General features: G+C 31.9%; 98 protein-coding genes and 2 tRNA genes (2 of these 100 only partly in view). 46 read left to right on the top strand and 54 right to left on the bottom strand.

Annotated features, from left to right (window positions below):
- Nucleotides 1–105: the final stretch of an RluA family pseudouridine synthase gene (locus ACY2IJ_RS06275; protein ID WP_476726295.1), read on the top strand. Its footprint begins 1578 nt before the window's first position; 105 of the gene's 1683 nt are visible here — the last part of the coding sequence; its start codon lies beyond the left edge, outside the window; it ends in the stop codon at nt 103–105.
- A gap of 5 nt (nt 106–110) precedes the next feature.
- On the opposite strand, the gene ACY2IJ_RS06280 is transcribed toward ACY2IJ_RS06275, so the two are convergent.
- Complete coding sequence (locus ACY2IJ_RS06280) at nt 111–2954, bottom strand: right-handed parallel beta-helix repeat-containing protein (RefSeq protein ID WP_476726296.1); 2844 nt, start codon at nt 2952–2954, stop codon at nt 111–113.
- A 210-nt stretch (nt 2955–3164) separates the two neighbouring features.
- Nucleotides 3165–3518 (bottom strand): T9SS type A sorting domain-containing protein, encoded by a 354-nt coding sequence (locus tag ACY2IJ_RS06285; RefSeq protein WP_476726297.1) that lies wholly within the window; start codon nt 3516–3518, stop codon nt 3165–3167.
- Nucleotides 3519–3771: 253 nt separating this feature from the next.
- On the opposite strand from ACY2IJ_RS06285, the gene ACY2IJ_RS06290 reads away from it, so the two are divergent.
- Entirely contained in the window at nt 3772–5334 is a 1563-nt protein-coding gene (locus tag ACY2IJ_RS06290) for a T9SS type A sorting domain-containing protein (protein ID WP_476726298.1), read from the top strand.
- 64 nt (nt 5335–5398) lie between these two features.
- On the opposite strand, the gene ACY2IJ_RS06295 is transcribed toward ACY2IJ_RS06290, so the two are convergent.
- From ACY2IJ_RS06295 to ACY2IJ_RS06340, 10 genes are all read right to left on the bottom strand, one after another.
- The gene (locus ACY2IJ_RS06295; RefSeq protein WP_476726299.1) at nt 5399–7855 is read right to left on the bottom strand and encodes a T9SS type A sorting domain-containing protein; all 2457 of its coding nucleotides are present in this window, start codon (nt 7853–7855) and stop codon (nt 5399–5401) included.
- 252 nt (nt 7856–8107) lie between these two features.
- Nucleotides 8108–8386: a pyrimidine/purine nucleoside phosphorylase gene (gene ppnP / locus ACY2IJ_RS06300; protein WP_476726300.1), complete on the bottom strand. Its 279-nt coding sequence runs from the start codon at nt 8384–8386 to the stop codon at nt 8108–8110.
- A gap of 232 nt (nt 8387–8618) precedes the next feature.
- Nucleotides 8619–10394 carry a cytochrome c oxidase subunit I gene (locus ACY2IJ_RS06305; protein ID WP_476726301.1) on the bottom strand — a complete coding sequence of 592 codons (1776 nt, stop codon included), beginning with the start codon at nt 10392–10394 and terminating at the stop codon, nt 8619–8621.
- A 37-nt stretch (nt 10395–10431) separates the two neighbouring features.
- The gene (locus ACY2IJ_RS06310; RefSeq protein ID WP_476726302.1) at nt 10432–11496 is read right to left on the bottom strand and encodes a cytochrome c oxidase subunit II; all 1065 of its coding nucleotides are present in this window, start codon (nt 11494–11496) and stop codon (nt 10432–10434) included.
- Between the two features lie 39 nt (nt 11497–11535).
- Nucleotides 11536–12945 carry a quinol:cytochrome C oxidoreductase gene (locus tag ACY2IJ_RS06315; RefSeq protein WP_476726303.1) on the bottom strand — a complete coding sequence of 470 codons (1410 nt, stop codon included), beginning with the start codon at nt 12943–12945 and terminating at the stop codon, nt 11536–11538.
- Nucleotides 12946–12967: 22 nt separating this feature from the next.
- Entirely contained in the window at nt 12968–13519 is a 552-nt protein-coding gene (locus tag ACY2IJ_RS06320; RefSeq protein ID WP_476726304.1) for a c-type cytochrome, read from the bottom strand.
- Between the two features lie 5 nt (nt 13520–13524).
- Nucleotides 13525–14052 carry a DUF3341 domain-containing protein gene (locus tag ACY2IJ_RS06325; RefSeq protein ID WP_476726305.1) on the bottom strand — a complete coding sequence of 176 codons (528 nt, stop codon included), beginning with the start codon at nt 14050–14052 and terminating at the stop codon, nt 13525–13527.
- Nucleotides 14042–15442, bottom strand: a complete 1401-nt coding sequence (nrfD, locus tag ACY2IJ_RS06330) for an NrfD/PsrC family molybdoenzyme membrane anchor subunit (protein WP_476726306.1) — start codon at nt 15440–15442, stop codon at nt 14042–14044. The genes ACY2IJ_RS06325 and nrfD overlap by 11 nt, the downstream gene beginning before the upstream one ends.
- 31 nt (nt 15443–15473) lie before the next feature.
- The gene (locus tag ACY2IJ_RS06335; protein WP_476726307.1) at nt 15474–18524 is read right to left on the bottom strand and encodes a TAT-variant-translocated molybdopterin oxidoreductase; all 3051 of its coding nucleotides are present in this window, start codon (nt 18522–18524) and stop codon (nt 15474–15476) included.
- Between the two features lie 59 nt (nt 18525–18583).
- A complete protein-coding gene (locus tag ACY2IJ_RS06340; protein WP_476726308.1) occupies nt 18584–19804 on the bottom strand; it encodes a c-type cytochrome in 1221 nt (406 codons plus the stop codon).
- A gap of 214 nt (nt 19805–20018) precedes the next feature.
- On the opposite strand from ACY2IJ_RS06340, the gene ACY2IJ_RS06345 reads away from it, so the two are divergent.
- Nucleotides 20019–20366 carry a hypothetical protein gene (locus ACY2IJ_RS06345; protein ID WP_476726309.1) on the top strand — a complete coding sequence of 116 codons (348 nt, stop codon included), beginning with the start codon at nt 20019–20021 and terminating at the stop codon, nt 20364–20366.
- Nucleotides 20367–20423: 57 nt separating this feature from the next.
- On the opposite strand, the gene ettA is transcribed toward ACY2IJ_RS06345, so the two are convergent.
- The 8 genes from ettA to ACY2IJ_RS06385 all read right to left on the bottom strand — a co-directional run bounded on the left by ettA (nt 20424) and on the right by ACY2IJ_RS06385 (nt 27810).
- Nucleotides 20424–22115 carry an energy-dependent translational throttle protein EttA gene (gene ettA / locus ACY2IJ_RS06350; RefSeq protein ID WP_476726310.1) on the bottom strand — a complete coding sequence of 564 codons (1692 nt, stop codon included), beginning with the start codon at nt 22113–22115 and terminating at the stop codon, nt 20424–20426.
- 270 nt (nt 22116–22385) lie between these two features.
- Nucleotides 22386–23174, bottom strand: coding sequence for a mechanosensitive ion channel family protein (locus ACY2IJ_RS06355; protein WP_476726311.1), 789 nt, complete (start codon nt 23172–23174; stop codon nt 22386–22388).
- Nucleotides 23175–23178: 4 nt separating this feature from the next.
- The gene (locus ACY2IJ_RS06360; RefSeq protein WP_476726312.1) at nt 23179–23346 is read right to left on the bottom strand and encodes a hypothetical protein; all 168 of its coding nucleotides are present in this window, start codon (nt 23344–23346) and stop codon (nt 23179–23181) included.
- A gap of 4 nt (nt 23347–23350) precedes the next feature.
- Nucleotides 23351–23890 carry an RNA polymerase sigma factor gene (locus ACY2IJ_RS06365; protein WP_476726313.1) on the bottom strand — a complete coding sequence of 180 codons (540 nt, stop codon included), beginning with the start codon at nt 23888–23890 and terminating at the stop codon, nt 23351–23353.
- 86 nt (nt 23891–23976) lie between these two features.
- Nucleotides 23977–25905 carry a right-handed parallel beta-helix repeat-containing protein gene (locus tag ACY2IJ_RS06370; RefSeq protein ID WP_476726314.1) on the bottom strand — a complete coding sequence of 643 codons (1929 nt, stop codon included), beginning with the start codon at nt 25903–25905 and terminating at the stop codon, nt 23977–23979.
- A gap of 67 nt (nt 25906–25972) precedes the next feature.
- Nucleotides 25973–26833 carry a pirin family protein gene (locus ACY2IJ_RS06375; RefSeq protein WP_476726315.1) on the bottom strand — a complete coding sequence of 287 codons (861 nt, stop codon included), beginning with the start codon at nt 26831–26833 and terminating at the stop codon, nt 25973–25975.
- The gene (locus ACY2IJ_RS06380; RefSeq protein WP_476726316.1) at nt 26830–27270 is read right to left on the bottom strand and encodes a MarR family winged helix-turn-helix transcriptional regulator; all 441 of its coding nucleotides are present in this window, start codon (nt 27268–27270) and stop codon (nt 26830–26832) included. Before ACY2IJ_RS06380 ends, ACY2IJ_RS06375 begins: the two co-directional genes overlap by 4 nt.
- 9 nt (nt 27271–27279) lie before the next feature.
- Nucleotides 27280–27810 (bottom strand): NADPH-dependent FMN reductase, encoded by a 531-nt coding sequence (locus ACY2IJ_RS06385; RefSeq protein WP_476726317.1) that lies wholly within the window; start codon nt 27808–27810, stop codon nt 27280–27282.
- A 163-nt stretch (nt 27811–27973) separates the two neighbouring features.
- Here ACY2IJ_RS06385 and ACY2IJ_RS06390 point away from each other — a divergent pair, with 163 nt between their 5' ends.
- The 7 genes from ACY2IJ_RS06390 to ACY2IJ_RS06420 all read left to right on the top strand — a co-directional run bounded on the left by ACY2IJ_RS06390 (nt 27974) and on the right by ACY2IJ_RS06420 (nt 33763).
- Entirely contained in the window at nt 27974–29602 is a 1629-nt protein-coding gene (locus ACY2IJ_RS06390) for an acyl-CoA carboxylase subunit beta (RefSeq protein ID WP_476726318.1), read from the top strand.
- A 63-nt stretch (nt 29603–29665) separates the two neighbouring features.
- Nucleotides 29666–30379, top strand: a complete 714-nt coding sequence (locus tag ACY2IJ_RS06395) for a YebC/PmpR family DNA-binding transcriptional regulator (RefSeq protein ID WP_476726319.1) — start codon at nt 29666–29668, stop codon at nt 30377–30379.
- A 62-nt stretch (nt 30380–30441) separates the two neighbouring features.
- A complete protein-coding gene (locus ACY2IJ_RS06400) occupies nt 30442–30729 on the top strand; it encodes a hypothetical protein (protein WP_476726320.1) in 288 nt (95 codons plus the stop codon).
- 1 nt (nt 30730) lies between these two features.
- On the top strand, nt 30731–31507 hold the full coding sequence (locus ACY2IJ_RS06405) for a DNA/RNA non-specific endonuclease (RefSeq protein WP_476726321.1): 777 nt from the start codon (nt 30731–30733) through the stop codon (nt 31505–31507).
- Nucleotides 31508–31521: 14 nt separating this feature from the next.
- A complete protein-coding gene (locus ACY2IJ_RS06410) occupies nt 31522–31881 on the top strand; it encodes a hypothetical protein (protein ID WP_476726322.1) in 360 nt (119 codons plus the stop codon).
- A 13-nt stretch (nt 31882–31894) separates the two neighbouring features.
- On the top strand, nt 31895–32227 hold the full coding sequence (locus tag ACY2IJ_RS06415) for a hypothetical protein (protein WP_476726323.1): 333 nt from the start codon (nt 31895–31897) through the stop codon (nt 32225–32227).
- Nucleotides 32228–32365: 138 nt separating this feature from the next.
- Complete coding sequence (locus ACY2IJ_RS06420; RefSeq protein ID WP_476726324.1) at nt 32366–33763, top strand: sialate O-acetylesterase; 1398 nt, start codon at nt 32366–32368, stop codon at nt 33761–33763.
- 59 nt (nt 33764–33822) lie between these two features.
- Here the strand turns inward: ACY2IJ_RS06420 and ACY2IJ_RS06425 are convergent, their stop codons facing one another.
- The 5 genes from ACY2IJ_RS06425 to alaS form a co-directional block, all read right to left on the bottom strand.
- Nucleotides 33823–36234, bottom strand: coding sequence for a TonB-dependent receptor domain-containing protein (locus tag ACY2IJ_RS06425; RefSeq protein ID WP_476726325.1), 2412 nt, complete (start codon nt 36232–36234; stop codon nt 33823–33825).
- A 16-nt stretch (nt 36235–36250) separates the two neighbouring features.
- Entirely contained in the window at nt 36251–37366 is a 1116-nt protein-coding gene (locus tag ACY2IJ_RS06430; protein WP_476726326.1) for an AMP-binding protein, read from the bottom strand.
- Nucleotides 37353–38297, bottom strand: coding sequence for a GSCFA domain-containing protein (locus ACY2IJ_RS06435; RefSeq protein ID WP_476726327.1), 945 nt, complete (start codon nt 38295–38297; stop codon nt 37353–37355). Before ACY2IJ_RS06435 ends, ACY2IJ_RS06430 begins: the two co-directional genes overlap by 14 nt.
- Nucleotides 38298–38454: 157 nt before the next feature.
- Complete coding sequence (locus ACY2IJ_RS06440; RefSeq protein ID WP_476726328.1) at nt 38455–39489, bottom strand: helix-turn-helix domain-containing protein; 1035 nt, start codon at nt 39487–39489, stop codon at nt 38455–38457.
- A gap of 220 nt (nt 39490–39709) precedes the next feature.
- Entirely contained in the window at nt 39710–42319 is a 2610-nt protein-coding gene (gene alaS, locus ACY2IJ_RS06445; RefSeq protein ID WP_476726329.1) for an alanine--tRNA ligase, read from the bottom strand.
- A 126-nt stretch (nt 42320–42445) separates the two neighbouring features.
- Between alaS and ACY2IJ_RS06450 the strand changes: the two genes are divergently transcribed.
- From ACY2IJ_RS06450 to ACY2IJ_RS06490, 9 genes are all read left to right on the top strand, one after another.
- Nucleotides 42446–43417: a M23 family metallopeptidase gene (locus ACY2IJ_RS06450; RefSeq protein ID WP_476726330.1), complete on the top strand. Its 972-nt coding sequence runs from the start codon at nt 42446–42448 to the stop codon at nt 43415–43417.
- Nucleotides 43417–43746, top strand: coding sequence for a MerR family transcriptional regulator (locus ACY2IJ_RS06455; protein WP_476726331.1), 330 nt, complete (start codon nt 43417–43419; stop codon nt 43744–43746). Before ACY2IJ_RS06450 ends, ACY2IJ_RS06455 begins: the two co-directional genes overlap by 1 nt.
- 72 nt (nt 43747–43818) lie before the next feature.
- Complete coding sequence (locus ACY2IJ_RS06460) at nt 43819–44397, top strand: LemA family protein (RefSeq protein WP_476726332.1); 579 nt, start codon at nt 43819–43821, stop codon at nt 44395–44397.
- 2 nt (nt 44398–44399) lie between these two features.
- Nucleotides 44400–44834 carry a TPM domain-containing protein gene (locus ACY2IJ_RS06465; protein ID WP_476726333.1) on the top strand — a complete coding sequence of 145 codons (435 nt, stop codon included), beginning with the start codon at nt 44400–44402 and terminating at the stop codon, nt 44832–44834.
- A 4-nt stretch (nt 44835–44838) separates the two neighbouring features.
- Nucleotides 44839–45540 carry a Bax inhibitor-1/YccA family protein gene (locus tag ACY2IJ_RS06470; protein WP_476726334.1) on the top strand — a complete coding sequence of 234 codons (702 nt, stop codon included), beginning with the start codon at nt 44839–44841 and terminating at the stop codon, nt 45538–45540.
- Nucleotides 45541–45546: 6 nt separating this feature from the next.
- The gene (locus tag ACY2IJ_RS06475; protein WP_476726335.1) at nt 45547–46347 is read left to right on the top strand and encodes a TPM domain-containing protein; all 801 of its coding nucleotides are present in this window, start codon (nt 45547–45549) and stop codon (nt 46345–46347) included.
- Nucleotides 46348–46506: 159 nt separating this feature from the next.
- Nucleotides 46507–48174 carry a sensor histidine kinase gene (locus ACY2IJ_RS06480; RefSeq protein WP_476726336.1) on the top strand — a complete coding sequence of 556 codons (1668 nt, stop codon included), beginning with the start codon at nt 46507–46509 and terminating at the stop codon, nt 48172–48174.
- On the top strand, nt 48167–48796 hold the full coding sequence (locus tag ACY2IJ_RS06485; RefSeq protein ID WP_476726337.1) for a response regulator: 630 nt from the start codon (nt 48167–48169) through the stop codon (nt 48794–48796). The genes ACY2IJ_RS06480 and ACY2IJ_RS06485 overlap by 8 nt, the downstream gene beginning before the upstream one ends.
- A 130-nt stretch (nt 48797–48926) precedes the next feature.
- Nucleotides 48927–49220, top strand: coding sequence for a hypothetical protein (locus tag ACY2IJ_RS06490; RefSeq protein ID WP_476726338.1), 294 nt, complete (start codon nt 48927–48929; stop codon nt 49218–49220).
- A gap of 102 nt (nt 49221–49322) precedes the next feature.
- Here the strand turns inward: ACY2IJ_RS06490 and ACY2IJ_RS06495 are convergent, their stop codons facing one another.
- Nucleotides 49323–49610, bottom strand: a complete 288-nt coding sequence (locus ACY2IJ_RS06495; RefSeq protein ID WP_476726339.1) for a rhodanese-like domain-containing protein — start codon at nt 49608–49610, stop codon at nt 49323–49325.
- 139 nt (nt 49611–49749) lie between these two features.
- Here ACY2IJ_RS06495 and era point away from each other — a divergent pair, with 139 nt between their 5' ends.
- Nucleotides 49750–50631 (top strand): GTPase Era, encoded by an 882-nt coding sequence (era, locus tag ACY2IJ_RS06500; RefSeq protein WP_476726340.1) that lies wholly within the window; start codon nt 49750–49752, stop codon nt 50629–50631.
- Nucleotides 50632–50661: 30 nt separating this feature from the next.
- Here the strand turns inward: era and ACY2IJ_RS06505 are convergent, their stop codons facing one another.
- The 11 genes from ACY2IJ_RS06505 to ACY2IJ_RS06555 all read right to left on the bottom strand — a co-directional run bounded on the left by ACY2IJ_RS06505 (nt 50662) and on the right by ACY2IJ_RS06555 (nt 61647).
- Nucleotides 50662–51063, bottom strand: a complete 402-nt coding sequence (locus ACY2IJ_RS06505; protein ID WP_476726341.1) for a DinB family protein — start codon at nt 51061–51063, stop codon at nt 50662–50664.
- 117 nt (nt 51064–51180) lie between these two features.
- Nucleotides 51181–52866 (bottom strand): gliding motility protein RemB, encoded by a 1686-nt coding sequence (locus ACY2IJ_RS06510; protein ID WP_476726342.1) that lies wholly within the window; start codon nt 52864–52866, stop codon nt 51181–51183.
- Entirely contained in the window at nt 52863–53444 is a 582-nt protein-coding gene (locus ACY2IJ_RS06515; RefSeq protein WP_476726343.1) for an acyltransferase, read from the bottom strand. Before ACY2IJ_RS06515 ends, ACY2IJ_RS06510 begins: the two co-directional genes overlap by 4 nt.
- A 56-nt stretch (nt 53445–53500) precedes the next feature.
- Complete coding sequence (locus ACY2IJ_RS06520) at nt 53501–54415, bottom strand: lysostaphin resistance A-like protein (RefSeq protein WP_476726344.1); 915 nt, start codon at nt 54413–54415, stop codon at nt 53501–53503.
- A complete protein-coding gene (locus ACY2IJ_RS06525; protein WP_476726345.1) occupies nt 54397–55431 on the bottom strand; it encodes an o-succinylbenzoate synthase in 1035 nt (344 codons plus the stop codon). The genes ACY2IJ_RS06520 and ACY2IJ_RS06525 overlap by 19 nt, the downstream gene beginning before the upstream one ends.
- 58 nt (nt 55432–55489) lie before the next feature.
- Nucleotides 55490–56020, bottom strand: coding sequence for an SRPBCC family protein (locus tag ACY2IJ_RS06530; RefSeq protein WP_476726346.1), 531 nt, complete (start codon nt 56018–56020; stop codon nt 55490–55492).
- Nucleotides 56021–56121: 101 nt separating this feature from the next.
- A complete protein-coding gene (gene menA, locus ACY2IJ_RS06535; protein ID WP_476726347.1) occupies nt 56122–57012 on the bottom strand; it encodes a 1,4-dihydroxy-2-naphthoate octaprenyltransferase in 891 nt (296 codons plus the stop codon).
- A gap of 79 nt (nt 57013–57091) precedes the next feature.
- A complete protein-coding gene (locus ACY2IJ_RS06540; protein WP_476726348.1) occupies nt 57092–57880 on the bottom strand; it encodes a (Fe-S)-binding protein in 789 nt (262 codons plus the stop codon).
- A 16-nt stretch (nt 57881–57896) separates the two neighbouring features.
- Nucleotides 57897–59210: a 4Fe-4S dicluster domain-containing protein gene (locus ACY2IJ_RS06545; protein ID WP_476726349.1), complete on the bottom strand. Its 1314-nt coding sequence runs from the start codon at nt 59208–59210 to the stop codon at nt 57897–57899.
- 5 nt (nt 59211–59215) lie between these two features.
- Nucleotides 59216–60175 (bottom strand): MlaD family protein, encoded by a 960-nt coding sequence (locus ACY2IJ_RS06550; protein ID WP_476726350.1) that lies wholly within the window; start codon nt 60173–60175, stop codon nt 59216–59218.
- A 20-nt stretch (nt 60176–60195) separates the two neighbouring features.
- A complete protein-coding gene (locus tag ACY2IJ_RS06555) occupies nt 60196–61647 on the bottom strand; it encodes an N-acetylmuramoyl-L-alanine amidase (protein WP_476726351.1) in 1452 nt (483 codons plus the stop codon).
- A 128-nt stretch (nt 61648–61775) separates the two neighbouring features.
- Here ACY2IJ_RS06555 and ACY2IJ_RS06560 point away from each other — a divergent pair, with 128 nt between their 5' ends.
- Complete coding sequence (locus tag ACY2IJ_RS06560; RefSeq protein WP_476726352.1) at nt 61776–64382, top strand: putative LPS assembly protein LptD; 2607 nt, start codon at nt 61776–61778, stop codon at nt 64380–64382.
- On the opposite strand, the gene cdaA is transcribed toward ACY2IJ_RS06560, so the two are convergent.
- On the bottom strand, nt 64383–65156 hold the full coding sequence (cdaA, locus tag ACY2IJ_RS06565; RefSeq protein WP_476726353.1) for a diadenylate cyclase CdaA: 774 nt from the start codon (nt 65154–65156) through the stop codon (nt 64383–64385).
- 103 nt (nt 65157–65259) lie between these two features.
- On the opposite strand from cdaA, the gene ACY2IJ_RS06570 reads away from it, so the two are divergent.
- The 4 genes from ACY2IJ_RS06570 to ACY2IJ_RS06585 are packed head-to-tail and all read left to right on the top strand — an operon-like array spanning nt 65260 to nt 68111.
- Nucleotides 65260–65769, top strand: coding sequence for a DUF7935 family protein (locus tag ACY2IJ_RS06570; protein ID WP_476726354.1), 510 nt, complete (start codon nt 65260–65262; stop codon nt 65767–65769).
- A 42-nt stretch (nt 65770–65811) separates the two neighbouring features.
- On the top strand, nt 65812–66453 hold the full coding sequence (locus ACY2IJ_RS06575; RefSeq protein ID WP_476726355.1) for a hypothetical protein: 642 nt from the start codon (nt 65812–65814) through the stop codon (nt 66451–66453).
- Between the two features lie 35 nt (nt 66454–66488).
- Complete coding sequence (locus ACY2IJ_RS06580) at nt 66489–67145, top strand: hypothetical protein (protein WP_476726356.1); 657 nt, start codon at nt 66489–66491, stop codon at nt 67143–67145.
- Between the two features lie 18 nt (nt 67146–67163).
- Nucleotides 67164–68111 (top strand): tRNA dihydrouridine synthase, encoded by a 948-nt coding sequence (locus tag ACY2IJ_RS06585; RefSeq protein WP_476726357.1) that lies wholly within the window; start codon nt 67164–67166, stop codon nt 68109–68111.
- A 222-nt stretch (nt 68112–68333) separates the two neighbouring features.
- On the opposite strand, the gene ACY2IJ_RS06590 is transcribed toward ACY2IJ_RS06585, so the two are convergent.
- On the bottom strand, nt 68334–69401 hold the full coding sequence (locus ACY2IJ_RS06590; RefSeq protein WP_476726358.1) for a helix-turn-helix domain-containing protein: 1068 nt from the start codon (nt 69399–69401) through the stop codon (nt 68334–68336).
- Nucleotides 69402–69541: 140 nt separating this feature from the next.
- Here ACY2IJ_RS06590 and ACY2IJ_RS06595 point away from each other — a divergent pair, with 140 nt between their 5' ends.
- The 4 genes from ACY2IJ_RS06595 (at nt 69542) to ACY2IJ_RS06610 (ending at nt 74254) form a co-directional block, all read left to right on the top strand.
- Nucleotides 69542–71104 (top strand): NAD(P)/FAD-dependent oxidoreductase, encoded by a 1563-nt coding sequence (locus ACY2IJ_RS06595; protein ID WP_476726359.1) that lies wholly within the window; start codon nt 69542–69544, stop codon nt 71102–71104.
- 62 nt (nt 71105–71166) lie between these two features.
- Nucleotides 71167–71871: a ZIP family metal transporter gene (locus tag ACY2IJ_RS06600; protein WP_476726360.1), complete on the top strand. Its 705-nt coding sequence runs from the start codon at nt 71167–71169 to the stop codon at nt 71869–71871.
- 109 nt (nt 71872–71980) lie between these two features.
- Nucleotides 71981–73291 (top strand): DEAD/DEAH box helicase, encoded by a 1311-nt coding sequence (locus tag ACY2IJ_RS06605; RefSeq protein WP_476726542.1) that lies wholly within the window; start codon nt 71981–71983, stop codon nt 73289–73291.
- A gap of 27 nt (nt 73292–73318) precedes the next feature.
- A complete protein-coding gene (locus ACY2IJ_RS06610) occupies nt 73319–74254 on the top strand; it encodes a DMT family transporter (RefSeq protein WP_476726361.1) in 936 nt (311 codons plus the stop codon).
- Nucleotides 74255–74308: 54 nt separating this feature from the next.
- Here ACY2IJ_RS06610 and ACY2IJ_RS06615 read toward each other — a convergent pair whose 3' ends face one another.
- The gene (locus tag ACY2IJ_RS06615) at nt 74309–75037 is read right to left on the bottom strand and encodes a hypothetical protein (protein WP_476726362.1); all 729 of its coding nucleotides are present in this window, start codon (nt 75035–75037) and stop codon (nt 74309–74311) included.
- Nucleotides 75012–76322: a DEAD/DEAH box helicase gene (locus ACY2IJ_RS06620; RefSeq protein WP_476726363.1), complete on the bottom strand. Its 1311-nt coding sequence runs from the start codon at nt 76320–76322 to the stop codon at nt 75012–75014. The genes ACY2IJ_RS06615 and ACY2IJ_RS06620 overlap by 26 nt, the downstream gene beginning before the upstream one ends.
- Before the next feature lie 294 nt (nt 76323–76616).
- Between ACY2IJ_RS06620 and ACY2IJ_RS06625 the strand changes: the two genes are divergently transcribed.
- Nucleotides 76617–77468, top strand: coding sequence for an RluA family pseudouridine synthase (locus ACY2IJ_RS06625; protein ID WP_476726364.1), 852 nt, complete (start codon nt 76617–76619; stop codon nt 77466–77468).
- A 60-nt stretch (nt 77469–77528) separates the two neighbouring features.
- Here ACY2IJ_RS06625 and ACY2IJ_RS06630 read toward each other — a convergent pair.
- Nucleotides 77529–77601, bottom strand: a tRNA-Met gene (locus tag ACY2IJ_RS06630).
- Between the two features lie 130 nt (nt 77602–77731).
- Here ACY2IJ_RS06630 and ACY2IJ_RS06635 point away from each other — a divergent pair.
- Nucleotides 77732–78178, top strand: a complete 447-nt coding sequence (locus ACY2IJ_RS06635; protein ID WP_476726365.1) for an RrF2 family transcriptional regulator — start codon at nt 77732–77734, stop codon at nt 78176–78178.
- A 27-nt stretch (nt 78179–78205) separates the two neighbouring features.
- Here the strand turns inward: ACY2IJ_RS06635 and nrdD are convergent, their stop codons facing one another.
- Nucleotides 78206–79987 carry an anaerobic ribonucleoside-triphosphate reductase gene (gene nrdD, locus ACY2IJ_RS06640; protein ID WP_476726366.1) on the bottom strand — a complete coding sequence of 594 codons (1782 nt, stop codon included), beginning with the start codon at nt 79985–79987 and terminating at the stop codon, nt 78206–78208.
- Nucleotides 79984–80439, bottom strand: a complete 456-nt coding sequence (gene nrdG / locus ACY2IJ_RS06645; RefSeq protein WP_476726367.1) for an anaerobic ribonucleoside-triphosphate reductase activating protein — start codon at nt 80437–80439, stop codon at nt 79984–79986. The genes nrdD and nrdG overlap by 4 nt, the downstream gene beginning before the upstream one ends.
- A gap of 200 nt (nt 80440–80639) precedes the next feature.
- On the opposite strand from nrdG, the gene ACY2IJ_RS06650 reads away from it, so the two are divergent.
- A complete protein-coding gene (locus ACY2IJ_RS06650; protein WP_476726368.1) occupies nt 80640–84869 on the top strand; it encodes a hybrid sensor histidine kinase/response regulator transcription factor in 4230 nt (1409 codons plus the stop codon).
- 532 nt (nt 84870–85401) lie between these two features.
- On the opposite strand, the gene ACY2IJ_RS06655 is transcribed toward ACY2IJ_RS06650, so the two are convergent.
- From ACY2IJ_RS06655 to ACY2IJ_RS06670, 4 genes are all read right to left on the bottom strand, one after another.
- Complete coding sequence (locus tag ACY2IJ_RS06655) at nt 85402–87015, bottom strand: hypothetical protein (protein WP_476726369.1); 1614 nt, start codon at nt 87013–87015, stop codon at nt 85402–85404.
- 43 nt (nt 87016–87058) lie between these two features.
- Nucleotides 87059–88861 (bottom strand): RagB/SusD family nutrient uptake outer membrane protein, encoded by a 1803-nt coding sequence (locus ACY2IJ_RS06660; protein ID WP_476726370.1) that lies wholly within the window; start codon nt 88859–88861, stop codon nt 87059–87061.
- Nucleotides 88862–88887: 26 nt separating this feature from the next.
- Nucleotides 88888–91977 carry a SusC/RagA family TonB-linked outer membrane protein gene (locus tag ACY2IJ_RS06665; RefSeq protein ID WP_476726371.1) on the bottom strand — a complete coding sequence of 1030 codons (3090 nt, stop codon included), beginning with the start codon at nt 91975–91977 and terminating at the stop codon, nt 88888–88890.
- 382 nt (nt 91978–92359) lie between these two features.
- A tRNA-Met gene (locus ACY2IJ_RS06670) sits at nt 92360–92432 on the bottom strand.
- Nucleotides 92433–92653: 221 nt separating this feature from the next.
- Between ACY2IJ_RS06670 and ACY2IJ_RS06675 the strand changes: the two genes are divergently transcribed.
- The 8 genes from ACY2IJ_RS06675 (at nt 92654) to ACY2IJ_RS06710 (ending at nt 102998) form a co-directional block, all read left to right on the top strand.
- The gene (locus ACY2IJ_RS06675) at nt 92654–94021 is read left to right on the top strand and encodes a DUF1800 domain-containing protein (RefSeq protein WP_476726372.1); all 1368 of its coding nucleotides are present in this window, start codon (nt 92654–92656) and stop codon (nt 94019–94021) included.
- A gap of 12 nt (nt 94022–94033) precedes the next feature.
- Nucleotides 94034–95227 carry a DUF1501 domain-containing protein gene (locus ACY2IJ_RS06680; protein WP_476726373.1) on the top strand — a complete coding sequence of 398 codons (1194 nt, stop codon included), beginning with the start codon at nt 94034–94036 and terminating at the stop codon, nt 95225–95227.
- A 209-nt stretch (nt 95228–95436) separates the two neighbouring features.
- Nucleotides 95437–96516 (top strand): glutamate 5-kinase, encoded by a 1080-nt coding sequence (proB, locus tag ACY2IJ_RS06685; protein WP_476726374.1) that lies wholly within the window; start codon nt 95437–95439, stop codon nt 96514–96516.
- A gap of 1 nt (nt 96517) precedes the next feature.
- Nucleotides 96518–97768 (top strand): glutamate-5-semialdehyde dehydrogenase, encoded by a 1251-nt coding sequence (locus ACY2IJ_RS06690; protein ID WP_476726375.1) that lies wholly within the window; start codon nt 96518–96520, stop codon nt 97766–97768.
- A gap of 114 nt (nt 97769–97882) precedes the next feature.
- Nucleotides 97883–98470: a Crp/Fnr family transcriptional regulator gene (locus tag ACY2IJ_RS06695; RefSeq protein WP_476726376.1), complete on the top strand. Its 588-nt coding sequence runs from the start codon at nt 97883–97885 to the stop codon at nt 98468–98470.
- Nucleotides 98471–98587: 117 nt separating this feature from the next.
- Nucleotides 98588–99166 carry a Crp/Fnr family transcriptional regulator gene (locus tag ACY2IJ_RS06700; protein ID WP_476726377.1) on the top strand — a complete coding sequence of 193 codons (579 nt, stop codon included), beginning with the start codon at nt 98588–98590 and terminating at the stop codon, nt 99164–99166.
- 69 nt (nt 99167–99235) lie between these two features.
- Nucleotides 99236–100549: a ribosome biogenesis GTPase Der gene (gene der, locus ACY2IJ_RS06705; RefSeq protein ID WP_476726378.1), complete on the top strand. Its 1314-nt coding sequence runs from the start codon at nt 99236–99238 to the stop codon at nt 100547–100549.
- Nucleotides 100550–100694: 145 nt separating this feature from the next.
- A complete protein-coding gene (locus tag ACY2IJ_RS06710; protein WP_476726379.1) occupies nt 100695–102998 on the top strand; it encodes a GAF domain-containing protein in 2304 nt (767 codons plus the stop codon).
- Here the strand turns inward: ACY2IJ_RS06710 and ACY2IJ_RS06715 are convergent.
- Nucleotides 102995–104212, bottom strand: a complete 1218-nt coding sequence (locus tag ACY2IJ_RS06715; protein WP_476726380.1) for a Pycsar system effector family protein — start codon at nt 104210–104212, stop codon at nt 102995–102997. The genes ACY2IJ_RS06710 and ACY2IJ_RS06715 overlap by 4 nt on opposite strands.
- A 75-nt stretch (nt 104213–104287) precedes the next feature.
- Between ACY2IJ_RS06715 and ACY2IJ_RS06720 the strand changes: the two genes are divergently transcribed.
- Entirely contained in the window at nt 104288–107944 is a 3657-nt protein-coding gene (locus tag ACY2IJ_RS06720) for a metallophosphoesterase (protein ID WP_476726381.1), read from the top strand.
- Between the two features lie 87 nt (nt 107945–108031).
- Here the strand turns inward: ACY2IJ_RS06720 and ACY2IJ_RS06725 are convergent, their stop codons facing one another.
- The 5 genes from ACY2IJ_RS06725 to ACY2IJ_RS06745 form a co-directional block, all read right to left on the bottom strand.
- Nucleotides 108032–108526, bottom strand: a complete 495-nt coding sequence (locus ACY2IJ_RS06725; RefSeq protein ID WP_476726382.1) for a MepB family protein — start codon at nt 108524–108526, stop codon at nt 108032–108034.
- A gap of 68 nt (nt 108527–108594) precedes the next feature.
- Nucleotides 108595–110313, bottom strand: coding sequence for a single-stranded-DNA-specific exonuclease RecJ (gene recJ / locus ACY2IJ_RS06730; RefSeq protein WP_476726383.1), 1719 nt, complete (start codon nt 110311–110313; stop codon nt 108595–108597).
- Nucleotides 110314–110388: 75 nt separating this feature from the next.
- Nucleotides 110389–111030, bottom strand: coding sequence for an O-methyltransferase (locus ACY2IJ_RS06735; protein ID WP_476726384.1), 642 nt, complete (start codon nt 111028–111030; stop codon nt 110389–110391).
- A 1-nt stretch (nt 111031) separates the two neighbouring features.
- Complete coding sequence (locus tag ACY2IJ_RS06740; protein ID WP_476726385.1) at nt 111032–111298, bottom strand: anti-sigma factor family protein; 267 nt, start codon at nt 111296–111298, stop codon at nt 111032–111034.
- 8 nt (nt 111299–111306) lie between these two features.
- Complete coding sequence (locus ACY2IJ_RS06745; RefSeq protein WP_476726386.1) at nt 111307–111879, bottom strand: sigma-70 family RNA polymerase sigma factor; 573 nt, start codon at nt 111877–111879, stop codon at nt 111307–111309.
- Nucleotides 111880–112036: 157 nt separating this feature from the next.
- On the opposite strand from ACY2IJ_RS06745, the gene panB reads away from it, so the two are divergent.
- The 5 genes in view from panB to ACY2IJ_RS06770 are tightly spaced (at most 40 nt apart) and all read left to right on the top strand, a layout consistent with a single transcriptional unit that may run on beyond the window.
- Nucleotides 112037–112855: a 3-methyl-2-oxobutanoate hydroxymethyltransferase gene (gene panB / locus ACY2IJ_RS06750; RefSeq protein ID WP_476726387.1), complete on the top strand. Its 819-nt coding sequence runs from the start codon at nt 112037–112039 to the stop codon at nt 112853–112855.
- 32 nt (nt 112856–112887) lie between these two features.
- Nucleotides 112888–113382 carry a hypothetical protein gene (locus ACY2IJ_RS06755; protein ID WP_476726388.1) on the top strand — a complete coding sequence of 165 codons (495 nt, stop codon included), beginning with the start codon at nt 112888–112890 and terminating at the stop codon, nt 113380–113382.
- Nucleotides 113383–113410: 28 nt separating this feature from the next.
- Nucleotides 113411–114352 (top strand): 2-hydroxyacid dehydrogenase, encoded by a 942-nt coding sequence (locus ACY2IJ_RS06760; RefSeq protein WP_476726389.1) that lies wholly within the window; start codon nt 113411–113413, stop codon nt 114350–114352.
- A gap of 40 nt (nt 114353–114392) precedes the next feature.
- The gene (gene epsC, locus ACY2IJ_RS06765) at nt 114393–115169 is read left to right on the top strand and encodes a serine O-acetyltransferase EpsC (RefSeq protein ID WP_476726390.1); all 777 of its coding nucleotides are present in this window, start codon (nt 114393–114395) and stop codon (nt 115167–115169) included.
- Nucleotides 115170–115172: 3 nt separating this feature from the next.
- Nucleotides 115173–115343, top strand: the 5' end (the start) of a protein-coding gene (locus ACY2IJ_RS06770; RefSeq protein WP_476726391.1) for a phosphatase PAP2 family protein. The gene runs 672 nt beyond the window's last position; only the first 171 of its 843 coding nucleotides appear in the window; its start codon is at nt 115173–115175; its stop codon lies beyond the right edge, outside the window.

Raw genomic sequence — 115343 nt, forward strand, 5'->3', positions numbered from 1 at the left:
TATGGTACCAAACAAAATAGACTCCACTTACATGCAGAGTCTATTGTATTTCAACACCCTATAACAAAAAAAGAAATTAAAGTTAAGGTTGAGGCTGAGTTTTAAAACTACTATTGTTTTACAATTTTTAGAATTGAATGCTCTCCATAGTATAGTTTTATAATATAAATACCATTAGAAAATTCTGAAAAATCTAAATCTATACTATTCTTTTTGTACTCCTTTTTCATCAATAATTTTGATTGCATACTATAAACCTCTAAAACTACTTGATTTGTATTAAGAGTTGGTAAGGTAATTGTTACATTTCCTTTGGTTACCATAGGAAAAGCTTTTGCTTTGTTTGCTTGCAATACCTTTTCATAAATTTTTCCTTCACATTCTTTATCAGTCATTATTTCTACTTCATCTCCTGTTTTAGCTGTTACTGCAAAAGACGATAATTCTGTTTGTAATACTTCTTTATGATTTACCAAAACACGGTAGGGAGTTGTTCCTCCTTGAACATTAAACGTTACTTTACCTGAAAGGTCAACTTCTGAGCTTCCGGACAAAGCTGTGCTTTTAGGCAAAACAACTTGGTAACAACTCTCATCTAATAATTCGGGAGCACTAATACAAAATTGATACTTTTTAGGCTCTAAGTTAGTAACTTCTAATTCTTTGGTAAAAGAATAATTTTCTCCATTTATAACCACATTGTAAGACAAAGGTTGTTTTGCTTTTATACTAATTTTAGCATTATTAGCTCCTGGACAAGTTTCACCTATTGTTTGAATTGAAATATTATCATTTCCATAATCTAATTTTTCTACTCCATAAAATGATTGGGTTGTTAAATTAGAACCCGCATTTAACACTCTATTTTTTAATTCTGGTGTGTTTCCTTCTAAAGCTCCTAAAGATGGATTAGAAGATGTTGTGATATTAGGTACAACCGTTCCTCCTGTATTAAAAGCAGAATTAGCCTTTAATCTAAAATCGTTATTTGTAGCATTTTCAAAATGTGCATTGGCATTGGCTATGGCTTCATTTGTGTTAAGAAGAATCTCGTAATTTACAGATGTGGCAGCTTTGCTAGCAAACGTTTCAAGGTTTGTTTCTTCTATATTTGAAACCGTATTGATTTTACCTTGCATATAAAGATTGTTGGTTAACTCTAAGTTCTCTGTTAAGCCTGTTTCTGTTCTATGCCAAAAGGTTAGAAACTTATCGTAGTTCCAAAACGTATTGTTGTAATATCCCATTTTAATATCAATTACTTTATCTCTAGGCCCTAAATACAGCATTTTCCCATCGCTTTGAGCATTGTAAGAAACTCCTCTTTTACTTGTATAATTATCTCCTTTAATGTTGTAGATTAAATTATGATGTACTGTGTAATTATGAACATCTTCTAAATAAAAAGCAACCACAGTTTGCCTTTTGTATCCTGGAGTTGTATCAAAAGCAGGAATTCCTTGTAAGTCATGAATTTTGTTATAAGCTATTTCTGTTCCCTGCATATCTAAACCTTTAGGTCCTGGCTTTCCTGTACTTGTAAACATAATAGATCCTGCATCTTCTCCCATTGCCATTGCTTCTGCAAAATCATTATCCGTAATTTTAGCATATACGGCTTCTGTTGTTCTAATATGAAACCTTGATGCCTTTCCAAAAGTATTGTTAGTTATTGTAGTATTTTTACCATTGTTCCATACCGCAACCATAAATTGCCCCATCCAACCAATTTGTTCAATTGTACAATTATTAATTATTGTGTTTTCACAATTGTCATCAATAATAATTCCGCCTGTCCACGTGTGTCCTATATAACAACTATCAAAAGTGGCATTGTCTGCATTGTCTAAAACAATTCCTTCTTTTAAAACTCCGTAAGTTCTTCTGTAATGATAAGGGTACAAATAAGTGAATGTACAGTTTTGTGCTTTAAAACTTTTTGAATTTTTAATATCCATAGCAGCTGCTTGAACATGAATATTTTTTAAGGTTACATTATTAGCTCTTATAACAAATCCAAATTCTCTTTTTTTTACTTCAAATAGTTTATCTTCTATAGTTCCTCCCTGGGGTTTGTAATACAAAGTGTTTTCTGTTTTTTTAAAAAACCACTCTCCTTCTGCATCTAACACCGATAAATCCATTATGTAACCAAAACCTTCTGGCTGAGAATATGCATCTGTTTTTCCCCAAGAATTCCCTTGTGTGTTTAAAGATTTAAACGTTACCAACCTATTTCCTGCTCTAGTAACTTGTCCTCCGTCTTGAGAATATGAAAAAATATTATTTCTTAGTTTTCCTATAAAACCTCTAATAATAGCTTCGTTGGTAAATGGTACGTTTGGAATTTCTGGAACTCCTTCATGTGCAGAAAAAGTAACTTGTCCTGTTTGATTTGTTCCTGCAGGTTTACTTGCGTTTAACAAAATAGCAAATCCGCTTTCGGGATTCGTAGGACTCATCATTTCTTTATGTTTTCCTATCAAATAGTTTTGAACTTGAGTGGTATTGTTTGGATACCTTGCTATTTGTTGATGAACTCCGTTTACAAACAATTGTGTAAAATCTGTTTCTACTTGATTTTTATTTAATGTTGTTTTAAAAACACCTGGCCTACTAGAATCTAATTGCCAACTTGTATTAGAAAGAATATCTGTTCCTGTAACAACTACCTTTTCTTCTTCAAAAGGCTCTATGCTTACATTTGCAACATTTACAGTTATGGTTTCTCTGTATGTTCCTTCGTGAACCACCACCACATCACCAGTATTGACTAAGCCATTTTCAAAAATATATTTTATGGATTGGTAGGGAGCAGAAACATCACCTCTTCCTGTTAACGCATTTACTCCATTTTTTGCTACATGTATTTCTGCTGCAAAAATAGTATGGGTTAAGAATAAACAGAAAATATAAAAACTACTCTTAACATACTTTTTAATAAAATGATTCATTGTAAATGAGATTACGGTTTTAGTTGTATATAAAATTAGATAAATACAATAAACAACAAGGTTTCATATGTTTAATTCATTAAAACAAACTAAAATTAATTATTTGTAAATAATTAATTCGTCAAGCTATTTGTTGTTCAGTTAAAATCTATCATAAAAAGTCCAATAGCGTAACTATTGGACTTTACAATAATGTATACTTCTATTTACTTATTTGATTAATTTCTTTAGAACTCTACCTTTATCATGTGTAATTTCTAAAAAATACATTCCTGGTTTTAAATGGCTTGTATTTATATGATTTTCTTCATCATGATTAACTATCATCGTTTTAGTGCAAACAATACGACCATTTGCATTGACTATTCTTACCAAAGCCTCTGCTCCTTGTTTTACATCAGCTCCAAAAACAATATTTAATTGATTTTTAAACGGATTAGGTGTTATACTTATCTTTTCTTCTTGATGATTGAAATCGTTAACGCTTAAACTTTCTCCTTGTTTATTTGTTGCATTTTGAAAAGTATAGTTTTTAGTTAGTAAACTAAAATTAGTATACATCATAGTCCTTAGCTTTTTTAGAAGCTCCGTAAATACAAAAAAGGAAGAATTAGTAATAAAATTAAAGTTCCATATTGTTCAGAATAAGTATTTCCCTACAAAACAAACAATTATTATATAATCCACAACAAAAACAATAATTCACAAGCACATCACTAATAAAAACACCTTAAAAACACAAATAATTTATTTACAAGCACTAGTTATCTATTAGTAAATATGAAATTGCTGCACTTAACCAAAAAACTATTTTAAAATGAAACAAATTAACCTAAAATCTATTATTCTTTTAATAGGTATTTCATTAACTTTTTTTGATTTTGGATACTCCCAACAAGTTACAATTCCAGCAAATCATACTTTTTTTAACGGCATAGCTCCTACAGCTATTACTTCTATTAATAAACCTGTTACTTCTGATAAAATTAATAATGCCATTACAGCTTTTGGAAATGCTGGTGGTATTGTAAAAATACCTGCCGGTACTCACAACCTAAATAAGATTATCAATTTAAAATCTAACACTTATATAGAGATTAATAACCAAGCTATTTTAAAACCAACTTCTGCATTCTTTATGTTTGATTTAGCTACAAATGGGAAAGGTAGCCAACAAAAAATTTCTAATGTTAAAATTTACGCTCCTACTGGAAAGTTTACGATAGATTATTCTAATTATAGTGGAGGAGACAAAGTATCTGCATTTACAATTGGCTACGTAGAAAACTTTCTAATAGAAGGGGTTTTGATTAAAGACAATCAAACATTTTTATCCGGTTTTAGTTTATCACCGCCTAGTGGTGGTAATTGGAATAGAATTCCAAAAAATGGTATCATTAGAAATTGTACGATTACCAATTCAGACTATGGATATGGGCTAATTCAAGTACAAGCTGCCAAAAACGTTCTTTTTAAAAATTTAAAAGGCTATGGTGGTGTTACCTTAAGATTTGAAAGTGGTTGGAAACTAATGAGAGATGCAGGAGCTAGTGTTGCTACTTCTACAAAACTTTACGGAGTTAATATTACAGGTATAAATGGAAATGCTGCGGTAATGGTATCTCCACATACAAAAAACCAAGGCTTCGCAGTTATTAAAAACGTTACTTCACATAATTGTAGTTTTGGGATGAGAATAGACAAAGGTTTTGCTGAGGGAGGATTTGCAGCAGGAAAATACAACAGTGTAACTATAGGTGGTAAAATTAAAGTAACTCGTAATTCTAACGAAAGTAAACACCTAGCTCAAATTAAACAGAAACACTATGGTTTTTACCCACAAGCATATAGAAATGCAAACCCTTTTAATTCATTTGCTTTAACAGGAGGAACTGATCCTGATTCAAGAAAAGCTCCATCAATAGCTCCACTTTTATTTGATGCTCAAAACACAGCTACAAATTGGTCAGGTGCAGGTAAATACAAAGTTACTTACAGAACTTCGGGGCATACAGAAAATACACAAACTTATACAGGATTTAGATCTTGCTCTCCAAATATTGTATATGATAATGATAAGAATAAAGTTTGTTTAATTTCATCTATGGCTATGCCATTAAACAATGAAAATGTAACATATAATTCTGAAGCAACTCTGCCTTTAAGTACTTACATTAAAACAGATAAAGGTATTGTAATTGACCATCTAGTTATAGGATCTAGGATTACTATTGTAGAATTATCTTCGGGGAAAATAATCAAAACAATTGCAAATTCATCTTCTAAAGAAATTATTGATTCTTCTACTATTGCAAAAGGAATCTATGCTATTACAATTAATTCTAGCAATAAAATAATTACTAAAAAAATAGCTTTGTAATAAAAACAAAAAACGCGAACCTATAGGTTCGCGTTTACATTAATAGCTATGTTAAAAATTCAGTTTACTTTATAAGCTTTTTTACAATTTTTCCTTCAGTATGTTGTATCTCTAAATAATAAATCCCTGGAGCTAAATTAGCTGTATTTAGTGATATCTGTTTTTTATTAGCTTGCTGATAAAGAACTCTAACACCGACAGTAGTATAAATACTAATCATGGTTGTATCCCCAGTAATATCATCTCCTAGAGAAATATTTATTTCAGAGCCAAACGGGTTTGGATACACCGTTGTCGCATTTAAATTCTCATAAACTAAATTTGTATCTAAGCTTAGTTTACTTGTAACACCAGTAAATGTAGAACTCGTAATATTTGATCCTGCATTAAAAACTCTTTCTTTTTGCCAGTTAGCAGCCCCTTCCCAAGCCCCTATTGCGGGTGTAGCTTCTGTGGTTACACCAGAAATCACAATTCCATCATTATTATATGATGAGCCTGATTTAAGTCTAAAATTAGCATTAGCAGCATTTTCATAATGTACGTTAGGATTCGTCTCTGATACTCCTCTGTTTTTAGCTCCAACAATATCAACGTTATAAACTCCTTGATTTGCGCTTGCAATGAATGATGTTAGATTTGTATCTGTAAGTTTATTAGGATTTGGACCTGCATCTAAAAAGTTTTCTTTATCATTTACAATAAGATTATTTTTCACTTCCATAGCATCCACACTTCCTCCTGTTAATTGCCAAAAACTAAACAACCTACTATACCCATAAAAAGTATTATTGTAATAATGCATCTTATTGGTCATTTGTTTCGTCCTAGGGCCTAGATAAGCTATAATATTATTATTTCTAGTAGTCTCTGGGGTAACACCATCACTTTTAAACCTTACACTAGTATACTCATCATCTAAACCGTAAATTAAGTTATGATGAACAGTATAATTATCTGCATCTTCTAAATAAAGAGCCACTATAAACTTCTTATTACTGTAATCTTGTGGGTCGTATGCAGGAATTCCTTTTTGGTCATGAATTTTATTCCATGCTATTAATGTATTATTCATGTTTAAACCGTTCGGTTTTCCTGTACTTGTAAACATAATAGAACCAGCATCTTCTCCCATAGACATGGCTCCATAAAAATCATTATCTGTTATTTTCATATATACTGATTCGGTAGTTCTAATATGAAAACGAGAAGCTTTACCAAACGTATTTTTAGTGATTTGGGTATTGTTTCCGTTATTCTCTACTGCAACAGTAAACTGTCCCATCCAACCAATATCTTCTATATAACTATTGTTTATTTTTGTATTGTCAGATCCCTTCAAAATAATAATTCCACTACCCCATGTATGACCAATATAACAGCTTTCAAATGTGGTATTATCTGCGTTTGTTAACAAAATTCCTTTTCTAAAAACTCCGTATTCTCTTCTATATTGATAAGGAGACAAATACGTAAAAGAACAGTTCGTAAACGTTGTTGTATTTGCATTGGTTAACTCAACTTCTCCCACTTTAAAATTGATATCTTCTACATTTACATTATTTGCTTGTACTTTAAGAACATACTCTCTTCTTTGAATTTCAAAATTTTTACCTGTAACTGTTCCACCTACTGGCTTATAATACATTTTATTCTCTGCCTTTTTCCAAAACCACTCTCCTTCATAATCTAAAACAGATAAATCCATAATATAACCAAAACCTTCTGGTTGAGTTACAGTTCCTGTTCCTCCCCATATATTACCCTGAGTGTTGAATGATTTAAAAGTAACCACTCTATCGTTATTTCCACTAGCTCTTGTTACCTGACCTCCATCTTGAGAATACGAGAATATGTTGTTTCTTAATTTTCCTATAAAACCTCTTACAATGGCTTCATTGGTAAACGTTACATCGGGTAATTTTGGAGTTCCACCATGCCAAGAAAAGGTTACTTGCCCTGTTTGATTTGTCCCAGCTGGTTTACTTGCATTTAATAAAACAGCAAAACCTGTAGTTTGATCTGTAGGGTTCATCATTTCTCTATTGCTTCCCGAAATATAACTCTCATAAGCAGAAGTATTATTAGGGAATCTTGCGATTTGCTTGTGTTGACCATTTACAAATAATTGAGTAAAATCCGTTTCAACCTGACTTGTATTTAGGGTTAGTTCAAAAATCCCATCACTATTAGTATCGTTCCAGCTATTCGCTCCATACCAATTTGCTCCAGAGATTGTAACATTATCTCCGGTTTGGGGTCTTATGGTAACATTATTTACATTTACAACTACAGTCTCTCTATAGACACCTGCATGTAATACTAAATGATCTCCCGGACTTATTAAGCCATTAGTAAAGACATAACTAATAGTTTGGTAAGGAGCAGTAGATGTACCCCTTCCTGTTAACGCATTTACTCCATTTTTAGCAACATGTATATTTGCTGCAAATATTGGACTTAATACTAAAGAAAAAAGAATAGTAATATTCTTTTTATTTACTGAAAATAGTTTTTTCATTGTTCGTATTTTAGGTTAGTATGTGAAAGTTATAAAACCTAAAAAAGACAAAGGGATACGCATGTCTTTTTACTCACCTACACCCCACTTTGCAATAACTTTACAATAAATGTATACTTATTGTCTAGTTATAAACAAACAAACAACCTGTTTATTGAGTAATTCGCAACAAAACTACTTCTAAAATACACATATAAAAAAACACCAATCTAATTAAAAGATTGGTGTTTAACATTGAATATGCAATACTATCTATTGGTATTTACACAAGTATGAAGTCTGTTCTGAAACTTTTACCTGAAATTTTTCATTTGCGTTGATCTGATAAGCTTCTCCAGCTTTATAAGTAATCCATTCTGTAGAGCCTGGTAATTTTACAGTCATTTCACCTTCTATTACATTCATTGTTTCATGTAAAGATGTAGCAAATTCATACTCACCTGCTTCCATTACTCCTAAAGTAGATTTTCCTTTGTTCTCATACCCCAATGATTTTACATTACCGTTAAAGTATTCGTTTGATGATATCATAATTCGTATCTATTTTATAATTAGTCATCAAAAGTACACATCTTTGTTGTGAAAGAAAAACAAATAAACCTTTCTTGTTATTTGAGTTTTAGCAAATACGTACAATAGTGATTTTGAATCTTTAAAAAGCATAAATACTAATAACAAATGAAATGATTAAAAATTATAATTCCCTAAAACAAAAAACGAGGTCTTAATGTAAAGACCTCGTTTTTTATTTATAAATATATTTCTATGATTCTTGTTCACCTGCTTTTAGAGGAACAGTTTGCATAATGTAATCTTCTCCAAAAATGTATTCACCATTTTCATCAACTTTACTGTAGTCATATGGCCAACGGTGTACTTCAGGAATTTCACCTGGCCAGTTTCCATGAATATGTTCTACAGGAGTTGTCCACTCTAATGTAGTAGATCTCCATGGGTTTTGGCTTGCAACTTTTCCTTTGTAAATACTCATAAAGAAGTTTACTAAGAAAACAATTTGTGCAGCTCCACCTATCAAAGCAAACACTGTCATTACTTGATTTACGTTTGCTAAATCATCAAACAAAGGAAAACTAGTGTTTGTGTAATATCTACGTGGTAAACCAGCCAAACCAATAAAGTGCATTGGGAAGAAAACTCCATATGCTGCTATTGCAGTAATCCAAAAGTGAACATATCCTAATGTTTTGTTCATCATTCTTCCATACATTTTAGGGAACCAGTGATAAATTCCTGCATACATTCCATAAATAGCAGAAACCCCCATTACTAAGTGGAAGTGAGCTACCACAAAATAAGTATCGTGTACGTTAATATCTAAAGCAGAATCTCCTAATACAATTCCTGTCAAACCACCTGTTATAAATGTTGACACCAATCCTATTGAAAATAACATAGCAGGATTAAACTGTAAATTTCCTTTCCATAAAGTAGTAATATAGTTAAATGCTTTTACTGCAGATGGAATTGCAATTAATAAAGTTGTGAAAGTAAATACAGATCCTAAGAACGGGTTCATTCCTGAAATAAACATATGGTGCCCCCAAACAATTGTTGATAAAAACGCAATTGCCATAATAGATCCAATCATTGCACGGTAACCAAAAATTGGTTTACGCGAGTTTGTTGATATAATTTCTGATGTCAATCCTAATGCAGGTAATAATACAATATATACCTCAGGGTGACCTAAAAACCAAAATAAGTGCTCAAATAATACTGGGGAACCTCCTTGATAGTTCAATACTTCTCCTCCAATAAAGATATCAGATAAGTAGAAAGAAGTACCAAAACTTCTATCAAAAATTAATAATAAGGCAGCTGAAAATAATACAGGGAAAGAAACAACCCCAATAATAGCTGTAATAAATAATGCCCACATTGTTAATGGCAATCTTGTCATGGTCATTCCTTTAGTTCTTAAGTTAAGAATAGTAACAATGTAGTTTAAAGATCCTATTAATGACTGTGCAATAAAAATAGCCATAGAAACCAACCATAAGGTCATACCTGTACCAGAACCTGGAATTGCTTGTGGTAATGCTGATAATGGTGGGTAAATTGTCCAACCTGCAGAAGCTGGTCCTGCCTGTACAAACAAGGAAACAACCATAATTACACTAGAAATAAAGAACAACCAAAAAGATAAGCAGTTCATAAATCCAGAAGCCATATCACGAGCTCCAATTTGCAAAGGAATTAATAAGTTAGAAAAAGTTCCACTTAAACCTGCTGTTAATACAAAGAATACCATAATAGTACCGTGTATGGTAACTAAGGCTAAGTAAATATCTGGTTTCATTACCCCTGTTTCTGATTGGAAACGTTCAGGTAAAAATGCTTCAATTATTGAAAATGATTGTTCTGGCCATGCAATTTGAAGTCTAAATAATAACGACATTAAAACTCCAATAACACCCATGATCATACCAGTTACTAAAAACTGTTTTGAAATCATTTTATGATCAAAACTAAATATGTATTTAGTTACGAAAGTTTCTTTATGATGATGTTCTGACATAATAAATTTTTTCTTTTAGTGATTCTTAGAACAGATTTTATAACTTAAATAATTCTTTTGCAGTTTTTTGTTGATTTAACCAGATCAAATAATCTTTTTCTGATTCTACAACAATTTTCATCTGCATGTTGTAATGAGAAGGTCCACAAATTTTATTACATAATAACAAGTAATCAAATTCATATAAATCATCTCCTTTTGCTTGTCTTACTTTGTTTACGCTTGCTACTTTTCTAATAACGTCTTTTTGTTTACGCATTTCTTCTGTAGTAAACTTTGGAGTAAATCCAAACTCTGTTATCATACCAGGAACACAGTTCATTTGTGCTCTAAAGTGTGGCATGTATGCAGAGTGTAAAACATCTTGTGAGCGGAATTTAAACACTACTTTTTTTCCTACTGGTAAGTGTAATTCACGTACAGGAATATCATCTGCAGATTTAGGATCTGTTAAATCAATCCCCATAGAGTTAGCTCCTTCTATATTACGTACGTTTCCACGTCCTAATTCATTGTCTCTTCCTGCGTATCTTGCTTCCCAAGCAAATTGTTTTGCATATACTTCTACAACAATAGCCTCATCACCTTCTAAATCAGTTACATCATTCCAAATAGATAGTCCATATAAAATTAACACGGCTAAAACTACTGTGGGAATTGTAGTCCAAATTAACTCTAGTTTATGAGAGTCTGCAAAGAAAGTTGCTTTTCTACCATTAATACCTCTGTATTTATAAGAGAAAAAGTATAACAATGCTTGTGTAATAAACTGAACAATACCAATTAACCAAAATGATATTCTGTATAAGTTATCATAATCTTCTCCTTCAACAGAAGCTGAATCTGGCAACATCATATCGTGTAAAAAGATTAAGCAATATCCCATTAATAGGTAAAAACCAATTAAAAAGATTAAGAACAATTTACCTTGTAAGTTGTTGTCTTTTTCTGTAGCAACAGGATTGTTGTCGTTTTCTAAGGTAATGGTTTGTTTACCTTCTTTAATTTCTTTAAAAATTACTCTGTATGTAAGTAGTTTATTTACCTGCCAAACACCAATGGCAAAAGCAACAGCTACGAAAAAATAAAATAAAGCTAACATAATTTTGTTTTAAGTTTTTTGCAAATGTAATGATATATATTAATAATGGAAGTGTTCACTTTCATGTAAGAAAGGATTTCCTTTTGCAATTAATGGAGCTTTACTTATAGTAGTAAATACTGCATATATAAATAATCCTAAGAAAAATAAGATACTTGCAATTTCAGTAATTCCGAATCCCCACTGATCACCAACAGTTCCTGGCATAATCATTACAAAAACATCTATGTAATGTCCTACTAATATAATTGTTCCTAGTCCTAATACAATTTGAGGAATACGTTTAAAGTCACTATTTACTAATAATAAAACTGGTAAAATAAAGTTCAATGGAATCATTCCTAAGAACACAAATTTATAATCTTCAAAACGTTGTACAAAATACACTGTTTCTTCTGGCATATCTGCATACCATATTAACATAAATTGTGCGAACCATAGGTATGTCCAAAAAATAGAAAAACCAAACATAAATTTAGCCAAATCATGTAAGTGACTATCGTTTACTACTTCTAAGTAACCTTTAGATTTTAAGTATACAGTAACCATTGCTATTACAGTTAAAGCTGATACCAATCCTGTAGCTAATACATACCATCCGAATAATGTAGAGAACCAGTGTGGGTCTAACCCCATAATCCAATCCCATACAGACATAGATTCTGTAAAAATAAAGAAGGCTAAGAAAGCTACTCCAATCTTGTAGTTTTTATGATAATTTACCAAATCTGATGCATTGTCTTGTAATAAAGAATATTTTCTGTTTAAATAACGGAAAACGTTCCATCCTACCAAATAGATAATTCCAGAGATTAACCATCTTGGTACATTTAACCATCCTGATTTATTTGCTATCAATTCATCATAATTTGCAGATGTAGGGTCTGTTACTCCTTCTCCCATCCATACAAATAAATGATTTCCGTGAAATGCAGTAATTACAATAAATGCCAAAAATATTACAGAAACGTATGGTAAAAATCCTGAAATTCCTTCCATAACTCTAAACAACACAATAGACCAACCAGCTTGTGCAACTCTTTGAATGTTTAAGAAAGCAAATACAACAATTGTTACAAATGTGAAAAAGAACAAAGCAACATAAAATGCAGCCCATGGTCTGTTTTGCAATTGGTGTAAAACGTGTGCTAAATGATGATCACTATGTCCTTCTGCATGAGCTGAAGTTTCGTGAGTATCGTGCTTTACTGCTTGGTGGTGATCTGCATGTGTTTCATGAGTCCCCTCTGCTGCATGTGCATCATGATGAGTTACTTCTTTGGTTGCATGCGTATCTCCATGAGCACCGTGTGATGCTTGATGTGCTAAGATCTCTGCTACTTCTGCTTCCGTACCTGGTGCAGAAACAAATCCGATAATAATACCTATTAAACCTATTACCATTAAAGCAATAGCTGATATTTTTAATTTACTTGAAAATTGATACATAATCTATCTAAGTGTTTGGTAATTATTTTAACAAGTTGTTTCTTAATTCTTGAACGTGTTGAACAATTAACCAACGTTCTTTTTCATTTAATTGAGAAGCGTGAGATCCCATCATGTTTCTACCGTGCATAATTACATGGTAAATACTTCCTTCTGTAATATCTCTATCCTTGTAATTTGGAATTCCTAAGAATTTTTCTCTTTTTACTAAATCTCCTTGTCCATCACCTTTTTTACCATGACAAACAGAACAATAAATAGTATATAAATCTTTAGCTCTTTCGCTATCTAAATCTTCTGCAGTTAATGGAGATTTTAAGTTTTTCTTAGCATCTTCATAACCTTCGTTTGTATCAGGGTATTCATAAGGAATGTGTCCTCTTGAAATACTTCCTTTTACAGGTTGTTGAGCTTCAATATTGTTGGCAAAAACAACACTTTCTGCATACGGTTCTCCAGCAACAGACTCATACATATCTGGCATGTATTGTAAGTTACGTTTAGATTTATCGCATGAAGTAAAAACTAATGTTACTACTGCTAATATGGCTGTAATTTTAAATAATCTACCCATGGTTGTTAATGCTTTTCAATTACTTTAATTTCAACAGCATTGGTAGTATTTAACAAGGCTGTTAATTCTTTTTCGTTGTTGTGTACAGGAATTTCCATTAAGAAAATATCGTCTGTAGTTCTAGGATCTGGATTTTCAGCTTCTTTAAATGGCCATAATCTACTTCTCATGTAAAAAGTAATTACCATTAAGTGAGCAGCAAAAAACACTGTCAATTCAAACATAATTGGCACAAAAGCAGGCATGTTTACAATCCAAGAAAAACTAGGTTTCCCTCCAATATCTTGAGGCCAATTTTCAATCATCATGTAATTTGTCATCCAAATTGCAAAAGACAATCCTGTTAATCCGTATAAGAAAGCACAAATAGCTAAACGCGTGTGTGGCAATCCTAATAATTTATCTAAACCGTGAACTGGAAACGGTGTGAAAACTTCTTCAATATGATGATTAGCTTCTTTTACTGTTTTAACGGCATCCATTAAAACATCATCATCATTATATAATGCGTGTATAACTTTATTAGTGCTCATTTTTTCCGTCTCTTAATTTTTTATAATATTCTCCTGAAGATTTCATAATTGTTTTAACCTCTGCTTGAGCAATTACTGGGAATGTTCTAGCGTATAATAAGAACAATACAAAGAAGAATCCAATTGTTCCAACAAATACTCCAACATCTACAAACGTAGGCTCAAAACGTGTCCAGGTAGATGGTAAGTGACCTTTACTTAATACAATCGCAATAATATCAAAACGCTCAAACCACATTCCTATGTTAATTGCTATAGAGATAATAAAAGACCAAATAAAACTTCTTCTAACTTTAGTAATCCACAACAACTGAGGAATGGCAATGTTAAATAATATTAACGACCAGAATGCCCATCCGTAAGGTCCTGTTGCTGCTCCTATAGACATGTAAGTATAGTTTTCATAAGGAGAACCTGTATACCATGCAATAAAAAACTCAGATGCATAAGCTACTGCTACAATTCCACCAGTTACAATAATTACAATGTTCATATACTCTACATGCAAACGAGTAATGTAATTTTCTAAGTTTGATACTTTTCTCATAATTCCCAATAACGTTTGTACCATGGCAAATCCTGAGAAGATTGCTCCAGCAACAAAATATGGAGGGAAAATTGTTGAGTGCCAACCTGGGTTGATAGAAGTAGCAAAGTCCATAGATACAATTGTGTGTACAGAAAGTACTAATGGAGTTGCTAAACCAGCTAATACTAATGATACTTCTTCAAAACGTTGCCAATCTTTAGCTCTACCAGACCAACCAAAAGATAACAAAGCGTAGATCTTTTTTTGGAAAGGTTTAACAGCTCTATCTCTAATCATTGCAAAATCTGGTAATAAACCTGTCCACCAGAATACTAATGATACAGATAAATATGTAGAAATTGCAAATACATCCCATAATAAAGGAGAGTTAAAGTTTACCCACAACGAACCAAATTGGTTAGGAATAGGTAATACCCAATATCCGTTCCATGGACGTCCCATGTGAATTAACGGGAACAAACCTGCTTGGAAAACCGCAAAAATTGTCATTGCTTCTGCAGAACGGTTAATGGCCATTCTCCATTTTTGACGGAACAATAAAAGTACTGCTGAGATTAATGTACCGGCATGACCAATACCTACCCACCATACAAAGTTCGTAATATCCCAAGCCCATCCAATGTTCTTGTTCAATCCCCAAACTCCAATTCCTGTTCCTATTGTATATAAAATACAACCCACTCCCCACAAAAATGCGACCAATGCAATTGTAAATGCTATATACCAATTTTTATTTGCCTTACCCTCTATAGGTTTTACAATATCCATTGTGATATCGTGGTAACTCTTTTCCCCTAAAACTAAAGGTTCTCTGATGGGTGCTTCGTAATGAGACGACATATAATTAATTTTAAATTTTAGTTATTCCTTTTTAAGCTTCGTTTGTGTTTCTGATTTTAGTTTGATAAACAACATTGTTATCAGTTCCAATGAACTCTAACAATCTATATGCTCGTTTATCATTACGTAATTCAGTTACTTCATCTTCTGGGTTATTAATATCTCCAAACTTGATAGAACCTGTAGCACAAGCACTAGAACAAGCTGTAGAGAATTCATTAACGTCTATAGCTCTACCTTCATTCTTAGCCTGTAAGATAGTTGCTTGTGTCATTTGAATACACATAGAACATTTTTCCATAACTCCACGAGAACGTACTGTTACGTCTGGGTTTAATACCATTTTTCCAAAGTCATCATTCATGTTGAAATCAAACTCATCATTGTTATTGTATTTAAACCAGTTGAAACGACGAACTCTATAAGGACAGTTGTTAGCACAGTAACGAGTACCTACACATCTGTTGTAGGCCATTTGGTTTTGACCTTGACGACCGTGTGATGTTGCCGCTACTGGACATACAGTTTCACATGGTGCATGGTTACAGTGTTGACACATAACTGGTTGAAAAGCTACCTGAGGATTTACTGTTTCTGGTGTTTCTAATGCTACATAAACATCTGCATCATCTATTGAAGATGCTTGGTTTATTTTTTTGTTAGCAGAACCTGCATCTCCTTCAGAAGTGTAATATCTATCAATACGCAACCAGTGCATATCTCTACCTACACGTACTTCATGTTTTCCAACAACAGGAACGTTGTTTTCTGCATGACATGCAATTACACAAGAACCACAACCTGTACATGAAGTTAAATCTATATTTAAATTAAAGTGATGTCCTATAGATCTATCATGATCTTCCCATAAATCTACAGATGTTACATCTACAGATTCGTGTTTTAAAGATACTTCTGGTCTAGGGTTCCATTCTTTAGCATCACCGTGAATGTACTCTTCTAAACTTGTTTCTCTTAAAATATCATGACGACCTGCAATAGTGTGTTGTAATTGCTCACATGCAAACAAGTGCTCTTCTCCAGTATTAACAACTGAAGCTATTTGGCTACCACCAAAAGCAACTGCATAAGCATTAACTCCAACTTTCATCTCATCTTTTAACGCTTTTGTTTTACCATATCCGTATGATAAAGCTAAAGTTCCTTGAGCTTGTCCTGGTTGAATTAAAACAGGTACTTTTTCAATAGCTACTCCTTTAACTGTAATTGTAGCATATTGACCATTGATAGCACCATTATCTTGAACTGGATTTGTGAATCCTAATTTATCAGCATCTGCTTGAGAAATTAACAAGTAGTTATCCCAAGAAGCCCTTGTTAAAGGATCTGGCAACTCTTGTAACCATGGGTTGTTTGCTTGTTGACCATCTCCTAAAGCAACAGAAGAATATAACGTTAATTCAAACTCTCCTGTTTTGGTGTTTGCTTTTAAAGCTTTAGCCGCACTAGCAACATCTATAGACTGCGCACTTAAAGTAGATGCAGCTATAGGAGCAAAACCATCGTGTAATGTATGATTCCAAGATGTACTTCCTAAAACCTCTGATTTTGCAAAGGCAGATAAGTAATCGTAATAAGATACTGTTTGCCCTGACCAAGCTAACAAACAATCTTGAAATTGTTTTGTATCAAATAATGGTTTGATGGTTGGTTGTGTTAAGCTATATTGATTTGCTGTAATTTTCACATCTCCCCAAGCTTCTAAATAACTTGGTGTTGGTAAAGCAAATTGCATTTCACTTAACGTTTCGTCTTCTTTAGAAGAAAAACCAACTGTTAATTTAGTTTTTGCCAATCCTGCTTTAAAATCTGCAGCATTTGGTAATGTATATACTGGGTTTGTATTGTAGGTAATTAAAGCTCCTACTTTCCCTGCTTTTAATTCTGAAACTAAGTTCGCTACCTCGGCATCATTACCTCCTCTTACATACTTAACATTTGTAGTATCTAAAATTTCAGATTGTAATGCTTGGTTAATTGCCAAAGCAATTAATTGAGCATTTTTATCTTGAATTCCAGTCACAACTACTGCTTTGTTTCCTGCTTTTTTTAATTGAGCAGCAGCTTGCTTAATTGCAGCATCACCTGGAGTCTTTTTAGATGGCAAGTTTTGTCCTGTAATAGCGTTGTATAAGTTGATCAAAGCATATGATTGCTCAGATGGCTTTAATACAACTCTTTTATCTGCGTTGGCTCCTGTTAAAGAGTAGTTTGCTTCGAATTGAATATGACGAGAAAACTTTCCAGCTTTTACATCTCTACCTGCAGCATACCCTGCTTCAAATCCTCCACCTTGCCAGTCTCCTAAAAAGTCAGCACCTATGGAAACAATTGTTTTAGCATCTTCTAACTTATAATTAGGCAAAGCTCTTTCTCCGTATACTTCTTGAAAAGCATCTAAAGCAGCTGATTCAGAAATAGCATCATATACTACGTGAGAAACATTATTGTATTTTTTAGAAAAATCAGCAATTAAAGCTTCTGTAGATGGACTTGCCAATGTACCTGTTAAGAATACTATTTTCTCTCCATCGTTAGAAATTTTCTCTAATTGAGCTGTAATTTTACCGTTTATATCCGACCAAGATGCCGTGTTCCCTTTTACCTTAGGACCTTGCAATCTTAAGCTATCATACAGTGATAATACTGAAGCATTTACACGTGCATTTGTAGTTCCTTTAGCTTCTTTATTTGGTAAGATAAAAATAGGACGTCCCTCTTTTGTTTTTACCAATACGTTTGCAAAATCAAATCCATCTGCAATTGTAGATGCGTAATAATTTGCAATTCCTGGAGTTACTTCCTCGGGCTTTACTACATAAGGAATCGATTTTACTACCGGTCCTTCACAAGCAACTAAAGAAGCTGCTGCTGTTGTAAATCCAACGTATTTTAAGAAATCACGTCTTGTTGTGTTAGACGTTTCTAAAGTCTCTTTATCACCTAAAAACGACTCAGGAGCTTGTCCTTCGTTAAATTCGTTTTGTTCAAGCGAAGCAACAATAGAACTATTTTCATTTAGTTCTTCAACACTTTTCCAGTATTTTTTGTTTGATGCCATGTTTATTTGTTTTTCTATAGTTGATGCTAACTAAAAACTTAGCTTAAATTCTTAATATCTTAGTAATGACACTTACCACATTCTTTACCTCCTAACTGAGCGATCGTTACCTTTTCTACTCCGTATTTTTGAGATAATTGTTCGTGTATTTTCTTGTAGTATCCGTTACCTTCTATGTTTACTTCTGTCTCTTTGTGACAATCTATACACCATCCCATTGTTAATGGAGAATACTGATACATTTCATCCATTTCCTCTACAGGACCGTGACATTTTTGACATTTTACTCCTGCAACAGTTACGTGTTGAGAGTGATTGAAATAAGCAAAATCAGGTAAGTTATGAATACGAATCCATTTTACAGGTTTTGTTTCTCCTGTGTACTCTAAATTGTCTGCATCCCATCCAGCAGCATCGTATACTTTCTGAATCTCTTTATCTAAATCTGCTTTTGTCAAAACTCTATCTTCTATTGTAACTACAGTTTCATCTGCTACTTCTGAAATGTTTTTGTGACAGTTCATACATACATTTACAGATGGAATCCCCGAAGTTTTAGAGTGTTTAGCTGATGAGTGACAGTACTGACAATCTATTTTATTATCACCTGCGTGAATTTTGTGAGAGAATGCAATTGGTTGTACCGGTTGATATCCTTCATCTACACCTACAGACATTAATGCTGTAAATCCAAAATAAACACCAACAAACACCAAAACAATTACTGAAACTATCTTTAAAAATCCGTTATCGCTCTTTAAGAAAACCCAACCGATTAAAGACAATAAAACTAACACCACAACTACTGTTGCTATTACTGGTAAAGCTTCACTAGCTGTAGATTCCACTTCAACTGTACTAGCTACTGCTGCTACAGCTCCTCCTTTTTTAACATCTCCTACAGTGGTATAAGCAATAATATCTTCTATTTGTTTGTCTGACAAAAACTCAAAAGTACTCATTGCCACTCCTCCAAACTCTTCGTAAATTGCTTTTGCATCTGCATCTCCAGACGCTCTTAACTTGTTGTTGTTCTTAATCCAAGCTTTTAACCAATCCATTTCACGACGTTCTGCTACTTTTCCAAGTGCAGGCCCTGTTGCCTTTTTGTCTAACTTGTGACATGATGCACAATGCATATTAAACAATGCTTTACCCGCTTTTACTTGCTCATCCGATGGAGTATCTTGTGCCGATAAACTCAAAGAAAAAGAAAAGAAAAGCACCAGACTTAACTTTAAAACACTAGACAGTTTTCTGTGTAATTTCACAATTTTCATACAGTTGTATAATAGGTTTTTATATTGTTCTAACACTTCAAAAAGACCTTAATTTGATTAAAAGTCATTTTTAAAGGTTGCCACAAAAGTAATATTATGCATTCAATTGGAGAACAGATATACGTAGGAAAAGTTAATTTATACGTATTCTAAATAAGAATTAAATATCGTTTTCTTTTCGTACTTTTGTAAAACTTAAAAACAAAAAAACATTATGGCATCTAAAACATTATTAATCACAATATTCACTATTTTATTTGGTTATTCTTCTACTATTTTAGCTCAAGAAAACAAACTAGAATTGCAGCATTTTATTGAAAAGAAAAAAAACTACAACAAGAACAGTAAAAGCGGAGTAAGTGTATTATTATATAATGGAAATGAGGAAAGCGCTAGAGCTTTGTACGAGGAATTTAAAGAAGAATTTAAGGATATTGACATAAAGCTTACCTATGTTAGCCCTGACTGGAAAGTTGTAACCAACGCATATAGCTCTACATTAGAGGCAGAACGTATTGCTTTAATTATAAGAGAAAAATATCCGAACGCAAAAATTTTATAAAAGAAAAAGGCTTTATCATTTGTTTGATAAAGCCTTTTTTTAGTTTATTAATTGATTTTATCTTATCAATTTTTTGTACTTAATTCGTTTTGGAATTCCATCACCTCCTAAACGTTTGATTTTATTTTCTTCATACTCTGAAAAAGATCCTTCAAAGAAATACACTTGAGAATCTCCTTCAAAAGCTAAAATATGGGTACAAATTCTATCTAAAAACCAACGGTCGTGTGAAATTACCACTGCACAACCAGCAAAATTGTCTAACCCTTCTTCTAAAGCTCGTAAAGTATTTACATCCAAATCGTTTGTAGGCTCATCTAACAACAATACGTTTCCTTCTTCTTTTAAAGTCATTGCCAAATGCAATCGGTTACGTTCTCCTCCAGACAAGGTTGCTACTTTTTTATTTTGTTCTGATCCGCTAAAGTTAAAACGAGACAAATAAGCTCTTGAATTCACCATTTTACCTCCCATCATTACCAATTCTTGACCATCAGAAAAGTTTTCCCATATAGATTTTTCTGGATCTATGTCTGAATGATTTTGATCTACATAAGCTATTTTTGCTGTTTCACCCACAATAAATTCACCATTATCTGGAGTTTGTTCTCCCATAATCATTCTAAAAATAGTAGACTTACCTGCTCCGTTTGGCCCTATAATTCCAACAATTCCGTTTTGTGGTAAGTTGAACTCTAAATTGTCGTACAATAATTTATCTCCAAATGCCTTGGCTACATTTTTAGCTTCAATTACATTGGTTCCCAAACGAGGTCCGTTTGGTATGTAAATTTCTAATTTTTCCTCAACCTGCTTTTGGTCTTGGTTCATTAACTTATCGTAATTCTTTAAACGAGCTTTTGATTTGGCTTGACGTCCTTTAGCTCCTTGACGTACCCAATCTAACTCTCGTTCTAATGTTTTTTGACGTTTTGAAGCTGTTTTTTCTTCTTGAGCTAAGCGTTTTCCTTTTTGCTCTAACCAAGATGAGTAATTTCCTTTCCACGGAATTCCCTCTCCTCTATCTAATTCTAAAATCCAACCTGCAACATTGTCTAAGAAATACCTATCGTGTGTAATGGCAATTACGGTTCCTTTGTATTGAGCCAAATGATGCTCTAACCAATGTACAGATTCTGCATCTAAATGGTTGGTAGGTTCATCTAACAACAACACATCTGGTTCTTGCAACAGCAATCTACACAAAGCCACACGTCTTCTTTCTCCTCCTGATAGGTTTTTAATAGGAGTATCTCCTTCTGGAGTACGCAGAGCATCCATGGCTATTTCTAATTTGGTATCTAATTCCCAAGCGTTAGAAGCATCTATTTGATCTTGCAATTCTGCCTGACGAGCCATTAGCTTGTCCATTTTATCAGGGTCAGAATATACCTCTTCCAAACCAAACATATCGTTAATTTGATTGTACTCCTCTAATATAGCAACAGTTTCGGCAGCACCTTCTTTCACAATATCCATAACGGTTTTGTCATCATCTAACTGAGGTTCTTGTTCTAAATACCCTACAGAATAACCATCTAAAAAAGTAATATCTCCTTGATAGTTTTTTTCTACTCCTGCAATAATTTTCATCAAAGTAGATTTACCAGAACCATTCAATCCTAAGATTCCAATTTTAGCTCCGTAAAAAAAACTTAAATGAATATTTTTTAATACTTGTTTTCCTGTAGATTGGTAGGTTTTACTCAATCCAGACATGGAAAAAATCACTTTCTTATCGTCTGACATATTATTATATTTATTTATAAAAATCAAAAATAGTTCTTTTTTACAGAGCAAACAATCATATTAAAAAGCACTAACAGTTATTCCTTAAAATAAAGAAAAGCCTTCTTAAAAAAGAAGGCTTTATTAAAAAAGATTACCCCCATAGCTTATTTTATATTACTATACAATGAATAAACGTATGATTAAAAATACCCTAATTAATAATTATATTCATTACTATTATGACACAGAAAGATTAAATAGGTCACATTCTATTTTAAAATTTTTATGTTATTTTCTGAAATAAATTTGATGGGGGTATACAACTGTCTCAGTATCAGATTTTACAAGCACATAAATATTATCTATAGATTCTACAATTCCAACAAAACCATTAACATCTACTTTGTCTCCTACAGATAAAGATTTTTTTGTGTAAAAACCCAACAGCAACCTAGTCACAACATCTTTAGAACCTAATCCAAACGACAAAGTAAACGTTACCAACACAGAACCAAAAATTAAAGTAATATTACTTGTAATAATTGCTGTATTCACTCCTAATTGCTCTAAAGACGTAACCGAAACAAAAATTACAACTACATAAAAAACAATAGTCGCTACAATATTAGCAACCCCTTCTCCTATAGATTTCATAACGGTTCTTATAGTTGTTCTTACTAAACTAGCTAAATAACCCCCTATAATAAAGATAACCACGGCTCCAAAGACCTTAGGCAACACACTAATTACATTAGAAATTCCGTTAGATACTACTTTTAACTGTAGCAACTCCGCTCCAATAATGATAAATATTAAAATTACAAACCATTTAACAATAGGAATACAAAATTTAACAAGATCAACTTGTATTTTTTTCTTCCCAAATGCTTCTGATTCATTTAGTTTTTCAATCACTTTATCTGGGTTGATTTTTCTTAATATTTTTTCAACAACATACAATGTTAGTTTTAAAACAATAAAAGCTATAATTAAAAACCCTATTATTTTACCTGTACCTATTAAGAAATTAAGCATTATGCTATAAAATTCTCCCATTTTTTCTGACTCAAAATTCATCTTATTATTTTTTCTTTTTAAATATAGTTGTTAGTATTTGTGGTTGTTTTACTAAAAAAAGATCTGCCAAATCTAGAGATAGTTTTAACACATCTATATTCCCCAATACCTTTTTCCTAAGTTCAGGTGAAGGCTGTTGGTTTTCTTGTATTTCTTTAAAAGGATTGCTCATAACATTACAAGATTTTATAGATTTCTAAAGCTTTTTTCTTAGCTCTATTTAAGCGCATTTTTATGGCACTTTCCCCTATTTTTAGAAGAGTAGACAATTCTTTAATAGACATGTCATCCTGATATTTCATTAACAATATCATTTTATCTTCTGGATCAATTTTATCAAGAATAAGAACTAATTTTTCGGCTTTAATTTCAAAAATTAACGCATCATCAATCTCTTCAATATTGCTATAAGACATTTCTAACTGATCACAAACTTTTTCATTTTGCTTGTATTTATCTCTTTGAACATAATTTACGCAAAAATTATAGGTAAATGAATACAACCACGTAGAAAACTTAGACTCCCCTTTAAATGTTTTTATTTTTACAAATAACTGTACAAATAAATCATGTGTTAGATCTTCGGCTAATTCTTTAGATTTTACAAAAGATAGGCATTTATTGTAAACAATAGAACTATATCTATCATACAAAACAGCAAACAATTGTGTGTTATTGTTTTTAACCAGTTCTTCTATTAACTCTTTATCTGTCAACCAAATATTTTTTAGTTTGCAAATGTAGACTTTAGAATAAACTTTAACCCTTTTTTATTTTAATTGAGTTATTAAGACCGTGAAAGCTATTCTTTATACACGCTAACAGAGGTTTTCTCCCCCAAAACAGTAGTTAATAACACACTATACATTCCGTTTTGCAAATTTGCCATAGAAAAAGAATTGTTTTGAATCGTACTATTTGAAACAAAACCTGTTAAAAAACTTGTTATAATACAAGTAGTATTGTTATAACTTTCTGGCACGTTTACAAGTCCATCCGTAGGGTTAGGAAACACTTTAATATTTTGTGATGGTTGTATATTAGAATTTACCAACTCGTTTTCTTGGGTTTGATATGCTCCCGAATCAATATTATTACTTACAACTCTATCTAAGCCATCTAAATCTAAACCAACCGTAGTATAACTACCATAATAGGGATTGTTATCGGCTTGTTGAATTCTATCTCCCAACCCCACAGCAGGTGAAATTGAAGTAATATGAAAATCGGTATGACTACTCCCTACATCAGCATTTATAAAATCTGGATTGGCATATATTGAGTTTTGATTGTGCCCTGTTGTTGTTACAAAGCTTGACAAGCTATAATAATCTACAAAATCTCCTTGCCCATTAGTTTTAGAATTCATGGTAATTAGTGCTATAGTATCTTTATACAATTCTGTTGCATAAAACAGATTATTATCAAAACTTATATGCGAATTTGTTAGTTTATAAGTCATAGAAAACAAGCGTTTATGATGGGTTCCTGCATAAAATATATTGTTCTTAATGATTGAATTTCTAACATAAGTAACCAACATTTGTCCGTTGTAAAAATCCTGAACATCATTGCTATTATTCGCAATGGTATTATTTACAATATGTACGTTTGTAACTTTACCAGAATAAGCTTCCTGATCTAAATCTGAAGGAATCCCGCTACTGGCATCGTAATAATTAAAACCGCCAACATCAATACCCGCATTTCTGTTTTGATAGACCAAATTATTTCTTACTATAATTTCAGAAGCAGATTTCCCTATTTTTTCACAACCTACTGAAATACCAAAATCGTTGTTATAAACAATATTATTTTCTACCACCACGTTTTTGGCACCATCTACATAAATTCCGGCTCCGTGAATTCTGTTCTCTGTAACATTATTATAAACCAAATTCTTTTTTACAACTCCATTTTGGGCTTGGCTTTTATTTTCATAATCTGCTACAGGAGAACCGCAATTGTTTTGCCAACCTTGCTCACAAGCATTGTAATGACCGGCAATGTCAATTCCTATATTAGAGTTGTTGTACACCTGGTTGTTCTCTATTAAAAAATCGGTTACATTTCCTTTTACCACCAAGGTTTCACTCCACCCTGTTTTGTTATTGTAAATTTTATTGTTTTTTATCTGAATGTTATGGGTGCTATTGGTATAATCAGAACCTAAAATTTGTAGTGGTGTAGCTGTTCTTACAAACAAGTTATTGTACTGATCGTATTCATGTGGAGGAACTCCAGAACCCAATTCATCTATAGCTTTAGTAGCTACCGCATATTTTATTTCTGAAATTTCATTCTCGTCAATAAGTACATAATCACTATTCTCAACCATTAATCCTAATGCGTGATTGGCTTGAATGTTTTGAAGTTTTAAATTGGAAATAGTAACGTGATCCGAATTTACAACTCTAACCAAAGCACTATTGATGTTGTAAATATAATTGGCTGCTATTAAACTTCCATCAATCACAGTATTCTCATCTTCTGCAGTAAATATCACGTTTTCTTTTCCCCACAACACTATTCCTTCAGACAAATAATGAGTTCCGCTTTTTACAACAATTGTGGCATCACTCCATACATTGTCCATTACTTCACTAAAAGAGGTGTAAGGATTTACATAAGTTCCATCAGACACTGTATTTGTTCCATTCGTGTCTACATAAAATGTTTGGGCATGTGCATAGCAAACACAAACCATAAATAATAGTGTAATTTTTTTCATAGCAAATAGTTTCATCTTAAAGTTACGTAAAAAACTATTTGCTTTTAATATTAAAACCTATTTGTAATTATTTTAATTCCCCCATCAATCCATTTTGATAATCTACAAAAGCCTGATAAGTTTCTCTTCTGCTATTCATTACAAAAGGACCTTCCATTACTACAGGTTCTTCTATAGGCTCTCCGGAAAGGACTAACAATTTTGATTTTTCAAGTCCTTTTAATGTTACCCCACCTCCATCATTGTTAAAAGTAGCCATTACTATTTTTCCATAGGTTAATGTTTCCTTAGCATTTAGAACTACACTTCCTTTAATTAAATAAACTAAAGCTTGTTGATTTTTAGGAATTTCTATTTCAACCTCTCCTTCTTTTTCTACATCTACCCAAAAGGCATTTACAGCTGTTTGCGTATTTATAACTCCTTGTTTTCCTCTTTGCGTTCCTGCAATTATTGTAACAACTCCCTTTTCAAAAACAATGGTTTCCATTTGCTCAACATCTGCTTGCTGGTAATTGGGTTCCATCATTTTTTTATTTCTAGGTAAATTTAACCATAGTTGTATCCCTTCTAACTCTCCTCCTTTTGCTACAAATTCTGGTGTAGGTCCTTCTGCATGTAAAATTCCTTTTCCTGAAGTTATCCATTGTACTCCACCACTTTTTATGGTCTGTATATTTCCTAAAGAATCTCTATGTTTTTGTTCTCCTTGAATTAAAAATGTAATCGGCTCAAAACCTCTATGCGGATGAGCACCTAAATCAAATGGATTGTTTTCTTTATTAATTAAATATGGCCCATAGTGGTGTAACAACAAAAAAGGATCTACTCTTGGTAATTGCTCAGACGGAATAGGCTGCCTTAACTCAATAGGTCCCATCATTGTAAACGGAGAATTGCTTGTGGTTTTAATTGTATTGTTTTTCATCCTCTTAACTTATCTAATAAATTACTTAAAACAACAACTTCTTTATTGGTTAAAAGATGCATGTGTTTGGCTACATTTTGGAACACAATTTTAGACAGCAACTCTAATCCTTTTGATGTTATTGATACGTATACAGCTCTTCTATCTTCCTCACACCTTACTCTTTCTATCAACCCTTTGTCACAAAGTTTGTCTGTCAACCGGGTGGTATTGGGAGATTTTTCTATCATACGCTCTTTAACCAATTTCATGGTAATGGGTTGTTTAGCCCCTCTTAATATTCTTAATATATTGTATTGTGCCGATGATATTTGATAAGGTTCTAACTCTTTATTTGTTATTGTATTGATAAAATTTGCTGTGTACTTTAAATTCAACATTGCTTTTATATAATCCGAATCGAACGTAGCATTTACCTCTTTAGAAAACTCCCCCATCTCTTTATTTTATAACTTATCCTGAAACTGTTGCACAACAGCATCTAACTCTGTATCTAATTCTTGATTGCTAATTTTTCCTTCTTTAAAGTTTTCATCAAAAGAAGGCAAAGAAAATATTCCGGTAACCACAGCACCATGGTACGGCATTCTTGCTGTTGCTATTTCTAAAACCGATTGTCCTCCTCTTGCACCAGGTGATGTAGCTAACAAAAGCATTGGTTTATCATTCCACATTTTAGAATTTACTCTAGAAACCCAATCAAAAATATTTTTAAAAGCAGTAGAATATGCACCGTTGTGTTCTGCAAAAGAAATTATAAACCCATCTGCAATGCTCAATGCATTGTTAAAAGCTGTTGCCTGTTCTGGAATTCCATTTTCAGCTTCTTTATCTACACTATAAATAGGCATTTCAAAATCATTCAAATCTAAATACTCTAACAACACGTTGTTTACTTTTGTTGCTGCGTAATTTGCCAATTGTTTGTTTATAGAAGCTTTACTGTTGCTTGCCCCAAATACTACTATTGTTTTCATTGTTATCTATTTAAATTTTACAGGTAAAGATATCAATTATTTTTAATTATTTACCATGGTAAATAAAAACAGGGTCAATCATTTTTCAATCATAACATTAATGAATTGTTAAGTATCAAAAATCTATAGGTTTTTGTACATTTGGCACTGCAAAAAACATACGATGGACATCAAATTCAATAAAAACGAAGACCATAACAAATTAGCAGTATCAGATTTAAAAACCCGATTTGCTAAAGTAGAACTAGGAGGCGGTTTAAAAAGGATAGAAAAACTACACTTAAAAGGAAAACTAACTGCTAGAGAAAGAATTGATTATTTATTTGATACCCACAAAAAATCAATAGAAATTGGTGCTTTTGTAGGAGATGAAATGTACCAAGAACACGGTGGATGTCCTTCTGGTGGTGTAATTGTTAAAATGGGGTACGTTAGTGGTAAACAATGTATTGTTGTTGCAAATGATGCTACGGTAAAAGCAGGTGCCTGGTTCCCTATTACCAGCAAAAAAAACCTGAGAGCTCAGGAAATTGCCATGGAAAACAGAATTCCAATTATTTACCTAGTAGATAGTGCTGGAGTTTATTTGCCTTTGCAAGATGAAGTTTTTCCGGACAAAGAACATTTTGGTAAAATTTTTAGAAACAATGCCAAAATGAGTAGTATGGGAATTACTCAAATTTCTGCGGTTATGGGGAGTTGTGTAGCTGGTGGTGCCTACTTGCCAATTATGAGCGATGAAGCTTTAATTGTAGACAAAACAGGAAGTATTTTTTTAGCAGGTAGCTATTTGGTAAAAGCAGCCATTGGCGAAAGTATTGACAATGAAACCTTAGGAGGTGCAACTACACACTGCGAAATATCTGGAGTTACAGATTACAAATCTAAAGACGATAAAGATTGTTTAGATACGATTAAAAATATTGTAGATAAAATTGGAGATTACGACAAGGCAGGTTACAACAAAAAAGAAGCCATTGCTCCTAAAGAAAATCCTGAAGATATTTACGGGATTTTACCTAAATCTCGTTCCGAACAATATGACATGAATGAGATTATCAAACGTTTGGTTGATAATTCTGATTTTGAAGCTTATAAAGATGGTTACGGAGAAAGTATTATTTGTGGCTATGCTCGTATAGAAGGTTGGGCTGTAGGTATTGTTGCCAATCAACGTAAAGTCATCAAAAACAAAAAAGGAGAAATGCAATTTGGTGGGGTTATTTATTCTGATTCTGCCGACAAAGCCACTCGTTTTATTGCCAATTGTAATCAAAAGAAAATTCCATTGGTCTTTTTACAAGATGTTACTGGTTTTATGGTAGGTAGCAAAAGTGAACATGGCGGTATTATAAAAGATGGTGCCAAATTAGTAAACGCAGTCTCTAACTCTGTGGTTCCTAAATTTACCGTTGTAATAGGAAACTCTTACGGGGCTGGTAACTATGCCATGTGTGGTAAAGCTTTTGATCCTAGATTGATATTTGCATGGCCATCGGCAAGATTAGCTGTTATGGGAGGTGCACAAGCAGCCAAAGTATTGGCTCAAATAGAAGAAGCTACATTAAAACGTAAAGGAGAAGAAATTACTCCTGAAAGACATGCCGAAATTTTGAAAAGTATTGAGGACAGATATGACAAACAAACATCTCCATATTACGCTGCTGCCAGATTATGGACCGATGCCGTAATAGATCCTTTAGAAACTAGAACTTGGATTGGTATGGGAATAGAAGCTGCCAATCATGCTCCTATAGAAAAACCTTTTAACTTAGGAGTTATTCAAGTTTGATAAAACTTGTAGCACAATAGAAAAAACAATAATTTTACGACACTTATATAATATTACATAGAAATGGGTAGAGCATTTGAATTTAGAAAAGCTAGAAAAATGAAACGTTGGTCTGCAATGGCAAAAACGTTTACTAGAATTGGGAAAGACATTGTAATGGCTGTTAAAGAGGGAGGACCAAATCCAGATACCAACTCTCGTTTACGTGCCGTAATTCAGAATGCAAAGGCTGCAAACATGCCTAAAGACAATGTTGAAAGAGCCATTAAAAAAGCTACTGATAAAGATACTGCCAACTATAAAGAAACCTTGTTTGAAGGATATGCACCACACGGTATTGCTGTAGTGGTAGAAACTGCAACAGACAACAACAACAGAACTGTAGCCAACGTACGTGCTGCTTTTAACAAATGTAACGGAAACTTAGGAACTTCTGGTTCTGTAGTTTTTATGTTTGATCATACGTGTAACTTCCGAATTAATTCTGAAAACAAAGAAATAGACTTAGAAGAATTAGAATTAGATTTAATGGATTTTGAAGTAGAAGAAGTGTTTCAGGATGAAGACGGAATCTTAATTTATGGACCTTTTACACAGTTTGGAGCCATTCAATCTTACTTAGAAGAAAACGAATTGGAAATTTTATCTTCTGGATTTGAAAGAATTCCTACAACAACTACTGAGTTAACAGAAGAACAACAAGCAGATGTAGAAAAATTATTAGAAAAATTAGAAGAAGATGATGATGTACAAAACGTATATCATTCCATGGCATAAGCACTATTTTACAACTCTTAAAAAAACCCTCTACCTTTGTAGAGGGTTTTAACTTTACACAAATGACAGTACAACAATTTAGAGAACAATATATTATTGGTTTTGGTTACGAAAAAAACTCTAAAACCAAAAGGTTCCGTTTAATGGTGTTAGATCGTACCACTATGCAAGTAATTAATGAAGTCTTAGAAAACGAAAACAACACTTGTTTTAAACAATTTTTAGCGGGTAAAGATATAAACAAAGCCATTTTAAAATTCAAGATGGATTCTTTAGAAGAAGTTTTACAACTACACAATGTAGAAAACATCAACTTATCAGAAAACGAAATCAACAAATATTTTGATTAATATGAAAAAGCAACACTTCTTTCTACTTTTATTAATTTCTATTTTAATTGCTTGCAGTGTCTTTATCAAAAGAGAACCTACTAGTACCATAGATACCATTAAGAGTGATGAATTGTCTTTTAACTATAAAACTTATCAACCTAGTGCTACAAGTACAATAGCCAATAAAACGTATTATTCTTTAGAATATAACGAAACCCATGAGCAAGCCAATTGGGTATACTATTTATTAACTGCTGAGTTTGTAAACGGAACCGCTAAACGCAAAGACAATTTTAAATCTGATACTAGTATTCCAACAGAATCTGCTAGTTTAAACGATTATAAAAAAAGTGGTTATGATAGAGGTCATCTATGCCCTGCTGCAGACATGAAATTAAACAAACAAGCCATGGATGAAACGTTTCTTATGTCTAACATGTCACCTCAGCTCCCTAGTTTTAACAGAGGAGAATGGAAACGTTTAGAAAGTCAGGTTAGAAAATGGGCTGTAGAAGAAGATTCTATTTTGGTAGTTACAGGCCCCATATTTAAAAATAATATAGGTCAAATTGGCAACAACAAAGTAACCGTTCCTGGAGCTTATTATAAGGTTCTTTACGATTTAACCCAACCTCAAAAAATGACAGCTTTTATATTGCCACACACAAAAGATATTAAAGCTTACAGCCATTATCAAACATCCGTAAATAAAGTAGAACAAGAAACAGGTATCGATTTCTTTGCTATCTTGCCAGATGAATTAGAAGAACAATTAGAAACCAATATTCATTGGTAACAAACATACATATTTTGAGCAATCACGAACACCACAACCACGAACACAATCATAAACATGAGCACGAACATCATCACCATGATGATGAACATGGAATTATGACCATTCAAGAATACCACAAAGCCAACTTAATGATGTTTAATGTTAAAGATTTAAAAACCACAGATACCGTTCTTTGTACATTAACCTCTATAGACCGTATGAGCTTTTTGGCCAATGGTATAGAACACCACGAATGCAAACGTTCTGAATTAACAGAACATTTTACAGAAGTTGTTAAAAGAAATTTAATTTTAGCTTTCTTTGACAAAATAGAAATTGAAGAATATGATGTATTGGATGTAAACAACAACATCGATTTTTTATTTGAATAAACACCACACAATTATGGATATAAAAGAATTTAGTAAAAAGTATATTTTAAATTATACAATTAACGAAACACACCCAGAAAACATAGAGTTTTCTTTAGAAACTATTGATAGAAAAACATTACAACCAAGTTTAGATTTTAAAAAATTAAAATCAGAAACACCTGTAGAGTGGTTGTCTGATAAAATTGGAGAAGAAATTTTAGCGGGTAGAAACCCAGGGCAATTTCAAACAAGTTTTTACAACAATGTAAAACGTAAATTGATTAATACTCTATTAATTAAAAACAGAATTAAAGGTTTTGATCCTTTAAACACCAACGAAAGTATTGACTTTTTGTTTAGGTAAACCTTAATCCCTTAGTTTAAAAAAATAAACTAAGGGATTTTTTTATTAAGAAACACAACAATATCACCCCAGAATACATTTGCCTATACACAAATATTTATGGTCTTTTATATTTGTAGTACTTAAAAACTCAATATTATGTTAAAAAAAATTAGTTATCTAATTCTATTATTGATTCCTTACACCAATTATGCTCAAACAAAAGTGGCTTCTCTATTTCAAAACCACATGGTTCTTCAGCAACAAGATGAAGTTTCTATTTGGGGAAATGACGATGCCAAAACCAACATAAAAATCAATGCTAGTTGGGGAGAAAATGCTACCACTACTACTGATAAAAACGGTAAATGGAAGTTAAAAATTAAAACGCCAACAGCCGGTGGCCCTTATTCTTTAACCATAAAAGGAAGTAACCAAATAAAGCTAGAGGATGTAATGATTGGAGAAGTTTGGTTATGTTCAGGACAATCTAATATGGAAATGCCTGTACAAGGTTTTAACAACCAACCAGTAAACGGAAGTCAAGAAGAAATTCTAAACTCTAACAACCCTAACATTAGAATGTTTATGGTACAAAGAAATCCTAGTTTAACTCCTGTAGATACTTTGTCTGGAAATTGGAAAATGGCCAACCCAACAAACACTCCCAAATTTAGTGCTGCTGCATATTTTTTTGGAAAAAAGCTTGAAAGTATTTTAAACATTCCCATAGGCTTAATTGTAACTTGTTGGGGTGGTTCATCTGCAGAAGCGTGGACAGACACCGAAACCTTACAGGAATTTAAAACTATTAGCATTCCTTCTGAAATTCAAAAAGAAAGGGTACAACAGACTCCAAGAGTTTTGTACAACGGAATGATTCACCCTATTATAGGCTACACTATTAAAGGAGCTATTTGGTATCAAGGTGAGGCTAATAAATCTAAAGCTTCAGAGTATACTGCGTTAATCAATGCAATGGTAAGTTCTTGGAGACAACAGTGGAACCAAGGAGATTTCGCTTTTTACACCACTCAAATTGCTCCGTTTAATTATGGTAAAAAAGCAAACTCAGCTTATTTAAGAGAAGCACAATTAAAAACTTCGCAAACGCTAAAAAACAGTGGTATGGCTGTAACTTTAGATATTGGAGATTGTTATGCCATACATCCTCGTGAAAAGAAAATTGTTGGAGAACGATTGGCTTATTGGGCTTTGAATAAAGATTATCAAATAAAAGGAATTGAATATTCTGGACCTATTTATAAAAGTTTAAACTTAGTAAAAGACAACATTTTAGAGATTACTTTTTCTGGAACTAAATACGGAATTAGTAGTTTTGGAAAAGAGTTAACAGGATTTGAAATTGCTGGAGAAGATCAAAAATTTTATCCAGCTAAAGCTAAAATCATCAAAAAAACAAACACATTACAACTTAGCTCTCCTCTAGTTGAAAAACCTGTAGCAGTGCGTTACGGATTTACAAATTGTGCAGAAGCTAGTTTGTTTAGTACTTCTGGTTTACCTGCCTCTTCTTTTAGAACAGACAATTGGTAGTTCAAACTTTCACTAATAAAAAAGGCTTTCTAAAATTAGAAAGCCTTTTTTATTTGAGTTTAAAAATAGAATTTTACTCCCGTTCTTATTACTTGTGTTTCGTAATAATTTTCATACAAAGCAGTAAAAGTAGTTGCTTTTATATTTTGTCTTAATGCGTATTGATTTAAGATATCGCTAAACGCAAAAGAAAACTCTCCTTTTCCGTTCCAAAATTTCTTTTTAGCACCTAGATCTAAAGAACTTCTGTACAACTGACGACCTTGTGCAATGTTTTTAGGAGCCATATACAAATAACTTAACTGCAATTGCAAATCGTTCTTTAAATTCCACGTAGAATTTATTTTGGCATCCCATGTAATTTCACTTCTATCTTCTACATTAAAGGTTTGTTCTGTTGGAAACAAAATAGTTCCTGTGTGGCTGTTAATGTGATTTTGATAAGCGTTTATATTTCCAGACAATTTCCAAAAATCAAACAATTCTTGATCGTAAATGAATTCCAAACCTGCATTGCTCGCACTTCCTGTATTGGCATAACTTTTAATAACCACAGGTACTCCGTTATTTTCTGCTGCACCATAAACTCTCATATAAGGATTGTCTATATACTTATAATAAGCTGCCAAAAACAAAGAACTTTTGTTCCATCGGGTTTTGTATGCAATTTCTCCAGACTGTGTAAACTGAGGTCTTAAATAAGGGTTTCCAACTTTTAACAATTCATGATCATCAGACTTGGCAAACATTCTTAATTCTGATTCTCCAGGACGGTCTACTCTTCTATTATAAAACAACGATACTTTTTGCTTTCCTATTAATTTGTAAGTCCACCTTACGTTAGGAAACAATTCAAAATAACTGTATGCATCTTGTTTTTTATCAAAATAAATATTGGCAGGATCTACATCGTAAACCACAGAAGTTTGCTCCGCTCTAATTCCTCCTTCAATATCATAGGTAGGGGTTTCATAAATTAAATTTGCATAAGCAGCATAAATAGTTTCTTTCCAGTTAGAGTTGTTTCCCATTCCTTCAAAAACAATAGAATTATTAGCATCAGGTGTTACGGTATACTCAACAGGTAAATCTCTGTATTGTAATTTTACTCCTGTTTCTAAAATACCGCTTTCAAAAGGTTTGGTATAATCAACATTGTTTACAAAAATATGCTCCGTTGCTAAAATATTGGTAATATCTCTACTTGGTGTAGCGTTTAAACTATCGTTTACATAATAGGTTTCATCTTCCCAACCTTTAATGTATTGTACTCTTGCTTTAATGTGATGACCTGGCTCTAAAAATTTATGTTCATAATCTGCAGCTACATTAAAATATCCTGTAATTTCTTCTTCTCTCCAATTGGTATAACGATATCTGTTTCCTGTATCTATATTTATGTAGGGAACTTGAGCTGTATCTGTGTGCTTTTCCCAATCGTAAATAGATGATATTTTTAATGTATTTTGTTCATCAATGTTAAAATCTACTCCTCCTTTTACAATGTAATGAATTTGTTTTCTGTTTTCTGGAACCTGAGAAATGATGTTTCTTCCATCGTTATAATTACGAGTAGTGAATTCATTATTCGGCAGTTTTTCTTGCTTCATTACTTCGGACTGTAAAAAGAAGGCCACTTTCTTTTTTACATAATTTAAATCTAAACTAGGAATGTATTTTGGAGTAAAATCGTAACTACCTAATTGGGTAGGCAAATCTTCTTTCTTTTTTGATAAAACCCCCAATCCATACGTAAAGCCTACAGAACCGTTTAAACCTTCTTTCTTTTCTTTTTTATAAATAATATTGATGGCACCCGCATTTCCAGAAGCATCATATTTAGCAGAAGGGTTGTTGATGATTTCTATCTTTTCTATATTGGCAGCAGGAATATTATCCAATCCTTTTTGATTTCCAAACCCTGTTAAACTAGATTGTTGTCCGTCTATCAATACCAATACTTTATCACTTCCTCTTAGCATTACCTTTCCTTCTTGATCTACAGATATTCCTGGCATTCCTTTCATAACATCTAACACAGAACCTCCTGTTTGCGAGATTACATTGTCTAAATCAAACGTTTTCTTTTCCAGTCCTTGGCTTATGACTGATTTTTGAGTTTTAATTTCTACGGCTGACAACTCCGTAGCATCTTCTACCAACACAATAGTCCCAATATTTAAATAAGAGTTAATTCCACCTACAAAAACATTTTTAGTAATTTGTTTAAACCCAATGGCATTGAATAACAATTCATACTTTCCAGGATTCACATTTTCAAAAACAAACAAACCATTTTCGTTAGAGAACCCTTGTTTTAAATTGGCTGTATCTATATTTTTTAATGTAACCGTTACATAAGGAGTTGCAGTATTACCTTCTGTTTTTAAAGTTCCCGAAATAGCAGTTTTTTGTTGACCAAATACCGTAGCTACCATCAACAATAAAAATAGTTGAATGTAATTTTTCATAAAGTTTTCGTTTAATTTAGTTTAGCAAAGACAGTGTTTTTTGTCTTTGAATTTTATTAGTAGTAGTTTCTATAAATTGGGGTAAAAAATAAATTTCTTTAGGCAATTCGTATTTAGATAAATTTAAACCCGTAAGGTTTAATTCAGAAGAAGTTCCTTCTACAACAAGAATTAACTTTTCTCCTAAAACCTCATCAGAAACACCCGCAACAAAAAAACGTTGATGAATGCGTTTAGACAATTCTTTTTCTATTTGCTCTGGATGTAATTTTACTCCTCCTGAATTGATTACATTATCAAGACGTCCTAGCCACTCAAACTCGGAAGCTGAGTGCTGTTTTATAATATCATTGGTAATTACTTTTTCATCGCTTAATAAAGGGGCATCTATAACCAAACAACCTCTGTCGTCTTGAGAAATGGTAATGTTGGGTAATAATTTATAATAGCTTCTCGACTCTACTTCGACTCCGCTCTGCACAGACTTTCGAAGATCATTTGAATCAAAATTCTCGTGATTTTGGTCATCGAGCGGAGTCGAGATGTAATGATTTAACCTTTTAACAGCAATATGAGAAACCGTTTCCGTCATTCCATAAGAAGCATAACACAACGTTTGTACGTTTTGTAAAGAATCCTGTAAAGTATTAGACACTACTCCACCACCAATCAATAATTTTTTAACCAAATGCAAATCCCATAAACTTGCTTTTGCTTGCAGAGGAACCATGGCACAAAAATCGTACGGTTCAAAAACATTTTCTAACGGATTGCTAACAGGTGCTACTAAATCTAACTCCCACCCCAAAGTTAAAGCTCTAATCACCATCATTTTTCCGGCAATATAGGCTGTAGACAAACAACACAAAGCTTTGGTACCCTCTTGTAAATTAAAAAAAGAACCTGTGGCTTTGGAGGAGTTTTCCATAAACTCTTTTTTAATAGCCACTAACTTTGGAGTTCCTGTAGAACCCGATGTTTGAACTATTAACGTTTCAGAATCTGAAAACCATTCTTGCAAAAACCAATACAAATCATCAGAAACACTTTCTGAAAAAGAAATTAACTCTAAAGGAGTTTCAAAACTTTCTCCGTTTAGTAAAAACGAGGGATGTATGCTAAAATTTGACATTCAGTTCTTTTTCTAATTGTGATTGTTTTGTGGCTAACTTTTTTAAAAACTCTTGATGTGCTAAAGAATCTGGCTGAAAAGGTTTGTGCAATTTACTTTGTTGAATGGATGCTATTCGCTTAAAATAACCTCTTGCTTTTTCTGAAATCCATACTTCAGTAAATTTTTCCCAAATATAATCTATAGCAACACTGTTAGGATGAATTAGATCTGCTTCGTAAAAGCGATAATCTCGTAAATCATCCATCATTATTTCATAACTCCCAAAATAGGCCACATCGTAGCTTTCTTTAATTTTATGCGTAGCGGTTAACAGTTGGGCTTTGCTTAACGAGTTTTCAATCAATCCATCTTTGGTATGCCTTACAGGGCTTATTGTAAACATAATTTGGATTGATGCATTTACGTTTCTAATGGTTTTAATTATTTCTGTCAATGCTGTTTCTATTTCCTGAATAGACAACATTCGTTTCTCAAACTCCGTCTGTGGAATTTTATGACAATTTGCCACCAATTGATTGCTTAACAAGTGTCCGTACACCCAAGAAGTACCTAATGTAATTATAATATGTGTAGCGTTTTGTAACTGCTGTAAACACTCATTTTGAGCATTGTGAATATTATCAACTACATGTTTAGCGTTTATATTAGAAATATCTGAATGATGTTGTAAAGAATGATATAAGCCATTTTGAGACACCAAATCATTACTAGTATATATTTGTTGATGTACCGTATCTTTTAAAACTTTGGCAATAGCCGTGGGACTAAACAAAACTCCAAAAGGATTTATCAGCGTATCAAACTTATAATACGCTAATTGATTTCCTATATTTTCAGAAAAACAAGATCCCAACAACAAAACCTTAGACGTATGATCTAATTGATTTTGTTGTTGGGATTCTAATTTTATTTCTGTTCTAAATTTCAAAAGTAAGTCGTTTTATAATTTCACAACAAATATAGTATCTTAATTATTTCTAATTATAGAGGCACTATTTTGTTTGTTAAACCTAACGACACAAAGAAAAAGGTTTTTTGTGTATTTGTAGTTTTAAGTTCGTCCAAACTAATTGTATTGCACTCAATTAAACCTTATTTAGTTGAGTCTTCTTATATTCAGAAGGAGTTAAACCTTTGATTTTCTTAAACGTAGAATTAAAAGATGATTTAGAACTAAAACCAACATCCATGGCAATAGCCAAGAGTGTAAACTGATTAGTTTGGTCGTTTTTTAACCTAAAGATAAACTCTTCTACTCTATATTGATTGATGAGATCTTGAAAACTAATATTCATGTGAACATTTAAAATCTCCGAAATATATTGACGAGGAATATTTAATCTTTTTGAAAATTCATGAATAGATAATTGATTGTTTAAGTACAATTTTTCTATTTCCATTGCATGAATAATTTCAGCTTTGTATTTCTGAATTAACTCTGGATTAAGATTGGAGTTTTTATACTTATTCACTTTTATACCTGGAAGCAATTGATTGTCTTTGGTAATTAATTTAAAGGCTATAAAATAAAACAGAAACGCAACAATTAATAAAAGACTGGTGTTAAAATATTGATTACTTATAGTTATTGCTGTAGCGGGGTTTATCAATCCTATAATTTCATTTACAATTGAAAACGCAAACAAAAACATTATAGGAATTGCAAAATAAAGAGCCCAATGTTTAATTTTGGTTGTAACTATGGAATAAATCATCAAGAATAAATAAACCACAAAAGTTAGTTCTGTTAGCGTTTCTACAATTTCTACTACTAAGTGATCGTATCCCATTTTTATTTCTATCGCTTCAACAATAAAATAGATAAGATTGGGTATAAAAAAAAGAGCATCCCTTTTAGAAAAAACCTCTTTCCCATTTTTATAATACCTAACAAAAAGAAATAGAAAAGTGATGAAAAGAGAATTATCAAAAAGAAACCAATCTGAATTTTTGATAAAAATATTATTCTCATCATCAAAAACAATATAAATTAAAATAGATAACAAACTTCCAAACAACAACATCAGAGGGGTTTGTCTGTACTTTTTTCTATTTACGAGCAAAACAGAAAGCACAAAAACACCTTGTAGCAAAGCTATTATTTGAATGATAGTAAGCATTGTAATGTTGTTATTAATTTTAGGATTAAAACTTAAATTCTATACTTTACTTTAAACAAGATCCCAACAACAGAACCTTAGACGTATGATCTAATTGATTTTGTTGTTGGGATTCTAATTTTATTTCTGTTCTAAATTTCATTTTTTTGGTTTTTAGTTTCTGGCTTTTGGTTGTTAGCCATATACAACCAACAACTCAATACTAAAAACCTACAACTAATTATAAATATTCTTTTACTTTTTCAATAGCTTCAGACAATCCTGCTGGGTTTTTACCTCCTGCAGTAGCAAAGAATTTTTGTCCTCCACCACCTCCTTGAATCAATCGACCCAATTCGCGAACTATTTTACCAGCATCGTATCCTTTTTCTTCTACTAAATTTTTAGCAATGTAAGATGTTAATGTTGCCTTTCCCTCATTTTCTGCTCCTGCAAAAAAGAATAAATTTTCTATTTCTCCTCCTAACTCATGTGCAATGTCTTTAATAGCACTTGCACTCATATCTATTTGTGTTGCCAAAAAGTTAATTCCGTTAATTTCTTGAATGCTCGATTTTAAATCTCCTTTTACATTCTTTGCTTTTTCTTTTAACAAAACTTCAATTTCCTTTTTTAAAGCAGCGTTTTCGTCTTGTATCGATGTTATTGCCTTTACAGGATCTTTTGCGTTTTTTAAAGAAGCCTTTACATTTCCTAAAACTTTATCTTGTTTTGTAAAATATTCTTTAGCTGCAGTACCTGTAATTGCTTCAATTCTACGAACTCCTGCTGCAACAGCACTTTCTCCAGTAATTTTAAAATGCCAAATATTATGAGTATTGCTAACATGCGTACCTCCACATAATTCTTTGGAGTTTCCAAACTGAATCATACGAACCGTATCTCCATATTTTTCTCCAAACAAGGCCATAGCTCCTTTGTCTATTGCTTCTTGCATAGGTATTTTACGATATTCTTGTAACTCTAACTTTTCACGGATACGTGCATTTACAAACTCTTCTACTTCTTCTAACTCGTCTTGAGTTACTTTTGAAAAATGAGAAAAATCAAAACGTAAATATTTTGCATTCACCAAAGATCCTTTTTGTTCTACATGAGTTCCCAATACACTTCTTAATGCTTGGTGCAATAAATGTGTTGCAGAGTGATTGTTGTTAGAAGCATCTCTGTTTTTTACATCTACAACAGCTTTAAATGAATCTGTAGGATTTAACGGTAAGTTTTTAACAATATGAATAATTAAATTATTCTCTTTTTTGGTATCAATTATATGTACCACATTTCCGTTACTTGCTTCTAAAAATCCTCTATCTCCTACTTGTCCTCCTCCTTCAGGATAAAATGGTGTTAAGTTAAATACCAATTGGTACAATTCTCCATCTTTTTTAGAAGTAACTTTACGGTACTTTGTAATTTTTACTGGCGATTCTAAGTAATCATAACCAATAAATTCTTCATCAGCATCTTCCTTTAAAATCACCCAGTCATCCATATCCATTTCTGCGGCTGCTCTAGAACGATTTTTTTGTTTTTCCAAGGCAGCTTCAAATTCAGCTTCGTTCAATGAATATCCTTTTTCACTTAAAATTAAAGCGGTTAAATCAATTGGAAATCCAAAAGTATCGTACAATTCAAAAGCTTTGTCTCCAGAAACTTCTTTTCCTTTTGTTTCTGCAATTACATTATCTAACAAACCTAAACCTTGGCCTAAGGTTCTTAAAAAAGAAGCTTCTTCTTCTTTCATTACATTTCTTACCAATTGTTTTTGTTCAACAATTTCTGGGAAACTTTCTCCCATTTGTCGGCTTAACACATCTACCAATTGATAAATAAAAGGTTCTTTTTGATTTAAAAACGTAAATCCGTAACGAATAGCACGTCTTAAAATTCTACGAATTACATATCCTGCTCCAGTACTAGAAGGCAATTGTCCATCTGCAATGGCAAAAGCAACTGCTCTCACATGGTCCGATATAACTCTTAATGCAATATCTATTTCTTCTGATTTTCCGTAGGTTACGTTTGCTTTAGATTCTAATTCATGAATTAACGGAGTAAACACATCTGTATCATAATTAGATTGCACTCCTTGCAACACCATACACAAACGCTCAAATCCCATTCCTGTATCTATGTGTTGATTTGGTAATACTTCTAAAGAACCATCTGCTTTTCTGTTGAATTGCATAAATACTAGATTCCAAATTTCCACAACTTGTGGATGATCCATATTAACCAAATCTTTACCATCAACTTTTGCTTTTTCTTCGGCAGAACGAATATCTACGTGAATTTCTGAACAAGGTCCACAAGGTCCCTGTGCTCCCATTTCCCAAAAGTTATCTTTTTTGTTTCCTAGTAAAATTCTATCTTCTGCAATGTGTTCTTTCCACATTTCATAAGCCTCTGTGTCTTTTACCAAGCCTTCAGAATCATCACCTTCAAAAATGGTAACATATATAATGTCTTTGTCTATTTTGTATACCTCTGTTAACAGCTCCCAAGCCCATGCAATGGCTTCTTTTTTAAAGTAATCACCAAAAGACCAGTTTCCTAACATTTCAAAAAGAGTATGGTGATAAGTATCAATACCAACCTCTTCTAAATCGTTGTGTTTACCAGAAACTCTTAAACATTTTTGAGAATCTGTTAATCTAGAATTTATCACTTTACGTTGTCCTAAAAAATATTCTTTAAGAGGAGCCATCCCCGAATTTACAAACATTAATGTAGGGTCATCTTTTAATACCATAGAGGCTGATGGTATTATTTTATGTTGTTTTGATTCAAAAAACTCTAAAAACTTTTTTCTAATATCCTGAGACTTCATATTGTAAATTGGGTTAAACAATCTATTTTAAACACCTTTGTAAAACATTTTGTAATTTTGTACGTTGGTTATATTAAAATAAATTGCTTTTATTTAATTGGTCACAAAAATAGTTAAATTAGTTTCATGGCGAAAGCAAAATTTTATTACGATTCTGATACATTATCTTATCAGCCTATAGAAAAAAATAAAAAGAAAATTCTAAGGAATAGTATTCTTTACATATTGGCTATTGTATTGATTGGATTGCTTGGTTTTGCTGCTTTTAGTACCATTTTAAAATCTCCATCGGAACGTGCAACTCTTAGAGAATTGAACAATTTAAAGTTTAATTATGAGTTGTTAGAAAAAAGAATGGCAGAATCTACTGCTATTTTAGAAGAAATTCAACAACGTGACAACAATGTATACCGTGTTATATTTGAAGCAAAACCTATTTCTGAAGAAGAAAGAAGTGCTGGTTTTGGAGGAATTAATCGTTATAAAAACTTAGATGGGTATAAAAATAGTGACTTGATTAAAGAAGCTACTCAAAAAATGGATATTCTAGCCAAACGTTTGGTTGTTCAATCTAAATCTTTAGATGAAATTGTAAAACTAGCCAAAAACAAGGCAGAAATGTTAGCTTCTATTCCTGCCATTCAGCCTGTAGCCAATAAAGACTTAAAAAGAATGGCTTCTGGATATGGTATGAGAATTCATCCTATTTACAAAACAAGACGTATGCACTGGGGAATGGATTTTTCTGCTCCACAAGGATCTAATATATATGCTACTGGAGACGGTGTTATCAAATCGGCTAAAAAATCTAGAAAAGGTTTTGGAAACCATATTGTTATTGATCATGGTTTTGGCTATGAAACCACCTATGCTCACATGAGCAAGTTTTTTGTAAGAAGAGGACAAAAAGTAAAACGTGGTGATTTAATAGGTTTGGTTGGATCTACAGGATCATCTACAGCACCACATTTACATTATGAAGTAAAAAAAGGAAATCAGAAAATGAATCCTGTGTATTTTTATCATAATGATTTGACTCCAGAAGAATATGAAACCATGTTAATTTTATCTTCACAAGAAAACCAATCGCTTGACTAATGCATATAGAACTCCCTAATAAAAGATATTATAAAATTGGTGAAGTAGCCAAGGCTTTTGGTGTGCCAATTTCTATGATACGTTATTGGGAACAAGAGTTTGACATGATTAAACCTAAAAAAAATAGCAAAGGAGATAGAATGTTTACTACCGTAGATATTGAAAAAATAAAGTTAGTCTATCACTTAGCCAAAGAACAAGGGTATTCTTTAGAGGGAGTTCGAAAAAAACTCCGCAATCAACCCAAAAAAACAGTTAGCACCATTACAACCATAAACCGTTTGGAAGCTATAAAAACCGAACTTCTAAAAATTAAAAATCAGTTGTAAAAAGACATTCTGTCATACAACTACATTGGTATAGTTTATGTACTTTAGTACGTGTAATTATTAAATTATATCATGAAAAAAATTGTAAAGTATTTTGCTGTAATTTTTGCAGCTATCACCTTAAGTTCTTGTGGGTATAACAGTATGGTAACTGCCCAAGAAGCTGCCACAGGACAATGGGCAAATGTAGAAAGCTCTTACCAACGTAGAGCCGATTTAATTCCAAACTTGGTAGCTACTGTAAAAGGATATGCTAGCCACGAACAAGAAACCTTAACAGGAGTTATAGAAGCAAGAGCCAAAGCAACATCGGTAACTGTAGATGCTAGTAAATTAGATGCCAACAGCATTGCTAAATTTCAACAAGCGCAACAAGGTTTAACCGGTGCATTAAACAAATTAATGGTAGTTGCAGAAAGATATCCGGACTTAAAAGCTAGTCAACAATTTATAGGATTGCAATCTCAGTTAGAAGGAACAGAAAATAGAATTAACGTAGAACGTAATCGTTTTAACAACTTGGTTAAAGAATACAATACTATGATAAGAAAGTTTCCTAAAAACATAACTGCAAGTATGTTTTCTTTTGAAAAGTTAGACTACTTTCAAGCAGATCCAGCTAGCAGCAAAGCTCCTGAAGTAAAATTTTAAAAATGAGTACTACTGCCTTTATTACCAAAGAACAAGAAAGTTTAATTGTAAATGCAATTAAAGAAGCTGAAAAAAACACCTCTGGTGAAATTAGAGTTCATTTAGAACCTACTTTTGAAGGAGACGTTATGGACAGAGCAATTGCCGTTTTTAACAATTTAAAAATGTATGAAACCGAGGCTAGAAACGGAGTATTATTTTATGTAGCTACAGAAGCTAAACAGTTTGTTGTTTTAGGTGATGATGGAATTAACAAAGTAGTACCTCCTAATTTTTGGGAGACCACAAAAAACAAAGTAATCAATCAATTTAAAAAAGGACAATTTGCGCAAGGCTTGGTTGATGGTATTCAAGAAGCAGGTGCACAATTAAAAACCTATTTTAAATACCAAAGCAACGATACCAACGAATTGTCAGACGAAATATCTAAAGGATAATATTATGAACCCATTTTCAATTGAATCTAGTACAGCAAAAGAAGCTGTATTTATGAACAAAGTATACGCTTGGATGAGCGGTGCTTTATTAATTACTGCATTTGTAGCTTGGTGGGCTGCCACTACTCCTGCATTTTTAGAAATTTTATACCCACCCCAAGGAGGTATTAACAAACTTGTTTTTTATGGTTTGATTGGTGCTGAATTAGGTTTGGTTATATGGCTATCTGCTAGAATTCAAAGTATGACGGCTGAAAGAGCTAGTTTGCTATTTGTATTGTATTCTGTATTAAATGGTTTAACCATGTCTACCATTTTTTTACTGTATACATCTGCTTCAATTTCATCAACCTTTTTTATTACAGCAGGTACTTTTGGAGCTATGAGTTTTTATGGATATACTACTAAAAAAGACTTAACAAGTTGGGGAAACTTATTGTTTATGGCTTTAATAGGTTTAATTATAGCTACTCTGGTAAACATGTTCCTACAATCTGCCATGATGTATTATATTTTAAACTACGTAGGAGTTATTGTTTTTGTAGGTTTAACAGCATATGATACTCAAAAAATTAAAAGAATGGCTAGTCAGATGAACTCTGAAGAAGATGCTAAAAAAGGAGCCATTATGGGTGCTTTAACGTTGTACTTAGACTTTATCAACCTATTCTTATACTTGCTACGTTTATTCGGAGACAGAAAATAAAAAATTATGTACAAACACATTACAAAGCTAGTCCTGGGACTGGCTTTTTTTTCAATATTAGTAGCAAACGCACAAAACCCTTTAGCTAAAAAAGAAACAAGCTACAAAGGAGTGTACGATTATGCTAATATGTTAACACAACAAGAAGCATCTACATTAGCACAAAAACTAATTAACTATGCAGACACCACTTCTACACAAATTGCCATTGCAACTATTAACAGTTTAAATGGTAATGATATAGCTATGTTGGCTACAGAAAAAGCACATGAGTGGGGAATTGGTCAAAAAGGTAAAGACAATGGTATTTTTATTTTAATTTCTAAAAACGATAGAAAAGTACACATTGCCACTGGGTATGGTGTAGAACATTTACTTACCGATTATTTAAGCAAACAAATTATTACCAATCTTATTACTCCTGCTTTTAAAAAACAGCAGTATTATCAAGGATTGGATAATGCAACCAATAGAATTATAAAAATATTAGCTGGAGAATACAAACCCAATCCTAAAAAGAAAAGCTCTAAAGGAAAAGGAAATATTTTAATTTTAATAATTATAGTAGCTGCCGTTATCTTTTTTATGAGCAGAGGGAACAATTCTGGAAAAGGAAATGGAGGTTCTAACAACAGAGGAGGCAAATTAGATTCTTCTGATATTTTTACCGCTATTTTATTAGGTAGTTTGGGGAGTAGCAGAGGATATCGAGGTGGTTCTTCAGGTGGCTTTGGCGGAGGTTTTTCTGGCGGAGGTAGCTTTGGAGGCGGAGGCTTTGGTGGTGGTGGTGCCAGCGGAGGCTGGTAATACTTATAAACTTACACAAAACAACAAATCCTTTAATTTTTCTGAATTAAAGGATTTGTTGTTTAAAATCTCTACTTTTTAATTTGTCGTTTCTTTAACTACAATGTAAATTATGTACATTCGTATTACTATTTTTTACACCTCCCAATACACAAAAAAATGAGCATTAAAACTTGGATTATCATTATCATTAACTCCTTACTTTTTGTAGTTGTGATTGCACTTTCCACTTCATTTTACAATCAGTTTGAAAAAACATTAGACGAAAAAATTCTATCACAATTAAGCTCAATCGAACGTTTAAAAAGAGTTCAGATAGAAAAATATTTAGATGCCGAATGGAAACATTTTAAACGAAATGAATCTATAGACAATGGAATTAATTTTGATTTGAATGATTTAGAGAAATTGTCTTATAAAATCAATCAATCTGGAATTTATGACTTTACTCCTATTTCTAAAGATGGAACTCTTTTAATCGGGTTGGTTATTGTTAAAAACAATGTTATTAAAAGCATAAAAACACTCTCTAATAATTTTATACAACAAATATTATTAGAACGTACCGGAATGGGAAAAAGTGGAGAAACCTATTTAGTTGGAAAAGATTATAAATTAAGATCTACTTCTAGATTTTTACCTAACAAACCTCCCTATAGCATACAAGCAAAAACTAAAAGTGTTCAAAATTCTTTTAACAATGTTTTAAAAAATGGAATTTATAAAGACTATAGGGGAATTCCAGTTTATAGTGCTTATCATAACATTACTATTTCTCACATTCATTGGTCTATATTGTCAGAAATGGACGTTGATGAGGTTATGGAGCCTTTACAAAACATGCAAATTAAACTATTAATTATTGCTTGCTCTATTCTTATTATAGCTCTTTTATTAGGAACGTATTTTACCCAGTTTTTATCTAAGCCACTAAAAACAATGGAAAACCAGCTATTAGCCATGACCGATGGAAACTATAATGTGACCATAGAAAACAAAACTCATTTTAAAGAAATTAATGACATTTTAAAAGCGCTAAATTCTTTAAAAGAATCTTTAACCAAAGCCATTCAATTTTCTCATCAAGTTGGAAAAATGGAGTTTGATAACAACTACAAACCACAATCTAAAGCCGATGTTTTAGGAAACTCTTTGGTTAAAATGAAAGAGAAATTAATTGAATATCAGGCAAAAGTTGCTCAAGCAAATACCAATAAAAAAAGAATTTTAATTGAAGGACAAGAAACCGAACGAAAAAGGTTGGCACAAGAACTACACGATGGTATTGGACCTTTGCTAACCAGTCTTCGCTTTTTTGTAGAAAACATGAATATAGATGTTGAGGAAAAAGACAAAATGAAAGGTTTAATAGATCATACTATTGCAGAAATTAGAAGAATGACCTACGCACTAATGCCTCCTTCTTTAATAGATTTTGGTGTGGGCGAAACCTTAAAAACATTTGTTAAATTAATCAAAAACACCACTCAAATAGATATTGATTTTAACAACTCTATAAAAACTAAAAACTCCAAAATAAACACCAACATTGCCATTTCTATATTTAGAATTAGTCAAGAACTAATTAACAATAGCGTAAAGCATGCAAATGCTTCTAAAATTAGAATTTCTATTACCGAATTTGACAACTACGTATCTATTTATTATTTTGACGATGGTATTGGTTATGACACCGAAAAAGTAAATTTAGGATCTGGAATTATCAATATTAAAGAAAGAGTAGAGATTTTAAACGGATTGATCTCTTTTGAAACAGAACCCGAAAACTCTAATGTAGAAATTGAAATCCCTTTAACCCATGAATAAAATAAATCTTATTGTTGCTGATGACCATCAACTATTTAGAGATGGATTGACAGCATTGTTAAACAAACACCCTTTCTTAAATGTTTTGGCCACAGTAGAAGATGGTTTAGAGTTAATGAATACACTTAAAAAAGGTATTTTACCCGATATTATTTTACTAGATCTTTCTATGCCGAACATGAATGGTTTGGAAGTTTTAAAAACCATTCAAAAAAAATACAAATCCATAAAAGCAATTGCTATTTCTATGCATGACGATGGAAATTATATTGCTAGATGTGCTGAATATGGAGCCTTTGGGTATCTTTTAAAAAACACCGACGAAACCGAGGTTATTGATGCTATTAAACAAGTACACAATGGTACTAAGTATTACAACCAAGAACTATCTAAAAAAATGATAGACAGCATGGCTGAAGTTAAAAGCATTAAAAATTTAACCAAAAAAGAAACAGAAATTTTAGATTTTTTAGCCAAAGGACTTACCACTAAAGAAATTGCATCAAAATTATATGTAAGTACCCGAACAGTAGAAACTCACCGATCTAACATGCTTAAAAAATTAGATGTAAAAAACACCGTTGAGTTGATTAACAAAGCCAGCAACTTAAACCTTATTTAATCAAACATCCGTAAAAACACGTAGTAACAGTTCCGTAATAACACCAAAAAAAAATACCATTTTTCTCATATTTCAAAACCTTTTATTTGGTTGTATTTTTATAACAGTTAATTAAAAAAGGTAAGGTATTATGAAGAATTTAATTTGGTTATTAGCAATTATGATTGGAAGCAGTATGTCTGCTCAAAAGAAAAACGATTTAATGGGGCCAGAAGCCAAAAATTACAAACCTTGGAAAGATAATACAAAAACTACTACAGTAGTTAGCAGCTCTAACAAAAAGAATTTAAAAGGGCCTGCTTATAAAAATTACAAACCTTGGAAAGACAATACAGCTCAGGAAAGTTACGCCATTGTTTCTGACAATAGAAGAAACCAATTGCAAGGTCCTGCTGCTAAAAACTTTAAACCATGGAAAAAGTAATGTAGTTTACCATTACATCTAAAAGTAGATATAGGTAGTTAGTTAAAAAGCTTTCTGATTAAAATCAGAAAGCTTTTTTTTATTTTAAAACAATGCAAAGCTCTATAAATATTGAGCTACATTTTCCCAAGGTCCTCCGTTAATAACATCTACACCATGTTGCTTTAAAAATTCTGTTGCTTGTTGGCTTCTTGCTCCGCTTCTACACACAGCTATTACAGACTTTCCATAATCTTTTACTACGTTTACATTTCCTGGCAATGTTTGTAAAACAATATGCTCAGAACCTGGCACATGCCCTTCTGCAAATTCTTCGTTTGTTCTTACATCAAGCACAACAGCTCCGTTTTTTAAATATTCCTGAATTTTTTCGTTATCAAACTGACTCATGATTCTATATTTATTTTGAAACAAATTTAAGAATTGTTTTTTTAGAAGCACAACATAAGCACCTACAAATAATACTTTAGACCACAGAACTTTATTCTTAATAATGGTTTGCGTAACTTTGCAGTTCAATTAATACCCAATGACACACAAAGCAGGTTTTGTAAATATTATCGGAAATCCCAATGTTGGGAAATCTACTTTAATGAATGCCTTTGTTGGTGAAAAATTATCCATTATCACCTCTAAAGCACAAACAACTAGACATCGTATTTTAGGAATTGTAAACGGAGACGATTACCAAATTATGTTTTCGGACACTCCTGGAATTATTAAGCCTGCCTACGAAATGCAAGCTTCTATGATGGATTTTGTAAAATCTGCCTTTGAAGATGCCGATGTATTAATTTATATGGTTGAAATTGGTGAGAAGGAATTGAAAGACGAAGCTTTTTTTAACAAAATTCAGAGTTCAAAGGTTCCTGTTATGCTGTTAATTAATAAAATAGATACTTCTAATCAAGAAGAGATTGAAGAAAAATTAGCTTACTGGGAAGAAAAGGTTCCTAAAGCAAACGTATATTTAATTTCTGCTTTAGAAAAATTCAACATCCAACCTGTTTTTGATAAAATTAAAGAGCTTTTGCCAGCATCTCCTGCTTTTTACCCTAAAGATCAATTAACAGATAAACCTGAACGTTTTTTTGTAAATGAAGCCATTCGTGAAAAAATACTATTAAACTACAAAAAAGAAATTCCTTATGCTGTAGAAATTGAAACAGAGGAGTTTTTTGAAGAAGACACCATTATTAGAATTCGTTCTATAATTATGGTAGAAAGAGAAACACAAAAAGGAATTATTATTGGACATAAAGGAGCTGCCTTAAAAAAAGTAGGTATGCAAGCTAGAAAAGATTTAGAAATCTTTTTTGATAAAAAAGTTTTTTTAGATCTATATGTTAAAGTAAATAAAAACTGGAGATCTAACGATAGACAGTTAAAACGTTTTGGATATAAAGATTAAAAAAAAGCAACTCTTGAGAGTTGCTTTTTTTTATGCGATAAAGTAATTTTCTTTTAAAAAAGAAACATGATGTTTTATGTGACCTATACAAATAAACCCAAATATTAAAGGTCTTACATGAATTCCACTACATATTCCTGGTTTTAAAAACATGTCTTCTGTAAAGTTTTGAAACATTACTATTGTTGCTTTTCTAACCGCTTTAAATTCCGCCAATAAATCTTTTACAGTTCTATTGTTTGCATTGGTATTTTTAGCGTATTTATCTTCCTCAAAGCCTAACAATTCTTGCTGTTCTCCTCTAGCTAACACCAAAGCTCTGTAAGACATAATTCTTTCTGTATCTATAATATGTTGTAATATATCTTTTGGAGTCCACTTTCCTTTTTGGTACTGATAATCTTGATTTTTAATTAAATCTTCCTCTACCAACTCTAATATGTTTTCGGTAGCTTGTAGTTCTTCTACAACATCAACATTATTTTCTGTTAAATTGATGTACCTATCGTAAAAAAAGGCATTTCTTTAATTTGACTCTTATTCATATGTTTAAAAATCTCTATAATTATTAAATAAATCTGCTTTTACTCCAACGGTAAACCATTGTGTGTTTTCTGTATTAAAAGTAAAACCTGTAGATTCAGGAACTATTCCAACTCTTGTGATAGCACTATCTGAACTAAAGTTTCTTAACAAAACTGCTGAGTATACTTTTAAATTGTTTGATGGATTTACCAAATAACTAACCTCTACATCTACATTTAAAATATCAGCTAAATTTCCTTGCAACGTTTCTTGATCATAATCACTAGCTCTAGTTCCTGTATTCACAAAAATATTTCCTCCGTAAGAAGTAGTATCACCATCAATATCAAATCCTTTTTGACCTAGCACTAATTTGGTATTTACTCCCCATCTATTTTTATTGTAGCGAGCTATAAAAATAGCTTCCCAAAAGTTAGCTCCCCATAAATGCGCTAAAGACTGCCCAAAATGTGCATAATTATGTTGTTCTTCATGAGAATATGTAAAAGGTTTTACTTTGTTGTATTCTGCTTGCAACATTAACCCTTCTACTTTAAATGCATCAAAAAATTTAGCCCCTAGCTGTAACGCATATTTGTTACCCCAATATCCACCAGAGCTAAAAAATTCATCTGCAGAAAATTCATCTAACAAAAACTGAGAGTATACATAATTATTCTTTCCTACTTTTACTTTAGCATCTATTCCCAAAACACCACTACCTGCATCTTCTCCGTTGGCAAACTCTATATTCTTATAAAAAATAATTGGGTTTAAATATTCTGCCTGCATAGAACCTGATGTGCCTGAATTGTCTGAAATAATTCCCTCAAAAAAGCCAAGGTTTAGTTTTGGAGTTACATTCCAGCTTAAATGATGAAATACTCCATATTTTCTTTTGTGTCCTGCATTATTCGTAGGATCTAAGTCTATAGAAAAATTAAAATCTCTTAACCATGTCCAAATATTGGTGTACTGTACTTTACCAACCGTTGTTGTTAATTTTGCATAAGTTCTTGGAGATGCAACATCAGATAATAACATAGAACGGTATCCATCTCCTATAAAATTTTGACCATGACCAAATTGTAGATTAAAAAACTTATTAGGTGTATAGGAAACATACCCCGTAGAAACTCCATAATCAAAACCAGTTTCTCCAAAACCTTTTGCTTTTCCTCTTCCTGGTATAATTCCTGCTCCATCTTCTGGTTGCTGTATTTTTATATACTCGTACATGTACTGAGCAAATTTGGCTTGTGTTTCATAAGCCGTCGCAGAAAAAGATATTTTTTTTCCTAACTGACCTTCTATTTTTAGAATTCTTGTATTCTCTAGAGTTGTTCCTATATTACCATTTTCTCTTCCGACATTAGCATCTAATAAAATATCTAAATTTAACCAGTAATCCTTACCTCTAGCTTCTATTAAGTGTTCATTCCACAACTTTCTACCTCCCCATGTTTTTTTAGACTTTAATAAAGAAGATTTATAAGCATCTAAGCCTGCATCTTTACTAACCACATTGTATACATAGGGTTTTATAGCTGTATGGTTGTTTTCTGCTGCATAAATTCCTTTTTCAAACACACTATAAGTGTTGTGGTTGAACGGAATTCTTAACTGACTGGAATGTTCTGGAAACTCTTTGGTTTCTTGTGCTTGTGCCAACCCAGCACACAATACGATAATTGAGAGTAGTTTTTTCATAAGTTGATTCTTGATACTTTTCCGTTTTCTAATTTATATTCTTGTAATGATTCTGAACAAACAGCAAAGCCATCAGCATCAAAATTTAATCTGTGCCCATATTCACTTACCCAGCCTATTTGTTTTGATGGATTTCCTACCACCAATGCATAAGGTAAAACTTCTTTGGTAACTACTGCTCCTGCACCAATCATAGCATATTCTCCAATAGAATTTCCACAAACAATTGTAGCATTGGCACCAATACTTGCTCCTTTTTTAACCAAGGTTTCTTTATATTCATTTTTACGAACAACAGCACTGCGTGGGTTAATTACATTGGTAAACACCATAGAAGGTCCCAAAAAAACATCATCTTCACAAATTACACCTGTATAAATAGATACGTTGTTTTGTACTTTAACATTGGTTCCTAGTTTTACGTAGGGAGAAACCACAACATTCTGTCCTATGTTACAGTTTTCACCAATATGTGCATGTGGCATGATGTGAGAAAAATGCCATATTTTGGTTTCTTTTCCAATTGTACATCCATCATCTACTACAGATGTTTGGTGTGCAAAATATTCTTTAGTCATTCGTTAGTTTTGGTTTATTTTAAAAATACACAAGAATTTAAAAAGGACAATACATTTTAGAGTAGTTTTTCTTTCCAATTGTTCCATTGATATTTTTTTGCAAAAACATAAAGTAAAATTGGATACAAAATTGCAATTAACACCAATTCCATTATTAAATTTGGTTCTGAAACATCTTTAAAAATGGAATAGGTTTGAAAAGCTGTCCAATCTGTTGTTACCAACAACGCAGTAATTAAATTGTTAGCTGCATGAAAACCTAAAGACAATTCAATCCCCTCATCCATTAATGTAATTATTCCCAACAACAATCCGGTTCCTATATAAAAAACCATAATTCCGTTTCCTAATTTAGTTACTTCAGGATTGGCAATATGCAGCCATCCAAATGCTACAGAAGTAATTAACAAAGGCAACCAATTGGTTTTGCTTAACCATCCTAAACCTTGCATTAAATAACCTCTAAACATATATTCTTCAAAACTTGTTTGTATAGGGATTAAGACTATCGCTACAACTAAAAGAATAAGAAATTTGGGAGCATTAAAATTTAAAACAACCTCATCGGGGCTAAAAAAAGCTCCTAGTAATATAATGATGGTACTTACAGAACCCCATAACAAAAAAGAGAACTGAATTCTTTTTACATCTATTTTAGGTCTACTAGTACTAAACCAAGTCCAATGAAGTTGATGTATTTTAGTTACTACAAAATACAAGGCCAAAAGTCCCCCCACAAAAGGCAACATCATATAAATTAAATTTACATTGCTATCTAACAAGGTCATTAAATAAGTAAAATCTTCTATTTTAGAACCATCTGCTTCTCCTGAACTTACTTTGGCCGCAATGGCCAAATTATAAGGGAGCGTAAACAATCCTACTGCAATTATTACCACTACAATTCCCAACACATACCTCCAAGGTTCGGTTTTTCCTTTACTTGCTTGTTTTATAAATTTATTTTCCATGCTTTGCTAGTATTGTATTGAATGTTTCCTTGAACAACTTCTAGAGGACTCTGAATATTATTGGTATACAAACTTCCGGTTCCTAACCCTTGTGGCAATGTACCCCCCAAAGTATAAGTATACTGACTAATTGCATTTAAACCTATATTACTTTCTAAGGCAGATGTGATCCAATAAGGAATGTTTTGTTTGTTGGCCAATTGAATCCATTCATTACTCCCTTGTATTCCTCCTACCAAACTTGGTTTTAGAATAATATATTGTGGGGCTATTTCTTCTATTATTTGCTGTTTGGCTTCAGCATTAAAAACACCAATCAACTCTTCATCTAAAGCAATAGGAACAGGAGTCTGCTTACACAATTCTTTCATGGCTTTTATTTGTCCTTGCTTTATAGGTTGTTCTATAGAATGGATTTCTAAACTAGCCAAAGCCTTTAACTTGGTTAGGGCATTTTCTGGAGTAAAAGCCCCATTAGCATCAACTCTTAAAGTAATTTCTTTTGATGAGTATTGATTTCTTATCGCTTTTAATAATTTAAGTTCTGTTTCAAAATTAATGGCACCAATTTTCATTTTTATAGTAGTAAATCCTGCTTTTAATTTTGATGCTATTTGTTCTTGCATAAAAGATTCACTTCCCATCCAAACCAAACCATTAATAGGAATACTTGCTTTGCTTTGGGTAAAATCCGATGGAAACAAATCAAACCCCGTAGTACTTTCTAAAGACAAAAAAGCCTGCTCCAATCCAAATTGAATGGATGGAAATTCGGTTAACTCGCTCAATAACTCTTTAAGTCCTAAATGAATATGATTACAAACCCAGGTTATTTTTTTTTCATAATCGGGTCTATCGTCTGCACTTAAGCCTCTAAACAAGCCTGTTTCTCCATAACCTATTTTTCCTTCATTTTCTAAAATGATAAAATAAGTTTCTTTCGTTTTTAATACTCCTCTTGAGGTTTCTGAGGCTTGCTTAAAATTTAAAATGTATTTTTTACAACTTGCTTTCATACACTAAAAAAACCTTTTGACTTTCATCAAAAGGTTTGTATTTTATTGGTTATATTTCTTAATTTTCTAAGTTAGATTTTGCCTTGGTTAAACCTTGACTAAAATCTTTACCCAAAATCTCATCCATATCTACAAACATCATAAAAATGCTTTCTAAAAAGCCAAGATCTCCGTTATATCCCCAAGTAACTTCTGTTCCTTGACCTTGAGATTTAAACTTTAAAAATCCTTGAGAAGTAGATTCAAATGGTTCTTCAAATCTTAATTGAGATATAATTTCTTTATTTTGTTTTATTTCTATAATCTCTTGCTCTCCAACTCCAACTTCTTTGTGATTAGATGTCCATCTATGCACAGACCCCACCGTATTTCCTGCTCCTCTATATTCATGAACAGTTTTAGGATCTTTAGATTGCCATGGCGAATAATGTTCCATATTTTGTAAAGACAAAAAATAATCAAACACAACTTCCACAGGCTTTTCTATAATCATAGAACGTTGTACCGTTACCTTTTTTGGAGCCATAATTCCTGTAATAACAATGGCTATTATAATTAATACAGATCCGTATAAAAAAAACTTTTTCATGATATTCTTCTTTTAATTGTTAATCTAAGATAAAAAAATAATCTCTTTTTCTTTTTTTTAAACCTAGGTTTCCTATTGTACTTTTAATGAGTTATAAAATTCTACAACAAACCTATTCCAAATAAAACAGCAAACAAGAATGTAGACAACGCTACTTTTTTTAATTCTGGATCTAACAATACGGATTCTTTATTGTTATACACAACTTGTACATGTTTTAACAAGAAAACAAAAGCAATGATATATAAAAATCCTTGATAAGAATATGTAGTTAACAACGTGTATGTTACAACAGATAACATTCCTCCAAATACCAAAAAGTAATGATATAATTTTGCGTTTTTTGCACCCAATTTAACCGCCAATGTATTCTTGTTTGCCAAAATATCCGAAGCTCTATCTCTCATATTGTTTAAGTTTAATACTGCTGTACTAAACAAGCCAATACTAATGGCTGGTAAAAAAGAGAGTCCATCTATTTTTTGAATGTACAAAAATTCACAGCCTACAACTCCTAACAGTCCAAAGAACAAGAAAACAAACACATCGCCAAACCCAGAATAACCATATGCTTTTTTTCCCATGGTATATTTAATTGCTGCCGCTATAGATGCTAATCCTAAAACGAAAAATACGACTGAAAGGACAAAGTTTTTACTTCCGAATGAAACATAAATCAACGTAATGGCCATTAATAACGTAATAAAAATGGTAATGTAAATTCCCTTTAACATTTGCTGTGGGCTAATGGCACCACTTTGCAAAGCTCTCTGTGGCCCTACTCTATTTTCGTTATCGGTTCCTTTAACTCCATCACCATAATCATTGGCAAAATTAGAAAGTACCTGAAAACCAACTGTGGTTAACAAAGCCAACACACAAATACTCCAACAAAACATTCCTTTTGATGCTGCTAAAAAACTACCTACAATAATACCTGATAGCGACAAAGGCAAGGTTCTTAATCTTGCTGCTTGTATCCAATGTTTCATATTTTTAAACATAAAAAAAGTGACTATTCCACTTAAACAAGCACTGTATAGTCACTTTTGTATTTTTTGATTTTTTTAATTACAATCCTAAAGCCTCTGCAACCAACTCGGCAACGTCTTTTACTTGAACTTCAGCTTCTTTTTTCTTGTTTTTAATTCCGTCTGTTAACATGGTATTACAAAACGGACATCCTGTAGCAATTACATTAGGATTAGTTTCTAAGGCATCTTGAGTACGTAAATCATTTACATCCATTGTTCCTTTTTCTGGCTCTTTAAACATTTGAGCACCACCTGCACCACAACACAAAGAATCTTTTTTAGACCTTTTCATTTCTACCAAATTGGTTTGTCCTAGTGCTTTTAATAAAAATCTGGGTGCATCGTATTCGTTATTGGCTCTTCCTAAATAACAAGGATCGTGAAATGTAATTGTGGCAGCATCTAATTTGGCATTAGACAAATCTAACTTTCCATTTTCTACCAATTGTTGAATAAATTGAGTGTGATGAAAAACTTCGTAATTCCCTCCTAATTCTGGATACTCATTTTTAATTGTATTAAATGAATGAGGGCAAGCTGTTACAATTTTTTTTACATTATACATATTCATCACCTCTATATTGGTCATGGCTTGCATTTGAAACAAAAATTCGTTTCCGGCTCTTTTAGCAGCATCACCACTAGAACTTTCTTCGGTTCCTAGTACTGCAAAATTCACATTGGCTTTGTTTAAAATTTTTACAAAAGCTCTTGTAATTTTTTTAGCTCTATCATCAAAACTTCCCGCAGAACCTACCCAAAATAAAATATCTGGTTCTTTTCCTTGAGCAAACAAATCTGCAATTACTGGAACTATTAAACTCATCTTTTTTTGTTTGTATTTATTCTTCGTTTACCCAATTCAATCTATCCATTTGACTATATGGCCAAGGAGCTCCGTTGTTTTCTACATTTTGCATCATCGCATTTAGCTCTTGTGGAGCTGCAGATTGTTCCATTACCAAATATTGTCTCATATCCATAATAATAGATAATGGATCAATATTCACCGGACATTCTTCTACACATGCATTGCAACTTGTACAAGCCCATATTTCTTCTTGAGTAATATAATCATCTCCTAACAATTGCTTTCCATCATCTTGAAAAGTTCCCTTGTTAGCCTCTATATTTTTTCCTACTTCTTCTAACCTATCACGAGTTTTCATCATAATGGCTCTAGGTGATAGTTCTTTACCTGTTAAATTAGCTGGACACACAGAGGTACAACGTCCACATTCTGTACAGGTATAAGCGTTCATTAATTGTACCCAGTTTAAATCGGTAACATCACTTGCTCCAAATTTTTCTGGTTCTCCTTCTTCCTCTGCAGGTGCAGCATACGGATCTGCATTGGGATCCATCATTAACTGTACTTCTTTAGTAACATTTTTATTGTTAGAAAACTGACCTTTAGGTTTTAAGTTTGCATAAAATGTATTTGGAAAAGCCAATAAAATATGTAAGTGTTTTGAATAATATAAGTAATTTAAAAACACCAATATTCCTGCAATATGAATCCACCAAGAAGTACGCTCTATAACATGTAATGTTTCTGCTGACATTCCTGAAAACAAGGGTGCTATAAATTGACTAACTACATTGCCTACGTCTGCTGCTTGCAAATGTGCATCTGTTGCGTTCATGACTAAGAACAAAGTCATTAACACCATCTCAAAATAAAGAATAAAGTTTCCATCGTTCTTTGGCCAACCGATCATTTCTTTATTTAAAAAACGTTTGATTTTGATAACGTTTCTTCGAATCCAAAAAACAATAACAGAAATTAATACTAATAGAGCCAATACTTCAAAAGTACCAATTAAAAATCCATAGAATCCGTTACCTAGTATAGGTAAAAACAAACGGTGTGTTCCTAACAATCCGTCTAATATAATTTCTAAAACTTCTACGTTTATAATAATAAACCCTGCGTATACAATAATATGTAACAACCCAGAAACAGGTCTTCTTACCATTTTAGATTGCCCTAAAGCAATACGAATCATATTACTCCATCTTTCAGATTTATGATCTGATCTGTCTATATCTTTTCCTAATTTAATATTGCGAATTACTCGCTTTACATTACCTACAAAAAAATAAACTCCAGCTACTAACAGTAGGGCAAAAATAAGGTTTGGAATATATTGCATAATTCTTATTTATCTGTAGATTCTTTATAAGGCTTTTGTTTTTTACCAAATAAAGAAAAGTGAACAAATCTTTTAGGGTGCTCTTTTACATCTCTTAACAACTCCTCTAGTTCTTTACTAGCAGCTTCTAAATTCTCGTAAAGTTTTTCATCTTTTGTTAACTTTCCTAAGGTTCCGTTACCAGCCTGAATTCCAGCAGTAATACTATCTAAACTAGCAGCCGTATTGTGAATTTTATTGGAAATTGATAAAATTTTAACTTGAGCTAAAGAATCTGAAAACACTTTTAAATTTTGTGTGGTAGCATTCATGCTTTTTAAAGTAGCATCTAAGTTTTTTTCGTTTTTAGAAATTACATTGTCAATAGTTGCAGATGTATTGTTTAATGTGGTTAAAATTTGATTGATGTTTTCTATACTTTGTTGCATGTCAAGAATCATATCATCGCTTAACAACACATTTACATCATGAGCCACAGAATCTATATTGGTAATTGCGTTTTCTATTTTTGCTTGTAAAGGATTCAGTTTGTCTGTTAAAGAAGAAAGCATATCTGACTCTACTTCCCCTTTAATATAATCCCCTGGTTTTGCCAAAGCGCTATTGTCATAAGCAGGTACAATAGCCAATGATTTACCTCCCATTAAACCTGCACTATATATTTTAGCAATACTGTTTTTAGAAAATTTAAAATCTTCCTCTATGGTAAATTCTACCACCAGTTCTCCTTTTTTATCTGGATTTTCACTAAAATAAATATCTATAACGCTTCCTACAGTAAATCCATTAACTGTTACTGCGCTAGATTTTCTTAATCCATTTATATTTTGATAGGTTGTGTAGTAACTATTTAACCCTCCTTTTAACAAATTCCTACCTTTTAAGTAACTAAACCCCCAATAAAAGAGACCTAGTATAACTAAAGTAGCAATTCCAGCTTTAAATTCTTTTGAAATTTTTATCATGGAACGAAAATACAAAATATTTAATTTGTTTGTCTTTTCAACGCTTCTTTTAAAGTGATTCTTTTGTTATTTAGAAAAGCTACAATAAAAGACGAGTTGTATTTTTTATTTTTAGCATTCATTAAATACTTTTTTGCTTTATTATAATTATTTGTTTTGCCTAAATAGTATTTATAGTAAGCCCCCACTTTTACAGCCTCTACTTCTGTTAAACCTTTAAAATTTGACGGTGAAGTGCTTATTTTTTTTGTAGATGATGCTATTTGTACTTTGTAATAAACATCTGAAACCGCTTTTTGTTTTACTGGAGTTGTAACTGTTTTGGTATTTATTGCTGTGGCTAAATTTCCATCATCAGTAAACGGAACAATAAAAGCAGAAGTATATCCTTTGGCTTTAGCATTCGCCAATGCTTGATTTGCTTGGTTTCTAGAAGAATAGTTTCCTAAGTAATATTTGTAAAAGTTTTCTACCTGTACCCTTTCTACATTTTTTAATCCTTTAAAGTTGTAAGAAGACGTACTAATTCTACTTCTACCAGAAGCTATTTGAACTTTATAATAAGCCACATTACTTTCATTATTTACAGAGGTTGTTTCTGTAACCAAGTCGTCTACATCTTTATATGCAACCACATCGGGAGTTGTGTTGTACGTTTTGTCGGCTACATTCATTTGTTGCCTTTTGTAGTAATCTAAAATAGATTTGGCTATAGATTTAGACATTTGTGCTTGCCCTGCTTTAGAATACAAATATTTTCCTTCTATTCTATTGGTTAAAAAACCCGTTTCTATTAACACACTTGGCATATAAGTTTGATACAAAACCACAAAACCAGCTTGTTTTACTCCTCTATTAACTCTTTTTAGTGTTTTTTCAAACTCTTGTTGAATTAAACTAGCCAATAACAAACTCTGGTCTAAATATTCTTCTTGCTCTAAAGACAAACCTATAACAGACGTTGGAGATTTAGGGTCGAATCCTTGATAACGCTCTTGATGATTTTCTTCTTGTAAAATTACTTCGTTTTCTGCTTTGGCAACTCTAAAATTTCTTTCGTTGGCATGCAGTCCCAACACCCAAGTTTCTGCACCAATGGCCTGGCTAGTGTGTGCATTGCAATGTACAGACACAAACAAATCTGCATCTGCATCATTGGCAATATCTCCACGTTTCCACAAATCCACAAAAACATCTGTAGTACGAGTATACATTACTTTAATTCCTGGAATTTTAGACAACTCTTTTCCTGTACTTAAAACAATATTAAGAGCTACATCTTTTTCTTTGGCTCCTTTATATCCTATTTTACCAGGATCTTTACCTCCATGCCCAGCATCTAACACCACTATAAAAGGTTTATTTTGTTGTGCATAAACCCTTGTAAAACCAGGTTTTACAATGAGTAATAACAATACACCTAAAAATAGTGAGGAAAACTTATGATATTTAAATACTCGAATCAATTTCATCTATAAAATTTAATTATTTTTGGGCTTTCAAACTGGCATCTATTTTGTTGCCTGTAATTGACTATACAAAAATAGGACTAAAAGCATTGCAAACAAATAGACTTCAATTTCTTTTCTCAGTTTTATTCATGTGCATCAACAGTTTAACTGCAACTGCTCAAGATATAAAAGACAATGCTAACAATATAACGGTAGCTAACGATTCTATTGTTCAAAACGATAGCATTCCACCTGTTAAAAAACCAAAAGAAGCTATTCAATACATTATAGAACACAGTGCTGAAGATTACATTTTAGAAGATGTGGTTAACAAGAAAGTAAAACTTTATAATGAAGCACATGTAATATACGATGAATATGATATTACTGCAGGACAAATGTTAATTGATTACGAAACCAATACTGTTGAAGCTAGAGGAATTCCTGATGAGGAAGGAGAGTATTCTCAACTTCCTGTTTTTAAAACCAAAGCTAACGAAACCACTCAAGACTCCTTAATTTTTAATTACAAAACCAAAAAAGCCATTATTTATGGTTTAGAAACGGAGCAAGACGGAATTAATACTTTGGGACAAAAAACAAAAAGAGTTAACGATTCTACCATATTTGTGAGAAACATTATTTTCACAACATCAGACCCTAGAAATCCTGATTATTATTTAAAAACCACAAAAGCAAAAGTAGTTCCTGGTAAAAAAATTATTACAGGTCCCACCAATTTGGTCATTGCAGATGTTCCTACTCCTGCTATATTTCCATTTGCTTATTTTCCATTGACTAAAAACAGAACTTCGGGAATTATTTTTCCTACATATGGAGAATCTTTTAGTCAAGGTTTCTTTTTACAAAACGGAGGATATTATTTTGCTGTTAGTGATTATTTTGATTTGAAACTTACAGGGGATATATACTCGAACAGTAGTTGGGGATTTAATGCCACTTCTAATTATAGGGTTAGATATAAATACAGTGGTAGTTTTACATTTAACTACGACAATCTTATTAGTGGTATAGAAGGTTTTTCGAACTATAATGTTCGAAAAAACTTTAATTTAAGATGGTCTCATAGTCAAGATAGTAAAGGGTCTCCAAATAGCAGATTTTCATCTTCTGTGAACATAGGTAGTAGTCAATATTTTAAACAATCTGTTAACGAATCTAACACAGGACAAAGCTTACAAAACACCTTAAGTTCTTCTATTAATTATTACAAAAAATTTGTAGACACTCCTTTTAACATGACTGTGTCTGCCAACCATCAACAAAACACAAATACAGAAATTGTTACAGCAACATTACCATCGTTACGATTGAACATGGATAGATTGTATCCTTTTGCTCCCAAAAACGGAAGTAAAAAGAATGCTTTGCAAAACATAGGATTAACTTACTCTTTTGAAGCTAAAAATCAAGTTGAAACTACAGAAGACAAATTCTTTGCTGGTGAAATTTTTGAAGATGCTAAAAACGGTGCCAAACACAATGTTAGTTTGAGTACCAACATGAAAGTGTTAAAATACTTTTCTCTATCGCCAAGTGCTACTTATAGAGAAGTATGGTATACAGAAAAAGTAAACAAAGACTACAACGCAACCGATGAAGAAATAGTAACAGATACCATATCTGGTTTTACCTCTTTTAGAGATTTTAGCTTGTCTACATCTTTGGGAACTACAATGTACGGAATGTTTAAGTTTAAAGGTAGTAAACTAAAAGCCATAAGACACACCATGAGACCCTCTGTAAGTTATAGTTACAGACCCGATTTTGGTTTTTATTACAAAGATGTACAAAAAGATGCTGAAGGAAACATCACTACCTATTCTCCTTTTGAAACAGGAGTATATGGTAGCCCGTCTAGGGGAGTATCTAACTCTTTAAGTTTTAGTTTGGCCAATACCTTAGAAGGAAAAGTTACGGATAAAGATGATCCTGAGGGAGAAGATAAAAAAATTACCATTTTAAATTCTTTGAACTTAAGTAGTGGATATGATTTTACCAAAGATGAATTTAAACTATCAAACCTTAATCTAACAGCAGGAACCACTTTATTCAAAAAAATGAATGTGAACTTTAGCGCTACTTTTGATCCTTATGCTTTAAAAGATAACGGAACTGGAAAACTAGAGCGAATAAATACTTTAAGCTATTTAGATGGTGGACCTATTGCCAGATTAACAAGCGCGCGTTTTAGTACTGGGTATTCTTTTTCTAGCAAAGATTTTGATAAAAAGAAAAACGGAAACAAAGATTCTAAAGAAGAAGAAGAATTTACGGCATATGATCAAGATATGTTTGGTCAAGGATTGCAAAACACCAATGATTTTCAAAACAAACCAAAAGAGGAAGATCCTAAAAAGAAAAGTAAAGAAGAAAAAAACCTTCCACAATACATTACTACAATGCCTTGGAACCTACGTTTTTCTTATTCCACCAACTACTCTGTAATACAATCTACTGGAAAAGGAAAAATAAGCTCTAATTCTTTAACTTTTTCTGGAGATGTAGAATTGAGCCCTGGTTGGAAAATTGGAGCTTCTTCTGGATATGATTTTGTAAACAACGGATTTACTTATACCAACCTTCGTTTTACTAGAGATTTAAGTAGCTGGAGCATGAACTTTAACTGGGTTCCATTAGGAACTAACAGTTCTTATTACTTTTTTATTGGAGTTAAATCATCTGTGTTAAGTGATTTAAAATGGGACAAAACAGCAACCAATAGGGACTTTTAATTAAGACAAATACATTCTTATTTTTTCTTGCAATTCATTATAAGAATTGTACAGTTCAAACTCACCATCTATAATAAAGGAAACTTCTCCTGTTTCTTCAGACACCACCAAACACATAGCATCTGTTTTTTCGGTTATACCAATAGCTGCTCTGTGTCTTAAACCAAACCTACTTGGTAATTTACTATCAGACAAAGGCAATACTACCCTAGTTGCTATAATATAATTTTCTTTTACAACTACAGCTCCATCGTGCAACGGACTATTTTTATAAAAAATGCTTTCTAAAATAGGACCATTTATCTGAATATTCATGGCATCTCCTCTTTCTGTTAAAAACTCTAAGTTGCTATTTCTTTCAATCACAATAAGTGCTCCTGTTCTAGAAACCTCAAACTTTTCACATGTTTTTACCAATGTTTCTACATCTAAATCTATTGCTATTTCTGCTTTTAAAAACTTTAGTTGTTTTATAAAATTTCTTTTAGATTTTAAGTTGGTAGACCCTAGCATTAATAAAAACTTTCTCATTTCTGGATGAAAAATAATAATCAACGCAATAGCTCCTCCACTTATTAAATTCCCTAATAAAGAGCTAAACATTTCCATGTGTAAAGCCGCTGTAACCTTATATATTAAAAAAACAATGGCAATTCCTATAAATATATTTATAGCTACTGTTCCTTTTAACAACTTATATACGTTAAACAGTAAAAAAGCGACTAAAAGAATATCTAAAACATCAATAAAACTAAACTCTAAAAATTGGAACACAGATTGGTATTTATGTATAGTAGCCTAAAAGTAATCATTTTTACAGAAACACATATTTTGACAGCAAAAAACTAAAATATATATTCGCAAAAACCTTTAAAACATGAATGAATTTATTGAACTTTTAAAATACACCATTCCCTCTATTGTTACCGGAGGTGTGGCAGCATATTTTTTTAAACAAATATTAGCAAACAAAATCAGCAAAAGAAAAATTGATGTTTTTAAAGAAAAGAAAAAACAAAGTTTGCCTATTAGACTACAAGCTTATGAAAGAATGATTTTGTTTTTAGAAAGAATTCACTTATCCAATATAACAGAGCGTATAGATCCTCTTGATACCAACAAAATTGAATATGCTAAACTATTAATTACACAAATAAACGCTGAGTTTGAACATAATTTGGTACAACAAATTTATATTAGTGAAGATAGTTGGAAGTTAATTAAAAGCACCAAACAAACTATTCTAAATACAATTACTACCTATAGTATGAAAGATGATATTATATTGGGTAAAGAATTAAAAAAAGAATTGCTAAACCTTAAAAGTGAATCTCCTACAACCATTGCACAACAATTTTTACAAAAAGAAGTACAGCAACTATTCTAAAAATTGATAGTTTTTATCAAAGATGTTTTTTATTTTAAGGGTATGATTAAATATTCATTCCTTTTTGTATTTGCTTTACTATTTACAAGTTGTAGTTCTTCTCTACAATCTGTAAAATCTCCCTCGTTGTCTGCACACAAATACAAAAAACCTTTAATTGTAACTAACAGCTATTACAGTAACAAATCTGAATTGGCAAAAGCATTCAATCGAAAATTAAAAAACTACGAACAAGTTTCCGAAATTAATGCAAGCTTGGCAGGGCACTTACAACGTTTTTTACTTTTAAATAACACCCCTACATTAACACATTTTGTAAACGTTAAAATAGGTGAAAACTTAGTTTTAAACGCTAACGAAAGTAAAGAAGTAACTACAATTAGAAACGTAGCTTATACCAATAGTATTGATCTAATCATCAAAATTATACCTGTAGGAATCCACACAAAAATTGATGGAATTTCTTCCGGTATTGCAGAAGATCAATTTAGCGGTCCTAGCAAGTTTTCTTATGCCAATGCTCATAATTTTGATTATTTAATTATTGCAGAAGATGCTTATACCCATAGAGAAGTTTGGAAAGCCAAATATGATGTAAATGGAATAAACTCTATGTTTGGTAAAATGGCTAAAAAAATTGCCAAAAAAGTACACCAACAATTACTAAAAGATCGGGTATTTTAGCTCGCTTTTGTATTAGATTTGTTTAAAAAAACAAAATGAGTAAAATAGTTCTGTATTTATTAACTTCTCTTGTTCTAATAGGTTGTAGCTCTACATTAAAAACGGTAAAAGCAAACAACTTAAAACCATATCAATACAAAAAAATTCTTTTTGTTACAGAAACCTATGACAGTGGTTTGAGCTGGTCTAAAAAATTATTTAATACTGATGTAAGAACAAAAGAAACCGTATCTAACATTAACCAAAAGACCGTAGAAAAACTAACAAAACAACTAACTACAGAAAATAAACATGTTTACAGCTATTTTATTCACAACAAGACAGTAGACAAACTTGCTCTAAACCAAGCGATTGAAGCCCAAATCATTCAACAAAAAATTGACACTTTGGTTTTAGAAAAAGGAATTGATTTGGTTTTTACCATTTATCCCGATGAAATAAAAAAAACATACAACTATGGAAGTGCTGCTCCTATTTCCCCATCTGGAGTAACCAATTACAACATGCAAGCCTCTACAAACTCTATCAACTTACAATTTACCTATATTTTTACAGCTATAGACACCAAAACAAACTCAGAAGTTTGGAAAGGTACTTACCAAATTAACAATGCTAGCAGTATTTTTAAAAACGTGCCTAGTACCATTACCAAAAAACTACTTGAACAAATTAAAAGAGATCAACTTTTTTAAGATTCTAAAAACATTCGCATGAGTATTACGCTTTTATCCTCTCCCCTACAAGGATTTACAGATTTTAGATTCCGTAATGCCTTTCATCATTTTTTTGGAGGAATAGACACTTTTTACGCTCCTTACATAAAAATGAATGGCAAAATGGTCATTAAAAACAATTACCAAAGAGATTTAAATCCAGACAACAATCAAGTTCCTGATTTAATTCCGCAAGTAATGACCAACAATCCTGATGAGTTCTTATTTGTAATTAAATACATTCAGTCTTTAGGATATAAGGAATTAAATTGGAATTTAGGTTGCCCTTACCCAATGGTAACCAAACAAGGAATGGGGTCTGGAATGATTTGCGAACCACAAAAAATAGATGACGTTTTACACAAAGCCCATAATGAAAGTGATGTAACTATTTCTATGAAAATGAGAATGGGTTACGAAGAGCCTACCGAAATTTTAGAAGTGTTTCCTGTTTTAGAAAAATATCCGTTAAAAAACATTGCCATACATGCACGTATAGGAAAACAGCTATATAAAGGAGGAACCGATTTAGATTCTTTTCAAAAATGCGTAGAAAATAGTCCTCATAAATTATATTACAACGGAGATATTACAAGTGTACAAGCTTACAAAAATTTGCAAGACCGTTTTACCACCATAGACCATTGGATGATTGGTCGTGGTTTAATAGCCGATCCTTTTTTACCTAGCATGATTAAAAACAACACTACGGAATACCCAGAAAATAGGTGGCAAATTTTCAAAGAATTTCATGATACTATTCACCAACAATATGATGAAGCTCTCTCTGGCCCAACTCCTATAAAAATGAAAATGTTAGGCTTTTGGGAGTATTTCTCTCAGTCTTTTGACAACCCACAAAAAACCTATAAAGCCATCAAAAAAGCAAGCAACGCATATAAATACAAAATGGCTGTAAACGAAATTTTTGCAAAACAACAATAAACAAAAGTATTGGTTCTAGTTGCTGTTTCTTTACTGATAAGCTGTAAAGATTTATGATATTTTTTAAATTATAGGGGTAGGTATTTTTAAAAAACAGAATAAATCTTTACAGTAGTACCATTAGAAATAAATTGGTAATTGTTAATTTATATCAAAAATAAAAAACATAATTGGTTTACCAATAGCCTTATAAGCCCTTAATAGCCCAATAAGACTTTTTTTTTAAACCTCTCTATCTATTTCAGAAGGTAATATTTGATGTGTTTTTTGAAAAGTTTTAGAAAATTTACTTAAATTTTCGTACCCAAACATAGAGGCTACCTCTCTTATAAGAACCTTATTATTCTTTAATATTTCCATAGCCAACTCCATTTGTTTTGTCTGAAAATATTTTAACATTGTGGTACCGTAATACAACTTAAAATTCTTTTTTAATTTGGTAGGAGATATTTTAAATTTAGTAGAAATCCTATCTATTCCTACAAACTTAGCCATTAAATTTTGTCTTAAAAAAAAGGCTATTCTCTCTAACCTAAGCTTTTCTTTTTTAGACAAATAACAACTTGGTGTCGTAGGATGAGGATCTAAAGAATCAAAAAAAAGATCAAATACTTGATATGATATTTTTTTTAACTCTAAAATATTTGGCTTAGAAAATGATGCAAATGTATGTCGTAACTTTTCTATCAAGTTATTTACCTCTCCTTTATTCGTTTTTTTATTTATAAACGTAATTGTATCATTCTCAAAAATATTTTTAACATTTAGAGCAATTCCAGAAGAATTTATTAAGTTTTTACATGCCCAATCTTCACTAAAATAAAAAACATATAAAGATTCTTTTGAGCCTTTAAAATGACAAGTTAAAAAATCTTTAGCTGGTTTAAGAAAAGAAATAGATTCGTTATTTACCTTATGGTTATCTAATAAAATATGATTGGTAAATCTATTGTTTTCTATACTATTTAAAGTAATGCTATAGTAATTGGCCGGAATAGATTTATCGTAAATACCGGTATATGATACGTTGTTCTTATAGGTTATTTCTGTACCTATAATCCACAAACCTTTTTCTAACTCTACATAATTTAAGGTACCATTTATAAAAGGATTGTTTAACTGTAAGTTTTGTTTTATTGTATTGTGCTTTACAAGAGGATACTTAGAAGAACTCTTTACTATAACACTTGGAGAATTGGCTAAAATAAACAGATTAAAAAAACCTTCTGAATAAGTAAAAAAGAATTGTTTATTTACCGTAATCCATTTATTTATCTTTTCTATAAGCATACTTAATTTTAATCTTTTATAAACAACTTAATATATACATCAATATTAAAACAAAAAATGTTTACATCCCTTGTGTTTATAACTATATTAAGCTGTTTTTTTTAATTACTTACTTACAATAAATAAACTATTTTTGCCCTATGGTAAAAGAAATTCAACTTCGTATAAAACTGCAAGAGGAAACCAAAGCTAATATTTTAGAAATAAAAGCTGCACAATGGTTAAGTATCTCTAGAAAAGACATTACAACAGTAAAAGTCTTACGCAAATCTATAGATGCCCGTAAACCTCAAATTTACTTTAATTACAAAGTAGCTGTTTATATAAAAGAAGCTGCTCCAGAGCAGTCTGAATATCAATTTAATTACCAAGATGTTTCTAACAAACCCGAAATTCATATTGTAGGTTTTGGTCCTGCAGGAATGTACGCTGCCTTGCGTTGTATAGAATTGGGATACAAGCCTGTGGTTTTAGAACGTGGAAAAAATGTGCAAGACAGACGTAGAGATTTACGCCAAATTAACCAATTTCACAATGTAAACAACGATTCTAACTACTGTTTTGGAGAAGGGGGTGCAGGAACCTATTCTGATGGAAAATTATATACCCGAAGTTTAAAACGTGGTGACGTTCGTAGGATTTTTGAAAACCTAGTTTATCATGGAGCTACCGAACAAATTTTAATTGATGCTCATCCACATATTGGAACCAATAAACTTCCTAAAATTATTGCTAAAATTCGTGAAAACATCATCCATTACGGAGGAGAAGTTCATTTTGAATCTAGAGTTGTTGACATCATTACCAAAAACAATAAACTACAAGCCATACAATTACAAAACGGAAAAGAACTTACAGCCAAAGCATTAATTTTAGCTACCGGTCATTCCGCTCGTGATATTTATGAGTTGTTAGATAAAAAGAAAATTGCCTTACAAGCAAAATCTTTTGCCATGGGAGTTCGTGTAGAACATCCGCAAGAAATTATAGATAGCATTCAATATCATTGCGAAGGAAGCAGACATGAATTGTTACCTGCTGCTGCTTATGGATGGGTAGAACAAGTACGTGAACGTGGTGTGTATTCTTTTTGTATGTGTCCTGGTGGATTTATTGTGCCTGCTGCCACCGCCAATGGCGAAGTGGTGGTTAACGGAATGTCACCATCCAAAAGAAACAACGTATTTGCCAATTCTGGAATTGTGGTAGAAATTAATGCCGATAAAGATTTGTTTAAATACGAGCAATACGGAGCTTTAAAAGGCTTGCAATATCAAAAAGATTTAGAACGATTGGCTTTTACTGCTGGAGGAAGAACACAAACAGCTCCAGCCCAAAGACTAACCGATTTTATTGATGGAAAATTATCTCCAACACTAAATCCAACCTCTTATCAACCTGGGTTAAACTCTGCTCCGTTACACTCTCTATTACCCAAAGCTATTGGAGGAAGATTGCGTAAAGGTTTTGCACAAATTGGTGCTAAAATGCACGGATACAACACCAATTTAGCCAATATTGTAGGAGTAGAATCTAGAACTTCATCACCCGTAAACATTCCAAGAAAAGAAAATTTAGAACATCCAGAAATTGAAGGTTTGTTCCCTTGTGGTGAAGGTGGTGGTTATGCGGGTGGAATTATATCTGCTGCCATGGATGGAGAACGTTGTGCCGAAGCTGCTATTCAAAACCTAAAATTGTAGCTACAGGCAAACTACTAAAGAATTGTATATTTATAGTAAAAACCTAAAAACATTTATTTGTAATGACAAAGCTACTAATATACTCAGGGTTTGCTGGCATAACCGTTTTTATAGGTGGAGTTTTGGCCAATTTATTCAATCATCATGTTAAAGAAAGTCCAGTTAAGTATGAAATAACACACACTTTTATGTCTTTTGGGGCAGGTATTATTTTATCCGCACTGGCATTAGTTCTTATTCCAAAGGGTATGGAAGAACTTAGCTTATTTCCTTTTTGTGTTTCTTTTTTAACAGGAGCTTTATTGTTTATGTTCCTAGATCAATATTTAAATAAAAAAGGGAATCAAACAGCAACACTACTTGCTATGATTATGGATTTTTTACCTGAATCTATAGCCTTGGGAGCTGTATATGCTATAGAACCCAACATGGCTACATTATTAGCCGTATTTATTGGTTTGCAAAATTTGCCCGAGGCTTTTAATGCTTTTAGAGATTTGACTCAGAGTGGTTTTACAACCAACAAAACACTCCTTATATTTTTCTTTTTAAGCTTTTTTGGAGTTTTAGGTGCGCTTATAGGTCATTTTTTCTTGAGTAATTATCCTGATTTAACAGCTCATTTAATGACTTTTGCTAGTGGAGGAATTTTATATTTATTAATTCAAGATATTATTCCAGAAAGTAAATTAAACAAAAACTACCTTACTTCTTTAGGAGCAATTTTTGGATTTTTAGTTGGAATTATTGGGGAAAAAATAATTTAATTTTACGCAGAGACTAACTCTTTTTAATCTCTTTTAAAACACTGCATACAGTCCTATTTTCTTCTTTCTTTACACTACCTTGCACACATAAAATTTACTTTGCTAAATGATGTCTACACCATATAAAAACCAAGAAAACATTCTTTCTAAATTAGGAATTAACACGTTAAACCCTATGCAATTAGCTGCACAAAAAGCCATTGCTACAAATAAGAATGTAGTTTTATTGTCTCCTACTGGAACAGGAAAAACACTGGCCTTTTTACTTCCTTTAATTGAAAAACTATCTTCTAAAAGCAAAGAAGTACAAGCTGTAATTATTACGCCATCAAGAGAATTGGCCATACAGATTGAACAGGTATTTAGAGAAATGGGAACAGGTTACAAAGCAAATTGTGTGTATGGCGGCCGACCTATGTCTAAAGACAAAGTAGAATTGGCTCATACTCCTAGTGTTTTAATTGGAACTCCTGGTAGAATTGCAGATCATTTACGCAAAGGCAGTTTTGAAACTTTTGACATCCACACCTTAATTTTAGATGAATTTGACAAATCTTTAGAAATTGGTTTTGAAGAAGAAATGAGTGAAATCATCCATTTACTTTCAGCTGTTCAACAAAAAATATTAACCTCTGCCACACAAGAAATTGAAATACCAGCTTTTGTAAATATTCAAAATCCTGAATTGATCAATTTTTTAAGTGAAAAAAAATCTCAATTAGTCATTAAAAAAGTTTTGTCTCCAGACAAAGACAAACTAAAAACACTAATTGATACCTTGTGCTATATAGGAAACAAATCAGGAATTATTTTTTGCAATTTTAAAGATACCATACAGCGTGTGAGTGATTATTTAACCGAACACGAAATTAGTCACGGTTGTTTTTATGGTGGTTTGGAGCAAAAAGATAGAGAACGTGCTTTGATTAAATTTAGAAACGGAACCCACAAAATTTTAATTGCGACAGATTTGGCAGCTCGTGGTTTGGACATTCCTGAAATTGATTTTTTAATTCACTATCAATTGCCTTTAAAGGTAGAAGAGTTTACACATAGAAACGGAAGAACTGCTAGAATGCATAAAGAAGGAACTGCTTATGTAATTCAATGGAAAAAAGAAGACTTACCCGATTTTATTACTACTGATGATATAGCTCATTTAAACCAAGCTACTTTTCCAGAACCATCGCCATGGAAAACATTGTTTATTTCTGGAGGACGACAAGACAAAATATCTAAAGGAGATATTGCCGGATTGTTGATTAAAAAAGGAAATTTATCTGGAAACCAAGTTGGAGTGATTGAATTAAAACACGATTGTGCCTTTGTTGCCATTCAGAGTAAAAACATTCAATCTTTAATTCATCTTGTAAACAACCAAAGACTTAAAAAAAAGAAAGTAAGGATTCAGGTTATCTAAAGACAACATTACCATAAAATAATCTACATGAAAACCACCAACAAACAAAAAGAAAAATGGCTTTTAATTGCCATGATATTAAGTATGTGTACTTGGGGTACTAGTTGGACAAGCGCTAAGGTTTTAGGTACTTACACCAGTGCTTTAAATTTAAGCTTTATGCGTTTTGTGTTGGTTCCTTTAACCTTAATTCCCATCACTTATTTTACCAAAACTAAAATAAACATTGCTAAAAAAGGATGGTTTCATGTTGCAGGTGCTTCTGTTTTTATATTGCTGTATACTCTCTTTTTTTTCAAAGGAGTACACAAAGGATTTCCTGGTGCGGGTGGGGTTTTGGTAACAACCATTAACCCTATTTTTGCTTATATAATTGGATTGTTTATTAGCAAAATACTCCCAAAAAAACAAGAATATATAGGACTGGCCTTGGGGTTTATAGCAGGAATGGTATTGCTAAAAGTTTGGGACAATACTGCAGCTATTTTAGATGCTGGAAATGTTTACTTTTTATTTGCAGCTTTTGTTTGGGCTATTATGAGTAAAATTAGTTCTCATGCCAATAAATTTGGGAATGCTATTGGTTTTAGTTTATGGACCCATATAATTACCGCAGTAGGATTGTTGTTTTTTGTGAATTTAAAAGAACTTTTATTACTGTGGTCTACCGCCGATAGTAAATTTTGGCTAAATATTTTATATTTTGGAATTGTAAACTCTGCTTTGGCCACTACCGTATTTTTGTATGTAACTGCAAAAATTGGAGCTGAAAAGGCAAGTACCTATATTTTTATTGTGCCAAGTACGGCTGTAATTACTTCTTATGTATTTCTTAGAGAAAACATTCTTTGGAATACTGTAGTAGGAGGTGTTTTGGGAATTTTAGCTGTGTTTATAATTAACGGAAAATTTGGACAAAAAAGAAGTAAAACTCCTTCTCCTATTAGAAATATTGTTAGGTAAAAACTTTAACGGGTTAACCATTGAATCAAAGCTGTTCAACAAGTTAAAGCGTAATTACTGTAAGGGATTTATTTTTCTACCATCACGGTAATGCACTTCTTTGGTTCTGGTTTCTTTAAATATCCCTTTTGGGTCTATATGAATCACAGACCATAAAGTGTCTATTTGTGAATTTTGCGTTGCTGATTGAAAATCATCGTCATAATAAGAAATCTCTACAGCATCTAAAACTGATGGAGTTAACCATTTTCCTTTTTTTTCTCCAATCCAACCCGAACCATCATCACCCGTAAAACCAAGAACACCAACACTTATAATTTGCAAAGTATCTTTGGGAGTGGTTGCTGCATATAGAATCTTAGTTCCCTCATTATTCTTGTACGTAAACGTAAAAACATTATAATTAGCCAACTCTTTGTATTCTTTAAAAGTAAATGTGTTTTTAGAATTAGATTCTTCGTAGTCAAAATAACCAATGTCTATTTTTTTAGGTAAAAGATAAGTTTCTATAAATTCTTTGGGAATGAATTTATCTTTTGCAATAGGTTCAGGATGAACATATACAAACGGAGACAATTGAGTGGTTTTTGATTTTATATACTCCAAATCAAAAACTGTAGGGACTACTGAAGTTGTGGTTTTACTCTCTAGTGAGGTAGAATTTTTATCATTATAAGATTTTGCAGTTTGTTGTGTGTAACAACTTATTAACAGCACTAACATTAGTATGATAAAAATTCTTTTCACTTGCTTTAATTTATCTTCTGTTTCTACTTCTTCCAAGTTTAGAGGCAGAGTTTCTTTTACTTTGCACCCATTTTGGAGCTTCTCCTGGCTTTTGTTTCTTTTTAGGAGTTCTTGGTTTTTGAGCTGCCTTAGGAGAATTAGTTATAGAAGGTCCTTTTTTTAATGCTTTTAATTCTTCTGCAGATGGAGCTTTAAAGGTAAAACCTTCTAAGTTTTGCAAAGGTAATTTAAACCCTAGTAATTTTTCAATATCTAGCGCAAACTTAATCTCTTCTGCACATACTAAAGAAATGGCTTTTCCACTTGCACCTGCTCTACCTGTACGTCCAATTCTGTGTACATAATCTTCGGGTACATTAGGCAATTCATAATTAATTACATGTGGTAACAAAGGAATGTCTAACCCTCTGGCAGCAATATCTGTAGCCACTAAAACTCTAACACTATTTTTCTTAAATCCGTCTAAAGCTTTTGTTCTAGCTGCTTGACTTTTATTTCCGTGAATGGCCGCAGCAGTTACTCCAGACTTTACTAGTCTTTCTGCTAACTTATTAGCTCCGTGCTTTGTGCGTGTAAAAACAAGAACTTGATTCCAGTTTCCTTGCTTAATCATTCCTATAACAGCTTGTGGCTTGTCTCCCTTATTAACATTATAAAATGTTTGTTTTACTTTTTCTGCTGTAGTGTTTTGTGGAGCAGATTCTACTTCAACAGGAGCATTCATAAACGTATTTGCCAAGGCTTTTATGTCGGTAGAAAAAGTGGCAGAAAACAATAAGTTTTGTCTTTCATTTGGTACTAAGGATAGTATTTTTTTAATATCTCTTAGAAATCCCATATCTAACATTCTATCGGCTTCATCTAAAACCAATATTTCTATTTTGGACAAAGACAATGCTTGCTGATTGATTAAATCTAACAACCTACCAGGTGTAGCTACCAAAACATCTACTCCTCTTCTTAAAGTTGTAATTTGTGGTTTGGGCTTTACACCTCCAAAAATAACAGCCGATTTAATATCTAAAAACTCACTATATTCTCTTACATTGTCATAAACTTGCGCTGCCAATTCTCTAGTGGGTGTTAATACCAACGCACGAATAGGTCTGCGTTTCCATTTATTTTGAGTTGATAACGAATGTAACAAAGGCAAGGTAAACCCTGCTGTTTTTCCTGTTCCTGTTTGTGCAGATGCCAATACATCTTTACCTTGTAAAATATGTGGAATGGCTTTTTGCTGAATTGCTGAGGGTTCTGTATATCCCTTTTTGTTGATGGCTTTTAATATAGCCTCTGATAATCCTAAAGATTCAAATGTCATAAATATATTTTAAGAATAAACACGTGGTTTATTCTGTAGCGAATGCAAAGGTACGACTTAATAAACGATATTACTCTTCTTTTTTTTAGGAATTGATAATGAACACATTACCTTACTTATATTTGTTTTGCAAATCATTTTAAGCATTAAAAGAACCATATTTAAAATTTTACCAGATCATTTTTACACCATTCAACAAAAAAAAGAAATAGATATGTACCTTTTTAATGAAAAAATAAAATTCATCTGTATTATAGTTCTACTTTTATCCTAAAATTATAGATAAACGACCTTATGAAAAAAATAGAAACACACACAGTACCTATCCTTCCTTATAGAGTCCGATTGTCTGATTATGCTGTAGGAATTTTTACTAGTATTCCTAGCAAAGCAGGTATTAAAAAAGCCCTTAAAAAAGGATTGATTCTTGTAAACAATCATAGAGGTGTTTCTGGTCAGTTTATAATTGGTAATGAAGTTATTGAGTTATTAGAGGACGAAAATCAGTTTAAGAAAAAAATTGATTTAGACTTAGAAGTGCTCTTTGAAGATGATTATTTAGCTGTAATACACAAGCCTCCAGGTCTGTTGGTAAGCGGAAACAAAGCCAAAACAGTAACCCATGCATTGCCACACAACTTAACTCCAAGTACTTTACCTAACGCTGTAAAACCTCAACCTGTACACCGATTAGATTTTGCCACTAGTGGATTATTACTAGTTGGAAAAACAGCCACAAGCATTACTGAATTGGGTAAATTATTTGAAAACAAAACAATTTACAAAACATACTATGCAGTAACCATTGGCAACATGAAAACAGAAGGTAGCATAGCAAGTCCTATAGATGAAAAAGAAAGTTTGTCTTACTACAAAGTTTTAAAAACTGTAGATTCCGAAAAGTTTGACAAATTAAATTTAGCACTACTTACACCTAAAACAGGTAGAAAACACCAATTAAGAAAACATTGTGCTTCTATAGGTACTCCTATTTTGGGAGATGATTTATATGGAATTGAAGGGAAAATCTTAAAAGGAAAAGGTCTGTATTTACATGCAAGCTCTTTAAAATTTATACATCCTTTTACTAAAAAAGAAATAACCATACAAAAAGAACTTCCTAAGAAATACAGTTTTATTTTTTAGTATAGGTAAACAATGTTCTTAAAAACAAAAAACACTTCTAAAAAGAAGTGTTTTTACTAGTAGCGGGAACTGGACTCGAACCAGTGACCTTCGGGTTATGAGCCCGACGAGCTACCTACTGCTCTATCCCGCGATTTGGATTGCAAATATAAGGCATATCTACAATTCTCACAAACAATTTTTAATAAAATATTTAATATCTTTTTAATTATTACTTAACACTTGATATTCTTACCTTTGAACAAACTATCAATCTTAATCTTATGCTCTCTAAAGCTTGTAAATATGCTATTAGGGCTATATTATTCCTAGCAATTCATTCTACCAAAGATAAAAAGATAGGAATTAAAAAAATAGCCGAAGAATTACAAACACCACAACCTTTTTTGGCAAAATTACTACAACAACTAAGTACTCATAATTTAGTTTCTTCTACCAAAGGTCCTGGTGGCGGATTTTATTTGTCTGAAAAAGATTTACAAAGCAAGCTTTGGGATATTGTTATAAACATTGACGGTACTGAAAAATTTGACGAATGTTTTTTAGGTCTTCGTTTGTGTAGCGATAAATATCCTTGCCCTGTACATCATATTGTAAAGCCTTTTAAAAATGAAATTCTTATAGATTTTAAACAAAAAACAATTACTGATTTGAAAAAAGAAATTGAGGACAAAGGAACTTTATTATCTCTTAAAATTTTAGAAAACTAATATCGGTTTTACAAAAACTACAAATTGCTACACGCTTTCTTTATGGTAAAATCTTAATGCATGTTCTTTTTGTCTATTTGAACTAAAATTAGAAACTCTTTTTAAATAACCAATTACTCTTGTAGCATGATCTACATTAGCAGAACCACATTTAGAACAAACATGTAATGTTTTTTTATTGATATAATTGCAATCATTGCAAATGGTTATTTTAATATTAAAACAAAAATAATTGCAACCTGCCTTTGCTGTGGTGGTTATTAATTTTACAAAAGCTTGTTGTGTTAATGTTTCTTCTAAATTTAAATGCAAAGCAGACCCTCCATCTAAATACTGAATATAATCTTTTCCATGGAGCATAATTTTATCTAATATATTCAATTGCTCATCTTCCACTGCATAAAAATATGAATTGTAACAATCTCTTGGCACTTTTAACCCCGCTTGCAAATCCCATTTGGCATTTTTAACTCCTAAATTTTCTGCTGGAACAAACTCTGTATTAAACAAATATCCCCATTTTTTTTTGGCTTTTTTATTTTCTTTATAAATGCTATGCAAATAAGTATTTACAAAATTTTTATACGCTTTTGTATTTTGTGCTTTTATACCTAAACTTTCTGCTGCTTCTACCATTCCGTTAATTCCGATGGTTAAAAATTGTTTGTCTAAAGAAATAAATCCTGAATTGTAAACGGGTAACAATCCGGCCTTGTTATATTCATCCATCAAAGTTCTATAGGCTACTTGATACTTATGAATTTTACGAACTTCTTGTTTAATATCTTTTTTTTGTTGAACTAACCGATTCATGTTTAAAGTTATTACGTTAATAGAACCTGTGGCAACTCCTCCTGCACCTAAAGAATAACTAAATGTATGATCGGTAATTTCATTTCTTAACCTGCAACATGAAGCCAAACTATCTGCATTTTTAGACTGATAAATAAAAAATGAGTTTCCTTCGCTTAATTCTTTGGCACACATGTTTGTAAATTCAACATCTTTAGGTTGTTCATTTTCTATCAGCATGGCTGCCGTAATTACCGGAAATGTTAACACAGCTTTGGTTCTTTCTTTATTAAACCAATTCATAAAAAAAGCTTGTAGTTTTTTTAATCTATCCCATTTAGGTTTTTGCATATTAGGAAAAACAAAATTGCCAAACATGCTGTTAAAATAATGCTCATCATACAAAGAAATGTTCCAAAAAACAGATTGATATCCTCTTGCTGCAGCAGGTTGATTGATTGCATATACCACATGTTGCAAATGGTTTTTTATGGTTTGAGTTGCATCATTTAAATAATGTTCTCCGTAATCTATTGCTGCAAAATGATCAAAATACATTAGAAATTCTACCGTGGCTAAAGCCCCTGCAAACTGAGAACTAATGGCAAAAACTAAGTTGACAAACTCTCCACAAAAACTTTCCAAGTGTTTAGGTGCCTGACTTTCTCCTCCTAATTTAGTTAAACCATCTAACAAAAAAGGATACATATTTATAGAAACACAATAAGGCTTTAAGGATGTTTCATCGTGTACATAAATTTCATGATTTTCTATTTGCCTTTCATATTCATTGGCTAAATCATTCCCAAACAACATCGCTATTTTACCTTTTAACAAACTTCTATTTACTTGAATATTGATGTCTTTATTTAGCTCAGCCTCCATAGTTGCTATGTTTTTAGACGTAACATTTGCATTGGCATCTACGGTAGATCCATCTGCTGCATTTTTTGAATACAGATATTGATTGATAAAATTTATTTTTTGAGCAATCTGTTCCTCTGTTAATCGAATCATAATTTTTTATTTTGAAATAATACATTTAATTTTTTTCCTGTAGATACTTCTTTAAAAACTTGGTTTGTGTTCTTATGGCTTAATCCTCCTTTTTTGGCATTCCACTCTCCTGTTTTTACCCAGTCTAAATTTTCTAAAATTTGAGTATCTACTTTATTTAAACCTGTATACAAGCATGTTTTGAATCCTTTTTTTTTAGCTTGTTTTAACCTTTTTACCAAAGTGTGTTTTTCCCATTCTCCTCCCATAAACAGCACACAGGTTGCATAATTTTTATACATACTTAAAAACGATGTAAATATTTTACCTGTTAACTTTTGTCCTATTTCTTTTTTAAACAAAAAAGGAGAATGACAACCTTTACATTTTAAGGTGCATCCGGAAATATAAAAACACAAACTTATTTCGTTAGGTACCTCTTGTAAAACAATATCTGACTTGTAAAAATTCATATTAAAAGATATTTTTATCTTTTAATAAAGATATTATTTATATCTAAACAAACCTTTTGGGTATGTTTAAAAGTTATTAAAGGAGTTATGAACAACAAAGATTAGAACAAATGATGAAAATAGTATACCTTAGAACTTATAAGAACCATAATTTTAACAATATTAATTACATTTGATTAATTCGGAATAAACCAAAAGTTATGCACATAAAAACAACTAAAGACTCATTAGTTTTATTTTTACTTCTTTTATTTTTCTACGTTTCTGCATGGACACAGGCTCCATTTTATTTTGATCGTATTACCACCAGAAATGGTCTTTCTCAAAGTGATGTTAATGCAATTCATCAAGATAAAAAAGGCTTTATGTGGTTTGGTACTCATGATGGACTTAACAAGTTTGATGGTTATGATTTTACCACGTACAAACCCGATAAAAACGACAGCACTTCTATTGGTAGTAATTTAATTTATAAAATTATTAGTGACAAAGATGACAACCTATGGATTGGTACCACGGGTAAAGGAGTAGATTTTTTTGAAAAATCTACGGGGAAATTTCATCACATTACACACGATAAAGACAACCCTAATAGCTTATCTAGCAATTATGTAAACTCTATATTTATAGACAATCAGGAAAGATTATGGGTAGGAACTAATAACGGACTTAACGTTGCAAGTTTAAAAAACAAAGACAAAAAAAAACCTCTTAATTTTATTACTTACAACCTAGTTACAAACAAAATTAACAGTAGTCTATACAAAAGCAGTATTTACTCCATTTATCAAGATAGACAAAATCAAATTTGGGTAGGATCTTCTAAAGGACTTTTTATGCTTTCTAGAGATTCTATGGGAGAAATCTATTTTAATTGTATTAATGATAAAATTGGTTTGCCTTACGGACCTGTTACTTCTATTATAGAAGATCAATTTGGAAAAATAATTATTGGTACAGGTACTGGTCTTTATGTTTACAGATCTAAACCTACCTTAAAAAAAATTAAAGAGTTGTATTCTGGTTTTATTAGCGTAGTTAATATTGATAAAAACAACAACATATGGGCAGGTAGTAATTATGGTTTGATTACCTATAAAAACAACGATAAAAATGGATTTCCTCAAAAGAAATATCATTATGTATACGATCCTAAAGACGACAAAAGTATTAGTAAAAACGTAATTAAATCTATTCATATAGATAAAACAGATATTATATGGATTGGAACCCAAGGTGGTGGAATTAATAAAATAGACACCTCCAAAAAGGGATTTAGAATTGTAAAAAACAACATAGACCCTAATAGCCTTAGCTACGATAACATTAGAGCCTTTTATGAAGATGAAAACGAAAATCTTTGGATAGGAACTGAAGGAGATGGAGTAAACATTGCTTTAAAAGATAGCAAGTATCAAAAATTCATACGAATCAACAACTTTAGAAAGTGCTTTTCTATTATCAAACTAAAAAATCAAAACAAAATATTATTCGGAACAGAATCAAGTCCAGGGCTTTACGAATTAGACTTAAACAAAGTAAAAGACCTTAAAAATATCACCAAAAAAGATATAAAATCGAACCCTAAAGTTGTAAACAGCGTATTTTCTATGTTAGAAGATAGCAATCAGAATTTATGGATTGGTACCTATAATAACGGAATACACAGATGGCTAAAAAATAAAGATGGTAGCTATACAAAAGACATAATAGAACATAGCGAAACCAATTCCACTACCATTTCTAGCAATATTATCAGAAAAATATACGAAGATAGTGAGCATAATATTTGGTTTGGTACTGCCAATGGATTAAGTAAATTAAGCAAATCTCAAATTAATTTGCCTAACCCAAAGTTTATCAACTATAAAAACGTTCCTAACGATGAAAACAGCATTAGTCACAATTATATTTTAGAAATACTAGAAACCAAAGATCATAAATTATGGATAGGTACTTTAGGTGGTGGAGTTAATAAATTAACCACTCCTCTTAACCAGTCCAATGCAAAATTTGTTAATTATTCTGAAGATGATGGCTTAGCTAATAATGTAATCAAAGGAATATTGGAAGATGACAATAACAACATATGGATTTCTACCAACAAAGGATTGTCTAAATTTACACCGTCCGAACGAATTTTTAAAAATTATGACGTTAACGATGGTTTACAAGCCAATGAATTTCAAGAATTAGCTTGTATTAAAAGAAAAAACGGAGAACTTCTTTTTGGTGGAATTAGTGGTTTTAACACCTTTTACCCAAAAGATATAAAAGACAATCCATACAAAGCTCATGCAGTTGTTAGTAATTTTTCAATTTCTAACCAACCTATACACAGAGGGCAAGAATTTAACGGAAGAGTGTTGCTCAAAAAGCCTATTCACGAAACCAATTTGTTAAATCTAAAACATGATGAGAATAGCTTTTCTTTTGAGTTTGCTGCCCTACATTATGCAGCTCCTGAAAAAAACAAATTTGCCTACAAATTAGAAGGATTTGACAGAACATGGATATACACCAACTCTAAAAAAAGATTTGCAACCTACACCAATCTATCTCCAGGAGAATATACTTTAAAAATAAAAGCATCTAACAACGACGGTATATGGGAGGAATCTAAAAAACAACTACAACTAGTTATTAGTCCTCCTATGTGGAGAACTCCAGGTGCCTATATTTTATATAGTTTATTAATCGGTTTTATTTTGTTTCTATTTTGGAAAAGTATTATTAAAAAAGCACAACAAAAACACATATCAGAATTAGAAATCATCGAAAAAAACAAACAAGATGAACTCCAAAATTTAAAGCTTGAATTTTTCACCAACATATCTCACGAGTTTAGAACTCCTTTAACATTAATAAAAGGCCCCTTAGATTTTTTACAAAAAAAAGGACTGCAAATTAAGCCACAAACTTATGAAGAGCAACTAAAATTAATTCAAAAAAACACCAACTACCTTCTTAGACTAGTCAATCAATTACTAGACTTTAGAAAAATGAATCAGGGTAAAACTACTTTGGTTATGAGAAACAGTAACATTGTTAGTTTTATACAAGAAGTAGCAGAACCTTTTCAATTTTTAGTTCATAAAAAAGACATTAATTTTCAGCTGCACACACCTAACGAAAATATAAAAAGCTGGTTTGATCATGATGCCATAGAAAAAATCATCAACAACCTACTTTCTAATGCCTATAAATTTACACCTCAAGGAGGAAGTATTAACATTTTTGTACTTCACGAAGACAATCAGGTGGTTATAAAAGTTATTGATTCTGGGATTGGAATTTCTAAGCATCAAATGAAAAATATTTTTGAAAGATATTACACCAAAAAAGATAAAAACGAAAACAACCCTACAGGTATTGGAATTGGACTTGCTTTTACAAAAAACTTAGTAGAGCTACACCAAGGTAAAATAGAAGTAAATAGCGAGAAAAATAAAGGTACAGAGTTTATTATAACACTACCTACTAACAAAGAAGCTTATTTAGACAACCCTTCTATTGTGTGCAAAGAAGATACTGATAGTGATTACGACACAAGATCTTCTGAAATGGAGTCTTTTGCTATTGATGTTAGTGATGATGTAACCGATCAAACCCTAGCTAAAAACAGAGCTAACGAACTTCCTATTTTATTAATTGTAGATGACAACGAAGATATTAGAACGTTTATTAGACATTCTTTAGAAGATGAATACAAAATATACGAAGCAGAAAACGGATTACAAGGTTTTGAAATTGCTTCTAAAATAATTCCTAACGTTATAATTACAGATTTAGTTATGCATATTATGGATGGAATGGAATTGTGTGAAAAACTAAAAACAACCGTAACAACTAGCCATATTCCTATTCTAATACTTTCTGCCAAACTTTCTCAAGAAGTAGAATTACAAGGGTTAAAAAATGGTGCCGATGACTATATTAGAAAACCATTTGATATGGAACTATTAAACTTAAAGCTTAAAAACATTACTCAAAAAAGAGCTCTTTTAAGAAAAAGATTTAATAGAGAAGTAAATCTTAAACCTGCCGAAGTTACTGTTACTAGTGCTGATGAACGCTTTTTAAAACAAGTTATTGAAATTATAGACAAACACATGTCTAACACAGAATTTAGTGTAGAAATGCTAGTAAACGAAATTGGTCAAAGTAGAAGTAACTTATATTTAAAATTAAAAGAAATTACTGGACTATCTTCTAGTGAATTCATACGTAGCATTCGTTTAAAAAGAGCCATGCAATTGTTTGATACCACGGACTTACCTGTAAAGGAAGTAATGTACAAAACAGGATTTAGTACCGCTTCTTACTTTTCTAAATGCTTTAAAAAACAATTTGGAGCCAAACCAAGCGACTATTTAAATAAGAAAAAAGGAAATTCTGGTAATATTTCAGTTGATGATTTGTTAGACTAGATTGCAAACATTGTATTTAAAAAAGACTAATGAAATTTTCATTAGTCTTTTTTTATTCAAGCTACTCTTAACATTTTTTATTTGTATGGAACACCTTTTAAAAACATACAACATATTTACTCTAATTCGTAAATTTTAGAATTGATAAACTACAGTTTAAATCTTATTATTTTTTACAGAATTCCACCCTATATTAAAAACCGATCATTAATTTAATACACAACTTTAATTTTGTTTGTGTATTGAAACGAATACTCATCATACATCAAATAAAAATAACATATCCTATTTAGCACCATCGTACTTAAGTAAACAGAAATCAGCCTATAATTATATACTTACTAAGTTTAGTTCAACTCTGGATATAAAATCAAACAAAAAACTTTTACTTTTCTCTCTTAAATTATTCATTGTTAAATCATATAAAAGAATTCTATTCACAAGCTGTTTTGAACAAGTTTTAAAACACTTCAAAAAAAACTGTCTGATAGATATTTATCAGACAGTTTACTTAAATTCTTAGAGCTTAAAATTAAGGCCTAGTTTCTACTTTTTGTAAAAAGAAATCATCCATATAAATTGTTGTCTCAGCAGTATTATCTCCTCCTGCCAACAAACGAAGCCATATCTGAGCAACATCCGAAGGAGTTCTTGTATACGTTCTAGTTACTTCAACCCACTTATCCGTTTCAATTTCAGATAAAGTTTGATTTCCATTCCATCCCCAGTCATTTAACAACCATAAAGAGGTATTTAATGCCAAATTAGGACTATTTGCAGAATCAATATACACCTTAAATTTAACAGTATATTCAGCTTCTGCTTCTAATGAAATTATTTCAGTATTAGGAAATTTATAACCCGCTTCAGCACTTGGTTCACCTGGCATCACTGTCATTTTTATACTCTTTGTTCCTACAGCTACTTGTTCTGTAGATAACTCTACATGAGTTGAGTTTCTCCACCAAGGTGTAAATAGATTACTATTAGCAACATCTTCTGGTAACAAGTTAACATTATGCATACTTACAGGACTATCCATAAAAGTAACAGGAGTTCTAGTATCTGTAGATTCTAAATCACTACCCTCTTTAAAAGTTACTGTTACCACATCTGGTCTATAAATAGGCTCAACTAATTTAATGTCAATAAATGTAGCATCTGTGTCATTTACAACAACACTTTCAATATCAAAAACATTTCCATTTACCTTAACCTCAAAGAAAGATTCTTGACCAGCAACAGGGACAAACTCTCCGTTAAAAGGCACTCTAATTGTTTGGTCTTCTAACTCACGAATATTTCCTGTTAACTGAAAAGGTTTTGTTGATGGAATTACTTTTATAGGTGCTGGGAATACATAATTCTCAGAATCTCCTGGAATCTCTTCTCCAGTTCTATTTATATTTACTCCTCCAACAAACACTCCTAACTTTTTAAGAATCAAGTTGGCATCTTGACTTGCACTTGAGGCAATATTCTTACCACTTCCTGCATCACCCACTACAATAGGTGTTCTTACATAAAAATTACGTCCTGTAGGCTCTCCAATTACAGTATTGTCTATCATGTTTAATGCCTCTCCTGCTTCTACATAAATAGTATCTGTAGAGGTATGATCTACAACTGCATCTTGATATTTTACAACAACATCAGGAACAATTGTATCAAAAACTTTTACTACAAAAGTTGTGTCAATCACCCATTTATTCCCCACTTTGGTAGCAGACCAATCATAATCTACACCGTTTCTGTGTCCTCTAAAAGCTACAGAATCTTTAAATTCATTATACAATCTAACTTTTTGCAATCCAGATTTTCTAAACAATACATGTATTGTATGATCTCCCGAAACAGTATCACCTTCATTAATGATTAGTTTTTCTAAATTTTGTTCAGTTCTATCAATAGGTCCTTTTAAAAAAGCGTTACCTGTTTGTATTGTCCATGCATGATTTACTGCCCCAATAGACAAATCTGCAAAAGACAAATAATCATAAATATTTTTTTGTAATATTTGTGACGTCCCTTCAGATGTATAAAAACCTACATCTGAAAAATCACCAGGTGACTCATAGCCTCCTGTAGTACATCCCACTATAAAAGTGGACAATGCTATTAGTGTTATTTTGATTTTATTTTTCATTTCTAAATGTTTTATTCTGTAAATATTATATATGCTACCTGTATTACTCAGAAATAACATCGTATAAACGACTATTTGTAATTTCTTCTGAATTAGGTATTGGCCAATACGCTTTAGATTCATTATAGTTTTCTGCAGCTTTTTCAAACTCATTCCATTCTGGTTCTATGTTTGGATCTCCTTCTGGCAATTCAACCACAATAGAACCCCATCTAGTTGCTACAGAACCATTAGGCATTGTTACAGCATAATCTGTTGCATCATATCTTTTAGCTGCTAATTCTTCAAAACGTTTCTTTTTTAAATTTTCTACTACAAAATCACCATAAATCCCCCATCTTCTTAAGTCAATGTTTCTATCTCCGTCACCTTCACAAGACAATTCTAATGGATATTCTTTAAATCGTAAATGCTCCATTAATGTTTCTCTTGTATACACAACATCATCATGGTCGTTTGCAGGATATTCTCCAGATCCATTAGGTCCTAATAAAACAACACCTGCTCTTCTTCTTACTCTGTTTATATACTTTAATGCTTCATCTAAATTCCCTAATTCTATTTGACACTCTGCATATTGTAAATAAATTTCAGCCAAACGAAGTAATCTTTCATTAATTCCTGAACGAACTTTTCCAGGAGACAAGGCATCTTCGTTAGCAACTCCCAAATCCCAGTTTGTATGCTTACGCCAAAAACAAGTCATACGTACATTAAAATTAGCTGCTTGACCCGTTTTTTCAAATGCATAGTAAGGTGTATCAATATCATCTACCAAAGCAACAGATTGAGAAGTTCTTAAACTATGAGCTCTAAACCTTTCTGCTCCGCTTTCATCTATTACTTTATTTCTTGGGTCTTTGGTATCAATTGGATCATTTCTGTATTCTAAAATTAACCAGTTAGCAGCTACAGCTCCCCACCATCCATTAACTCCTGTTAATCTTTTATGATATGAAGTGTTTGCAACATCTCTTGAATCCCAAGGACCTAGGTTTTCTTTAAAATCTAACGAGTATAAAACCTCTATAATAGACTCTTCATTTAACTCATCTCGGGTTGTAAAGTTGCTTCCTATATCTGGTGTTAATGAGTATCCATAGTCTTCTATTACACTTTTAAAATAAGTTGCTGCTGTTGCAAAATCACCATGATACATTGCTGTTTGTCCTAACAAAGCTACGGCTGCTCCAGCTGTAACCCTACCTTGATTAACTCCTTCCCAAGAAATTGGTAAATTTTTAGAAGCATAATCTAAATCTGCTTCAAAAAATTCTTTGATTTTTTCAGCTGGTTGTAATGGTTTAGCAAAAGTTTCTCCTAATTTGATGATATCATCATGTAAAACTACTTTTCCTTCGTTGTATTTATTGTACAATAAAAAATACATATATCCTCTAATAAATCTTGCTTCCGCTAAAATTTTTAAAGCTCTATCTTCTTCACTTTGATTTTCAAAATTACCAAGTAAATTATTACAAGCATTTATTACTTGATTTGCAGAGAATATTGTTCTATAATTTTGATGCCATTTTTTGTTAACTGCATCTGAAGCTTCATTAAATATCTGTAAATAATATTCATTAGAATTGGTTGGTCTCTGCCATCCACTAGCCCAAGCTAAATCACTTGTACTCATATCATCTATCAAACGAATATTTTGAGTACTAGCAAAGTTCTTATACGCTCCAACCAAACCAAACTCTAAATCTTCTAAAGTTTGCCAAAACGTTGTTGTGGATGGTTGATTCGAATTATCTTGTTCAAGAAATTCATCTTGACAACTTGTAAAAGTTACAGCCAACATAGAAAATATGGCTAACTTTATGTATTTTATTTTTTTCATCACTTTCATGTTTTTAGATTTTTTGATTAAAATTCTAATTGTATACCCCCTCTAACTTGAGCTGACACTGGATATGTACCTTTGTCAATACCTCTTGTACTCAATCCATTTCCTCCAACTTCAGGGTCATATCCTGTGTATTTTGTAAATGTTAACAAGTTTTGAGCAGCCACATAAAATCTTAGTTTATTAATTCCTATTTTTTGCGTTCTGTTCTTAGGAATTGTGTAACCTAAAGTAATGTTACGTAATCTTATAAAAGTTCCATCTTCTAACCAATAATCTGTATGTCCTCTATAATTGTTATGTGTTGCTCCTCTATCTACTGGTATACTAGAGTCGTTATTATAAGTAGTCCACTGATATAATAAATCTTGATGATTTGCAGACTTATAAGCCAAAGCTCTGTTACCATTTAAAATTTCACCCCCAAAAGATCCATACCACTGCATAGACATATCAAATCCTTTGTAGTATGATCCAAAGTTCAATCCCATTTCAAAATCTGGAACTCCACTTCCTGCATAAGTTCTATCATCAATTGTTATTTTACCATCACCATTACTATCTACATACATTAAATCTCCAATTTTTGCATTCTTATCAATTAGCAAGTATTCATCTAATTCTTCTTGATTTTTAATAACTCCTTTTGTTTCATGTAAAAAGAACGCACCTGCTTCATATCCTTCACGAGCAACTGTTGTTAAATCAGAATCATTACTGTGTCCTGATATAGTACTTCCATCAAAGTAAATAATAGGATTGCTTGAGTGCATTTTTGTAATTTCGTTTACGTTTTTTGTAAACGTCATTGCTGTATTCCAAGAAAACTTACCTCTATGTCTATATTTAGCAGCAACCTCAACCCCTTTGTTAACCATATTTCCAACATTCATAACTACAGTTTCTGTCAAACTTCCTCCACCATTTGAAGGAGGTACTCTTACAGGGAGTAACATATCTTTTTTCTCTGTTTTATATACATCAACATTCATTGTTAACTTGTTAGATAAAAAAGCCATATCTACCCCTAAGTTGTTAGAAATTGATGTTTCCCATTTTAAATTTGGGTCTGCAAAAGACTCTTGAGTTGCTCCATTAAACAAAAATTCTTTACCACTCTCATCTGAAAACAAATAATCTCTACTTAATTGAATTACTGGTGAAAACCCATAATCTGGTGCACCATTATTTCCTGTGGTACCTCTACTTGCTCTAACTTTGAACTGGGAAACATATCTTTTAATTGAGGACCAGAAATATTCATCATGAACATTCCAACCCAAACTAATAGAAGGGAAAATACCATAAGGATTCTCTCTAAATTTTGAAGATCCATCTCTACGTACCAAGGCGTTAACTAAATACTTTCCTTTATAATTATATTGAACCCTAGCCAATCCTCCAATTAAAGTTGTTGTTCTATCTTGAGTCCATTGATTGTTTCCTGATTCTACATAAGCTGCATCATCTAACGCATTGTTTAATACAGTAATATCATTACTAAACAAACCAAATTTACGAGCTAAAAACTGAGAATATTTATATTCCTCTGCTGAATAAGCTAACGTAAAATTAAATTTATGACTTCCTATTTTTTCATTGTAGTTTAAAAAACCATCCCAAGTTCTTTTGGTTTGTAATGTACTTATATTGGTTACACTAGAAGGTGTATTTATAATTTGAGTTCCATCATCTCTTACTGCCACAAAATTAGGGTTTACTGTAATTTGAGTTCCATTATTGTAACTAACAGCAGCTCTTGTTGTAAATCTTAATTTATCTGTAAGGTTGTAAGATGCGTTAATATTAAAATCAAAATATTGATTTTCTCTATTATTTGTTTGAGATAGTTTTTGCCCTAAATAAGAAATATTTTGTGCTTCATTTTCATCTCCAACATTTTCTAATACATCTGCATCTGTAACCAATTCTGGTCTTAACGGATCGTATTTAATAGCATCTTGAATTAATCCCCAAGGAGAAATCTTATTATCTTCTACCCTAAAAGAAACTCCAGTCTTAATATCCCACTTTCCTTTTTTGTAGCTCGTATTAGATCTTAAATTGAAACGATCGTATTTAGAATTGTACAAAACTCCTTCTTGACTAAAATAACTACCATTTACATTATAAGACAACCCATTCTTACCTCCAGAGACACTTACATTGTGGTTTTGAATAACCGCATTGTCATTCTCTATTAAATCAAATAAATTAGTATCATTTGTAATAAAGTGCGGAGATCTTTCTATGGTTGTCCAAGTATTACCAAATCTAGTTCCATTTAAGGCTTCTCCTCTTAATACCAACTGAAATAATTTCTGTTCTCTATTTAATGTAGGAGTACTTGAAGTAATTTTTTGAATACCGTAGTAGCTATTCAACCTAACACTCATTTGACCTTCTTTGGCTTTTTTGGTAGTAATTAAAATTACCCCTGCAGCTCCACGAGTTCCGTAAATAGCCGCAGATGCACCATCTTTTAATACATCGATGCTTTCAATTTCATTAACACTTAGTTTAGGGTCATCTTCATAAGGAATTCCATCAACTACATATAAAGGTCTGTTATTCCCATAAATAGAGTTAACTCCACGTATTTGAACATTAGACTCTTCACCAGGTTCTCCAGAAGTAGCAACTACGTTTACCCCTGCTATTTGTCCTTGTATGGCTGACCCAATATCTGACGTTGCAGTTTGTTCAATCACTTCGGACTTTACACTAGCTACAGCTCCTGTAACCTCCTTCTTTTTTTGAACTCCATAACCAACCACAACTACTTCTTCTAACTGTGCTGCATCTTGTTCTAAGTCTACTTTAACAATTGTTTTTCCTTTTACAGGCACTTCTTGTTTAACATACCCTAAATAGTCAACAACTAAGACATCTTCGTTTTTCACGTCAATCTCAAAATTCCCATCAAAATCTGTTACGGTTAATTTTCCTGTACTTTTTACACTTACAGTTGCTCCAATTATAGGCCCTTCACTTGAACTAACGTTCCCCGAAACTTTTTTCGATTGTGCATGCATAAAACTGAAACTAAAAACACTAATGAGAGCAAAAAGCAGCCCCTTGGCTTTTAAGTTATCTAATTTGAATTTCATAAGTTTAAGTTAATTTATATTATCTGTTACAAAGGTGATTAAAATGTGTTTTCACCAGGATAACGGATTAACAAATAAACACATCAAATGTAGAAACACCCTACTTTTACTCAACAAAAACAAAAAATAAATAGATAATACTCAACAAAACAACAACTTTAATAACAAAAGACAATATTATATATATTTATTCTTACACTTATTATATAGTCTTAAGACACGTAATTTCTAAGGATAAAATTGAAGCATTAAACGCAACATATGATTATTTTAATCAACAAAAGTATCTGAATTCAATATCATTTCTTTTTCTAAGAAGGTTGCTTTCATCAAAAAAATTAGGCATAAAAAAAAGCCTCAGTTTTTCAACTGAGGCTTTTTGTAGCGGGAACTGGACTCGAACCAGTGACCTTCGGGTTATGAGCCCGACGAGCTACCTACTGCTCTATCCCGCGATTTGGACTGCAAATATAGGATATATAAGAGATACACACAAGACTTATTGAAAATAAAAAATCTCCTAACTACACATAAACAAATTATTACCTATAACAAGAAAAACAAATCGCAATACATTTCATCTTATAAAAGATTTTTTAATAAAAAAACATGCTTATTTTTAAACTTATAACACAAAAACAAGTCTTACCTTAAAATATTACCAAAACTAGAACTTATGAAAAAACAGCATTTAATTCATCTATACAATCGTGTTGGTTTTGGAATACTACCAAATGATGCTAACAAGCTTAGCAAACTAAACACTAAAGAAAACATCAATCTTCTTTTTAAAAAATCTAAGAAAAAAAATCCTATAATAATTAACACTTCTTCTCTTAAGGAACTCGAAAAAATAAAAGAGAAAAGAAAGCGACAACAAGAAATTCAAAAAGAAAACAGAAAACTACTGTTAGATTTAAACACCGAATGGTATCAAAAACTTTACAATTCTGATACTTTATTACGTGACAAAATGAAATTATTTTGGACCAACCATTTTGTTTGCTCAAGTAATTCTGTTACGCAAACCCTAGAATATTTAAATGTTATTGACAAACATGCTTTAGGTAATTTTAAAGATTTTGTAATTGCTATTTCCAAAAACCCCATGATGATTCGTTATTTAAACAATCAACAAAACAGAAAAAAGCACCCAAATGAAAATTACGCTAGAGAACTAATGGAATTGTTTACACTTGGTGTTGGGCATTATACAGAACAAGATATTAAAGAATCTGCCAGAGCTTTTACCGGTTGGTCTTCTAACAAAAACGGATTTGTTTTTAAAGAAAATCAACACGATTTTGATAAAAAAACATTTTTAGGTAAAACTGGTAATTTTGATGGAACAGATATTATCAATATTATTTTAAAACAAGAGCAATGTGCGCTATTTATTTGTGAAAAAATTTATAAAGAATTTGTCAACCCTATTCCAAACCAAAAACACATAGCAAAAATGGCTAAAGTATTTCGAAAAAAATACGATATAGCCGATGTAATGAAATTCACACTAAATTCAAGCTGGTTTTATAACGATGACAATATTAGATCCAAAATTAAATCTCCTGTAGAACTACTAGTAAGTATTCACAACATAATTCCTTACGAGTTTAAGAAAAAACGTTACTTCCAATACCTACAATTTAATCTTGGACAAAAATTATTGTATCCGCCAAACGTAGCTGGCTGGCCAGGCAACAAACAATGGATTGATGCCAACACAATTATGTTAAGATTAAAACTAACCTCTTCTATTGCACAACAAAAACAAATTCAGTTAGAACCAGAATCTGATTTTGAAGAAGATTTTGAAATTATTAATAAACGAAAAAAAAACAAAGCTTATTTTATTTTTACCACTTTAGATTGGAATCTGTTTAACTTAAAAACAGCCAATACTCAAAATATAGACTGGCAAGAAGTTCTTATTGGAAAAGAACTGACCAAAGAAACTCAAGCCATTGTAAACAGTATTAATAACAATCCCACAAAAGATTTTTGCATTGCCTTAATGTCCTTGCCAGAATATCAAATGTGTTAAAACTAAAACATCATGAAAAGAAGAGATTTTATTATTAATAGCTCCTTAGCTAGCGGAATGTTATTTGTTCCTAGTTTTTTACAAGCTTTTGAAAAAATTCCGAAAAACAAACTAGGGCATAAAAAATTAGTGGTTATTCAATTGTCTGGAGGAAACGATGGGTTAAACACCGTTGTGCCCTATTACAATGATATTTATTACAAAAAAAGACCTAGAATATCCATTCCTAAAAATGAAATTTTAAAACTAAATAGCGAATTAGGTTTTCCTGAGTACATGTCTCCTTTCAAAAACTTATACGACAAAGGCTATGTAAGTATTTTAAACAACATAGGATACCCCAACCCCGTAAGGTCTCACTTTAGATCTGCAGACATCTGGCAAACAGCAACCAATGCCGATGAATACAAATCTACCGGGTGGCTAGGTAATTATATTGATGCTTACAAACTAGAATCTCACATGGCTATAGATGTAGACAACAAACTTTCTTTAGCACTAAAAGGAAAAGACAAAAGTGGTATTGCTGCTTTTGACCCTAAACTATTGTATAGAAACTCTAACGATCCTTTCTTTAAAAAAATCATTAACAAACAACATTCAGACGAACATTTAAGCGAAAGTAATTTAGGATATTTATACAAACAAATGATTCAGGCAGAATCTTCCGCTTCATATATTTACGAAACATCAAAAACATACAATTCCAAAACAAAATACAACAGCAACTCGTTTGAAAAACAATTAGCAACGACTGCTAAATTTATCAACTCCCATTTAGAAACCAAAGTATATTATGTTACAATGGGCGGATTTGATACGCACGTAGCTCAACCATACAAACACAAAAGATTGATGACAGTACTCTCTAATGGATTAGAGAATTTTGTAAATGATTTGCAACAAAACGATACCTTTAAAGACACTCTAATTATGGTTTTTTCTGAATTTGGAAGACGTGTAGAAGAAAATGCAGGAATGGGAACCGACCACGGAGCTGCAAATAATTTATTTCTACTCACCGAAAATTTAAAAAAACCTGGAATTTACAACAACACTCCCAACTTAGGCCAGTTAGACAACAACGGAGATGTTAAATATGAAATAGACTTTAGACAAGTATATGCTACTGTTTTAGAAAAATGGTTAGAAGCAGACCCTAAAAAAATACTAGGAAAATCTTTTGAAAATTTAAATTTCATCTAACAAAACAATTAAAGACTAACCACTCGTTAGTCTTTTCTTTTATTTCTCATCATCTATATTTTATTAGATTTAAATTCTCTTTTCTTTTTCTTGTATTTTTTTATTTACTTTTCTCTTTGTTATTGATATCTATCAACTTGTAAAGTCCTTAAAATTTAACGACTTTTGTACCACCATATTTAGCTTGTAAAAGTTAGAAGTATTAATGAATGAAAACAACATCTAAAAAGATTTTAATCAAAATAGGTTCTAATGTCCTTACGCTTTCATCAGGAGCCCCTAATGAAAGTCGTATTCAAAACATTGTAGAACAAGTAGCCTACCTTAAAAAGGATGGACACCAAGTAATCTTAGTATCCTCTGGTGCAGTTGCAGCCGGAAGATCAAAGGTTGAAATCCCCAGTTCTTTAGATGCTGTTAGCAAAAGGCAAGTACTAGCCTCTGTTGGTCAAATTGCATTAATGAATTTGTACAATCAATATTTTGCAAAACACCGTTTAATATGTTCTCAAGTATTAATTACCAAAGAATCTTTTAGCACAAGAGAACACTACTTAAATATGACCAATTGCATAGAAGCTTTGCTAAAATGCAACATTACTCCTATCATTAATGAAAACGATGTGGTGTCTGTAACCGAATTGATGTTTACAGACAATGATGAAATTTCTGGTTTGGTAGCCAGTATGATTCAGGCAGATGAATTGTTAATTTTAAGTAATGTAGATGGTATTTTTACCGATCATCCTACAAACCCAAACGCTAAATTAATTAGGGATTTTGACAATGAAGAAATTGATTTAGAAAACGCTATTAGCGAAGAAAAATCTGAATTTGGTAGAGGAGGAATGCTTACCAAAGTAAACACCGCTATTAAAATTGCTGCTTTGGGTGTAAACGTATCTATTGGTAATGGTACAACCCCCAACATTACTACCAAACTTCTAAAAAGAGAAGCAGGAACGTTTTTTAAAGCTCATTTTGACAAAAACAAAACAGCTGTTAAAAAATGGATTACCAATTCTGGAACTTTTTCTAAAGGAAAAATTTTCATTAACAAAGGTGCCCACAATGCTTTACTTAGCAACCAAGCAAACAGTTTGCTTCCCGTTGGTGTAGAGTCTATTGAAGGTCATTTTAAAAAAGGTGATATTGTTACCATTCTAGACACAGACGGTAACGAAATAGGTTATGGAAAGGCTTCTTATGGTGCAGAGAAAGCCCTTGTGATGCAACAAAAACACAACCAACCCGCATTAGTGCACTATAATTACTTAACTCTAAAGTAACATGGAATTACAATTAAAACAAACATTTCAAAATTCAAGAAATGCTAGTAGAAACCTAATAGAACTATCAAACGATAGCATTGATAAAATTTTGGTAGAAATTGCAGACAAAGCCATTGCAAATACTACTACCATCTTAGAAGCAAATCAAAAAGATTTAGATCGTATGGATAAAAACGATCCTAAATACGATCGTTTGTTATTAAATGCAGAAAGAATAGAAGGAATTGCTGGAGACATTAAAAATGTTTCTAAACTACAAAGCCCTGTAGGCAAAACCATAGAAAATAAAATATTAGAAAACGGATTAGACATTTCAAAAGTAAGAGTACCTATAGGTGTAATTGGTGTTATTTACGAAGCTCGTCCAAATGTATCTTTTGATGTATTTTCTCTGTGCTTTAAAACCAAAAACGCATGTATTCTTAAAGGAGGTTCTGATGCCGAATTTTCTAACATTGCCATTGTTAACATTATCAAAGAAGTACTAGAAGCTCACAACGTTGACACCAATGTTGTTACACTTTTACCTGCCGACAGAAGTGCTACCACAGAAATGTTAAACGCAGTAGAATATGTAGATATTATTATTCCAAGAGGAAGTCAAGGATTAATAAACTATGTAAGAGAAAACGCAAAAGTTCCTGTAATTGAAACTGGAGCTGGTATTGTACATACCTATTTTGACAAAGATGGAGACCTAACTAAAGGAACTGCCATTATTGCCAATGCAAAAACAAGAAGAGTAAGTGTTTGTAATGCTTTAGACTGTTTGTTAATTCACGAATCTCAATTAGACAACCTAAACCAATTGACATCTGAATTAGCTACTAAAAACACCGTTGTTTATGCAGATGAAAAAGCTTTTGAAAATTTAAGCAACTACCCTAAAGAACTGCTTAACAAAGCTGATGACACACATTTTGGTACTGAGTTTTTAGCCAACAAAATGGCTATTAAAACTGTTGCAACTATGGATGAAGCCTTAGACCACATAGCAAAACACAGTTCTAAACATAGTGAAGCCATTATTTCTGAAAACGCAGACACTATTGCCAAATACTTAAATGTAGTTGATGCTGCTGCTGTTTATGCAAATGCCTCTACAGCATATACCGATGGTGCTCAATTTGGATTAGGTGCTGAAATAGGAATTAGTACTCAGAAATTACACGCAAGAGGACCCATGGCCTTAGAAGAAATTACCTCTTACAAATGGGTTGTAAAAGGAAACGGTCAAACACGCTCTTAACATTTGTATATCAACAAATAGTTAATACAACATAAAATCACTATATTTGAATAGTTATCTAATTGATTTATCATTAGGTAACTATTTTTTTAGTTGCAAACCCCTAAAAGCATTATGATTTCTAGTAGAATAATTGATTTTTTTTCTAAAACTCACGAAATACCCCAAACCGAAATAGATATACTAATCAACTTAGTAAAACCAACAACCATCTTAAAAGGTGAATTTTTATACCAAGAAGGTAAAATACCTAAACATGGAGCTTTTGTCTTAGACGGAATTTTAAGAGAATACTATACAGATGCAAAAGGTGTAGATTATATTAGAAGATTTGCCTATCAAAATTGGTGGATGGTAGATTTGTATGAATTACTGCATGAAAAACCAGCACTTTGTAGTGTTCAAGCTATAGAAGATTCAAATCTTTTAACATTTACTAAAAAAGATTGTGAAATTTTAATCAAAAAATGCCCTACAGCAGCTAAAGTTTTACACGAAATATCTGCAGCAGAAAAATACTCATTAGCTAAAAACGAAAAAAAGAAAAGAAGTTTAACAGCCCTAGAAAACTATCAATCTCTTTTAGAAAATCACCCAGGGATAGACAAAAGAATACCTCTTTTTCATATTGCGGCCTATTTAAACATAAAACCAGAATCTTTAAGTAGAATCAGAAAACAAATGAATTTAACTAAAAACTAATTTTTTAATAACATCTAGAATCAATCTAAACAATTGATACTTGAAATTTAATTACTATTTAGTAACTTTGCCCTGCTTTCTATGAAAAAGTATTACTAAACCCCTAAATAAAATGTAATGCTTGTTAAAATTATTGATTATTACAAGAAAAGAAATGTCTCTATACCCCAAGAAGAAGTAGACATTTTAGCAAAATTAATAACTCCTCTTACCTTTAAAAAGAGAGAGTTTCTTTTTCGCAAAAAAGACACAAAAACCTCTGCATATTATATTGTAAAAGGTTGTGTTAGAATATTCATCACCGACAAAAACAACAAAGAATACAACCGATTTTTTGCTTTTGACGATTGGTGGGTGGGTGAATACCATCAAATTATCAACCGTTTACCATCTACAATTTCTGCCCAAGCATTGGAAAAAACAGAAGTTATAGCCATTAGCCAAGATGCATTTGAGGTTATATTTACTCAGTGTCCTGTGTTTACAAAATCTACTTTAAATTTTTACCTAGCTAGCTATGCTAAATTATTGGAAAGAGAAGAGATTAAAAAAACAATGACTATTGAAGAACTGTATGTAGATTTACTAGAAAACAAACCTATGATATTAGACAGGGTACCATTGTATCACATTGCTAGTTATCTAGGGGTCAAACCAGAATCTTTAAGTAGAGTAAAGAAAAAATTTAAAGAATAAAACTCTTTAAATTTCTCTTTGGTTTTAGAACCATCCTTTTTACGTATCTTTGCACAAAATTTTCATTTTATGAATAGTATTGTAGCCATTGTAGGTAGACCCAATGTAGGTAAATCAACGTTGTTTAATAGATTAATTCAACGTAGAGAAGCCATTGTTGATGATGTAAGTGGAGTTACAAGAGACCGCCATTATGGTAAAAGTGATTGGAATGGAAAAGAATTTTCTTTAATAGATACCGGTGGGTATGTAGAAGGTTCTGATGATATTTTTGAAGGAGAAATTAGAAAACAAGTAAAATTAGCACTAGAAGAGTGTGATATTATTGTTTTTGTAGTAGATGTAACTACAGGAGTTACTCCTTTAGATGAAGCTGTTGCCAACCTATTAAGAAAAAGTAAAAAACCTATATTTTTGGCCATTAATAAGGTAGACAACGCAATGCGCGATGCCGACTCTTATGAGTTTTATAATTTAGGTTTAGGAGAGTTCTACACAATATCTTCAATTAATGGAGGTGGTACTGGTGAACTTTTAGATGCACTGGTAAAAGAAATGCCAGAAAAAACCGAAGAAGAAATTAATCCTCAAGATGAACTACCAAAATTTGCTGTTGTAGGTAGACCTAACGCCGGTAAATCATCATTTATAAATGCTTTAACAGGAAAAGACAGAAACATTGTTACAGATATTGCAGGAACCACTAGAGATACTATAGACACTGTATACAATAAATTTGGTTTTGATTTCAAGTTAGTTGATACTGCTGGAATCCGAAAAAAATCAAAAGTAAAAGAAGATATTGAATTTTACTCTGTAATGAGAGCTGTAAGAGCTATAGAACATTGTGATGTAGCCATTCTTATGATTGATGCTACTCGTGGTTTTGAAGGACAAGATCAAAACATTTTTTGGTTGGCACAAAAAAACCGTAAAGGGATTGTAATTCTAGTAAACAAGTGGGATCTATTAGACAAAGAGACCAACACCATGAAAAAATGCGAAGAAATGATTCGCAAAGAAATAGCTCCTTTTACAGATGTACCTATTGTATTTACATCTACCATTACCAAACAGCGTTTATTAAAAGCTCTAGAAACAGCCGTAGACGTTCATAAAAACAGAACCCACAAAATACCTACTAGTAAGTTAAACGAAACAATGCTAGAAGTTATTCAAAACTATCCTCCACCTGCTGTAAAAGGAAAATATATTAAAGTTAAGTATTGCATGCAATTGCCAACCCCTACACCACAATTTGCATTTTTTGCCAATTTGCCACAATACATTAGAGATCCTTACAAACGTTTTTTAGAAAATAAAATGAGAGAAATCTACAACTTTAAAGGAGTTCCCATTACAATTTATTTCAGACAAAAGTAACATCTGTTAGGTACACATAGTCTTTCCGACCAAATATTTGTATCTTCACTATAAGATTATACAAAAGAGTATGTACATTTTAAAAAGTCCAATAAAAGATAAAGAATTACCGATTCGAATACATATAAGTTTTGAAAAAATTTATATGCATTTAGAAGATATTTCTAACAATCCGGATGATATTTTCTACGATTCGGCTTCTAAGCTTTTAAAAGAAATGAATCAATACCCATTGTTAAGAGATGGGTTTACCGATTTTTCTTTATTACATACCTATGAAGAGCAAATTCAGAAATTGCTATCTATTTTATTCCCTGACTTACTTCAGAGTAATGAAATAAAGGCTGCTTCTATTCCTTTTGAAATGACCTCTTTTATGCTTTCTAAAAGATTTAGAAACATAATAGACAATGCAGGTGATGATTATGTTTTTGATGTCAGAAACTTTGACAATCAGAACATGTACATTATGACTTGTTTGTACATTTTGTCTTATACTTACAATTACCATATAGATTTTAAACGTCCTTTTTTTTACGACATTCCAGATAAAAAAACAAAAACAGTTAAAAGCTATAGAGCATTGTACAATGCTGATTTTGCATCTATTATAAAAACAGATGCTGCTCCAGAAATTACCGAAGAAGATATTAAAATCTTGTTGAGTAATTTTGAAAATATTGATGTTTGGAAAGAAAAATTCCCTCCAAACTCATACATTTTCAAAGGGTTTGGAATGATTAATCTTTTTGATGTTACACAAGATGAAATTATTTCTAAGATCAAGAACACATTCATCAAAAGAAACATCAACAGCTTAAACAAGCTAGAGAAACAAATTAGACTAATGTTTAATTTGCCAAATCTTAAATTGGGAATTTCTATCTACAACAAAAAAGGAGAAAGTCATGCCAATTTTATAAGACACAACCAAGAACATAGCTTAATTGCAAAAGATATCTGTTCAGATCCAAAAAACCATTTTTGTAACGGAATTGTAGATAGAGTATTTAACACATCATTAACAACCACCATTGCAGACCTTGAAACTTACAAGGACAAAATGGGAGAGAATGAATTTTACAAAACCGTTAGAGGAAACAAACTACAAAGTATTATTTTAGTTCCTATAGAGTTAAGCAACTCTTTTATGGCTATTTTAGAATTAGGTTCTCCTGCTAAGTATGAATTAAACTCTATAAACGCATCCAAACTTAAAGATATACTACCTGTTTTAAGCATTACCGTAGAGCGCGCTATAGACGAGCAACAAAACCTATTAGAGTCTATCATACAAGAAAACTATACAACTATACACCCAAGTGTTAAATGGAAGTTTTACAACGCTGCTGATGAGTTTATATCTCCTTCTGAAAACAGCAGCTCTAAGCTAAAAAACATTTCTTTTAAAAAGGTATATCCATTGTATGGACAATGTGATGTAAAAGGCTCTTCTGATGCACGTAACAACGCTATTCAAGAAGACCTGTCTACACAAATAAAAAGCACTATTGAATTATTTGATAAGATATATGCCAAAGAGCCTTTAATGGTCTACAAAGAAATTATATACCGATTACAGAACACTGTAAACTCTATTGTTGATGGCATAAAGACAACCGATGAATTGTTGATTACCGATTTGCTTAAAAAGGATATTTATCCAATACTAGAGCACATCAAACAAACCAAGCCTGAGTTTAAATCATTAATTGTTTCTTATGAGAGCGAAATAGATCCTAATCTAAATATTGTTTACAAAAAACGAAGAGCTTACGAAGATTTTATTACCCACTTAAACTCTAGTTTGGCTAAGTATTTAGATTTAGCTCAAAAAGAAGCGCAAGCATTTTACCCTCATTACTTTGAACGTTTTAAAACAGACGGACTTGATTACAACATGTACATAGGAGAAAGTATTACAAATACTAAAAAATTTCATCCTATTTACATTCAAAACCTTAGACTTTGGCAATTGCAACAACAGTGTGAACTAGAGTATATTGCTAGAGATGTAGACATAGAACACCCCGAAATTAGTCTGCAAGTTACCTCTTTAATCTTAGTACATTCTTTACCGTTAGACATTAAGTTTAGAATGGATGAGAAAAAATTTGATGTAGACGGTGCTTACAATATGCGCTATGAAATCATCAAGAAAAGAATCGATAAATCTTACATTAAAGGAACTACAGAAAGGTTAACACAACCCGGAAAAATAGCAATTGTGTATACACACGAGCATGATTTGGATGAGTACCTTAGATATATTGATTACTTAAAACAACAAGAATATTTTGTTGGTGAAACAGAATTTTTAGACATAGAAGACTTACAAGGTGTTTCTGGGTTGAAAGCTATTAGAGTGGTCATTAATTTTAACAAAGCAAGCAGAGACGAAATTTCTTTTCAAAAATTAATGGAAATCACTAAAATTATTAGCGATTAAACTCCCAATTCTAAATTAAAGAATGCTATTCCAAATGCAATAACAGAACTTATAATTCCTGCCATAAAAATAGTATAGGTTATTCTTAGTAATTTATATTTTCTAGCTAAAACAATCCCTAAAAAATACAAGTCTTTATTTAAAGATTTGTACAAGTATTCTTTGTCTTCCATTAAAGTAAAAATTCCTTTATCAAAAACCTCTAAAGGCATTTTGTAGAAGTTTCCAAAAAACAATAAGTTTACCTTTTTATCATCTATATCTTTCTGCGTAAAGGTTCCAGATGTTACCTTAGGTCTAGTAGATAAAATTGCAAATATCATAGAAATCACTGCGGTTACAAGAAATATTAACGTAGGTATAATTAAATAATGATTGTCTGCCTTATCTAACTTTGGAAACAAATTAGACAAAGCTAAAGACAAAATAATAGCATTTACACTTAATAAAATATTGGCTTTTGTATCTGCAATATCACTTAACTTTATATGATTACGTAACGTAACCCTATACATGGTTTCTATGGTTTTATCTGCTTTATTGGTACCGCTTTTTTCTTTAGACAACGACTTTATTTTTTTCTTTTCTCGCTTAATAGCAGCATCATCTTCTTTTTGTATTGCGTTTTTTAGCTTTTTTTCGTTTGCTGCTAAGTTTACAGCTTTCATAGCACTCCAATTTCTAAAAGCAAAATTGGTGTAAAATTTATGAGCTCTTAAAAACTCAGAATTGCATTGATACCACTCAACATCTGTCATGGTTTTCCCCTCCAACAGCTCCCATTCTGCTCTTAGCAACTTGCTGCTATCTTCAAAAGCAGTGGTAGCTACATGGAACAAATCGGCATCACAAATAATTTTTTCTATGTTGTTTTTAGGATTTTGTGGCATTTGCGTTGCTTTAATACAGGCAACAACTTTATCAATACCTTCATCGTAAAACTTATGGTCTTTTAAAAAAGAAATAGCTTCTTTAATACTTTCTTCTTCATGGTTGTTCCCTCCTTTGGTATAACCAACATCATGAAACCAAGCAGCTATTAAAACACACTCACAGTCTTGTTCAGATACCTTTTCTTCTTTTATTAAAGTTTTAACAGCATCTACCACATCTTGAGTATGTGTTATACTGTGGTAAATAGTACCCGCAGGCAAATTATGTTTTAAATAATTAACAACATATAATTCTGCAGATTCTACGATCGATGAGTTCATACTTTATAACACTGTTTTTACCAAATTTATTAAAAATAAGTTTATTTTAGTTTATCATTACATCAAATTAAAAAAATGAAATTCATTTCCCTCAAAAATAGCCTTTTATTTTTCTTATTCTTAACGCTAACCAACTGTGCCACTTACAAAAAGCAACTATCAAAGCAGTTTAAAAATTGGGAGAAAACAAACATTAATTTACAAGAATATAGTACTATTTATTTAATAGGTGATGCAGGTAATAGCGCTAATGGAAACAAAACCTTACAGAATTTAAAAGCTGAATTGGAAAAAGAAACAAAAAACAGTGCTGTTCTTTTTTTAGGAGATAATGTGTACCCTAAAGGTATTTCTAACAAAAAAAATCTAGACCAAGTTAACCGATTAAAAGCTCAGTTAGACATTTTAAAAAACTACCAAGGAAAAGCTATTTTTATTCCAGGAAATCATGATTGGTATTATGGTTTAGACGGATTAAAAGAACAAGAAAAATTAGTAGAAAAAGCTTTAGGAAAAAATACTTTTTTACCAGAAAATGGTTGCCCGCTAGAAGTTGTTCATCTAAACAAACAGGTAGATGTTATTGTTATAGATTCCCAATGGTATATAACTAATTGGAATTTACATCCTGAAATGAATGACAAATGTGATGAAATAAAAACAAGACAAAAGTTTTTTGTGGAACTAGAAGGACTTATCAATAAAAGTCAGGCAAAGGTTACCTTACTTGCCATACACCACCCAATGGTTACAAGAGGAACCCATGGAGGACAATCGTCTGTACAACAAAACATATTCCCTATTAACAACAAAATACCGTTACCCGGATTAGGTACACTTGCACAAACAATTAGAAAAACAAGTGGTTTAAATCCACAAGATATACAGGCTTCCAGATACAAAGAACTTGTACAAAGAGTGAGTACATTGGCCAAAGAACACGATCGTTTAATTTTTGTTTCTGGACACGATCATAACCTTCAGTATTTATTTAAAAACGGAATTCCTCAAATTATTAGTGGTTCTGGTTCCAAAACATCACCTACTTATTTAGGTAAAAACAAAGGTTTTACATATGGTAAAAACGGATATGTAAAATTAAGTATTGCTAAAAACAAACAAGTAATTGCCACCTTTAAAAGCCATAATCAAACCGTCTTTAAAATAGAAGTTTTTCCAAAAGACCAACCTAAAAACCAAAAAAACTATTCGCTACAAAACACTCCTGCCTACGTTAAATCTTTTATTTACAATAAAAACCAAACAAACAAAAGCAAAGCTTATAAGCTTATATGGGGAAATCATTACAGAAACGAATACAGCCAATTGGTAAATGCTAAAACCGTTCTTTTAGACACACTTTATGGTGGATTAACTTTGGTTAAAAAAGGAGGAGGGCACCAATCTAAATCTTTACGCTTGGTAAACCCTGAGGGAAAACAATATGTAATGCGTGCCTTAAAAAAGAGTGCTGTTCGTTTTTTACAAACTGTTGCTTTTCAGAACGATTACATCGCTGAAGATATGGAAAACACGTATACAGAAGATCTTTTGTATGATTTTTACACATCTGCACACCCCTATACTCCTTTTATTATTGGAGATTTATCTGATCCTATTGGAGTGTACCACACCAATCCTAAATTATTTTATGTACCCAAACAAAACGCCATTCGTCCTTTTGACAATGAATTTGGTGATGCTTTGTACATGATTGAAGAAAGACCCGAAGACGGTCACGTAGATCTAGAATCTTTTGGTAAGCCTGATGATATTATTAGTACCGATGATTTATTTGCTGAATTACGTGAAACTAAAAATCATAAACTAGACGAAAAAAACTATGTAACGGCTCGTTTGTTTGATATGATTATAGGAGATTGGGACAGACATGTAGACCAATGGAGATGGGCAGTTTTTAAAGATGGAAAACAAAAAACATTTAGACCAATTCCAAGAGATAGAGATCAGGCTTTTTCTAATTATGATGGTTTTTTACTTAGTACTTTAACAACCATTGTAGATCCTATCAAACTAATGCAAACCTATAAAAAAGACATTAGAAATTTGTTTAAATTTAACGATGAACCTTATCCTATAGATGTTTCATTACTACAAGAAAGCAACTATACTTTATGGAACCAACAAGCTACTTTTATTAAAAACAACCTAACCAACAAGGTGATTGATGATGCTTTTAAAAAACTTCCTGCTTCCGTACAAAACAAAAATGTAGAAGCAATTAAATCTGTCTTAAAATACCGTAGAGATCATGTAAATCAAATAGCATCAGAATACAGAAAAATTCTAGAAAAATTTGCCATTGTTAAAGGAACCGATAAAGATGAATGGTTTGATATTACAGCTGATGAAAACAAAACAACCATTAGCGTATACAATTTAAAAGATGGCGAAAAAGAAGACCTTCATTTTACCAGAAGCTTTAACAATAAAAACACCAAAGAAATTTGGATCTATGGTTTAGATGATGATGATGAATTTCATGCCAAAAACGTATCTAAACACAGTCCCAAAATCCGATTGATTGGTGGACAAAACAATGACATTTATGACATAGAAAATGCAAAAAACATAATTGTTCATGATTTTAGAACTAAAAAAAATACGTTTAACGGAAAGGTTAAAAAACACCTAACAGATCAATACTCTAAAAACATTTATCAGTTTAGAAAAGTAAAAGACAACACACAAACCCTATTACCCTTAGTAGCCTACAACCCCGATGATGGAATAAATTTTGGAGCTAGTTTAACCTTAGCTCACTACGGATTTAACCAACAACCCTTTACCAACAAACACAATTTAGCTGTAAAATATTTTGGAGCTACTGCTGGTTTTGACATCAATCACTCTAGCGAATTTGCTACTTATTTAAAAAACTGGAATGTGTTCTTAAAAACACGTTTTACCAGCTCTAACTTTAGCAATAACTTTTTTGGATTTGGAAACAACACAATAAACATTGATGATAACAAAGGACTAAACTACAACAGAGTAAAAACAGAAATTAAAAAATTTGAACCTGGTTTTGTATGGAACAATTTAAAAGGAAGTAGTTTTAATTTTAGCATACCTTTTAAAATTTACGAAATAGAAGAAACAACCAATAGGTTTATTAACACACAGGCTATTAACTTTGATGAACAAAACTTTTTAGGAGTAAATACCTATTTTAAATTCCAAAATTACGATAGTACTGCCTTACCATCATTAGGATTTTATTTTGATGTAAACACTGGTTGGGACTATAATCTGTCTAAAGAATCTTCTTTGTTATTTATAAAATCAAGCATGGGAATTGTTCACCCATTATCCTCTAATAAAAAATGGGTGTTTAGTAGTAAAATAAGATCCCATTTTAATTTAGGAAACGAATATCAATTGTACCAAGCTGCTTTTATAGGTGGTAATAACGGATTAAGAGGTTTTAGAAACGAACGTTTTGCTGGTAAAAGAGCTTATTCTCAAAACACAGATATTAGATACACTATAAACAAAGTAAGAACAGCTATACTACCTGTTACCTATGGAGTTTCTGCAGGATATGATTACGGTAGAGTTTGGTTGCCTTCAGAAGTTTCAGATCGTTGGCACAATACCTATGGTGGTAGTTTTTGGTTAAGTATGCCTGGTATTACCAAAGTTAACTTTAACTTGTTTAATAGCAAAGAAGGTGCTCGGTTTACTTTTGGTGTAGGAGTAAATTGGTAATACGTTTAGTAAAACACACTCTAACAGATATTAGTAATTTTTAAAAACTTGACTCTAAGAATTAAGTCTGCCTTTTGGTCAGATATTTTATTGTTGATTGTATAATCCTGTTACTTTGTTAAAATTAATGTGTTTGTTTATTTCATAAAAATAATCCAACTGCCATTTTTGAGTTTGTTCTGCTTGTTTATTTTTTGCAATATCCCATGTAGGATACACCCTAAACCCTCGTTTGCCATCTTTGTTTTTTGTAGAAATAATTCCTTTTTTAACAAGTACATTTTTTGGAAAAACAAACTGTCCAAATTTATGTTCTGTTCTTGTATTTATTACATAATAATCAATTAGATCATTCTCATTATAAGGTTCTGTTTTTCCATTTTTATTACGTTTCCAACACACCACGAATTGTCCTGTTTTTTTGGGTGTTATTTTGGCATTTCTACACAAAACATTCAATCCATTTAACTTAAAACTACAAGCGTTATATTCTTTACTTTCGGATTCTGTTTTAAAATCTAAAATTTCAAATGAGCATTTATCATAAACCTCCATTTTAATTTGATGTAGATATTTGTCCATGTAATTATGTTTTATTTTAATTCTTTGCGCATCCTTTCATCCATTTTGCACAATACCAAATCAATGCATCAACCATTACATCTTACATCTTTTAACATTAATTGTAAAGATGTATACCCATTCCAATTGTTTTCCTCTAAAGTAAAAGCAGCTTCAAATGTTTCTGAATGTTGAAGCTCTTCTAATTTGTTCCCCATTCCAAAACCTATTGCATTATAAGTTTTATCATCGGCACCATATACTATATTTAAACGCAAATGTTCTGGCAAGTCATTTTCGTTTTCTACTTTACCAATTCGTTTTCCGTAACCGTTATCTCTTAAACCTGTAGCTTTAAAAACAGGTTTCATATTGGCTGGACCAAAAGGAGCAAATTGTGATAATATTCTATAAAACTTAGGTGTCAAATCCATCAAATCAACTTCAGCATCAACAACAATTTCAGGGGTTGTTAACTCTTTTGGCAATGTTTCTTTTACTACGTTTTCAAAAGCCTGTTTAAACGCTGGGTAATTTTCTGGTAACAGTGTTAGTCCTGCTGCATATTTATGTCCTCCAAATTGCTCTATGTGTTTTGTACAAGCTTCTAGAGCATTGTACACATCAAACCCTTTTACAGAACGAGCAGAGGCTGCTAATTTGTTTCCACTTTTGGTAAACACCAAAGTGGGCTTGTAGTAGGTTTCTATGAGCCTTGAAGCCACAATACCAATAACACCTTTATGCCAAGTTTCACAAAAAACAACATTCGTGCTGTTTTGCTCTTCATTATTTTCTCTAATTTGTTGTAAAGCTTCATCGGTTATTTTTTTATCTAATTCTTTTCTATCTGCGTTGTATTGATCTATTTCTTTGGCAAATTTTTTGGCCAAAGTTTCATCTTTTTCAGTTAGTAGTTCTACAGCATGAATGCCTTGTTTTATTCTTCCTGCTGCATTAATTCTTGGAGCTATTATAAAAACAACATCTGTAATTGTTAATGCCGTTTTTTGCACTTGCTCTAAAATAGCTTTGATACCGGGCCTTGGATTGGAATTGATAATTTTTAAACCATGATAGGCCAAAATTCTATTTTCTCCATCCATAGGAACAATATCTGCTGCAATACTAACAGCCAACAAATCTAAATATGGAATTAATGTTTCAAACGGTTGTTCTTGTATTTGTGCAATCGCCTGAATCAACTTAAACCCTACTCCACACCCCGACAATTCATCGTAAGGATAATGACAATCTTTTTGTTTAGGATCTAAAACAGCAACTGCATCGGGAACCGTATTTCCTGGTCTGTGGTGATCACAAATAATAAAATCTATATTTTTTTCTTTTGCATAGGCTACTTTATCAATGGCTTTAATTCCACAGTCTAAAGCAATAATTAAAGAAATGTTGTTGTCTTCTGCAAAATCTATTCCTTGATAAGAAATTCCGTATCCTTCTGCATATCTATCAGGAATGTAAGTAACCACATTAGGATACAAGCTTAGCAGATAGGTAGACATTAAAGCTACGGCAGTAGTTCCGTCAACATCATAATCTCCGTAGACCATAATATTTTCTTCTTGCTCTATAGCTTTAAAAATCCGATTTACAGCTTGCTCCATTCCTTTCATAAAAAAAGGATTGTGCAATTCTTGTAAACTAGGTCTAAAAAAACTTTTTGCTTGGTTAAAAGTCTCTATGCCTCTTTGCACCAACAACTGAGCAAGAACTTTATCAATTCCTAAGTCTTTAGATAGAGAGTTTACCGTTTCGGAATTGGGTAAGGGTTTAGAAATCCAACGCATTGCACTTAATAAAGGTTTGTTTGTAAATGCTAATTTAAAACATAACAATGCATTTTAGCTACACAAATAGGTTTCTTATTTTACTCTGGTAATGGTTAAACCATCTCTTATGGGTAATAGAACGGTTTCTACTCTTGAATCTTCGTTTATTTTTTTATTGTAGCTAACCAAAGCTTTTGTGTCTATATCTTTAGCATTTACCTCTTGTACTACTTTACCACTCCACAAAACGTTGTCTGATAAAATAACTCCTCCCGAATTCATTTTATCAATAATCAAATCAAAATAATTGGCATAGTTTGCTTTGTCTGCATCTATAAAAACCAAATCAAATTTTTCATCAATGTTTGGAATAATATCAATAGCATTTCCTACATATTGATGTATTTTTTGTCCCCAAGGAGAGGCATCAAAGTACTTGCGTTGCAAATCATACAGTTCTTCATTTCTATCTATGGTATGTAAACTACCTGTAGTTTGCATTCCTTCACACATACAAAGTGCAGAATATCCTGTATAGGTTCCTATTTCTAAAATATTTTTTGGCTGAATTAGCTTGGCAAGCATAGAAAGTATTCTTCCTTGAAACGTACCACTTAACATACGCGGATTTAATACTGTTTGCCAAGTTTCAGTATTTAAATCTTGTAACAATTCTGGTTCTTGTTGCGAGTGTTCTGTTACATAAGTATCTATTTCTTCTGGTAAAAAATGCATGCTACTTTTCTTTTTCTAATTCCTTCATTTTTTGTTTCCACGTTTGTTTATCCTCATCAGATAAACAACACTTATGTTTTTCTTGATATTTTTTGGCCAAAGCACACATATCAGACAACTCAGTATTTTGTTTGCTAAATGTTCTACACATTTTACAATATACAAAGTGTAAGTTCAATTTTATTTTATCCCAAAAGCTAGCCTCACCGTACTGTGCTTTTGTGCATATAGCCGTAGCCTCTTTACATGTAATTTTAATTTTTCCCATGGCCGTCCTTACTTTTTAAACCAATTATCTTCCATACATTTTCTTAGTTGAGTTCTGGCTCTATGGATGATAACCCAAAGATTAGACGAGGTTATATCCAACTCATTACAAATATCTTCAGTATCAAAACCTTGTATTGTTTTCATTTCAAAAACCATTCTATATTTTTCTGGCAACTTTTGTATGCATTCTTGTAAAGCAGCTCCTAACTCTTCTGATTCCATTTCTGCATCAGCACCTCCACTCCACTCTTGTGGGACCCTTTCCTCAATCCAATCACCTTCTCGTTCACCATCGCTATAAAAATTCATACGAACTTCTGCTTTTCCTTTTTTAGAATTTGATTTTCGGTAATGGTCTATAATTTTCCTTTTTAAGATAGAAATCAACCAAGTTCTTTCACTTGCTTTTCCCTCAAAATTCTTCATAGACTTTAAACCTGCAAAAAACGTTTCTTGCACTAAGTCTTTGGCTTTTTCAGCATCACTTACCCTAGCTATCGTATAGTTAAATAAATAGTCAGCATAAGAATCTATCCATTTATCTGGATCTAGCGTATGTATTTTAATTTCTTCGGACATGTTCCTCTCTAGGTTTTACGTGATAAAGATATGGTTTTTCTCAACAAATGTGCCATATTAAACTTTAGATTCTAAAGATACTAATCTATAATTAATGATTCTATTTTCTTAAAAAAACAGTAATTTTACACACTAAATTTTTTAGATTCTACAAAACATGTCTACAGTAAAAAAAGAATACAAAAGAGTTACCACTAACACTTTAATTAAAATGAAAAGCAATGGAGAAAAAATCTCTATGCTTACAGCTTATGATTTTACCATGGCTAAAATTATAGACAATGCTGGGGTTGATGTAATTTTAGTAGGCGATTCTGCTTCTAACGTAATGGCCGGACATGAAACTACCTTGCCAATTACTTTGGATCAAATGATTTACCACGCAAGCAGTGTGGTTAGGGCTTCTAAAAGAAGCTTGGTTGTGGTAGACATTCCTTTTGGTAGTTACCAATCGGACTCTAAAGAAGCTTTACGTTCTGCTATTAGAATTATGAAAGAATCTGGAGCTCACGCAGTAAAAGTAGAAGGTGGAGTGGAAATAGAAAATGCTTTGTCTAGAATTATACAAGCAGGTATACCTGTTATGGGACATTTAGGACTTACACCACAATCTATCTATCAATTTGGTACGTATACTGTAAGAGCTAAAGAAGAGCAAGAAGCCGAAAAATTAATTGCCGATGCTAAATTTTTAGAATCTAAAGGTTGTTTTGCTTTGGTATTAGAAAAAATACCTGCAAAACTAGCTCAAAAAGTAGCTGCTAATCTATCTATTCCTGTTATTGGAATTGGTGCTGGTGCTGCTGTTGATGGACAAGTATTGGTAACACACGATATGTTAGGAATGACTCATGAATTTCATCCAAGATTTTTACGTAGGTATTTAAATTTGTATGATGATATGAGCAACGCTGTAGAACAATACACAAAAGATGTAAAAGCAGTTGACTTTCCTAGCGAAAAGGAACAATACTAATTTTTTGCTTTTACTTTTTTTAAAACACACTTATGAAACTATTTTTTAAAATACTTCTGATTCACACCTTATTGTTAACCTCTTGTAAAGAACAAAACAGAACCTCAACTAAAATAGTTTCAGATACCATTACAAAACAAAAAGAGGTTTTATTAAAAAATCAATCTTTAGAAAACACAGTACCCCCTGCTAAAGAGCATTATATCTGTTACAATGCAGATAAGCATAAAAACCTAAAAATCTGGATCAGGTTTCGCAATAACAAAGCTATTAGCGTAAAATACAAAGGATCAAAAACAGCTATTAGTCTTAACTACCTTAAAGAAGAGTTTCTAAAAGGAGGAGCACATCCTACTATAATTACTCATTACAACGAATTATATAACGGTAAAATAAACGGACAATATATTTTAACACATTCTGGAGTATGGGATTATGTAAAATATATTAGAGAAAAAGATCATAAAGAATTTAATTTTACAATTGATCACAACTCAAACAATTACAGCAGTAAACCTTGCTTTTAAAAAATAAAACCGTCCGCACTATTTAATTATGAAAATACTTCACATAGATTCCAATCACCCTGTATTACAAGAAGATTTATCTTTATTTGGTTGTGAAAATCACGAAGATTACACCTCTTCAAAATCAGAAATAGAAGCCAAAATCTCTACTTATGATGGAATTGTAATTCGCAGTCGTTTTAAAATTGACAAAACATTTATAGATGCTGCTCATAATTTAAAATTTATTGCACGTGTAGGTGCAGGTTTAGAAAGTATTGATTGTGATTATGCTACCAGCAAAGGCATTCAACTAATTGCAGCTCCAGAAGGAAACAAAAATGCTGTAGGAGAACATGCACTTGGAATGATTTTAAGTTTGTTTAACAATTTAAAACAAGCCGATTTACAAATTAGACAAGGCCAATGGCTTAGAGAAGCCAACAGAGGTATAGAATTAGAAGGAAAAACCGTTGGATTGATTGGCTACGGAAACATGGGAAAAGCATTTGCTAAAAAGTTAAAAGGTTTTGACTGCCATGTAATTTGTTACGATTTAAAAGAAAATGTAGGTGATGAAAATTGTACTCAAGTTAGTCTTGCAGAACTACAAGCGCAAACAGATGTTTTAAGTCTTCATACTCCGCACAACGAGCAATCTTTTAAAATGGTAGATGCTAATTTTATCAACGGATTTCAAAAGCCTTTTTATATTGTTAACACCGCAAGAGGGACTGCTATTGTTACCAACGATTTAGTAGATGCTTTAAAATCTAAAAAAATATTAGGTGCATGTTTGGATGTTTTAGAATACGAAAAATTATCTTTCGAAAATCTTTTTGAAAACAATCAATTGCCCACTGCTTTTGAATACTTAATACAAGCAGACAATGTTTTATTATCCCCACACATTGCTGGTTGGACAATAGAATCTAAATTTAAATTAGCAAAAACCATTACGCAAAAGATACATCTACATTTTTTTAATTAAAGAATTGTAATGTTTACTTTTATGCTTAGACAACTTTAGCATGAAACAAATAATAGAACAACTACAAAACATCAAACAAAACACCGATTTAAACTACAGTGTAAAAACAAGTGTAGAAGATTTTACTCAGAAAATTTTTAGCGTGTTATTTGATGACAGTATAGATCTAGCCAATGGGTTTAATGAATTAGAAATTTTATTTAAAAAAGCAGCTAAAATATCATGCGCTTCTACACAAGAAGTATGCGACAAAGCTTGGATTGTTTTTGCAGAAAAACTTCCTGCTATATTAAAAGATTTAAACAAAGATGCTGCATATTTTATGGATTCTGACCCTGCTGCCCGAAGGGTTGAAGAAATATACTTTGCTTATCCTGGTTTTTATGCCATTGCTATTCACCGTTTAAGTCACGAAATTTACAAGGAAAAACTCTATCTTTTTGCTAGACTGATGAGTGAATATGCACACCGTTTAACAGGAACAGATATTCACCCTGGAGCCACCATACACGCTCCTGTGTTTATAGACCATGCCACTGGAATTGTAATAGGAGAAACTTGTTTAATAGAACCCAACGTAAAAATATACCAAGGAGTTACTTTAGGAGCTTTAAGCGTTAGTAAAAACAAACAAGACACCAAAAGACACCCTACCGTAAAAAGCAATGTATGCATTTATGCCAACGCAACTATTTTAGGGGGAGAAACTGTGGTGGGAGAAAACTCAATTATTGGAGGAAACGTTTGGGTAACCAAATCTGTTCCTAGCAATTCTGTAGTATACAATACCATAGAAGCCAATATAAAATCTAGATAATTAATGAAAAAAAGGCAGATATTTCTTTTCGCACTGTTTTTATGCAGTTGTATTCACTATTCCTTTTCTCAAAAATCGTTAGAAAGTGTTGTTGCAGAACAATCTATGAAAGATGATTTTAGACATACTTGGCAAGGAATTACACACTTTTACACAGCTCCTTTTCAATGGAAA

It is taken from the genome of Wenyingzhuangia gracilariae (genome assembly GCF_056387575.1).

What these genes read in the sequence shown, in the direction of transcription:
- ACY2IJ_RS06280 (WP_476726296.1), bottom strand. Translation starts at nt 2,954, where the DNA reads ATGAATCATTTTATTAAAAAGTATGTTAAGAGTAGTTTTTATATTTTC.
- ACY2IJ_RS06285 (WP_476726297.1), bottom strand. Translation starts at nt 3,518, where the DNA reads ATGATGTATACTAATTTTAGTTTACTAACTAAAAACTATACTTTTCAA.
- ACY2IJ_RS06290 (WP_476726298.1), top strand. Translation starts at nt 3,772, where the DNA reads ATGAAACAAATTAACCTAAAATCTATTATTCTTTTAATAGGTATTTCA.
- ACY2IJ_RS06295 (WP_476726299.1), bottom strand. Translation starts at nt 7,855, where the DNA reads ATGAAAAAACTATTTTCAGTAAATAAAAAGAATATTACTATTCTTTTT.
- ppnP (WP_476726300.1), bottom strand. Translation starts at nt 8,386, where the DNA reads ATGATATCATCAAACGAATACTTTAACGGTAATGTAAAATCATTGGGG.
- ACY2IJ_RS06305 (WP_476726301.1), bottom strand. Translation starts at nt 10,394, where the DNA reads ATGTCAGAACATCATCATAAAGAAACTTTCGTAACTAAATACATATTT.
- ACY2IJ_RS06310 (WP_476726302.1), bottom strand. Translation starts at nt 11,496, where the DNA reads ATGTTAGCTTTATTTTATTTTTTCGTAGCTGTTGCTTTTGCCATTGGT.
- ACY2IJ_RS06315 (WP_476726303.1), bottom strand. Translation starts at nt 12,945, where the DNA reads ATGTATCAATTTTCAAGTAAATTAAAAATATCAGCTATTGCTTTAATG.
- ACY2IJ_RS06320 (WP_476726304.1), bottom strand. Translation starts at nt 13,519, where the DNA reads ATGGGTAGATTATTTAAAATTACAGCCATATTAGCAGTAGTAACATTA.
- ACY2IJ_RS06325 (WP_476726305.1), bottom strand. Translation starts at nt 14,052, where the DNA reads ATGAGCACTAATAAAGTTATACACGCATTATATAATGATGATGATGTT.
- nrfD (WP_476726306.1), bottom strand. Translation starts at nt 15,442, where the DNA reads ATGTCGTCTCATTACGAAGCACCCATCAGAGAACCTTTAGTTTTAGGG.
- ACY2IJ_RS06335 (WP_476726307.1), bottom strand. Translation starts at nt 18,524, where the DNA reads ATGGCATCAAACAAAAAATACTGGAAAAGTGTTGAAGAACTAAATGAA.
- ACY2IJ_RS06340 (WP_476726308.1), bottom strand. Translation starts at nt 19,804, where the DNA reads ATGAAAATTGTGAAATTACACAGAAAACTGTCTAGTGTTTTAAAGTTA.
- ACY2IJ_RS06345 (WP_476726309.1), top strand. Translation starts at nt 20,019, where the DNA reads ATGGCATCTAAAACATTATTAATCACAATATTCACTATTTTATTTGGT.
- ettA (WP_476726310.1), bottom strand. Translation starts at nt 22,115, where the DNA reads ATGTCAGACGATAAGAAAGTGATTTTTTCCATGTCTGGATTGAGTAAA.
- ACY2IJ_RS06355 (WP_476726311.1), bottom strand. Translation starts at nt 23,174, where the DNA reads ATGAATTTTGAGTCAGAAAAAATGGGAGAATTTTATAGCATAATGCTT.
- ACY2IJ_RS06360 (WP_476726312.1), bottom strand. Translation starts at nt 23,346, where the DNA reads ATGAGCAATCCTTTTAAAGAAATACAAGAAAACCAACAGCCTTCACCT.
- ACY2IJ_RS06370 (WP_476726314.1), bottom strand. Translation starts at nt 25,905, where the DNA reads ATGAAAAAAATTACACTATTATTTATGGTTTGTGTTTGCTATGCACAT.
- ACY2IJ_RS06375 (WP_476726315.1), bottom strand. Translation starts at nt 26,833, where the DNA reads ATGAAAAACAATACAATTAAAACCACAAGCAATTCTCCGTTTACAATG.
- ACY2IJ_RS06380 (WP_476726316.1), bottom strand. Translation starts at nt 27,270, where the DNA reads ATGGGGGAGTTTTCTAAAGAGGTAAATGCTACGTTCGATTCGGATTAT.
- ACY2IJ_RS06385 (WP_476726317.1), bottom strand. Translation starts at nt 27,810, where the DNA reads ATGAAAACAATAGTAGTATTTGGGGCAAGCAACAGTAAAGCTTCTATA.
- ACY2IJ_RS06390 (WP_476726318.1), top strand. Translation starts at nt 27,974, where the DNA reads ATGGACATCAAATTCAATAAAAACGAAGACCATAACAAATTAGCAGTA.
- ACY2IJ_RS06395 (WP_476726319.1), top strand. Translation starts at nt 29,666, where the DNA reads ATGGGTAGAGCATTTGAATTTAGAAAAGCTAGAAAAATGAAACGTTGG.
- ACY2IJ_RS06400 (WP_476726320.1), top strand. Translation starts at nt 30,442, where the DNA reads ATGACAGTACAACAATTTAGAGAACAATATATTATTGGTTTTGGTTAC.
- ACY2IJ_RS06405 (WP_476726321.1), top strand. Translation starts at nt 30,731, where the DNA reads ATGAAAAAGCAACACTTCTTTCTACTTTTATTAATTTCTATTTTAATT.
- ACY2IJ_RS06415 (WP_476726323.1), top strand. Translation starts at nt 31,895, where the DNA reads ATGGATATAAAAGAATTTAGTAAAAAGTATATTTTAAATTATACAATT.
- ACY2IJ_RS06420 (WP_476726324.1), top strand. Translation starts at nt 32,366, where the DNA reads ATGTTAAAAAAAATTAGTTATCTAATTCTATTATTGATTCCTTACACC.
- ACY2IJ_RS06425 (WP_476726325.1), bottom strand. Translation starts at nt 36,234, where the DNA reads ATGAAAAATTACATTCAACTATTTTTATTGTTGATGGTAGCTACGGTA.
- ACY2IJ_RS06430 (WP_476726326.1), bottom strand. Translation starts at nt 37,366, where the DNA reads ATGTCAAATTTTAGCATACATCCCTCGTTTTTACTAAACGGAGAAAGT.
- ACY2IJ_RS06440 (WP_476726328.1), bottom strand. Translation starts at nt 39,489, where the DNA reads ATGCTTACTATCATTCAAATAATAGCTTTGCTACAAGGTGTTTTTGTG.
- alaS (WP_476726329.1), bottom strand. Translation starts at nt 42,319, where the DNA reads ATGAAGTCTCAGGATATTAGAAAAAAGTTTTTAGAGTTTTTTGAATCA.
- ACY2IJ_RS06450 (WP_476726330.1), top strand. Translation starts at nt 42,446, where the DNA reads ATGGCGAAAGCAAAATTTTATTACGATTCTGATACATTATCTTATCAG.
- ACY2IJ_RS06455 (WP_476726331.1), top strand. Translation starts at nt 43,417, where the DNA reads ATGCATATAGAACTCCCTAATAAAAGATATTATAAAATTGGTGAAGTA.
- ACY2IJ_RS06460 (WP_476726332.1), top strand. Translation starts at nt 43,819, where the DNA reads ATGAAAAAAATTGTAAAGTATTTTGCTGTAATTTTTGCAGCTATCACC.
- ACY2IJ_RS06465 (WP_476726333.1), top strand. Translation starts at nt 44,400, where the DNA reads ATGAGTACTACTGCCTTTATTACCAAAGAACAAGAAAGTTTAATTGTA.
- ACY2IJ_RS06470 (WP_476726334.1), top strand. Translation starts at nt 44,839, where the DNA reads ATGAACCCATTTTCAATTGAATCTAGTACAGCAAAAGAAGCTGTATTT.
- ACY2IJ_RS06475 (WP_476726335.1), top strand. Translation starts at nt 45,547, where the DNA reads ATGTACAAACACATTACAAAGCTAGTCCTGGGACTGGCTTTTTTTTCA.
- ACY2IJ_RS06480 (WP_476726336.1), top strand. Translation starts at nt 46,507, where the DNA reads ATGAGCATTAAAACTTGGATTATCATTATCATTAACTCCTTACTTTTT.
- ACY2IJ_RS06485 (WP_476726337.1), top strand. Translation starts at nt 48,167, where the DNA reads ATGAATAAAATAAATCTTATTGTTGCTGATGACCATCAACTATTTAGA.
- ACY2IJ_RS06490 (WP_476726338.1), top strand. Translation starts at nt 48,927, where the DNA reads ATGAAGAATTTAATTTGGTTATTAGCAATTATGATTGGAAGCAGTATG.
- ACY2IJ_RS06495 (WP_476726339.1), bottom strand. Translation starts at nt 49,610, where the DNA reads ATGAGTCAGTTTGATAACGAAAAAATTCAGGAATATTTAAAAAACGGA.
- era (WP_476726340.1), top strand. Translation starts at nt 49,750, where the DNA reads ATGACACACAAAGCAGGTTTTGTAAATATTATCGGAAATCCCAATGTT.
- ACY2IJ_RS06510 (WP_476726342.1), bottom strand. Translation starts at nt 52,866, where the DNA reads ATGAAAAAACTACTCTCAATTATCGTATTGTGTGCTGGGTTGGCACAA.
- ACY2IJ_RS06515 (WP_476726343.1), bottom strand. Translation starts at nt 53,444, where the DNA reads ATGACTAAAGAATATTTTGCACACCAAACATCTGTAGTAGATGATGGA.
- ACY2IJ_RS06520 (WP_476726344.1), bottom strand. Translation starts at nt 54,415, where the DNA reads ATGGAAAATAAATTTATAAAACAAGCAAGTAAAGGAAAAACCGAACCT.
- ACY2IJ_RS06525 (WP_476726345.1), bottom strand. Translation starts at nt 55,431, where the DNA reads ATGAAAGCAAGTTGTAAAAAATACATTTTAAATTTTAAGCAAGCCTCA.
- ACY2IJ_RS06530 (WP_476726346.1), bottom strand. Translation starts at nt 56,020, where the DNA reads ATGAAAAAGTTTTTTTTATACGGATCTGTATTAATTATAATAGCCATT.
- menA (WP_476726347.1), bottom strand. Translation starts at nt 57,012, where the DNA reads ATGAAACATTGGATACAAGCAGCAAGATTAAGAACCTTGCCTTTGTCG.
- ACY2IJ_RS06540 (WP_476726348.1), bottom strand. Translation starts at nt 57,880, where the DNA reads ATGAGTTTAATAGTTCCAGTAATTGCAGATTTGTTTGCTCAAGGAAAA.
- ACY2IJ_RS06545 (WP_476726349.1), bottom strand. Translation starts at nt 59,210, where the DNA reads ATGCAATATATTCCAAACCTTATTTTTGCCCTACTGTTAGTAGCTGGA.
- ACY2IJ_RS06550 (WP_476726350.1), bottom strand. Translation starts at nt 60,175, where the DNA reads ATGATAAAAATTTCAAAAGAATTTAAAGCTGGAATTGCTACTTTAGTT.
- ACY2IJ_RS06555 (WP_476726351.1), bottom strand. Translation starts at nt 61,647, where the DNA reads ATGAAATTGATTCGAGTATTTAAATATCATAAGTTTTCCTCACTATTT.
- ACY2IJ_RS06560 (WP_476726352.1), top strand. Translation starts at nt 61,776, where the DNA reads ATGTGCATCAACAGTTTAACTGCAACTGCTCAAGATATAAAAGACAAT.
- ACY2IJ_RS06570 (WP_476726354.1), top strand. Translation starts at nt 65,260, where the DNA reads ATGAATGAATTTATTGAACTTTTAAAATACACCATTCCCTCTATTGTT.
- ACY2IJ_RS06575 (WP_476726355.1), top strand. Translation starts at nt 65,812, where the DNA reads ATGATTAAATATTCATTCCTTTTTGTATTTGCTTTACTATTTACAAGT.
- ACY2IJ_RS06580 (WP_476726356.1), top strand. Translation starts at nt 66,489, where the DNA reads ATGAGTAAAATAGTTCTGTATTTATTAACTTCTCTTGTTCTAATAGGT.
- ACY2IJ_RS06585 (WP_476726357.1), top strand. Translation starts at nt 67,164, where the DNA reads ATGAGTATTACGCTTTTATCCTCTCCCCTACAAGGATTTACAGATTTT.
- ACY2IJ_RS06590 (WP_476726358.1), bottom strand. Translation starts at nt 69,401, where the DNA reads ATGCTTATAGAAAAGATAAATAAATGGATTACGGTAAATAAACAATTC.
- ACY2IJ_RS06595 (WP_476726359.1), top strand. Translation starts at nt 69,542, where the DNA reads ATGGTAAAAGAAATTCAACTTCGTATAAAACTGCAAGAGGAAACCAAA.
- ACY2IJ_RS06600 (WP_476726360.1), top strand. Translation starts at nt 71,167, where the DNA reads ATGACAAAGCTACTAATATACTCAGGGTTTGCTGGCATAACCGTTTTT.
- ACY2IJ_RS06605 (WP_476726542.1), top strand. Translation starts at nt 71,981, where the DNA reads ATGTCTACACCATATAAAAACCAAGAAAACATTCTTTCTAAATTAGGA.
- ACY2IJ_RS06610 (WP_476726361.1), top strand. Translation starts at nt 73,319, where the DNA reads ATGAAAACCACCAACAAACAAAAAGAAAAATGGCTTTTAATTGCCATG.
- ACY2IJ_RS06620 (WP_476726363.1), bottom strand. Translation starts at nt 76,322, where the DNA reads ATGACATTTGAATCTTTAGGATTATCAGAGGCTATATTAAAAGCCATC.
- ACY2IJ_RS06625 (WP_476726364.1), top strand. Translation starts at nt 76,617, where the DNA reads ATGAAAAAAATAGAAACACACACAGTACCTATCCTTCCTTATAGAGTC.
- ACY2IJ_RS06635 (WP_476726365.1), top strand. Translation starts at nt 77,732, where the DNA reads ATGCTCTCTAAAGCTTGTAAATATGCTATTAGGGCTATATTATTCCTA.
- nrdD (WP_476726366.1), bottom strand. Translation starts at nt 79,987, where the DNA reads ATGATTCGATTAACAGAGGAACAGATTGCTCAAAAAATAAATTTTATC.
- nrdG (WP_476726367.1), bottom strand. Translation starts at nt 80,439, where the DNA reads ATGAATTTTTACAAGTCAGATATTGTTTTACAAGAGGTACCTAACGAA.
- ACY2IJ_RS06650 (WP_476726368.1), top strand. Translation starts at nt 80,640, where the DNA reads ATGCACATAAAAACAACTAAAGACTCATTAGTTTTATTTTTACTTCTT.
- ACY2IJ_RS06655 (WP_476726369.1), bottom strand. Translation starts at nt 87,015, where the DNA reads ATGAAAAATAAAATCAAAATAACACTAATAGCATTGTCCACTTTTATA.
- ACY2IJ_RS06660 (WP_476726370.1), bottom strand. Translation starts at nt 88,861, where the DNA reads ATGAAAAAAATAAAATACATAAAGTTAGCCATATTTTCTATGTTGGCT.
- ACY2IJ_RS06665 (WP_476726371.1), bottom strand. Translation starts at nt 91,977, where the DNA reads ATGAAATTCAAATTAGATAACTTAAAAGCCAAGGGGCTGCTTTTTGCT.
- ACY2IJ_RS06675 (WP_476726372.1), top strand. Translation starts at nt 92,654, where the DNA reads ATGAAAAAACAGCATTTAATTCATCTATACAATCGTGTTGGTTTTGGA.
- ACY2IJ_RS06680 (WP_476726373.1), top strand. Translation starts at nt 94,034, where the DNA reads ATGAAAAGAAGAGATTTTATTATTAATAGCTCCTTAGCTAGCGGAATG.
- proB (WP_476726374.1), top strand. Translation starts at nt 95,437, where the DNA reads ATGAAAACAACATCTAAAAAGATTTTAATCAAAATAGGTTCTAATGTC.
- ACY2IJ_RS06690 (WP_476726375.1), top strand. Translation starts at nt 96,518, where the DNA reads ATGGAATTACAATTAAAACAAACATTTCAAAATTCAAGAAATGCTAGT.
- ACY2IJ_RS06695 (WP_476726376.1), top strand. Translation starts at nt 97,883, where the DNA reads ATGATTTCTAGTAGAATAATTGATTTTTTTTCTAAAACTCACGAAATA.
- ACY2IJ_RS06700 (WP_476726377.1), top strand. Translation starts at nt 98,588, where the DNA reads ATGCTTGTTAAAATTATTGATTATTACAAGAAAAGAAATGTCTCTATA.
- der (WP_476726378.1), top strand. Translation starts at nt 99,236, where the DNA reads ATGAATAGTATTGTAGCCATTGTAGGTAGACCCAATGTAGGTAAATCA.
- ACY2IJ_RS06710 (WP_476726379.1), top strand. Translation starts at nt 100,695, where the DNA reads ATGCATTTAGAAGATATTTCTAACAATCCGGATGATATTTTCTACGAT.
- ACY2IJ_RS06715 (WP_476726380.1), bottom strand. Translation starts at nt 104,212, where the DNA reads ATGAACTCATCGATCGTAGAATCTGCAGAATTATATGTTGTTAATTAT.
- ACY2IJ_RS06720 (WP_476726381.1), top strand. Translation starts at nt 104,288, where the DNA reads ATGAAATTCATTTCCCTCAAAAATAGCCTTTTATTTTTCTTATTCTTA.
- ACY2IJ_RS06725 (WP_476726382.1), bottom strand. Translation starts at nt 108,526, where the DNA reads ATGGACAAATATCTACATCAAATTAAAATGGAGGTTTATGATAAATGC.
- recJ (WP_476726383.1), bottom strand. Translation starts at nt 110,313, where the DNA reads ATGCGTTGGATTTCTAAACCCTTACCCAATTCCGAAACGGTAAACTCT.
- ACY2IJ_RS06735 (WP_476726384.1), bottom strand. Translation starts at nt 111,030, where the DNA reads ATGCATTTTTTACCAGAAGAAATAGATACTTATGTAACAGAACACTCG.
- ACY2IJ_RS06740 (WP_476726385.1), bottom strand. Translation starts at nt 111,298, where the DNA reads ATGGGAAAAATTAAAATTACATGTAAAGAGGCTACGGCTATATGCACA.
- ACY2IJ_RS06745 (WP_476726386.1), bottom strand. Translation starts at nt 111,879, where the DNA reads ATGTCCGAAGAAATTAAAATACATACGCTAGATCCAGATAAATGGATA.
- panB (WP_476726387.1), top strand. Translation starts at nt 112,037, where the DNA reads ATGTCTACAGTAAAAAAAGAATACAAAAGAGTTACCACTAACACTTTA.
- ACY2IJ_RS06755 (WP_476726388.1), top strand. Translation starts at nt 112,888, where the DNA reads ATGAAACTATTTTTTAAAATACTTCTGATTCACACCTTATTGTTAACC.
- ACY2IJ_RS06760 (WP_476726389.1), top strand. Translation starts at nt 113,411, where the DNA reads ATGAAAATACTTCACATAGATTCCAATCACCCTGTATTACAAGAAGAT.
- epsC (WP_476726390.1), top strand. Translation starts at nt 114,393, where the DNA reads ATGAAACAAATAATAGAACAACTACAAAACATCAAACAAAACACCGAT.